Here is a 113,862-nt window from a genome sequence, read left to right on the forward strand (position 1 = left end):
CATTAACGGGGTGTCCCGTTAGTCAAAGCGCATCTCGGGAACATCGCCTTCAACGATGAGTTTCCCTGCGGTTTTGCTGATTATTTCATCAACACTAACACCGGGTGCACGCTCTAGCAAATGGAACGCGCCGTCTTTGACTTCTAGCACTGCGAGGTCAGTCACTATCTTTTTAACGCAATTCACGCCGGTTAGCGGCAGTGTACATTGCTCTAGCAACTTCGAATCACCGTGCTTACTTGCATGGGTCATGGTGACGATAATGTTTTTCGCCCCCGCCACGAGATCCATGGCGCCGCCCATGCCTTTGATTAATTTCTTGGGGATCATCCACGAGGCGATGTTGCCTTGCTGATCCACTTCAAATGCACCGAGTACCGTCAAGTCTACATGACCACCACGGATCATGGCAAAGCTATCGGCGCTATTAAATATGGCTGCACCTGTGGCTGCTGTAACGGTTTCTTTACCCGCATTGATCATATCAGCATCGAGCTCATCTTCGCTGGGGTAGGGACCCATACCCAATAACCCGTTTTCTGATTGCAACATTACCTCAATGCCGTGCGGTACATAGTTGGCCACCAGCGTGGGAATACCAATACCTAGGTTAACGTAATATCCGTCTTCGAGCTCTTGCGCCACACGTTGGGCGATTTGTTCGCGGTTTAATGACATGCTCAGTACTCCTTAGGCAGTGCGTGTGGTAACACGTTCAATACGTTTTTCAAAATCGCCTTTGATAACGCGATTAACGTAAATCCCTGGGGTATGGATTTGGCTGGGCTCCAACTCGCCCGGCTCGACAATCTCTTCCACCTCAGCAACGGTAATTTTACCCGCCGTTGCGGCCATGGGGTTGAAGTTCATGGCCGTATGGCGAAATACCAAGTTGCCGTAGCGGTCGGCTTTCCACGCCTTAACAATGGCAAACTCACCGGTGACTGATTCTTCGAGAATATAGGGGCGACCATTAAATTCTTTCACTTCTTTGCCTTCGGCGACTGGTGTGCCGTAGCCAGTGGCGGTGTAAAAGGCTGGAATACCGGCACCGCCGGCGCGCATCTTCTCAGCCAAGGTGCCTTGTGGGGTGAGCTCAACTTCTAATTCGCCATCCAGCATTTGTCTTTCGAATAGGGCGTTTTCACCGACGTAAGACGCCATGATTTTTTTAATTTGTTTATCTTCGAGTAGCACACCAAGGCCGAAGTCATCCACGCCACAGTTATTAGAAACCACGGTGAGGTCTTTCACCCCTAGGCGTTTAATTTCACTAATGAGGCCTTCTGGGATCCCGCACAGGCCAAAGCCGCCTGCGATCACGGTGTCACCGTCTTTAATTCCCGCCATTGCATCGGCGTAACTGGTGACTACTTTGTCAAAACCGGACATGTCTACGCACTCCTTCGTTGTTGTTATTGGTCACAGTGGGCAAGAACGGCGTTTGCGACCTTGCTTTGTGGTTGTTTATCAAGGGCGCGGCATATTGCTGCGCCTGTCTGTGCCAATCTTTGTAAATCAATACCTGGGTTGATGCCAAGCTTTTGTAATAGATAAACCACATCTTCGGTGGCAACATTTCCTGACGCGCCTTTGGCGTAGGGGCAACCACCGAGTCCCGCCACGGCACTGTCAATGGTGGCAATCCCCATTTTGAGCGCCGTGTAGATGTTACTGATGGCTTGGCCGTAGGTATCATGAAAGTGTACCGCTAGCTTGTCAGCGCTAATATCTTGCAATAGCACGCTCAGCAGGCTTTCTACCTGATTGGCTGTGCCCACACCAATGGTGTCGCCAAGGCTGACTTCGTAACAGTCTAAATCGAGCAGCTGCTGGCTGACCTCGAGCACCTTTTGAGCGCTGACTTCGCCTTGATATGGGCACCCCAGCACACAGCTTACATAGCCGCGCACCTTGATGCCGTTAGCCTGAGCCAAAGCCACCACTGGGCGAAAGCGCTCTATGCTCTCATCAATGCTGCAATTAATGTTTTTGTTGGTAAAGGCTTCACTGGCCGCAGTAAAAATAGCAAATTCGCCCACCCCGGCTTGCAGTGCAAGCTCAGCTCCTTTTAGGTTGGGTGTCAGGGCGCTGAATAATACTTCATCGGGGCGCTCAATAGCGGCAAATACCGCGCTGGAGTCGGCCATTTGTGGCACCCACTTCGGTGAAACAAAGGCGCCGCCCTCAATATGTTTAAGCCCAGCGTCACATAAACCATTTATCAGCGCGACCTTGGCAGCCAAGGGCACACTGGTTTCGTTTTGCAGGCCATCGCGGGCCCCAACTTCGACGATGCGCACTTGATTAGGCATGGCCATTAGCTGTGCTCCTCGACCACGGCAAGTAACGCGCCATGACTAACGAGCTCACCCTCGCCATAGCAGTAACTGCTTAACACGCCATCATGAGGAGCATTAAGCGTATACTCCATTTTCATGGCTTCCATGACCACGATGGCATCGCCTTGAGAGACCTCAGCACCAAGCGCCTGCAGGTGTTTGACCACTGTGCCATTCATTGGCGCGGCAAGGGCGTCGTTGGCACTTTGCTCAGCGCCAATGTAGTGCTTCGATGCCAGCTCAAACTGGAATTGTTGGGCGTCACGCATCACACACAAATGCTCGCTATCAACGGTGGCATCGGCGCTAAAGCGCTGGCCATCGACCACCACCACATAGTGGTTGCCATGGCGTTCGCCATTAATGTTATAGCGCTGACCATCAATATCCACCGACATCCCGGTGGTGGCCACATGCATGACCACATCGTGACCAATAAGCGGCACGACAACTTCATTGACTGAGTTGAGCTTAAAGCCCGCTAAACGTTGCCACGGTGAGGCGCTCGATTGCTGAGTATTTAATTGGCAGAAATACACCCAAGCGGCCATCGCCAATGTATGGGCATCGGCTTGGGGCTCAACGGTCAATGCATCGCTGTGACTGTCAATAAAATGGGTATCCATGGTGCCTTGTTGCAACGGCTCGGCTTGTGTCAGTGCCAATAAAAAGCCAATATTCGCTTTTACCCCGGCAATATGAGTCTGTTTTAGGGCATCAGCCAAAAGCGCTAAGGCCTGCTCACGGTTATCGCCGGTAACAATAAGTTTGGCTACCATGGGGTCGTAAAATGGGCTTATTTCATCGCCACTGGTCACCCCGGTATCAATACGTACCTGTGCGCTGGCTGGTGGAAATTGCACATGGGTAAGGGTGCCGCTACTGGGCATAAATTGCTGCGCCGGGTCTTCGGCGTAAATGCGTGCTTCAAAGCTGTGCCCGCTAATGCGCACCTGCTCTTGCGTTAATGGCAAAGGCTGCCCTGAAGCAATGGCAATTTGCCATTTCACTAAATCAACACCGGTGACCATCTCCGTGACCGGGTGCTCAACCTGTAGTCGGGTGTTCATCTCCATGAAGAAGAACTCTTCACCACAGAGTAAAAACTCCACCGTACCGGCGCCGACATAATCAATGGCCTGCGCACAGCGCACAGCGGCTTCGCCCATAGCGGTGCGTAAGGCATCACTGAGTCCGGGGGCGGGCGCCTCTTCAATCACTTTTTGGTGACGGCGCTGCAAAGAGCAGTCGCGATCGCCAAGGTAGATGCAATTTCCCGACTTATCGGCAAACACTTGCACTTCAACGTGACGCGGGGTGTCCACATAGCGTTCAATGAGCACCAGATCATTGCCAAAACTACTGGCTGCCTCGCGTTTTGCGCCCTCAAGGTGCTCGACGAAGTCGGCTTTGTCACGCACTACGCGCATGCCTTTACCGCCGCCGCCATAGGCCGCCTTAATAAGTACGGGGTAACCGATTTTATCTGCCTCTTGGCGTAAAAACTCGGTGTCTTGTTGGTCGCCATAATAACCGGGAACCAGTGGTACATTAGCCGCTGCCATAATTTCTTTGGCGCGGGTTTTAGAGCCCATGGCTTCGATGCTTTTGGCACTGGGGCCAATAAACGTCAGGCCTTCGCGCTCGCAGCGCTCGGCAAAGGCTTCGTTTTCAGATAGGAAGCCGTAACCGGGGTGAATGCAGTCGGCCGCCGCCTGCTTGGCAACGCGAAACAAGGTCTCAATATCTAAATAGGATGATTTGCTTGGTGCCGGACCAATATGAAAGGCACTATCGGCTAATTTAACGTGTTGTGCATTGGCATCGGCGTCGGAATAGACGGCGATGGTGTGCAGCCCCATGGCCTTAGCACTGCGGATAATGCGGCAGGCGATTTCACCGCGATTGGCGATTAAAATTCGTTTTAACATAGCTTATCCTTGTTGTTGCCAGGCTGGAGCTTGCTTTTCAAAAAACGCCGTAAGCCCAGTTTGGCCCTCGTCGCTGACGCGGATCGCGGCGATACGCTCGGCGGTCAGTTGGCGTAAAGAATCATCGATGGGCTGATGAGCCACCTCGGCAATTAGGCGCTTCGCTGCTTTGACTGCTTGCGGGCCATTATCGGCTAATTTACTGAGCAGTTGCTCGGCGCTGGCGTCCAGATCGTCACTGAGCTCGTGGATCAGCCCGAGCGTTTGTGCTTGCTCGGCGTTAAATACCTCTGCGGTGAGGAAATAACGTCGCGCATTGCGCTCGCCCATGGCGTTGATCACGTAAGGACTGATCACGGCAGGAATAAGCCCCAGTTTGACTTCTGACAGGCAGAACTTGGCGCTGCTATCGGCGAGGGCAATGTCGCAACAGGCAATGAGCCCCAGCGCGCCGCCAAAAGCGGCCCCTTGCACTAAACACACCGTGGGCAGGGGACACTCATACAGCACCTGCATCAAGCGTGCGAGCTCCATGGAGTCAGCTACGTTATCCTCGAAGCTATTATCCTTCATGGATTTCATCCAGTTTAAATCGGCCCCAGCGGAGAAGTGCTTGCCTTCACTTTTAAGTACCAAAGCGCGTACATCTAAGGTGCTGGCATGCTCGATACAGCGGATCATTTCGTTGATAAGCACATCGTCAAAGGCGTTGTGTTTTTCAACACGGGCCAAGGTTAAGATGGCGATGCGACTTTTAGTTATTGTTAATGTGACAGACATAGCGCCTCCTTACATCCTAAATATGCCAAACTCGGACTCTTTCGCTGGCGCGTTGGTGGTGGCCTCAAGTGCCAGACCGAGTACCGAGCGGGTGTCGGCGGGGTCTATGATGCCGTCGTCCCAAAGCCTTGCACTGGCGTAGTAGGGGTGCCCTTGGCGCTCATACTGCTCAATGATGGGCTTTTTAAATTCATCTAGCTGTTCATCGCTCATGGACTCGCCTTTGCGCGCTAGGCCATCTTGCTTCACTTGTGCTAATACCCCTGCGGCCTGCTCACCGCCCATCACCGAAATACGGGCGTTGGGCCACATCCACATCATGGTCGGCTCATAGGCGCGGCCACACATGCCGTAGTTACCAGCGCCATAAGAGCCACCAATAAGAATGGTAAACTTAGGCACCTCGGCACAACTGACGGCGGTCACCATTTTCGCGCCGTGCTTGGCGATGCCCTCGGCCTCGTATTTCTGCCCGACCATAAAGCCGGTGATATTCTGCAAAAACACCAGTGGGATATTACGTTTGGCACACAGCTGAATAAAATGCGCGCCTTTTTGCGCCGACTCGCTAAACAACACGCCGTTGTTAGCAACAATGCCCACTGGGTGGCCGTAAATCTCAGCAAAGCCGGTCACTAGGGTCTCGCCAAAGTAGCGCTTAAATTCATCAAAAGAAGAGTCATCGACGACGCGCGCAATCACCTCGCGCACATCAAAGCTCTTTTTCAAGTCGGTGCCGACAATGCCGTAGAGCTCGTGGATATCGTAGCGTGGTGCTTTAATCTCTTTTAATACCGGCGCGACTGGGCGTACATGATTGGTGCGGGCAATACATTGGCGCGCAATCGACAGGGCGTGCTCGTCATTGTCAGCATAATGGTCAGCCACACCGGAGGTTTTACAATGCACATCGGCACCGCCTAAGTCTTCGGCGCTCACTTCTTCCCCGGTAGCCGCTTTAACCAAGGGAGGGCCGGCAAGGAAAATAGTGCCTTGCTCTTTGACAATAATGCTTTCATCAGCCATGGCGGGAACATAGGCACCACCAGCGGTACACAGCCCCATGACCACGGCGATTTGCGGGATCCCTTTTGCCGACATGCGCGCCTGATTGTAGAAGATACGGCCAAAGTGCAGTTTATCGGGAAACACTTCGTCTTGCTCTGGCAGGTTAGCGCCGCCGGAGTCGACCAGATAAATACAAGGTAGGTGGCAACGCTCGGCAATTTCTTGAGCGCGCAGGTGCTTTTTCACCGTCAGCGGGAAGTAAGTGCCGCCTTTAACGGTGGCATCGTTACCGACAATCATGCACTCCACGCCTTGCACTCGACCAATCCCAGCAACCACACCGGCGCAGGGAATGTCTTGCTCATACACGCCGTGGGCGGCGAACTGGCCGATTTCCAAAAACGGCGAGCCCTCATCGAGCAAATGTTCAATACGGTCACGAACAAATAACTTGCCTCGACTTTGGTGGCGCTCCACGTATTTTGGACCGCCGCCGCCACGAATAGTAGCAGCGCGCTCATGAAGGTCTTGAACCAATGAGCGCATCGACTCGTTGTTAGAGAGAAACTGCGGGTCTTTAGGATTAATAGCAGAAGATAAAATCGTCATAACGCACCTTAGCGGCTTTCAGTGAATAGCTCGCGGCCAATTAGCATACGGCGAATTTCTGAGGTGCCAGCACCAATTTCATACAGCTTGGCATCACGCAGCAGGCGCCCAGTGGGGTATTCGTTTATGTAGCCATTGCCGCCCAGAATCTGAATTGCATCTAAGGCCATTTTTGTTGCTAGTTCAGCTGCGTATAAGATAACGCCGGCCGCATCTTTACGGGTGGTTTCGCCTCTGTCGCACGCTTGGGCAACGGTGTAAACATAGGAGCGTGCGGCATTCATTTGCGTATACATATCAGCAATTTTGCCCTGAATAAGTTGGAAGTTACCAATCGGGCTGTCGAACTGTTTACGCTCATGAATATAAGGAACGACCACATCCATACACGCTTGCATAATACCCAGTGGTCCGCCAGCGAGTACTACGCGCTCATAATCGAGGCCACTCATGAGTACTTTGACGCCCTCATTAAGGTTGCCGAGAATGTTCTCTTCGGGCACGGCGCAATCCTCAAACACTAGTTCACAAGTGTTTGAGCCACGCATCCCCAATTTATCGAGCTTTTGCGCTTGGCTAAATCCAGGAGTGTCACGCTCGACGATAAACGCGGTGATCCCTTTCGGGCCGGCGCTGGCATCGGTTTTGGCATAAATTACAAAGGTGTGAGCGTCAGGACCATTGGTGATCCACATCTTGTTGCCGTTTAGGATGTAGTGGTCGCCTTTTTTCTCCGCTTTTAAGCGCATAGACACCACATCTGAACCGGCACCAGGTTCACTCATCGCCAATGCACCAATGTGCTCGCCACTGACAAGCTTGGGCAGATATTTTTCTTTTTGCTGCTCGTTACCGTTACGGAAGATTTGGTTAACGCAAAGGTTAGAGTGTGCGCCATAGCTTAAACCAATTGAGGCGCTGGCACGGCTTACTTCTTCCATGGCAATAACATGTTCGAGATAACCTAAGCCGGCACCACCATATTTCTCATCTACAGTCATGCCTAGTAGCCCCATCTCACCAAATTTAGGCCACAGCTCATTGGGGAACATGTTTTTCTCATCAGTTTGTTCAGCAAGCGGCGCAATCTCGGCGCTGGCGAAAGAATTAACGTGCGAGCGGATCATATCGGCTGTTTCCCCGAGGCCGAAGTTGAGTTCTTTATAAAGCGAAATTGTACTCATGGTGATTAATCCTGTTGTAAATGTGAGAGGGTTTCACGGCAGCGTTTCTCAGCCGTAACGAGTTCCATTAGCACGACTTTAATGTCGTCCATTTGCTGATTGAGGTGTGCTTTTTTTTCTTCGATAAGATCGAGCATAGTGACAAGCTGCTTGGCACTGGATTTGTCCGCGTCATAAAGTTCGAACAATCGACCCGTTTCTGCTAGGGTGAAACCTAAGCGTTTACCGCGAAGGATCAGCTTCAAGCGTACTTTATCGCGTTTAGAATAGATTCTGGTTTGGCCATTTCGTCTCGGAGTAATAAGCCCTTGGTCTTCGTAAAAACGAATACTGCGGGTGGTTATATCAAACTCCTTGGCAAGCTCACTAATAGAGAACGTTTGCTCGCTGGCCGTTGGGCTTTGCTCTGTCATTGTCTTTTAGTCTTATCTACTACAAATTTTTAACACCAATATAAGTGAAGTTTACGTAAAGGTAAAGCTGCATTTGGTGCTCACTTTTATTCTTCTATTTTCTTTTCCATAAGCCCTGAAGCTAACTGTTTATAAGGCTTAGCTTAAACTCGCATTGTTTTTATAGGCGTAACTAGGCGGTGGCTGCTAAAGTTTACAGCGATTGAAATTTCATCATTTCACTTATCTAATTGACGTTGGCGTAAACGTAAATTTTATGTATGCTCAAGTGAAATTGATATGGAGAACACAGTATGAGTACACCATTGCAGGATAACGATATTGTTATTGTTAGTGCCCAGCGTACCGCCATGGGTGGTTTTATGGGTGCACTAAGCGGTGCCAGCGCCACTGAGTTGGGTGCTAGCGCAATCAAAGGCGCCTTAGCGAGCGTTAATCTAGATGCCGGCGAAATCGACGAAGTCATTATGGGGTGTGTTTTGCCCGCTGCTTTGGGTCAAGCGCCTGCGCGTCAAGCGATGTTGAAAGCAGGTATGGAAAAGCACACTGGTGCAACAACCATTAATAAGGTGTGTGGCTCAGGTCTAAAAGCGGTAATGCTGGCTCATGACCTAATCAAAGCAGGCAGTGTTAATAGTGTTATCGCTGGTGGCATGGAGAGTATGTCCAATGCTCCTTATATGTTACCGAAGGCGCGCTCAGGCATGCGCATGGGCCACGGCGAAGTAAAAGACCATATGATGATGGATGGCTTAGAGGACGCTTACGATAATCTCGCGATGGGGTGTTTTGCACAAAGCACTGCCGATCAATACGACATGACTCGTGAGCAAATGGACGAATTTGCGCTTAACTCACTGGCTAAAGCCAATAAAGCGATTGAAAGCGGGGCCTTTAAAACGGAAATCACCGCGCACACTATCAGCAGTCGTAAAGGAGACGTGACAGTGGAGGTGGATGAGCAACCGGGGAACGCCCGTCCAGATAAAATTCCGTCATTGCGCCCAGCGTTTAAAAAAGACGGCACCATCACCGCAGCAAACTCTTCGTCAATCTCCGATGGCGCTGCGGCACTTGTGGTAATGAGCTATGGCGAAGCGCAAAAGCAAGGCATGACCCCCATTGCCCGGATCAGCGGACACAGCACCCACTCACGTTTACCGGCTGAATTTACCATCGCCCCGGTTGGCGCTATGGAGAAGCTACTGAAAAAGCTTGATTGGCAAGTAGACGACGTTGATTTATGGGAAATCAATGAAGCCTTTGCCATGGTCACGATGCTGGCTATTAATGAAATGAAACTTGATGCTGACAAAGTCAATGTTCACGGCGGCGCGTGTGCTCTTGGCCATCCAATTGGAGCCAGTGGTGCACGAATTTTGACCACGCTAATTCATGCGTTGCGTAATCAAGGCAAACAGCGCGGTGTCGCGTCACTGTGTATCGGCGGCGGTGAAGCCGTTGCTTTAGCTATCGAAACACTTTAATTTTTTCGCGCCCATAATTACTACAACACTGGGCGCTGCTATTTTGGGGAGTATGCATCATGCATCAGGTACCACTTTATATCGGCGGCGAAATGCGCCAATCCACATCATCACAATGGCTGGATGTTCTTAACCCAGCAAACCAAGAAGTCTTGGCGCAAGTGCCACTGGCTACCGAAGACGAAGTCAATGAGGCGATTGCCTCAGCTAAAGAAGCGTTTAAAACCTGGAAAGATGTGCCGGTCACTGAGCGAGCACGCATTATGATGCGTTATGCGCAGTTACTAAAAGAGCATCATGATGAAATAGCTACAATTATCTGCCATGAGTTAGGTAAAACTTTTGAAGATGCCAAAGGCGACGTTTGGCGTGGTATTGAGGTTGTTGAGCAAGCGGCAAACGCCCCATCAAATATGATGGGGGAGACGGTTTCTAACGTCGCCCGTAATATTGATACCTATTCATTAATCCAACCTTTAGGGGTATGTGCGGGGGTCACCCCGTTTAACTTCCCGGCGATGATCCCACTGTGGATGTTCCCACTGGCTATCGTTTGTGGCAACACCTTTGTCCTTAAGCCCTCTGAGCAAGATCCGCTTACACCGATGCGTCTAGTGGAGTTATTTGAAGAGGCCGGTGCACCTAAAGGGGTATTGCAGGTGGTGCATGGCGCAAAAGATCAGGTTAATCAGATCCTAGAGCATGATGATGTACGCGCTATCTCGTTTGTCGGCTCCTGTGCAGTAGGTCAATACATTTACGATAAAGGCACCGCTAACCTCAAACGGGTGCAGTGCTGTGTAGGCGCTAAAAACCACCTCGTGGTGATGCCAGATGCGCATAAAGAGAATGTTATTAATAACCTAGTGGGCTCTTCTGTTGGCGCCGCAGGACAACGCTGTATGGGTATTTCAGTGGCGGTGTTCGTGGGTCAGTCAAAGCAATGGGTTGATGATTTGAAAACTGCGTTGAGCAAAGTACACCCAGGTACTTGGGATAATCAAGATGCTGCGTATGGCCCGCAAACCACCGCTGCGGCCAAAGAGCGTATTCTCTCTTTGATTGCTAAAGGTAAAGAAGAAGGTGCCGAGTGTTTGCTTGATGGTTCAGATTGCACTGTAGAAGGCTATGAGAAGGGCAACTGGGTGGGGCCAACTTTATTTGCCAATGTGACTCCAGACATGGCTATCTACCGCGAGGAAATTTTTGGCCCGGTACTGTGCTGTGTGTTTGTGGATACCTTGGAAGAGGCCATCGCCTTAATCAACGACAACCCTTATGGCAATGGTACGTCGCTATTTACCGCCAGTGGCGCAGCGGCACGTAAATTCCAGCATCATATTGAAGTGGGTCAGGTGGGTATCAATGTGCCAATTCCTGTGCCGTTACCGTTTTTCTCCTTTACTGGCTGGAAGGGCTCGTTTTATGGCGACCAGCATACCTATGGCAAACAAGGTGTGCGTTTTTACACCGAGACCAAAACCATCACCGCACGTTGGTTTGAAGACGACGCAGTCAGCGGTCCCAATATGAGCATCAACCTAAAATAACTGGTTCGGCCGGTTAAATCCGGCCGCTATGTAAGTAGTAAAGAGAGTGCATTATGGATTTTAACCTTACAGAAGACCAACAAGCCTTTGCCGATATGGCTGAGCGTTTTGCTGCCCAAGAGTTGGCCCCGTTTGCAGCTAAATGGGACCAAGAACATATTTTTCCAATAGAGACCCTACAAAAAGCCGGTGAGCTGGGCTTTTGTGGCCTCTATACTCCGGAAGAAGTCGGTGGTCTAGGGCTGTCACGTCTTGACTCAAGCATTATTTTCGAGCAGCTGGCGAAGGGCTGTACCGCCACAACCGCCATGCTTACTATCCACAATATGGCAACCTGGATGGTCGCAAGCTTTGGTACTGATAGCGCCAAGGAGCGTTATTGCCCTGAGCTTGTCACCGGTGAAAAACTGGCTTCGTATTGTCTAACCGAGCCAGGCAGTGGCTCCGATGCGGCGTCGCTGAAGACCAAAGCGGTTCGTGACGGGGATGATTATCTGATCAGCGGCTCAAAAATGTTTATTTCCGGCGCTGGCAGTACTCAGGTGTTAGTAGTGATGGCTCGCACCGGCGAAGCAGGGCCCAAGGGCATTAGCGCTTTTGTTGTGCCTGCCGATGCCGAAGGGATCAGCTATGGTAAAGCCGAAGAAAAAATGGGCTGGAACGCGCAACCAACCCGTTTGGTCACGTTTGAAAATGTACGTATTCCTCAAGACCATTTGTTAGGTCAAGAGGGCGAGGGCTTTAAGTTTGCTATGCAAGGGCTTGATGGTGGCCGTATTAATATCGCGACTTGCTCATTAGGTACGGCGCAGCAGGCATTGAACACGGCGAAAGAATACCTTAAAGAGCGTGAACAGTTTGGTAAGCCATTAGCAGCGTTTCAGGCACTGCAGTTTAAGCTCGCAGATATGAACACCGAACTGGTGGCGGCCCGACAAATGATCCGCTTAGCGGCGTTTAAGCTCGACAGCAATGACAGTGAAAAAACCACTTACTGCGCCATGGCTAAACGCTTTGCCACCGATGTGGGCGTAAAGGTCTGCGATGACGCACTGCAAATTCATGGCGGTTATGGCTATATCAAAGAATACCCATTGGAGCGCCACCTTCGTGATGTGCGCGTACATCAAATTTTAGAAGGCACTAACGAAATCATGCGAGTGATCATTGCGCGCCGTATTTTGGCCGATAACGTCAGCGAAATTCTATAAGGAGTCATTATGTCGTCAGCACAAATAAAGTTGGAAAAACGTGGCCACACCGCCATTTTAACAATGAGCAACCCACCGGCTAATACGTGGACGAAAGAGACACTGACAGCACTTAAAGAGCAGGTTGAAGCCCTAAACGCCGACAAAGACATTTTTGCCTTGGTGCTTACCGGGGAAGGAGAGAAGTTTTTCTCTGCTGGGGCCGATTTAAATGTGTTTGCCAGTGGCGATAAAGGGGTTGCTGCACAAATGTCACAAGTATTTGGCGCCGCCTTTGAAACCTTAAGCGATTTTCGTGGTGTGTCTATTGCTGCCATCAATGGTTTTGCTATGGGCGGAGGCTTGGAAGTGGCCTTAGCCTGTGATATTCGCATCGCCGAAGAGCAAGCGCAGATGGCTTTACCTGAGGCAAAAGTGGGTCTGCTTCCGTGTGCTGGTGGCACTCAAAATTTGGCGCTCTTAGTTGGTGAAGGCTGGGCTAAGCGCATGATTTTGTGTGGTGAGCGTATTAAAGCAGACAAAGCGCATAGCATAGGCTTAATCGAAGAGGTCGTTGGCAGCGGTGAAAGCTTAGATAAAGCTCTTGCCCTCGCTGAGCAGGTAGGTGAGCAAAGCCCAGTCGCGGTCAGCTATTGTAAAACTCTTATTCAGCAGGGCCGTCATGGCGATATTCGCAGCGCTTTGCCACTTGAACGCGAGTTATTCGTGAAGCTATTCGACACCCAGGACCAAACCGAGGGCGTTAACGCGTTCCTTGAAAAGCGTAAAGCGAAGTGGGTGAATGGCTAATGGACGAACTTATCCCGTTAAATAACCAAGACGCCGAAGTTGTCTTTGAACTGGCTCAGTGTAGCAACGGCTCTAAAATTGGATTGGCAACGCTCAATGTCCCTAAGGCTCTCAACGCGCTGAACTTGAATATGATTCGCTTGCTTGATAAGCAATTGAAGCATTGGGCCGATGACGATGAATTAGCCTTTGTAGTTCTTAAAGGGATGGGTGATAAAGCGTTTTGTGCTGGTGGTGATGTCGTCAGCTTGCACAGCGCTATGGCTACAGGGGAGCCTGCAGACTATGGGCAAACCTTTTTCAGTGAGGAATACCGTCTTGATTATGCTATCCACTGTTACAACAAACCGATTGTTGTGTGGGGTGATGGTATTATCATGGGCGGCGGTATGGGCCTAATGGCTGGCGCCAGTCATCGGGTGGTCACTGAGCGCTCAAAGCTTGCGATGCCGGAGATCACCATTGGCTTGTACCCTGACGTAGGCGCGAGCTACTTTTTGCAAAAAGCACCGGACAACATTGGCTTGTTCTTAGGCCTGACCGGGGCACTGATGAATGCCGATGATGCACGCTTCGCTGCCCTTGCCGATCACAGTATCGATAGCAACAAGTTTACCGCCTTACTGGCAACCTTGTGCGAGCAGAGTTGGGGTAAAGTGGCTGCACTTAATCATGATAAGCTCACTCAACTTTTGAAGAAGTTTGATGGTGAGTCAAAAACCATGGAAAAAGGTGGCCTGCGCACTCATTTGAACACCATAAATCGTATGAGCGAATACAGCGATTTAGCGGGTAAGGTAAACTACCTTACGGGTATAGAAAGTGATGATAAATGGTTAGCTAAAGCCGTAAAAACGCTGAAGCATGGATGTCCGCTAAGTGCTCACTTGGTATTTGAACAACTTAAGCGTGCTCAAGGGCTGTCACTCAAAGCCTGCTTCAAAATGGAGCTGGGTATGTCGGTGACGTGCTGTGAAGTGGGTGAGTTTCAAGAAGGGGTGCGCGCATTGCTGATAGACAAAGACATGAGTCCGCAGTGGCAATACCCCAGTTTGCAAGAGGTACCTGAGTCGGTAATTGAGCGCTTTTTTAATCGCCAGTGGCGTGAACACCCACTTGAAACCCTAGTCTAGGAGGCAGCATGGCAAAAATAGGATTTATTGGTTTAGGTAATATGGGTGCGCCTATGGCGCGTAACCTAATTAAGGCCGGCCACTCGGTTAGTGTCTTTGATTTAAACAAGCAGGTGGTCAACGAGCTTGCCGATGAAGGCGCGCATGCAGGTACAACCGCTGATGAGGTCACTCACGGCGCACAGTTTGTGATCTCCATGTTGCCAGCTGCAAAGCATGTTAAGTCGTTATACTTGGCAGACGATGGTTTAATCCATCATTTAGCCAGTGACACCGTAGTGATTGACTGTTCAACCATTGATGCGGCCAGTGCCACTGAAGTCGGACAAGCCTTAGCCGATAAGGGCATTGCCTTTGTCGATGCGCCCGTCTCGGGCGGGGTCGCTGGAGCCAGCGCCGGTACCTTGACCTTTATTGTTGGTGGCGCTAAGACTCACTTTAATGCCGTGCAACCGGTCCTGGAAGATATGGGTAAAAATATCTTCCATGCTGGTGATATTGGCGCCGGTCAGGTGGCTAAAATCTGCAATAACATGCTGCTGAGTATTTTAATGGCCGGGACCAGTGAAGCTCTGCAAATGGGCATTAATCACGGCTTAGACCCCAAAGTGCTGTCGGACATCATGGTCAATAGCTCGGGGCGAAACTGGACGTTAGAATTGTACAATCCTTGCCCTGGGGTACTGGAGAACGCGCCATCAAGCAATAATTATCAGCCCGGTTTTATGGTCGATTTAATGGCCAAAGATTTGGGCTTAGCACTGGAAGCCGCGCAGAATTCTGGCTCGGCTACCCCTTTAGGGGCGCTTAGCAAAAACTTGTACACCCTGCTACAAAACCAAGGGGCAGGGGCGCAAGACTTCAGTGCTATATTCAATTTATTCGAGAAGAAGTAACTATGGAATTAAACAACAAAGTAGTCGTCGTCACCGGTGGTGCCCAAGGTTTGGGATTATCGATGGCCGCTATGGCGGCGAAAGCCGGTGCACATTTGGCGCTGATTGATATGGACAGCGCTTTATTAGACGAGGCGATAGCGCAGCTAAAAACTCATAGCACGCTCGCCGATGCCAAAATCCAAGGCTATATCTGCAATGTCAGCGTTGAACAAGAAGTTGAGCAGACATTCGCTGCTATAGCGAAAGACTTTGGTGCTATCCACGGCTTGATAAACAATGCCGGCATCTTGCGTGATGGCTTATTTATCAAGGCGAAAGAGGGCAAGGTAGTCGATAAAATGTCACTAAGCCAATTTCAATCGGTCATTGATGTTAACCTGACCGGGGTGTTCTTGTGCGGGCGCGAAGCCGCCGTGCACATGGTGGAGCACGCCGAGGGCGGGGTGATTATTAATATGTCCAGTGTGGCTCGTTCCGGAAACATGGGGCAAACTAACTACTCAGCAGCTAAAGCGGGTGTAGTGGCCATGACCACTAGCTGGGCTAAAGAGCTTGGTCGTTATGGTATTCGCGTGGGTGCCATTGCACCTGGCGTGATCCGCACTAAAATGACCGATGCAATGAAGCCTGAAGCGAAAGAGCGTCTTGTTAAAATGAAGCCGGTGGGCCGTTTAGGTGAAGCAGAAGAAATCGCGCATACGGCGAAGTACATCTTCGAAAATGATTTCTTTACCGGTCGCGTGGTCGAGATAGACGGCGGTATTCGCCTGTAGTATTGGCAAGCTAAATAAAACAAAGGGCGCTGTTAGCGCCCTTTTTAGTGGTTATTTACTTTTGCTGATATTGGTTTCAGATTTCATCTCAATGCCGTTGTCGGTGATATCTGTTGTCAATGATAACTTCATGTTTTGCTTAGCCAACGAGTGGATTTCAGGTGGCAATTCTTCACCTGTACTGGCGGCCGCTTCAAGGACAATGTCCATCATCGGTGCAAATTGCAGGCTCATACCTAATACACCGTTGGCATCCACTGCTTGTGAACTCATGTCAGCAGCGAGCGCTGTTGATTTTTCACCATTGTATACGGTGATGTGTTGACCGTTTATAGCCAGTTGAGCATCGACGTTACCGCTGGCAGGCACAGGCATAATTTCATTCATCGAAATAGGCGTGCCATCACTAGGGATTTCAATTTGTGCTAGCTGCGGCACTAACCCTTTTGCGGTGTTTATGAGAGTTGTTGGATCATCGGCGCTAAGCGTGACTAACGCATCAATATCACTTACTTGTGGGGTATAGCCACTGAAATCCATCACCACATTTTGTACGCTAACGCTGATCCCTTTTACTCCGGCAGCCATGCCGGTGGCCATCGCCATAGCCATTGGGTTTGATTGTTTCGCTTGCTGTTGTGCCATCATTAGCGGCTCACAGGTAAACTCAGCCTGCGTAAATGCGCTCCAAACGGTATTAGCAAGTGGTGCAAGTTTACCCACATCGATACCGTAACCGACGCTAAATAAGCCATCGTCTTTATTGGTCACGTGACTTGGAATAAAGCCGCGAACAGTTTGTAACGCGCCCAAAATATCTTTGTCCGTGCTTTCAATCACAATATCCGCATCAAAGTCGGCGCTGCTGTCACTGACTTTGACATTTGACGTGCCAGAGACGATAGCGGGCCATTTCGCTGCAATAGCTGGAATGTCTGCTTTACAACCAGGGGTGCGCAAAGCTTGCATTGCTTGTGCTTGGCCCATTTTCGTAAGGATGGCATCAAGCATACTGCTTAAACGTGAAGGTTTGTCAGCGACTGCTGCTGAAGCTAATGCTTCAAAGTTAACGTAGCTAATCGAGCTGCCGTCCCACTGATACTTATTGATGTAGTCATTAACACGATTGGAGCTGTTTAAACTTGTTTGCGCTTTTTCAGTGGCAAGGGCTAAGGCAAGGTCATCTTGATTGTTGAATTCACTATCTAGGGTCACTGTTAGCCAGTTATCTTTAATCGCAGCGATAATCGCCACAGAGCTGCTGTCATCAAGTGCAAGGGTAAAACGGGTGTAAGACTGCGAATTCAATGATTCATCAGCGTAGCTTACGCCTGCGTTGTCGGCTGCTTTTTTCAGCGTATTGATAAAGTTTTGCGGCTGTTCGAGCTCAGCGCGCATTACCGGCATTAAACCAATAGCGTACCCTAGGTAGCGTAGGTCATTACCAATGCCCCACGTTTGCGTATAACTGCCATCGCGTACGCTACTCTCGTACTGGTTTAGTAGTTCGAAGAAGAATACAGCGTTAACGTTTCCTTGAGCCTTTGCACGTTCGATAGCTTGGGTGAGCTCTTCGTCTGTGCCGCTGGACATCATGTCAGATGGCAACAACTGTGCGTATTGCTTATATGGAAACGGTTTTAACTGTGAAGCAAAAAAGACAGTATCAGCAGGCACATAATCTAGCTCAGCCATACTCGCGCCGCCGCCAGCACCTTGGTTTGAATAATAAAGGCCTGCCGCGACAGCAGCGGCAACAGCACCGCCGATTAGTACTTTTTTCATGGGAATTCCCTTTCGTTGTTGTTCAAAGCGTAAAAGAATACGTTATTGCCGTTTTTAGGACAAGCATTTTAGGCGCGCAAAGTGGTGCTTTATGTTGTCGAATATGTAACAAAAAGCGTAAACTTAGCAATTAGTTAGCAGATAACACCCAGAGGCAAGCTTGGCGCAACGGGCAATTACCAATTTTTATATTAATGAAGAGCAATCTATTTATTTGCTCTCTCATCGCGATGCTAAAAAGCATAAGCAATGGCTGAATATATGCATTAAACAGCTCACCATGCTGGGCTATAAAAATGTTGAGTTAATTGGCTCCGGCGCATTTGGTTTTGTGTTCGCAGGTATTGATGATAGGCAACAACACTGGGTGTTTAAATTCTCTCGTATTACCTTAGCGCAATCAGTGCGCGATAGGCTCGAAGACGAAGCCTATATGCTTTCACGTTTTGATCATCCGATGATCCCGCAATTTTATGCCTTTGAGCGGGTAAAAAAGCAAGGCATATTGATGATGGCGCGAGCCGAGGGTGAAGACTTAGAACAATTGTCTATTCGCCAAGGCAAGTTTACTGCCAAGCAACTTCTCGATTTAGCGCTGCAGCTCCACCAGTTATTACACGTATTACGAAACTACCGAGGTGGGATCACTCCTATGCCCGTTGTTCATGGGGATATTAAGCCTTCCAATTTGGTCTGGGATGAGCGCAGCAAAACCTTGTCACTGGTTGATTGGGGGAGCTCTGTTTATGCGCAGCTGGATGCCAGTGGGCAGCCCATTGCCGCAAATGTGATGGACTTAATGTCTGCGGATGTAACCAATACCAACGCGCGCATGGGGGATGTCTACTTTATTGGTGATGAGCAGATGTCTGGGGCGCAATCGTCTCCGCGTTTTGACGAGCAGGGGGTGGCGTCAACGTTGTACGCGCTGGCGTCAGCGCAGTCGTGTCGTTTTGGTGCGCAAGTGATACCTGCTGCATCGCTGGGGTTACCCAAAGAATTTGCCCGCGTGATTGATGCCATGCTCAGTAAAGACAAGGCAACGCGCGACGCCGGCGGCGACTATTTTATGCGTAATATGCCGACCATGGCCCGCGCCTATGTTCCTGATAATCCGTTGGTTCGAGATAAAGCATTGATCCCAGTTTGGAAGGCGCAGGTAGCGACTTTGCCCGATACGGTAGTGTACAGCTCGCGTAAGCAGTTTTTGCGTCAGGCAGACAGTCAACAGCGGTTGGTTGATGTTAATGATGCGCAATTGGAGCGCTATTACCGAGAATTTTTATTTGATACCGGTGATACTGAAAAAGCGTTTTTGGCAGCGATCAGCCGCTTGGCCAAGTACCCCGTTGTGGGCGGTTTGAGTTTTCACTGGAAGCAGTCATCACTGTTTGTTGAATCAAGCTTAATCTTGTATGACGAGTCATTAGAGCCTTCATTCCAAGATGCGGTAGATAACACCGTGAAGTTGGCGCAAGGGATCACCCAAAAAGGGTTGTTTAAATGTTGTCTATTCGATGCCCGACAAACAATTCAACTTGAGCGTGATGCCACCGGCGCCTTTAAGTTCGAGCAACTGCCACAATTGCATTATGACGTTATTAATATACCCGGTACTGAGATGCTGAGGCCGCATTCTTATTTTGAAGATGGTAAAGACCCGGATGAGCAACTACAGCTTCCCAAGAAAATCATTCAATGCGTATTTGAGCTTAATAAAATACATCACACCGGATGCATCATTTTTGAATCTTTGCCCCAACGTTTGAAGATACACCATTATTATCGGTTATTGGATGCCAGCCAAGAAGTGCGGTTTAGCCAACTACTTGACGAGATTATGCAATACGCGATGGCCATTGACGGCATAGGTGTTGCGGGCTTTATGAAACTCCCGTACAAAAACACGCGAGAGTTCGAATTGTGCGCCGTGCAGAGCGAAGACTTCCTGGCAAAAAATCCTAAAAAACATAATTGAGCCAGTAATCACGTGCACTGTGCATGACTAAGCACATAACAAAGCCAGCTTGGTGTTGAACTTAGAGTTAGCGTTATACATGAACATAAATTATGGCAAATTTGTGTCAAATTAAGGGTTGAATTTAAGGTCAATAGACGGCAGATTAGAACTAAGGGCAGGAACTTTTTTAGCGAAACCACTGTCTTTATTTACAAGCGTTAAGCGCGTGTTTGGTCATTTTAGCGCGCGCGAAAATCCACGTAAAAATAGTCCAATAAAAAGGTCGGCGAACGCGAGGTACGGCCACTGAAATTTTTCAAAACTAAATTTAATCCGCGCTCAGCCAGTTAGGGTTTGTCAATAGGCAAAGGTTAAATTTGTTGATTGCAAGTGACAGTTTTATTAACTATCCATTAAATGTAGATGACCGATTCACTACAACGTATCAAAACTATAATGGTGAGGACTTACCTATGAAGAGACAAAAGCGTGATCGTCTAGAACGTGCACATTCTCAAGGTTATAAAGCAGGCATGGCAGGCCGTTCAAAAGAACATTGCCCCTACCAACAAATAGATCCACGATCACAATGGCTCGGAGGGTGGCGTGAAGCCGTCGAAGACCGCTCTATGTATAAAGTATAAAGAGCAAACGAATAAAAGAACGCCGCAATTACGCGGCGTTTTTCGTCTCTAGCGTCTACATTTAAAAAGCGCTGGTATCTTGGAATAAACCCACTTTTAGATCTTTAGCTTCATAAATAACGCGGCCGTCTACTTCCACTGTGCCATCGGCCATACCCATGAATAATTTACGCTTAATCACGCGTTTCATCTGGACACGGTAAGTTACTTTTTTAGCAGTAGGCAAAATTTGTCCGGTGAATTTTACTTCACCTACACCTAGGGCGCGCCCTAAGCCAGGGCCGCCAGACCAACCAAGGAAAAAGCCAACGATCTGCCACATTGCATCGAGGCCAAGGCAGCCGGGCATCACCGGATCGCCTTTAAAGTGACAATCAAAAAACCATAGGTCGGGGTTAATATCGAGTTCAGCGACAATTTCGCCTTTACCGTATTGGCCACCGTCATCAGTGATTGAGGTGATACGGTCCATCATCAACATGTTATCGATAGGCAAGCGGCAGTTACCTTCGCCGAACATTTCACCTTGGCCACATGAAACCAAGTCTTCTTTGGAGTAGCTATTTTTTTGTTCCATAACACACTTTATTGTCGAAAATTTGCCAGCTACTTTAGCGTACACTTGTACGCTAAACAACTCTGAACAGTGCTTTAGGATGTTATTTTTACGCCATTTTTGTGTCTGTAGTGTGACTGCTTCGTTATTGCTACGTAGCAATGTTGGATTTATCACCAAGGATTCAAATTCAGGCAGCATTTTTACTTCATCCCTTGTATAATTGCGACATCTTCTCAACTGCATGCAAGGACAGTGTATGACGCTCTTCGTCAACGACTTAACCGTGATTGATTTCTCCTTTTTTTGCCCCCAGCGCGGCCCGGTTGGTGAGAGTTGGATTGTTGACTTGACTTTAGACGGCGATTTAAACGATGAATCCATGTTGCTTGATTTTGGTTTAGTGAAAAAACAAATCAAGGGCATTATTGATAGCAGTGTTGACCACACCCTAGCGGTACCCACTAAAGCCAATATCGATATCCTTCAGGGCGATGACAAAGTGACGCTGGAAAGTAACTTTGGCGATAACAACGAACATCATTTCGCTATGAGCGGCCCAAAGCAAGCGGTTTGCTTGATTGACGCACCGAGTATTAATGAGCAAGTAGTGACCGAGTATTTAGTCGCAGAAATTACTCCTCAGCTGCCAGAGAACGTCAAAGGTATTACTTTGACGTTGCGTGCTGAGCAGCATCAGAGCTTTTATTATCACTATTCTCATGGCCTAAAAAAACACGACGGCAACTGCCAGCGAATTGTTCATGGCCACCGCTCAACGTTAGGCGTTTGGCTAGATGGTATGGCCATGCCCAGTGTGCAAAAGCAGTGGGCTCAGCGTTGGGCTGATATTTACTTGGTCAGCGAAGAGGATGTGGTGGAGGCTGCACACTTACAAGATATAAGCGCAGCACCGGGAGACATCTGTAGCCGTTACCATGCTAATCAAGGTGAGTTTGAATTGGCAATCAGTGCAAAGCGTACTGAGGTACTGCCTTGTGATACCACAGTAGAATGTATCGCCGATTATATGGCCAAGCAAATTAAGCAAGCTCACCCGGATAAGCAAGTAGAGGTTCGCGCCTATGAAGGTGTAGGCAAAGGGGCGATTGGTTATGCTTAAACGTATGGCAATTACCGCCTTGCTCCTAGGGGCATCATTGTGTGCGCCCATTAAGGGCGAAGCCCAAGAGCTGCCGACCCCATTGATTAAAGGTCAGTTGACCCAAGGCGGTATGGTTATAGGGCAGCTACAAGATGCTAAAAAGGTCGTTTTTGCTGAGCGCGAGCTTAAGCTTAGCAAAGATGGCTATTTTGTTTTTGGCTTCGGCCGTGATGCACAAACTGATCAGCAATTAAAGTGGCAAAGTCAAGATGAGCAATGGCATCAACTTGATTTCAGCATTGCGGAGCGCGAGTATCAAATAGATAAAATAGAAGGTGTGGCAAGTAAATATGTCGCCCCACCTGAAAAGGTTTTAGAGCGCATCCGTAACGATGCAAAACTGGTTCGCCAAGCGCGTGCTAACAACAGTGAACGCACGGCGTTCCTTGAGCCGGTATATCGTCCTGCAGTGGGTCGAATCTCCGGTGTGTATGGCAGCCAGCGTTACTTTAACGGCACCCCTAAACGGCCACACTTTGGTCTCGACATCGCTAACAAGACAGGTACACCTATCTATGCACCAATCAGTGGTGAAGTCGTGATGGCGCATCCTGAGCTTTATTATTCCGGTGGCACCGTTATTTTAGACCATGGTTATGGCATTACCTCCACTTATATTCACATGCACAAGGTGTTGGTTGATGTGGGGGATACCGTGAAAACCGGCGATGTGATAGGGCAAATAGGGGCTACTGGCCGGGTAACTGGCCCCCATTTAGATTGGCGTTTCAATTGGTTTAATGAACGATTGGATCCACAATTACTTATGATTGATACATTAGCGAGTGAAGTTAATACGAATGAGCAGTAAGTTAGATAAAGAAGCCGTTGTTGCACAGCGCATAGAAGATTCGGAAACATCGGTGACTAAAACCGTGTTTCCTGGGCGTACCAACCATCATAATACCTTATTTGGTGGCGATGCACTGGCATGGATGGATGAAGCGGCATTTATTGCAGCCACCCGTTTTTGTCGCAAACCATTAGTGACTATTTCGTCCGACCGTGTTGATTTTAAAGAAGCAATACCGGCGGGCACATTTGCTGAGTTGGTTTCTCGCGTAGTCCATGTGGGCAATACCAGCTTAAAAGTGGATGTGGAGATATTTCTTGAAACCATGCACCGCGATGACAAACATTTAGCGATTCGTGGCAGCTTTACCTTTGTTGCTGTGGATGACAATCACAGGCCAACGCCTGTAGTGTGCGAACGCATGCTCAACGGTTTTAAATAAATTCTTATTTGTTAGGCCGCAGCATCGCGGCCTTTATTTCACCAACAAGTGAACACATCATACAATATATGGTTTTTACATACCGTAGCATCAGTGTGGGGGGTAGTAATATTGGGCTTTCACAACGCCGCCCATGTCTAACCCCAATAGCAATGAAACGGACTGCTCATCGCTGCTCAGTGGCAATAGGCTTAATACGCCGCCATGATAGTCAGCACTTTTATCATAGTGAAAGCGCTGCCATTGCTCGCCACCATTATCACTTACGTCGACATAAAGAGGCTGGGGGGCACGTTTTTGACTCTTGTTCCATCCAGCACTAATTAGCGTGTGAGTATTTTCTGTATAGATAAAATCAAAATAGAAACGATAGGGTACCTGTTCATCTCGGTAGATTTGTGTCCACGTTTCGCCTTGGTCGGCACTTTTCATTAAGCCACCTTCACCACTGATAATAATCTCCCCCTGGGAAGTGGTCTTAATCGCTTTGATTGTGCTCGGGGCAGGAAACAAGTCGTGGTATTCCTGCTGTGCAAGGTTCTCTAAATCTACGCGGCGCAATATTGGGTTTTCGATTGCACCTTGGCCACCGTACCACAGCATATTGTCACTTTTGTGCATAGAGGCCGTCATGCCGGTAGCCGCATACCCATATTCTCCTGCCAGCGCTTGCCAACTTACTCCATCATCATAGGAGGCCGAAAGCACTAGGTTCCCGGTCCCGTATAAGGTTGATTCAGTGCAATAGAGTGCGTAGATGTGTTCACTTTCGCTTGGGGCAAAACGATGCTCAATATGACTTAGCTCTTCGTTCATCGACACTTTCGTCAGTGTCGAGCGTTGGGCTGGACGAGTGGCATAGAAAAGCTCGGTGCTGTTTGCACACATGGCACTGATAGGGGCTGAGGTCGTGGCTACCTTCTGCCACTGAGTAAACGTGTCATTGTTGGATTTAAATAAGCCGGTATCAGTCCCGGCATAAATCGCATCGTTGAAATGAACCAGGTGATTAATGCGCTCGCCCGACAGCCCCGCATCTGTAAAGGTAATACCTGAAGGTGTGGGCTCAGGTTCAGGGGCTGGCTCTATCGGTGTTGAAGTTGCATTATCGCTGCCGCCGCAGCCAGTTAACGTGGCACAAATAACACTGAGTAATGTTAGTTGCTTGAACATCTCACCTCCTTGTGTGGGTACTAATTGGCTAAAATCTGTCCCCTTTATAGCACAAGGGCCGCTAGCCACCCAAACAAAACCAGTGGAATATTAAAATGTAAGAAGGTTGGTACCACGGTATCCCATATGTGGTCATGTTGGCCGTCGACATTCAATCCTGAAGTGGGCCCGAGTGTTGAATCTGACGCCGGTGAACCTGCATCACCCAGGGCGCCCGCCGTGCCTACTAATGCAGCCGTGGCCATTGGGGAGAACCCCAGTTGCAAACACAAAGGAACGAAAAGTGCTGCAATAATTGGAACTGTAGAAAATGAGCTGCCAATCCCCATGGTAATGAGTAGTCCTACTAACAGAATAAGCGCCGCCGCTAATGGTTTGTTGCCTTGAATCATATCTGCGGCACTGGCAACGAGTGAATCAACATGACCGGTGGCTTTCATAACTTCGGCAAACCCTTGCGCTGAAATCATAATGAAGCCGATCATCGCCATCATCGCCACTCCTTTGGAGAACACATCTTGATTTTCATGCCATTTAACAATGCCAAACACAGTAAACACAATCACCCCAACAAGACCACCGAGAATCATCGATTGACTCAGAAATTGAGCTGCGAGTGACAACACGATTGCCACAGTGCCTATGGCTAAGACCTTTGATGGGTGGGCTATTACATTCTCAGTCTCTTCTGTGGCGAGCGATATATTGTTATAGCTACGGCTTTTGCGATAACTGATAAAAAGCGCAACACATAAGCCGAAAACCATGCCCAATGCCGGGATCACCATAGCTAGAGGAACGCTGGTTTTGTCGATTGATAAGCCATTCTCGACCAAATTTAAATGCAAAATGTTGTATAAATAAATGCCCCCAAAGCCATAAGGCAACACCATATAAGCCGTAGCTAAGCCGAAGGTGAGTGTGCAGGCGAGGGCGCGGCGGTCTAACTTTAAGCCATTCGTAATACCTAACAGCGGTGGAATGAGTATAGGAATAAAAGCGATATGAACAGGAATGAGATTTTGTGATGCCAAAGAGCAAAAGAGAATCACTGAAAGCACCGCAAAAGATAAAAACCGCGAAGAAATATGCTCTTGCCCCATCATTTTCAATAGTCGACGAGCGAGTAAAGTGGTGAGGCCAGATTTCGAGATAGCCACTGCAAAGGCGCCGAGCATAGCATAACTGAGAGCAATTTCAGCGCCGCCTGAGAGGCCATTATTGAACGCTTCCACCGTAGTTTTTAAAGGTAGTCCAGCGATTAATCCGCTGGTTACAGCTGCGACAGTCATTGCCACGATTACGTTCACTCGTAACAGGGTGAGTGCAAGCATCAAAATGACGCCAATTAATACCGAATTCATATTCTAGCCTATTATTTTTATTGCTTTTTTTACCTGTTTTACAAGGTCTTTTTTCTGTGCTTTGGTAAGCGGGCGTTGCTTATAAGCGGCCAATGTATAAAGCTGCTCTATACGTGCAAGTGGCGTTGCCGCGCCGGGGCAGTGTGTTGCTAATTGTGCCAGCTTTTGCTTGGGTGTGCTATTTTGCGTGCTAAGCAGTGCCTGTTTATCTGCATATAAAAACAGCCTATTCAGCCATTTAGCGCTGAAGCTCATTGACTGCTGTTGTTTGCGACTACCCAATAACAATAACCCAAGTAGAACAAGTGCAACCACGCAAAGGGCCAACACCATGCTGTACTGTGCTATTTGGTTACCGAGTAAATCTTTAAGCACGCTTTTTTGTTTTTGTTGATCAAAACCAAGCACCCACTTTGTCCAGCTGTAATCGAGCTCTTCCAATGTTAATCGCAACCAGTTCAATGCCTCTATATGGCTCAACTGTAATAAGCCGACATCAAGGTTATCCATAAACTCTTGTTGCAATTCTTGAACCTGAGAGAGCGAGCCATTTAATCGCTCTGGCGCGACCACACTGGTTGCATCAAAACGCTGCCATTGATTGCCATCATAATACTCAACCCAGGCGTGGGCATCATACTGATACACACGCAGGTAATTACCCTGTTCACTTTGCTCTCCGCCCAAATACCCTGATACCACACGTGCAGGGATCCCAGCAGCACGCATTATAAATGCACTTGTACTGGCATAATGGCCACAAAAGCCACGCTTAGTTTGGGTGAGAAATACGTCAAGGAAGTTGTCATCGGTGATCGGTGTTGGAGTCAACGTGTAGCTAAAGCCTTGTTGTTCATAAAAGCCCATCAGCCGGCTAGCAAACTGGTTTGCCGTGTTTGTACTTTGACTCAACTGCCGGGCTAACGCTCTTGCCTGCGGATTCCCATCCGTTGGCAGTAGGCGGTTAAGACGTGATTGGTAATTAGTCAGGACACTTGCTTGCACCGGTCGGTAAAGCAATGGGTATTGAAAGCTCGATGCTGCTGACTCTTTGCGCTTAAGTAAACCGCCTCGTAAATTCTCTACTTTTTGACTCGGGCTAACACTGTCTTGCAATGCATATAGCCAGCGGTTTGCGGAGCTTTCTAAGTACAGAGTGGCCTGAGCGCTATAGCTCTGCCAGTCTATATCTGTACGAGGGCGAGGAGGGCGCTGCGCTTTTATCCATGCTTTGCCGTCGAATTCTTCATGATTAAGCGCTCGCCAATAATAGGGGGGCGCAGGAAGTTGCCCTGGAAACTCAGCACGAAACACCAAGTCATCGGACTTCGCCAGATTGGCAATATTGAACGGGTCTATACGCTCATTAAGGCCTGTTTTAGCACCGCCAGCGCCAGGAAGTTTCCAAAATGCAGGCACTTTGGGAATAAATAACAACAATAACGCAGCGATGGGGATTGCCATAGCGAACGAGCCAAGTGCTTGAAAGTAGGCTCGTTTGGGCGTGCGAGCACCATGTAAGGCGGCTAAAGATGCCAACAAACAAACGTAAAATATGGCCACTAATATTGAGCTATATAAAGACTGTTGATAAAGGAACACAGTCGATAATGAAAAGAAGGTAAGCACAATGACAGTCGATAGCTGCTTGGGCGTTTTCGCTTGTAAGAGCTTTAATATTGCTGCCTGTAACAGCATTGACACGAACAGTAGGACACTTTCATCGTAGCTGACCGACACAAACAGCACACCTAAACAAGCCGCAGCCAATAAGTTAGTAGCCAGTGCACCTGGGCGAGTCAATGACTTGTTTGCCAGCAATAAATTCCAAAGACACAGTAACAATAACAGGCTCAGCATTAAGGAGGGGAGTTCTGCGCCTATTAACGTGAAAATACCGATGTAGATGACACTGAGCACCGTGCTAACAAAAGACAGCATCATTTCTCTCCATTTTTAAATAAAGCCAGTGCACGCAATGCATTAGTATAATGGGAGGGGCTGTTATCAGCATCAAACTGAGTACTGCCAATACGCAGCGCAAGCTTTGTTTGGGTGCTTTTCGCCTGCTCAATGGAATAGGCCATCGCACTCAGGCGTTGCTCTACACTGCCTTGTAGTGATGCGTAGTCGAGCATATATTGCGCATCCTGATAAGATACAAACTCTTTCACTAACAACTGCTCACGCTTAGCAAAGTGTTTCCAAGAAATGCGGCGGTAGTCAGCGCCCTGTTTATATTCATTCAAGGCATAAAACTCTTCATTTCCTGACTGCGACTTAAGCGCGTTCACTTCACCTTGATTTTCACTGGCCTCATAGGTCAGTGCAGTATTGTGCGCGTGTGCAGATGGATAAACAAAGTAATGGGCATGTGGCTCTAGATAGCTCCATACTTTAGCGAGGCCAAATGGGAACCCCGTTGAAATCTGGAGTCGTGTTGCTGGATACTTACCACGGGAACATTTACGGCCACTTACAAGCACGACCTGGGCATCTTGGCTAACGCGTTCCACTTCCTTACACTGACCTTGCCACGTTAGTTTAACGCCATAGCTGGTACGCGAGTTATTGTATACAGTAATATTCAATACAGGTGTTTGGTTCGCAAAAACATCACTAATATTATTAAATTTGACCTCGAGGCCCTTTAAGTTGGTATAGGCCTGAATTAACGACATCAATACCAACACCAACATCAAATAAGAGACAACTTGCACGAGGTTATTCTGATAATTGGCGGCCAAGATAAAGTTCAACACGGCAATAAGTAAAAAGCCCAAGCCCAGCTTAGATGGCAGCACATATAACGTACTGTGACCCAGTGTCAGGTGCTTTTTTTTGTGTTTATCACGCAGCAGTAGGGATTCTATTCGCGTTCGTATGGACGACCATCCCTGTTGCATTGTTGCGAGCATACTAAAGCGGAACCTTGACGCGAGCGAGAATATCACTGCATACAGAGCCTTGACTGTAAACGTCATGCGGATTAATACGATGCTCACAAATACTAGCGAACACAGCTTGCACATCTTCTGGCATAACAAAGTCACGGCCTTCCATAAATGCCCAAGCCCGTGCACCTTGGGCAAGCGCGATGCTGGCACGAGGAGATAAAGGATGACTAATATCTTTATCATGACGGGTGTGAGTCACGAGTGACAAGATATAATCAACCACGGTATTGGCTATAGTGACCTTATCAACATTGGCCTGCATGGCTTGTAACTGCTCGGCACTGATAATGGCATCAATCGCTTTATCACGCTGAGGAATATGGCCACGAATGAGTTGTTTTTCCGCATCGGCTGGGGGGAATCCTAAGCTTAAGCGCATAAAGAACCGGTCTAGCTGTGACTCTGGCAATGGAAAGGTGCCGGATTGATGCTGTGGGTTCTGCGTTGCAACCACAAAAAATGGAGTAGGGAGCGTATATCGTTCAGAGTCGATACTGACACAGCCTTCTTCCATGGCCTCAAGCAACGCACTCTGTGTTTTAGGGCCCGCGCGGTTTATTTCGTCGGCGAGTACCACTTGGCTAAATACCGGACCTTTATGAAACGAAAAGCGCTGCTCTTGAGTGTTAAAAATGCTCGCACCCAGAATATCTGCTGGCAACAAGTCACTGGTAAATTGAATACGTTGATAACTCATCCCCAGGGCTTGTGCCAAACCATGCGACAGGGTTGTTTTACCCATACCTGGAAGATCTTCTAATAATAAATGGCCGCGCGCTAACATTGCACACAGAGCTAACTTTATTTGCTGTTCTTTGCCATAAATAACATCAGCTAGGCCTAAGGTCAGCTGTTTTAATTGTTCTTGCATAAGGGGGCTTATTAATTTAGTTCTAAACGCTTCATAACCATATCAACCTTATTCGCGTTGAATGGTTTGCTAATGTATTCTTGCGCACCGAATTCCCAGCTATGTTCTACGTTTTCCTGGGAATTATGATCAGCGCAAAGGATAATTCGACTGTGGGGATGTAAATCTTTTAGGTAACTGACGACGTCGCAACCATCAGTGTCTGGGAGCGCTATATCCACAAATATCACCTCTGGCTCCAGTTGTGATAACAGCGGTTTGGCCTCTGCGACATCTGTAGCAACCGCGACTTGGTCGTAACCCAGCTCGGTGAGGATGGTGGTCAAAGAACTTCGCATGGACTGATCATCATCAATGATCAGAATCGGCTCCAAAGGGCGAACAAACTCCATAATACGTCTTTTTATTCGTGGTTTGGTTACTAATACTATGCGATAAGCGCATATTGCTCAATACAACCATAGACTAAAGCGCAGTAACTAACTAGGAAATTGTATAAATTGGTAAATGAACAACACTTATCACAACATACTAAAAGCCGTAATCACTCTAAAATGTCCGATACCGTCTAGTATTGGACTTTTAGTATCGGTTTATATGGAAGTCATCTGGACATAATAACAACATCCTATAAATTAGATTCCGATTAAAAGGGTAGTGAAAGCTACCCTTATGATTTCATTGATAAAAAAACGGTTTTTATCAATGAAAAATTGTCACTTTAGTTTAGATAAATCAGGCTATAGAAGTAGAAATAAAAATGATTAATCTGAGGGCGCTAATAACTTACTTCCTAGAGGAAATCCCTTTTACATATGTGTCTAGAGAATCATTAATGTTTAGAAGTTGATCAAGTAAAGTCTGATTTACCCACTTATAAAAGTCTGAAACGTGTTCATTTTTACTTCCAATAATAGCCGATAGCCTTTCTTTACCAGCAATCAGATCTATAGGCTTTCCAGTCTCTTTATCAAATACATGTGCCACGTATTTGTTGCGAAACTCATAAACTTTCATATTTTCTATCTTACGCTTTATCTGCCAAGTAGTATCTACAACTTCAAGAGGGCAACACTCTTTTAGCTCATTAGCAAACCCATTAAGAGCCTCAATAAGTTTGGATAATGAAATAACTGTAGTCATATAGCACATTCGCAATAGGCCCAAATGATAGTTGTTTTCCTCAGGATTATGATTTGGCTCGGCTGTACAATCAAAGTACAGCTTTGAAGAAGTTCCTAAGTCAACTATAAGGTCTGACAATACCCAGCTAAAACTCTCTACCTTTTCTTTTTTATTCATATTACAAAGCTACCCCGGCTCAAACACTGCTAATCAGCATTAAACATTCTTACTATAAATTGTCTAAAATAATTGAGAGACGAAAGATAATCGACACCCAAATAAGGCATATCAGCATGTATAGGATGATTTTCTAAGCCAACTCGCCTACACGCACTAAAATCTGCATCCTTAACATCCTCGAATAAATCCCTTATCATGCCAGTAGGTCTAACGAGAAAATTGTTACTACAGATTGCTTCTGTTAACTGATCTTGATAAGACTTCCAGTCCAAAAAAGTTTGATCGATATGACCCTCATTACCATCAAGTGTTTTCGTGGCCGACTCTACAACACGCCTACCAATGCGGAATAGTTGTGAACTCCATATAGTTTCAAGACTTTCGTAAACGTACTCTGAATTGACTGGATCTAATCCATTTGGAAAAAAGTGCTCCATGGTAGCTGAATCAAGTGACTCATGAGAACGAGCAACAGCAAAAGGGTTCAGGCCTACGATAACCAAAGAGTTAGTATATGGTAAAAGCTCGCTAAATTCAGACCACAATTGTGAGCAATAAGAGAAGCCATGAATGCCAGCCTCTTCCATTAATTGAGAGGCCTGAGAGGCAATAGTATTAAATTTGTAAATATGATGAGGACTGGGGTTCTCATGCTTATCGGGGTTCCACCACTCCTCATTATGCTCCCAAACTATTTTACAAACACTAAAATTACTACCGTTAAAAGCAACAGCACTAAGTTCTGCTAGCTCAGAATCAGACGGCATCCATAGCTTTAATTTTAATGTAGTTATATCATTCGGATCTTCAAAATCAGGCACAAGAGCTATTATTTGGCGATTATCAAAGGTAAGGCTTTGTATAACGGCATCCCTAGCAATTCGAGTTTCCATGGGAGATATAAGAACATAGACGATATCGTCTCTACTCATAGTAGGAAATATAGTTGTTAGGTGGTTAGAGTACGCTAGCAACTCAGTAAAAGCTTGTCTTTCAGTCTGTGAGCTTTTTTTTAACTCAAGAACTGCAATTCCCGTATCGTCCAAAAATGACGCTAGGAAATCTGTCCGAATAGTTGAGTTACCTGCCTGCAATAAAGGTACTTCACAGCCAAAAAGGTTCAAGCCAAATATTTTTGAATATAAAGCTTTAATTTTTTTATTCAATCTGTGTCTAACTAAAGAATTAGCATTAAGATCAGATAAATCTTCTCGAAAAAAAGGTTTTTCAATTTCACAACACCCATCTTGCAGGAGAACAGAAAAGTCATCTCGCTTAGACCAAATATAATTCTGTATTTCTTTTTCAGTGAATTTCAATTATAAAAACCTCATAAGGAAAAACTTCATTTAGTTACAATGGTGGATGTTATAAAACGCTTCCTTGCAACTATAAGTATATTAAAAGAAAAGCCGCAACAAGTGCGGCTTTGTAGAAGTAAACGGACTATTACTCTAAGGAGTAGGTAGTCAGCTTAAGCATAGTACAACTAGTTTGGATTTCTAGCCCGTTCACATGCGCCGTCCATCATAGCGCGGTTGTAAGCGCTTTTTGCTTCCTTATATTCCGCTGTCCAAAAGCGACAGGTTTCCCAGTTTTTCTTTTGGCCGTTGAGCCTGCGCATACGTTCTGCGTTTTGCTTATCTAAGTTATCAAGAAGTTGCTTTTGCACACTCGAAGCATGGGCCTGTTGGATATCAACGAGGGATTGAACCGCCGCTTGTTGTGCTTGCTGAACAACGTTAACAGATTGGGCCTGCGCTTGTTGCAGCACCTTTTGCACCAGCTGTTCGGTATCAACACTAGGCGCAGGGTTGATCACAACGGGTTGTTGCTTTGTAGTAGGTGGCGGAGGCGAGGAAGAATTAAGGGCTTTAAACCCTTCGTAAGCGCCGAGCACTGTGCCTAGTGATAGTGTGATGGTGAAATAAAGCTTAACGTAGTTAACTTCCATATACTTAGCTCCCTGTTTTTTTCGCTATATCGCCAATAATTTGCAGTAGTTGGTCTTGGATATCAAGCATATCCTGCGTTTTGGTAGAAGTGTCATTTTTGAGTTGATTGTACTTGTCTCGGTGTTGCTTAGCACTCCACTTGTAACGGTGAACCAGCATAACATCGGATGGTTTGGCCATTCCGTAAGGCGTTTCCATCATGTTGTCTGGACGTATTTTGCAGTATTTCCATGGGCCATCAACGGGTAGGTAGCCTCGATAGATAATGCCAACGAGGTTCTTGATAGTCTGCGTTGGCTTACCCGTTTGTATGTAGCGTTTCACTTGCCTTTCAGATACGCCAAGGTCTTTTGAGGCTTTAGCGTAGTCAAAGCCATAAATAGAGCGTAGCTGTTTAACAAATTCATTATCGTACATGGTGATTTCACTCCTTGTTATAAATCACCGTGTGCGACTGTTAAAAAAGTGCTTGCCCCTGTTTCGTACAGAGAAGAGTATTTTTGCACCCCCCCTATTAGTATCAGGGGGGTGGCGATAACCTCAGCATCTGCGCCGACTGTTGGGACACTGGAAAGTTGGTTTATCAGGAGGCAAGGGGCTTTATTTGTAGTCATGGCTGGTCAACGTGTGCATGTATTAATGTGCTTGGTTCGGCACTGGCCCATGATGACCGCAGTGCAAATTGGTCATCAACTTTATGCGATAGTGGCGCTACTGGAATGTCGCGCTTCGCTACTTTCTTGATTAATCTCGCGTTCATGTCTAGCTTCTAGTTGTGCAAATAACGCACGTAAACAATAAAAGGGAACAAAAATGCCTACTTATTTAGTAAACAAAAGAGCACAGAACAACGGCGACCACGAAGTGCATGAAGACACATGCAACCATCTTCCAGACCTATCAAATAGGATGAATCTAGGCTGGCATGCTGACTGTGTAAGTGCAGTTCGTGAAGCTAAAAAAATGTATAACACTGCAAACGGTTGTAAGTTCTGTAGTGAGTATTGCCATACAAGTTAGTGGCTCTTCTGCCGCGCTACGCTCAGGCTCCGCTTGGCGCGGCATCATCGCCGAAGATAGATATTTTGTGTGTGTTGTCGGCAACACGTTCTTCTTGCAGCTGGGGTCGGCAATGCAGCACTCGGCGCTCACCATCTTTGCGAGCGTGAACAGTGCAATCATTGATATAAGTCAGCGTGTAACCAAACGCCCTGAAATCAGATCCATTTGCGGTGTATTCAGATCCATCTATATCTAAAGTGAAAGTGTAGTGTCGGCCTACGACTTGGCCGTTACGGTATTTAGTCACGGAACCAGTGAACCACGCTTTATTGGCATCAAAGGGAAGCGCTAAAGAAACAGGCCGCTTAGCACGAGGCGAAGAACGGTCATCACTATTAAGAACATAACCACCACTTTGAGGAACTTGAATAGCTTCTTGGAAATTCGCTTGAGCGGATTCGCTAGCGGAGTCACTAAGGGTAAAAAACCATAGCAAATACAGTAACGCGCCAAATAGAAGGGTAAAAGGAATGGCCACAGCAGGGCTTTTAAAGAAATTCTTACCTTGTCCTTTTGTAGTATTGCCGGTTGAGGTCGACTTGTAGAGTTTGTGGACTTCAACGGGGACTTTCTTCCAGTTGACGGGCGTGCCTTTGGTGATGCTGGTTCCGTTAAGCTTGGGGTTGTGTTCGTGGACTCGGGGGCGTCGGTTGAAATAGGGGATGAATTCGAGTCCGTCGAAATACTTGTGTGCATAGGCGTACTGGGAGACGTTTCGAATGTATTTATGGACGCTGGTAATGTCGGGCGTACAGCAGATGATGTCCCAGTTGTACTTGCGGTGTCGCATGTAGGCTTCTTTGAGCGTCTTAGGATAAATGATGTGTCCGTTGTCATTAAATATTACCTCGCCTAAATCATCGATATCGCCGCTTGTTAAATTGTCGGGTTTGTAGTCCTCAAGTGCTTGCATGTGTATATCAAACCACCCATCAGGAAGCGTTTCTTTATGCTTTGAGATAGGCACGTAATCACACGATTCGGGTTTGAATGTGGACTCGGTTGGATAGACGTCTTGCACTTCATCAATCACGACTAAAGCAGTCGGTGGCATCCAGTGATACCAGCGGCGCCAAAGGTGAAGCCCTTTTTCCGTTTGAGAAGACATACGCCAGAGTTTTGCACTTTCAGGGAAGCTTTCTTGTAGGGCGACTTCAATATCTTCGAGCTTCAATAACCCTTCAATGTTGGTGACGACTAAGCGGCCCTTGCGTAGGGCCGGAAGCACTTCAAAGTAAACGGCGCTGGCTGATTTAAACGAACCCGGTGCGCCATGAAAAATAGATGCGGCCATAGTGAGTCCTTAACCTAAAAAGCGCATAACATAGCGAGTGGCATGGGCATTGATAACGACCATCAGCGCATCAACAAACTTGGTATCGATAAAGAACTGACGAATGTCAGGGCTGAGGTTGTTGATTTGGGCGGTAATGCGTGACGCAACTTGGAAGTTTTCAAGTATGGCCTTGGCCACGCCCCAAGAGAACTTGATTGTCTCCAGTGTGATATACAGTTTTATTTCTACCGCTTTAATAACAACCCACGCCCAAAACCGCTGCGCGACACTGGGTACATCATTGGTCATTAAATCCCAAAAGTCGGTGAAGAAGTCTCCGGCCATTTGCGCGGCTCCAGCTTCCCCTTGGTAGCTATCTGCAAAGGCAAACAGGGGCAGGGTAAATAACAAAAATAGAATACTCTTTTTCATAATCAGCTCAGCAATATGTACACGGCATAAATCACAGCAACGAACATAAAGGCCGCTGCCAGTGCTTGGAATAGTTCTTGGAAACGAGACATTGAAAAATCAGTGTCTACGCCAAAGATTTGATGTTTGATTTGACTGTAAGAGCCGCTGAACGATGACAGGCTAAATATGCTGTCCATGTCCGATTGGATCTGTTGACGGAAGTTACCAATATCAGATTTAAGGGATTCAATACTCGCTTCGGTTTCAGCTGTCCACGCATCATTAAACAGTGAATCAAGTGGGCCTTGGCCTTTACGTTCTGTGGTGGTGGTAAACGGTTGCTCGTTTTGATCTTCTTTATCGAGCTTGTCGCTAATCTTTTTAAGTAACTTGTTGCCTTCTTTAGCTAAGCCGTTTCCGTCGATAGCTTCACCCAATAACTTGTTTAGGGTGTTGGCGCGGTCATCGCCCTGAGATGCGAGTTGGTTGATTGCTTCGACTACATCGGTGTTATCGACTTGGCCGTCACCGTCTTTGTCGGTGTCTTGATTGGATTTACACTCTTCAGGATGTGTAGCTTGGTAATCAGGATCCATACACTCGCTGGGTACAACAGGCTTATCACTACTTTCAACACAGAAGAAGTCACCATTAATGTAACCGCAGTTTGGTTCACACTTTGTGTATGTATCACCAGTAAGAGTGTCTGTGACTACTGAGCACTTATCATCAGGATTGGCGTTGCAATAAGCACCGTTGGTTGTCTCATAACAATAATCATCGTTTGGTTGAATATTATCGGGGTCAACTGGTTCATTAGTCGCGCAGTTTACAGGTTCAGAAGAGCCAAGCTCTGGTGGTGTTCTATACATGAAGTTATCAACTTCATATGAACATTGACCGTCTCCATTGGGATTGTCAAAACAAACGTGTGAAACATCATTCAGTGTGAAGTTTATCAGTGATAGTGAATCTTCATGTTGGGCAGGGCATGAGTCAGGGTTTTCAGGTGTATAAGGTTTTGAGCAACGAATATCACTTTCGCCTCCGGCAAGCTGGCCTACGACAACTTCTATGTAATACTCGGGGAACTGCTCTGGTGGGCATGACTTAGTTACTATGTCTTCATGATCTGACATTCGGATATTGTAGCGAAATGTCGTATCCTCTTCGCAACTTGCTTGCTCGGGGTTCCACTTGCCACGATACAAATCTATATAGCCAAGGGTCGCTGTCCACTCACCGGATTTTTCTACAGAGAAAAATTCTGAGCACTGGTTAACCATCAGGCGTTGCATTTCTTGGGTAACAAACCCCATTGCGAGGGATTCACAATTTTCCCGAGTAACCGTTTCATGACGAAAATCGGAATATCTAATCGTGCAAGTTAAGACAGTTTCGGTCTCAACACGAGGTGACTTAAGGTCATCTGGGTCATAACCCAATTCGGGGTCGTAAGCAGCATAAGAAAAGAAAGCGCTTAAGAGCGCTACAAAGTAAAAAACGTATCGCATAGTAAGCGCCTTGGTTGGAAAGGGCGGATGACCGCCCGTTTAGCTGGCTCTAACGCCAGAGGTGAAACCCGCTGTGAACACCAAGATATGTATCACTGCGAGCATGACGGTCGTAACCATTAGCGGCGTAGCAAAGAAACCACAATGCCAATACCAGTAACAATAGCGGTAACGGTGATAACCGCAGTAACCGCCGCAGTGGTATTAGTAGTGGCATCAGTTTGCGCCGCAGTAATTGCAGCAGTATGGTCAACGGCGAACGCCGAAACCGATGCCAGCGCGCCACCCACAACCGCCGATGCCTTTGCGCCTGTTTTAACAAGTTTGCTTTTTAAGATGTTTACTTTTTTCATGGTATGTTTCCTCATTACCAGTGTTAGGTTTTGCCCAATAGCCTGACTACCCAGCCAACGCCGTGAGCGGTTACAAAAGTGGCTAAACACGTAGCGTGTATTAACCCGAAGGTTTCCAAGTCAAATGCAAACAGCGCATTCAACGTGTTAACCAAACTCATATCACTCAGCGTTTGAAGTTCCGATTGGGTCACAAGCACGTAATCACAGGCCGAGCTGGATACTTGCAGCAGACCGTCATTGATTCCGTCTTGAATTACTTCTACACACTGAGCCATTTAAAGATTCCGTTTATAAATTTCGAGGGCTAAAGACAGTTGCAAAAGCTTCCCCAACACACTCGATGAGAGTGCAAACGCAGACTACAAAAACAAGGAAAAAGAATGCTGAAAGGATTCCAAACCCTGTTGCTATCCCATTTTTTTCGATGTCTGCAAAATGCTGGGCCAAGAAAACAAGCCCTAAAAACGAAGGTAAAATGGTTAAACAAACAACTGATAGAAGTATTAGCTTTTGTTTAGCTGAATAAGGTAATTTTGATTCAGACATTTTTATTCCTCTGTTTATCTATCCATTGATCTAAACGTGGCTCTACAAAACGGCGATAGGACCAAGAACCTACGTCACAGATTAGCCCGTAAAACATGATGCCAAGGAAGCCATATATAAACGCCGTACTGGCAATGACTCCAATGTCTTCATTGGTGAACGTTAGGCATTCCATGAGAATTACTTCGCCAGGCGAACATCGGTGACGATGTTGCGGGCCATGTTCTCAGGGTCAGGTGATAGCGTGAGTTCAACCTCGGCTATACCTTCATTAGCGATGTTTGCGACTTTGTTATAAAGCGTTTGGTCGTGGGCCATTTGCACACTCTTAACGGTAAAGCCGCATTTTTGGATATTGTGATCGCCTTGGATGTAATCTTTAGACGGCACAACATATTCAATGCTGTTGAGTTCGTAAGGTTTTGGTTGGCCTGATTTGGTTGATACGCCTTTGCCAAGCATTGCGCCAAGTAGAATTACTTTCATTGTATTTGCTCCATAGGGTTGGAATTTGGCGGTTGAACCAGTGCCATGTTTATGGACTCGGGGATTTCCCAAGGCTCTAAACCAGCCGTAAGTAAGTCGACGATTTGTGAATCGTCTAGCTGTAAAATGTGACGCATGAAGTTGGCGTGTTTGCCGTAACTCTTAGCGTGGTAAACCGATAAGCGCTCATGGTGTAAGCGGCCCTCAAGGGCACGAGGGTTTAAGGGAATATCAAACTTTTCATCAGATATAAAAGAGAGACAAGGATAGCTATTAGCGAAAATGGCATCAGTATTGAGCAAAGCATCAAGGGGAATGACACGGTCAATAGCTCGTAACTCAAGCTCAGCGCGCACCCAATTTTGCTGAGTAGTCGACTCCATTTGCTTGCCTTTTTCGTAGGCTCGAAATAGTTTTCCGTTTTTGCGAGAGCCTACGTATAAAGTGTTGCCACCATTAGCAACCGCATCATATCGTTTTTGCCAACCGTGTTTTTTTCGCCATGCGTCTTGTTGCTCTTGTGTAAGCATTTGCAGCTCTCCGGTTTGGATGTAGGAGAACTTGGGTGGTTGGTTCTTTTTGCAGAATCCGCCCTCAAGCATATAGCGGTGGTAGTCTTCGACGGTCCTTTTCCCTTCATAGTCGTCATAAGCAATATCCAAACGAGTGATTTTGATGTTGGGCATTTTCTTAAGCATGCTGTGCAGCTTGGGGATATCGATTCCAGCACAACCCACACCGCCGAAGGAAATCATGCAGCCGCCATTATTAGCGCCCCAAGCAATCTGACCAGAGGACACGCCATGACGGAATAGGGTGGCTGACTTTTCATAAGTGAATAGGCCGCCGGGGTTTTCTTTGTATGACCATGGTTCAAGGTCGGGACTGTAGCGGTCGGCCTTGGTGGCCACTTCGGTATTAAGCAGTGACATAAACGTATTTAAGTCATTCTCAATAAGGCGTGTCAGTGCTTTGTATTTTTTGGTGTGACGAACCACGGTTTTTAGATAGCTGTTACGGTCTTCGGGTTTATCCAGTTGCTGAACTTTACGGGCAAATTGAAGGTCAGCATGGTGCGACTGCTCAGCGAACAGTAAAAAGTCTTGCTCAAATTCGAGGTCATCAGCCGGTTGCATCGCATTACCGGCGCACTCTAATACGTCTGCACATAGCACCGCGTTGTACGCTTCTTTATAGGTTTTGTAATCACCGTTACCCCAAAGTAGTTTGGCTTCCATCTTGGCACGGGCCATTTCATCAGGGCACATGACGATAGTCAGATAATCGACTTTGGTGATTTGACGCTTAAGCATCGAACGCCCCCGAGTCGAACAGTTCTTGCCAGTTGCTGTCGTCAACGTCGATAAAGTCGAATTCGTCACCTTGGGAATAGTCAATACAAAAGGCGAATGCTTCGGCACGAGAGCGAAACATAATAGGCTGGTCGAGTTCGCTAAAACCCAACGCGTATTCTTCGGTGCCTGGTATGTACTGACAGAAAAATTTCATGGCTACAAGTCCGCGTCAGAAAGAGCAATGCGAAGTTTAGATTGTGTTGAATTACACAAAGACAGCAGTTTGTCGTAATAATCTCTTTGCTTCTGATTAAGCTGGGCTTTGGATTTAGCAGCGGATGAAATGAAGTAATCGGAAGAAGAAATAAGAAACTCAATTTCATTGCTGGTCAATTCGACGGGGCAAGTTGGATTGTTAGCCATTTCTTTATCCTTTTTTGCTTAGACGGCGAAGTAAGAAAAAAGCTGCGACCACAAGAGCAGCCGCAGCAATCGCTTTGCCCGAAAACAGACCGAAGGTGACAGCACAGAATGCAAGAATGAGCACAGTGAAAATCACCGTGGCGTATGCGAATGAATATCCAAGTTCGTATGCTGTCATGTTCAAATCCTTCTAATGTCCGATACTCACCAATACTGGACATATGAACAGTATCGATAAAAAAGGCCTATCATTTCCGACTCGACCCAGTTCACCATTTGGTGAATAATGCGAATCCTAGTTCACCAATTGGAGAACTGTCAAGATATTATTTCACCAAGAAGTGAACTAGAATTAGAAGCGCAGAGTTGGAGGCCATATGTTTAGCGCAGAATTAATTGAAAAATATAAAGTTTTCAAAGGTTACACCCAAGATAAACAAGTAGTAGCAGATCTAGAGGCGATAAGCGCTGGTCGGCTAAGTGAAATTAAAAAAGGAAAACGACATTTAACACCTAACCAATGTATTTTCTTAGCTGAATCAATTGGCATGGATTACAAAGAAGCGTTAGTGCAACTTGCTATTGAGAAGTCTAAGAACGAGAAAGAAAAGAGTGCTTGGGAAGACGTAGCAAAAAAGATTAGTGCAGCATGTGCTGCTTTGGTGTTGGTATTGGGACTCGGCCAACAACCAGCAGAAGCGCCTGCTTCTGTGTAATAACGACCTCCCATAAATTAGATTATGTTAAATTAGATACTACGCCTATTTGGCGTAGCCATTGGGCTATGTAATTGAGCAACGGCAAGGCCCACCATTAAGATGCACGCTGCACTAATCTTTTTTAGAGCATCCTCCCAAAGTGATTTCTCTTTGCCTGTTTTCGCTTTTTCTGCGGCTAAGTTTAGTAATGCTTCTTTTGGGTCTATACCTATCGATTCAGCTAAGAAAATACATTGCCCAGCGGTTAAATGTCTTTTTCCTGCTCTGATTTGAGTAATGTGTCCCTTGTGGCAAGTTTCTAAATCAGCCATCACTTGCTTGTCTTGCGAATACCTTTTGTGTTCTTTGTATTTATCTATCAATTCAACGCTGAACGTCATAATAATTCCTCTAGCAATTTATAATAGTATACGGCCATATCCCCTCTATTTGTACATTGACAGCAGTCAAGATTGGTAACTAGAATCCCTACGCAAGAGCCAAGTTTGGTAACTAAGGGATTGAAAATGCTTTCACAGACAACTTTAAAAACAACGCTTCTCAACAGGTCGATACTAACCAACTTTATTTCTCTCCTTTTTTGTAAAGCTATGTTTTTAAGTTCTGCATTTGCTTCGCAGCACTTTGCAGATGTTGATATGAATGGCGTTTCTGTTGCATTCGGTTTTCTCAGTGCCGTTTATTTCATTGCAATTGTCGTTTCCCTTTGTGGCCTTGATGATCATTTAGGTAAAACCAAACCAAACAGGGATGGAGACGAAGATGCTTAGTTTTATCTACACCACAATTTTGACCATTTCTGTCTTTGGCCTCCTTGGTCTTTGCATAGGAGTTGCCCTAGCTACCTATATCGATTCAAAGATTTCAGCTAAAAATAACGGTGAACGATCATGCTAGTCGCCAGTAAACCCGCACTGAATCAAAGTGTGCTAAATCCAATTACTACCGCTATTGAGTTAACTTCTGGCTTGGGTGTTGAGTCTCAACGTGTTCGCCCATTGCAACGCCCTCACCATGAAACCGAGGTCGAGAATTACTGGGGTGACGGCAAAGTCAAAATTAACGCCCCAGTCTCAGACCCATTTAGGTCACGCATATACACTCAAGAAAACGCATGTAACCACCATCGCGAACGCATTTTTAGACGCCACTCTGACATTGCTGTCATGATGGCCAACGGCTACAAAATCATTGAAAAGTTTCATGGTTATGTAGAAGCAAACCGCCGTCTTGATGCTGCTGATAAAGCGTTAACACTTCATGATATTAGCTTATCTGTGCCGGATGATGACATTTGCGACATTGCAGACAGGCGAGCTTATTTACTTTCACGCAAGCGAGCTAAGTACGGGCCAACGCTCAAAACTTACTATCAATGCGCTGAGTACGTGCGTAAATACGACATTGCTCCCCCAGAGCTTCCCGAGTATTTCACTTGTGCGCCTTACTATAGAAATCTGCTTGATTCGGTTTCGGCTTTTGAAAATCTAGCAGCGGCCATTAATCGCATGTGTTGTGACCTTTGGTGGCGTAGGAACCTGCGCAAGCTAAAGGCATTTCGCGTTGAGCAGTTAGCACGAGATTTAAGACTCGTACATAAAAAAGCCCACCCTTATGTTAGCCAACATTCTCTTTTTGAGCGCCGCAACCGAAAAGCTAAGACAGACGCCCTACTTTCAGATCTATTCGTAGTTCCTGATGATGCTAACTTCATGCAAGATTTTGAATCGCTTGCTGACATAGCATCACGCTCTCATACGTCAGGCAAGCAACAAGCTGCTGAATTAATGGTGCGTATTCGTGGCTTTGAAGAACTTGCCCAGATGCTTGGCCATAAAGGTGAGTTTTACACAATCACAGCACCTTCTCGATTTCATTCAGTTAATCGCACAGGTTTTCCCAATGCTAAATATCAGTTCCTTAGCCCTGCTGATGCTCAATCATATTTCAATGATTTATGGGCCCGTGCACGCGCTCGCTTTGCAAAGGCAGGAATCAAGCCCTACGGCTTTCGAGTTGTTGAGCCTCATCATGATGGTTGCCCTCACTGGCACATGCTTTTATTTCTCGAAAAAGGCGAATCGGCAAAAGTTCGTAAAATCCTTAGCGAACTTGCTACGAAGGATACGCCAGAAGAAGTAAAGACAAAGGCAACCCGCTTTAAAGCTATTCGCATAGATCCAGCTAAAGGCTCAGCTGCTGGATACATTGCTAAGTACATAACCAAGGGCATTACAGGCGATAACTTAGATAAAACCACTTGCCCCCAGGGCGGTGACTTGAATGTATCAACTAACCAGGCGGCCGAAAGTGCCACCACCTGGGCAAGCAATTTTAATATTCGCCGCTTCCAACAAATCGGCGGCCCTACTGTTTCAGCATGGCGCGAACTGCGCCGCCTAGGCCAAGGCGCAACAGGCCAATGTGAGGTAGCAAACGCTATGAACACCGACTTAAACAACATTGAACAATTCGCCCTTGAGAAAGTACGCGCTGCAGCTGATTCGAGTGATTGGGCTGCATTTTGTATTGCGATGGGCGGTGTTCAAGTTAAACGCAAAGACCAGACCGTCAGACTTCATTACCAAGTTCCCGACATAGTAGACCGCATTACTGGAGAGATTAGTCGCGCCGAGGGTCTGTCACCGATGTTTAAAACGAAATACGGCGACCAGCCTAACCGCCGCATCTTGGGCGTGTCTTGGGATTCGGTCGTTGTACTAACAAGAAAAGGCACATCAATGGTCATGACTGAGAAGCAAATCGCAGCCCAGCGCAAAGTAATGATTGGAGTAAGAGATTCTATCGATGCCTTTTACGAGGACGGTTTCCTGATGGAGCCTAGTCGTGAAGAAATGGCATTTTTAGAGTCCATGTGTGTCGAGGACACGCAAAATATGTGTCTTTTTATGGATTACGAAGCATTGCAAGGCAACGTATCCAGTGACGATATTCCTTATTTAGGCTCGGAAAATTTTAGCGCGCAGCAGCGTGAATTTTCGAGCAGACAAGACGCGAACAGGGCCATTGGATCCACTCATGGTGATGCGTCGCGTCAGGAACACCCAAACACTGAAAATCATGAGGCGCAGCCTCATGACTCGGACTTGTGTCATTAACTGTAACCCCGACCAAACAACCATAGGAAACCTAAATTATGAACGTAGAAGGCGCAATCACAGACCTAAATAAAGTCAATCGCACAGATGACAAGAACGCCCCTTTGCCTGTTACTGGTGAGTTTAAATTGCATGTTAAAAACCCAGCGCAGATTCTGACCGTGAAAGTCACGGCCGACCAAATGGAGCAAGGTCTATTTGAACAGCTTCAAAAGCTTGAATCTGATCCAAACGGTTGGGGGCTAAAACCCTGCACTCTAAATATCGAATATTACGAAGGCGCGAACGTAGCTCGTCAGATGGACTGGAAAGGCTTCCGTCTGCACTCCGTAGCCTCTGAGAGTAAAAAGGTTAGTTAGTCGTGGACGTAACAAATCTAACGCAACAAGAAATTGATTCCATCGTTAACGCGCTGTTCTTGACCGTTATTGGCGGCGTGATGGTGGCCCTTGTTGCTTACGACTTGTTGTTCTCATTCTGTCGTTTTGTTGCTAGGTGCCTTGGCTTACGTTCCCAGCCTAAGAGCAACGTTCGCTTAGCCAATTCAAACGAACAGATGTTTGGCGACAAGGACGACTAATGGAAACCGTGAATATAAACCCTGAGCAAATACAGCAACTCATTGAGGCGGTTTATTACCTTGGCCGCTGTATTTTCTATTCAACGATGTGCATTTGTCTTTGCTTAGGGTTCAACGCTTGGGAGTCATCAGCGAAATGATTGAGCTATCCGAGTTTATCTCATTTTGCATTGGAGCTTACGCCGTTGGCTGGAGCTGCACTGCAATTTTGTACGTCTTCCGCCGATTAGCGTGGATGGCAACTTAAACCAAAAAGGAGAAAATCATCATGGGCAAACAAATCGAAACCATGAAAAACGAAAACGGGGTGTATCAGGCCACTGACGCGCCCACCAAGAAACGCCGCACAGCTGTGCAAGTTCTGGTTGGTCTAGGTGCATTAGCGTCTGGTAATGCTATGGCCGTAGTACCGGAGGCAGCAACCAACGCCATGACGCAAGTTCAAACCGATGGCCTAGCGCTCATTGATTTAGCATGGCCTGTTGCTGCATCTATCATCGGTGGCTTCATTCTGCTTCGTCTGTTCAAGCGTGCAGCTCGCGCAGCTACCTAACCGATAGGAGGCAACCCCAGTGCAAATATTCATTAACCTTTGCAGGCTAATGGCGATGTCATTAATCGCACTGGGGTTCGCCTACTCTACCCCAGCCCATTCTGCTAACGGTTATAAGTGGTCGAGCTGTTCTAAAGTATCAGCAAAGCAAAATGGTCAAGGCGTCTATGCCGTTACTGTTGAGGGTGTCCCCGATATATTCTACCAAGACCAACTACCGGACGCTTTGAGTGGTGCGCGACTTACTTTCGGTCAAGAGCCTAACCAGAAAGAGTTTACCTATGAACATTCAAATGGCTCAGCTCGAATAAAATTTACTAATCCCGATACATCTTATTATTTTGAACTCAGCTGCACAGTCGACCTTCAAATGCCTATGGATAGCTGCGCTACATTCGAGGGTGAAGTCGTCGGGTCATATTACACAGACCAAAATTTGTGCCTTAGCTACAACGGTCGTAACTGCCAATCTACGTGCTTTCAAGGCGGTGTGTGCATATCGAACAACACACCGGACGGAGAAAACTTTCTTCACTACATCACACCACAGTCATGCGATGTGCCCAATGGTGATGACTTCATAGAGCCATGCCAAACCGAAGATTGTACGGGCGGTGGTGACAATGGTGGCGGTGATGGTGATGGAGGTGGCGATTCTGGTGGTGATAATGGCGGCGGTGACGGTGATGGAGGTGGCGACTCTGGTGGAGACAATGGCGGCGGTGATGGCGATGGAGGTGGTGACTCTGGTGGCGATAATGGCACGGGTGACAACTGGCCCGATAACTACTCTACCGAGCAAGGCCAAGGCGAGATAGTAACCGCTGTCGAGAACCTACAAACTGAAACCGAAAAAATCACCGATTCTGTAGACGGTATCGAGGGCCAACTTGATGGAATTCGAGAGCAATTGGAATGGGGTGGCCCCGAACAAGGTGAAGCCGCTGCCGAGGGTGTAGCCCTTCCCGATTTAAGCGAGTCCGGCGATATTGTCTCTGGCCATAACGACACACTGGAGCAAATCAATGAAGCCATCAGTGAGGACGCAATCCAAGGATTAAGCCCAACATCTTACGATTCGATCCCTCAGCTGTTTGCCAAGGCCGCTGACAACTGCACCAGTGTTAACTTGTTAGGCATGGCCGAATTCAATCCATGCGGCAAGTTTGCGCAGATACGAACATTCTTGGAATGGGTCGTGGCCGTCTTATTTATCCTGTTCATCATCTATCGCCTTGATGCTGACATTAAGAAAGTGAGGTTAACCTAATGCCCGTTATTATCGCCTTTCTAGGCGCACTCGTTAGTCGTATTGGTATCTGGTTTATGACGCTGCTTATCACTGGCGTTATAAAGAACATCGCGATAGGTCTAGCTGCGTTTGCTATCTATGCAGCTGCCATAACAACTTTTCTATTTTGGGTGGATGACCTCTTAACCGAAACTATCAATGGCTTAGGCCCAATCACCCAAGGCTTATTGTCCACATGGATATCATGGCTCCCAGCAAACATGCCCTACTATGTCGGCTTGATATTGTCTTACTACGTGACTAGCGCCACCTTTATGATAGGCCTAGAAATTAAGAAATTCAGACAGCGCTTAGCTGAGAAATCAACGCGCAGGTTCCTAGCCTAATGGCGGTCTATGTTGTCACGGGAAAACTGGGAGGCGGCAAAACGTTAATGTCTGTCTCCCGTATCCGTGAATACCTGTTAGCGGGTCGTAAGGTTGCTACGAACCTCGACATCTATCCCGAAAAGATGCTTGGTAAATACATGAAGAACACCAAGCTATTTAGATTACCGGACATACCTGACATACAAAGTTTGAAAGCCCTGCCCCTTGGCTATGAAGGTGAGAAGATAGATGAATCCCGCAACGGCTTATTAGTGCTAGATGAATGCGGGATATTCTTAAACTCGCGTAACTGGAAAGACCCAGAGCGCGCACCCGTGAACGCGTTTTTTAAACTCCTTCGAAAACTGCGCTGGGACGCAATCTTAATCATTCAGGACATTGAGAATCTAGACTCTGACGCACGGCGAACCATTGCCGAGCATGTAGTTTACTGTAAACGTACAGACCGAATGACCTTGCCCCTCATTGGCCCCTTGGTGAAACTAGCTTGGGGTGACAGGATGCCCCTTCCTAAAATCCATGTTGGAACCGTGCGCTATGGCACTCAGGCCAATGCGGCCAAGGTCGATACATGGGTATGCCGTGGCACAGGCATATTCGATTGCTACGAAACCGAGCAACTGATTGCAGAAACAGGCGATTTTAACGACTACTACGGCCTAACGACCATGCTCCCCAGCTGGTACACACATGGTCGTTACACAAACAAATGGAGCGATTTTAAACATGCAGTTAAAAACCTCAAAGTTAAGAGCTGGCACTTTTTTTGTGTTGGGGCGTTGATGGCCGCGACCGCTGTTAACGCCCTAGTGACGTTTGAACCTGAGCTTCCGAAAAAAGGCATGTTCACTTGCAACGAAGTCTACGAAAACCTATACGGCTCTTGTGATGCTGACCCCATAGCCCCTTATGAATATTACTATCCTAAGCCTGAGAAAAACGAAAAGGATCTGTCCACTTCCCCGTTAATGACACAGTTCTAAATTAGAATCTTCCAGTTTTGCTCGGTAAGCAGCCGGTGGCAGGTTTCCGAGACTTTCATGGGTTCTTTCTTCGTTATAATCCAATCGCCAGAACCAAGCCATATCTCGCACTTGGCTGAGATTCTCAAACAAGTAGGCATCAAGAAACTCTCTGCGGAATGAACCGTTAAAGCGTTCAACAAAGCCATTTTGCTGCGGCTTGCCAGGCTGGATATACATCAGCTCAATGTGATTGGCCTCGCACCAATCAGTCAGGGTGGCCGATATTAACTCTGGGCCATTATCTACGCGCAGCTGATTCGGTAATCCGCGCTCAGCCTTAAGCTGCTCTAACACGCGTACGACACGGCTAGCGGGCAACGAGGTATCCACTTCAATTGCAAGGCACTCTCGCGTTCCTTCGTCCACCACATTTAACGTTCTGAATCGTTTACCGCAATACAATGTGTCATGCATAAAATCGAGCGCCCATTGGTGATTGGCTTGCTCCTGCACTTCTAAGGGCTGAACAATTCGCTTGGGTAGCACACGTTTCGTTCTTCGTTTTAGGTTCAGCCCCATCTGGCAATACACGCGATAAACGCGCTTATGGTTGAAGGGAAAGCCTTTGAAGCGCATTCGGCCAAAACACTTCCAGAAGCCTGCTCGTGGCGACTTCTCAAGCTCGGCATTGATAGCATCAATGACAGCAGCATCTGCTTTACGCCAGTCTCGTTCAGGGCGATAAAAGGTCGAACGGCCAATGCCAACAAACAGACAAGCCCTTACGATACTTAGCCCCGCACCAACCATTACGCTGACGCATTCTCGTTTATCCGCTGTCACCAACCCTTTTTTGCGAAAAGCTCCTTAATCGCATGATTTTCCAAACTAACATCTGCAAACATCTTTTTAAGCTTGGCATTTTCCTCTTCAAGCTCCTTCAACCGTTTGACGTCAGAGGCTTCCATCCCACCGTATTTGGACTTCCAGTTGTAATAGGTTGCACTACTGATACCGTGCTGACGGCACACTTCCTCAACCTTCCTACCCGCATCGACTTCTTTTAATACTGCGATGATCTGAGATTCTGTATAGCGTGATTTTTTCATAGTCGTCTCCTGCATTAATCATTACAGAAAACTCTAATTATGTCTGTCTCAGTTTATGGGAAGTGGACAGATCAAAACGAGGAAATGGATCTCTCATCCTACGGCAAACTCCTAGTTGGCAAAGAACGTAAGAAGGTTAAGGACGACACAATTTATATTGCTGGCTGGCACTTAACAACCAAAGGTATACAAATGAACTTTGCCGATGGCCAAGGCGATACTTACTACCCAATGAGCTATAAAGTTAGAAAGCTTGGTGACTGTGTGGCCGAAGTAGAAATTGAAGGTAAAAGGCAACGTATAACGTGCATGCCAGATGAAATGGCTAACCCGAATCTAATCGACAATACAACAAGTGGTTAGTGTGTGCGCTCGCCCCTTTTTTGGGGCGCGTACACACTAACGCGATTACCTAATAATCAATTCTAAATATAACCCTATGTCACTGGTGACACTATGCCGACACGTAACCAGCGCTATGAACAAGCACAACGTAACAAAGGTCTAACAAAGAAAACTTACTGGGTTCCGGCTCATGCTGAAATCGAGATTATGCAAATGATAGATTATCTTAAAGAACACCCAGACCATGTACCCTACATGGCCCGTTCTTTAAAGACTGGCAAAATGGCTAAGGTTACATGATGAACGGGTATCGCTACCCGTTCATGTAGGCCGCATGTTTTTGGTGAGTAACTTCGCTTAGGTTCTCGGCCGCAGCTCGCCTCTTGGCGACCTATTCTTAATTTGAAGAAACCAACCCCCGAGCGCTAGCGCGCTCCCTTGCCAAGCCCTTCCAAACCTTCAGGCAACGCAAAATAAAGAAGTTAAAACAATGACATGTAACAAACGGCGCGATGTTTAATAAAGGAGTAACGTCATGTATGACAATGAATTCATCGCTAACCTAAACAAATCCTTCTCTCTTGACCATAAAAAGGGTGCTCACACTCTTGGGGTTAGCTTAAAGACATACAAATCTTATCGAAAAAATGGCAACGCCCCTATCCCAGTCAAAAAATTAGCGTCAATCATCGCTCGAGGCTACCTACCAGACGAAGGCCCTTGGAAATTTTTTTATATTGACTCGGATAACAGTTTAATTTCACCTTATGGCATTATATCTGCTGGTGACATTGCTTTTTATCATCGAAAGAAATGGGCGGCAGAAAAATACCGAGAAGAATATAATAAACTCAAGGAAAAGGTTGATAACACTAAAGAGCTCAACGAAGTTCAAGATAAACTGCTCGATTTACTTGTTTTTGTCCAAAGTAAAGTAGGATAAAAACAATATAAAGCAGTCTGGAGTTTTTATATAAACTTCAGACTGCACTAATTAGATTATGTTAAATAGAGTTTAAACCTATTTAACCAACATCAATTCGTCTAGTTAATGTGGTGATTCTCATAAGAACTCAGAATGACCTCTTATTCTGAAATGTGACTTTATTGTTTATTTTATGTTGCAGCTAGAGTTTGTCCAAAGGCAACCTCTTCCGCCTCGGCTTTTTTCACCTTGAAACGAATTTGTCACCAAACTGATTTTTCATTTTGCCGGTCATCCAGCCTTGAGGACAACTCCAAAGCAAAAAAACAAAGCCCCGTGAGTACGAGGCTTTGATTTAAAACGTTTACATCATTCCACTACTATTTAAAACAGCCTTGAAACAAGACTTTCCTTCAATTTCCTGGTTGAATTGCATGACTGGTTAGTATCAAAGCAACGGAAGTTAAAAGTAGTAAATTTCTTCTTTGTCTGCTAGTTGCGTAACTTAACTCTAGTGCTTTATCATTCAATTATTCAAAAACTCCTTTTGAAATAAAGCATCCACTGAAGAAAAGTAAAACTTATTCGACAAGCGAGAGCCACTGCTCAAATTGCTTAATAGTAGTTTCATGCTTTCTTTTTAAGCCCAGTTCAGAGCACATCTCTTCTACAGGGTTTGAGCTATTATTAGTTTTAGCAAAAGTTGCTAAGCCCAGAGCTTCTTCAAAAGCAAGCTCTTTCCAGTTTCTCTCATACCCAAACGCGTTCACACCTCGCCAATGTATTAACTCGCAAGTATCTTCTGGCGATAACCAAACTGTTGGCGAGAAGCCCGGATTCTCTTTAATTCCTGCCCATGGTTTTAAAAGCTCATAAATGTAATCAGCTTGCTTTTTGCTAGTGCGTGTTAAGCCATGTAAGTTAGCAATCTCCAATGCCAAAGTATGTAATGTGATACCGGGCCTTTCTTTCAATGTTTCTTGTGCGATTTCGGTTAATCGTGGCCTATACTCTTCTTTAAAGTAGTTGCTTGCATCAAGCACATTACTGGTGAGCTGTTGATTATTTGATACAAGAGATGTTTCATGTTGGGCTGAAGATGTTTTGTAATTAGTATTAGCAGCCGTTTTTAGAACCTCTGCTTCTGCTTCTGCTTCTGCTTCTGCTTCTAACAAGCTATCCTTTTCTCTCTCAGTAGCAAGTATTTCATTTAACTTTGAATCTAACTTTTTAAGTGCGGTTTCTGAATCTACAAAATAATCCGTAGACCAGAGCCTAACGATATTCCAACCTAAACTTTCAAGTATTATTTGTCTTACACGATCTCTATCTCTAGCTGCCGGTGAGCCGTGATATGTAGCACCATCGCATTCGACACCTGCAATGTAGCATCCGGGTTTATCAGGATGAAGAATCCCTAAATCAACTCTGAACTTACTGACACCAACCTGTGTTTGGACCTTCCAACCCATGTTGCGTAATTCGTTTGCAACGGCTTGTTCAAAATCACTATCAAACTGATCCACTCCGTAACGAGCCGAAGTACTTTCCGCTAGTGAAATTGGCCCTCTTTCAGCAAACTCTAAATAATGTTTTAAATGTTCAATAGCAGTTGAAGATGTGCGGCTCAAGTCAATCATTGAAGAGTCAAAACTACTGAAAATTACGACTTCTGTCGTTGCTCTCGTAATGGCAACATTAAGCCTTCGCTCCCCACCCTGTTTGTTTAATGGACCGAAGTTCATACTCATCGTTTTCGCTTCTGGCTCAGTAGGACCATAACCTAAACTAAGCATTATGATATCTCGCTCGTCACCTTGAACTGACTCTAAGTTTTTAACAAAAACAGGCTCTTTAGTTTCTGCTTCATGAAAATACTTTTCAATTTTTGGGTTATTCCTTCTAGCATCATCGAGTAAGTCTTCAATAGTGCGTTGCTGCTCTGTGTTTAAAGTAACGACACCAATTGACAATGTCTGTTGCTGCTTGTTGAGCAATCGCTTAGTGATTTCGTTTACAACAGCCTGTGCTTCTTTGATATTGTTCCGACCCTTGCCCTTTGCATAAAGGCCATTAACCCGATGTAAAGAAACAGCTGACTCTTTTGTCTCTGATGATGGGTAAGTTATTAATGAGTTTTCGTAGTACTTGCTGTTTGAGAATGCAATTAGAGTCTCATGTTTGCTTCGGTAGTGACCCATCAACCTTTTTAGCGGTAATCGAGCAGCTAGAGCTTGATCTAAAATAGATTCAAGATCTTCTTCATCTGGGGCATCGGAAGTACCGGCCGCGAAGAAGTTGGTTGGAGGCATTTGTTTAGGATCACCAACAATAATTACATTGCGCCCTCTGGCAATTGAGCCGACAGAATCCCATGTTGTCATTTGAGATGCTTCATCAAACACAACTAGGTCAAATCCTTTAAAGTCTGATGGTAGAAATTGAGCAACAGATAACGGTGACATCATCATACATGGAGTAAGATCCAGCAATGACTCACCAAGCTCTTTAACCAAAGCTCTAATTGGGATATGACGAGTTTTCTTCTGGATCTCTTTCGACAAAACTCCGAAGTGACGGTCGTTTTTAGCATCTTTGATTTCAGTAGTTGGCACTCGACTTGAAGCCAGAGCAATAATGTAATCACTTGTTACTTCAGCTACTTTTTCATCTAATTTACGGAATGCTTCTATAGTCGCTTCATGTGTTGAAGCCTTAAATTCTCTTAAAATTACACTGTCATCAATCAAAAGAGGTGCAAGCCAAGAAAAATAAGCTAGTTCAAATTGTTCTAGTAATTCTGAAGGTGGGATAACACCTTGGCTCAATGCCTGCTCAACAGACTCTAAACCAACGCTATTAGCTTGATCTTTGGCGTTAACCCATTCACACCAGCTTTTAAGTTTCGCTTGATTGTTTTTTATTAGACTTAAGGCTTGACTTAATTCAGTTAAATTTAAACTTGAAGTATCTGTAATATTGAAATCGAGTAAGTTATTGTGCGCCTGTTCAAATTCTTTATAACTAGAGGCGAAATCATCTAATTTAGCCTCTAGTTGAGAGTTTTCAATAAAATCTCTGCCGTCAACAAATTGCTTTTTAATTACTATTAAAGCTTCTGTTGGGTCATTACATAACGAAAGAGCGCTATTTAACTTAGCTTTTACTTTTCTTCCGAACTCCACGGAAGCTATTAAGTCTTTCGAAGTTGTTAACCAACCTTTCCAAATACCTAACCCTTCAAGTTCACCATTAGTTTCAGAAATTTCATCGGCAAGCTGCTTTGCTTCTAATAGCTCAGCTAAAATTGAAAGATCACTAAACTTCCTAAACCCAAACTCATGTGCTTGTTTATTAACTTTCCACTTAGCAAATAGAGATTTGAGCAAACTACTATTTGCAGCTTCATATTCTGAATACCACCTGCTTATTGGAGCTTTCAATAGCTGACTAACTTCAATATTGCTACCTAGCTTGCTAATAAGCTCATCTAACTTTTCTTTTTTGAGCGCTAAGTTCTCTATAAGCTCAAATCGTTCGTTAAAGCCTGATTGTAAGACAAAAGTTATATCACGGTACTTCACAAGTTCTTTTAATTCATAAAATGAATTCAAGGCCAAGAAATTCTTGTTGTTCAGCTCAGCTGCATCGATGCCTAGGGTAGCAAGAGCCGATTGGAATTTATCTGTAATACTTTCAAAGTCAATTAACCAAGCTTCAACTTTATTTATTAGCTGGCTTTGCCAAACATTTGACCATGCTGTAGCATTTATATAAGAGAAGCTAGCAAAGTCGAGTTCTTGAATATCTTCAAAGGCAATTTTAAGCTGCAAAACGATTTCATTTAGTGTGTTCAAGTCACTTTTTAAGGTTTTATCTGCACTTAAATCTAATGGCCAATTTAAGTTAAGTTTGACTTTCCCCTTATGAAGAGCAAGCCTTGATATTGCGTCTCGAACGGATACTCCTGACTGTGATTTTTTATGTAGCTCTCTCACATAATCATTTAACTTATCTTTTTTATCCTTTAGCTCAGAAACATGCATAGACCACGTATTAGGATTTAATCCCTCTCTTGATTGCCAAGCCTGAGCTAATTGCTCTAAAACGACCTTTTTGTTCGCTTTATTACTGTGAAGCTCTAAACATAGATGGTCCAAATCTACTTTTTGCAATCGCTTGTATACTACATTCAATGCAGCCATTTTTTCAGCTACAAATAAAACCTTTCGCCCCTTACCGATATTATGAGCGATAATGTTAGCTATTGTTTCGGATTTACCTGTCCCCGGAGGTCCTTCAAGTACAAAGTCTTGCTCTTTTGCTGAAGCATCAACAGCAACTAATTGCGAACTATCACAATTAAGAGGCGTAAACACTTCAGCAGGGTCTATAGCCTCATCAACTTGATGTTGTTCAACAAACTGAGCAGATTGAATATAAGCATCTTTTGGACTTTCAACTAAGTGCTGAACAAATCGATTTTCTTTTAAGTCATCCAATCTGTCTCTTAGATCTTTCCACATCAAATATTTTGCAAATGAAAATGAAGATAAAACTAATTCCTCAACTACCTCAAATCCCTTTTGCTCACTGACAGCCTGCCTTACCTGACTCCAAATAAATGGGACATCTATCCCACTTTCATCTTCAGGCAGCTCATCTTTAAATACATTTAAGTTGATATCGTGTTCAGATAGCAAAAACTCGATCAAAGTAAGATTAAAGATTGCTTCCTCACCTTGTAATTGCTCAACATAAATGGGAGCTCGAGCACTTTTTCGAGTGAGGCTAACTGGAATAAGAATTAATGGGGCTTTAAAGCTTCGGGTATCCTCTGGGTTCTCTTTCCACTTAAGGAACCCCAGTGCTAAGAAAAGTGTATTTGAACCACTTTCTTCTAAATCATTTTTAGCTTTTCGAAACAGCTCGATAGCATTTTTTTCTACTCTTTTAGGAGGCTGATTAGCTAATAAAACTTTATTATTTAACTGATTAAGAGCGTACTCTTTATGTATTTCCGAGCCGGTTTGAAAACGAAATAGCTCACTGTCTCGTTCAGAATCAAAATATGGACTTTCTTGAGTTGATAAGAATTTAAACTTTGTCCCATCCGCCAACATATCTTCCATATTAGCTATATCAGGACAATATAACTTTATAGATACCGACTTATCATTGAAATTTAAAAGTTTATTTCTCTTAGTTAAATCAAGAAGCTTTCGGCACCATGAGTCGATGCGTGTTTCAGGGCTTTCTTCGACAATACGCTCTTCAGCACGAACGGGAGGTAAAGGAGGAACCTCAGGTAAAGTAAGATTAACAGTTTCATCTACTGATTCAGTTTCAGCTTTAGCCTCTTCTATAGTTGATAACGGCTTAATTGACTGAGCTCGTGCTTGGCCAATATCTAAAACCATTACGAACTCTTCTTCTTTATCCTCGTCAAGTAAATTTCTGGCATGATCTTTTGCTTGTTCAAATGTAACAGGAGAAGCATTTGTTACGAGCGTTGTTTCAAACAAGACTAAATCTCGGTTATCCACGCGCTTTCTTATATCCTGCGGATCATCATTACAAAGAATTGGCAACTTTTCATCAATTAACCAAGCACCAGCAAAAGCATGCCCACTAGTGATAGCCACCACAGGATTTAGACCCATAGCTTCTATACAACTTGCGAATAAGACAGAAGAATCTAAACAAGCGGCCATTTTAGATTGGCTGATATCCGCAGCTAGACGAATACGTTGGCCAGTTTTTGCGAAGCCTTGAGGAGGGCTAACATATGCTAACTTTTCTTGAAAAATGACATTCCAAAGCGCAGCAAGCATCAAATATGGCTTTTCTCTAGTGTTCGACTGATATCCATCTACTGAGCGTCCATGACCACTACTTTCTAAGAGTAAAGCAACTTTTCTAACTATAGATTCTACGTATAAACCATTTGGCTTTACAAAAGCAGCTAGTAAATCTGGCTGACGACTCTCTCCACCCCAAAAATTGGCAGGGAGAATACTCACTTTATGCTCACTACTGCACAAGAGAAGGTTTTCATCATCCAATAGCTCAAATTTAAGCCCTAGAAGAACTTCTTCGGTCAGGCCAAAAAGTGTTTCAAAAGGAAATTTAAGTTCTTTGACTGGTAATTTAACTGACTGTCCAGCAATCACTTCATCAATAAGCCACTCAGAGGAGTCTAACCAACCTTCAATAGCATTCAATCTTAATTTTAAATTACTTAGGACTGGTTTGTCGTAACATTCCGGCACAATGATTTGGATATTATGCAAAACTGAATATGAATTTTGCTGTGCAGCTAGTGAAAAAGTAGAAATCACATCAACTTCTAATTCAATATTGCCTTGGTTTTGCTTATTAACTTCTTCCATGAGAGATTGTAACCCTTTGCTCTTGCTTATGTAGCAATAGTAGTTTTAACCAATGTAACTAGAACATTATGATTGGTCAAGAAACGGGCGGCATACATTTAATCTATGTCACAAAGTTTCTGGTTAACCTACAGAGCTGAGTGGCTTAAAATTGTTTTGCAAAGAAGTGACTAATACAACGACTCTTCCAGAAAAAGGTATAACTTGAATATACGTAGTTTCTGCCTCAAAAACATTCAAAATATGAGCCACAAAGGTTAACTTTGAGCCAAAACATACGGTCGTTCTAGCTCGTTTCTTGACAATAATGAGCCTGAGTATTTATTCAGTAAACACCCTAATAATGGGCAAAAAATTGTTTGCTAATAATTTAGCTCTGCCAACATGGGTATATATTTGAGTGGTCGATATATCTGCGCGCCCAAGTAACTCCTGCTCATGTCTAATATCCGCATCCTTTTCCAGCATCTCGGTTGCTGTCGAATGTCGATAAAGGAGGCACGCGCCAGTACGATCAACCCCTGCTAGTTTCACATACTAGGAGAGAGTTCTCACGAGAATCACCACTAATGTATGACACAGACAAGCCTCTTTCGCTTTGAACCCATCAATCTTACCCTCGTACAGAGCAAAGCGTTCATTACGGTTCATCGTTAGAAGCTTGTAGCTAGGCTAGGCATTTACCTTTTAAAACCTTGAGTCACTCTCACAAGGGTTGCCATCGTTATCACCGTCCATTTTTGTATTCGGACAATTTCGAATGAAAAACACAGCTTCTTCTCGCGATCTCATTTGGCTACAGTACTGGCGCCCATCACACTTGAATGTTTGTCGTGGCGTGGTGTCGAATGCGGTGTCTGGGATTTGTTGAATAGCCCTTGGACTGCCGACTTGTTCGGTAAAATCTAAATAGTTAAATAATAGAACCGACATAACCCCAACCACTAATACAGGCACTAGCTTATTCGCACCGGGCTTGTTGGTGCTTTTTGAGGTTTTGAATTTCTTCGCGGCAACTCCCTCTATACGAGCATTTGTAGCGCGCGTTTTCCCTTCATGCCTTTCAACTTCAAAGTAAATATAGTCGCCTTGTTTTGGCGGTCGACTCATGTGCTTAAGCGTTGAAATGTGAATAAAGGTATTTGATGAAAGCTCTGCTGCGCTGATGAAACCGAACCCTTTATCGTCATTCCAATTGACTAGCTTACCGCGATACATGTGCTCGTCCTTGTTAGCAAATAAAGCTGCGATATTACAAATAATTACCAAGAAAATCTATAAATTACTCGTTGAATCAATCCCCTAACAATCATTACGGAAAAGGTTTAGCTATAATTCCTCAGTCTTTGTCGGCACTTGTTTTAAATAGTTACACTTTTTGCGTTGCAAACGAACGCTTTGGATATAAAAATTACCCGAGTTACCGCACGTATACTCAAAATTTTAACAGTGTGGGCATTAAGGAGAAGTCAATGAAGTACGCAATCATCATCTTAACAGCAGCACTGGCAGGCTGCGCATCCCCTGAACAACAGCAGTCATTTGAACAAGCTATGCTAGAGCAAGCAAACTGCTCTGGTGAGGTTGAGCAAAGTTATCGTATGACCTTTTATAGCTCAGACAAGCCAGAGAATGTGGGTAAAACCGAGCTGCAAAAAAAATGCAACCCGAACCCTACCCATGGTGATTTTGAGAAAAAGAAATAGCCATTTTCGTTAGGTTAAAATAACAAAATAATCAGGGCTTTATAAATAGAGCCCTAACGTCGCATCGAGCAGTAAGCTAATCGCCAATAAAACGATGACAGAGAATGTCAGCACCATGCTCACCACGCGAATCTTAAGCTGCTCATTGCTTTGGGCGATATTGCTTGCGTGCAGTAACCTCCCTAATACTAAGGCGGCACCAAATAGGTGGCAATAATGACTCGCTAAGCCTTGATACTCATTGAGAAAAAGTAGAATCAGTGCAAATGGCACATACTCAATGAAGTTTCCGTGTGCGCGAATAGCGCGTATTAAGCCTTCATCTTCGCCTGTACCTATGGATTTTTGAGCTTTGCGCCGTGCTTTAATAACATACATACTCAACTGCACGTAAACCAGCGCTAAAATTGCAGCGTAAATTGAAACTATCACCCTAACCCCTTAACAAATCAAAATTTGAGTAAGAACTTACAGGGCTTGGAGTAAAAAGAAAAGTGCCGACGGTAAACAAAATGCGTTTAGCCGCCGGCAGTTGGAGAGGTCGTTTCGATATCATGACTGCATCATGATAATTTCTATACCCTTAGTCCTCGAGCAAAAACACTGCGTTCACCTTCGCAGTGACTTTGATTTCACCGATGTTATAAGCATCTTCCACTTTCGCGCTACCGGCGCTATCAGCTCGTACCATCATGGCCTCGACCTGGGGCATTGGACGCGCGTAGTCTTGTTGGGCACTGATACTATAGACTTTTTCAATGCGGGCGTTGAAACCTTCTGCGTAGGTACTAGCTTTGGCATTTGCATCTTTGAATGCTTTTTGCTGCGCTTGGCTAAAAAGCTCATCATGATTGGTTAAACCAAATTGTGACTGCCCTACTTGATTTGCTCCTTGCTGAATAAGGCCTTGCAGAGTTTGCGCATAGCTATCAATATTGCGCAAAATAATGCTGAGGTTACGACTAACTTCATAACCGTCAAATTCGTTGGTTTGAGTATCGCGGTTATAACGCGTTTTGCTGCGCACATTCAGTTGGCTAGCGTGAATATCTTTGCTGGCAACTCCCTGCTCTTTTAACGCCAGAATCATGGCCGCAAGTTTGTCATCGGCCGCTTTCTTTGCCGCAACAACATCCTTGCTGTGTTCATTGACACTGACATTCAACGTGACCTTGTCGGGAGTGGCCCACACTTCCCCTACACCAGTAACTTGAACGTGAGGTTCATCAGGGATACTGGCGGCATGAGCGCCGAATGCGATGCCTGATGTAAGTATTAGAGAAATAAGCTTTTTCATGTTTTTACCCATTAGCAAATAATGCTATCCAGTTTAGGGTGAAAACGTTAATTGTGCCTGAATAAAAAAGGCCAGCATGACGCTGGCCTGTTATTAAATGTTATCCGAGTTTATCGGAAGCAACGCGGTATTTGGGGTCTTCGATAACATTGATCTCGACTAAATCGCGCGCTTTATGCAGTAGTTGCTTACAGTCAGGGCTAACATGACGTAGGTGTAAGGTTTTACCTTGCTTGGTGTATTTCTCGGCGAGGTTATCTATAGCTTCAATGGCACTGTGATCGGCAACTCGGCTATGCTTGAATTCTACAATGACATCTTTAGGGTCATTCTTAACATCAAATAACTCAATAAAGTTTTTCACTGAGCCAAAGAACAAAGGTCCATGTAGCTCATATACTTTTGACCCTTCTTCATCAATGTAGCTTTCGGTGTAAATATGTTTGGCATGCTGCCAAGCAAACACTAGCGCAGAGACAATAATACCCACGCAGACCGCAATGGCTAAGTCTGTGGCCACAGTTACGGCACTGACTAAAAAGATAACGAAGGCGTCAGATTTAGGTACTTTGCGCATAATGCGGAAACTTGACCATTCAAAAGTGCCTATAACCACCATAAACATAACGCCAACCAGTGCCGCCAAAGGCACCATCTCAATATAGCTTGCGGCAAACAAAATGAAGGCCAGTAGCATCAGAGCAGCTGTCACACCGGATAAACGACTGCGGCCACCTGAGTTGATATTAATCATTGATTGGCCAATCATGGCACAGCCACCCATCGCGCCAAAGAAACCACAAGTCAAGTTAGCTGCGCCCTGGCCCATGCATTCTTTATTACTTTGACCACGGGTGTCTGTGATTTCGTCAATAAGCGTAAGCGTTAGTAACGATTCGATTAGACCAATGGCGGCAAGAATCACGGCGTATGGCAGGATGATTTGGAATGTTTCCCAGTTGAGCGGCACTTGAGGAATATGGAACTCAGGCAAACCACCGGCGATTGTGGCGCTGGCATCACCGGTCATATCTTTAACAAAGTCGATAACCGTGCGGGCTTCTAAATCTAACCCTAAAACTAAACCCGTCACCACAACAATCGCTGCCAAACTTGAGGGAATAGCAGTGGTTAGTTTAGGTAAAAAGTGAATGATAGCCATGGTCAAAGCAACCAGGCCCAGCATGGTAGCCATCATTTCGCCTTGCATCCACTGCATTTGGCCATCGTCGCCAAGTACTTTAAATTGGCCAAGTTGAGCGAGAAAGATAACAATGGCCAAGCCGTTTACAAACCCCAACATCACAGGGTGCGGCACCATTCGAATGAACTTACCAAGTTTAAATACCCCAGCGAGAATTTGCAGTATGCCCATCAACACCACCGTGGCAAACAGGTACTCTACCCCATGGGTCACGACGAGGGAGGTCATGACAACAGCAAGGGCACCGGTGGCGCCAGATATCATGCCCGGGCGGCCGCCTAATAAAGAAGTTATTAGGCCAACAATAAAGGCAGCGTATAAACCAACCAGAGGGTCTACTTGGGCTACAAAAGCAAAGGCAACGGCTTCGGGGACCAGCGCTAGGGCCACCGTCAATCCAGACAATATATCGTTTTTAGCAGAGCTTGGGGCTTTGCTTAATAAGTTAAACATTCATTCCTCGTGTACGTTAGGCAGAGCTCTTCGAAAAGGCCGCAGAGTCTAGCAAAATACCGAGAAATTAACAATTGAGTAAAAAGCTGAAGGCTGGCTTACTGCCACTTTTACAGTGGCAGTGCGGTGGAGCGCTTAACACAGGTCATAGTCACATTCGAATGTACTTCTTGCACATAGGGAAGGCTTAATAAGTGGTCTCGAACGAACTGCTCATAGCCTTCAATGCCTTTGGAGATAATACGCAACATAAAGTCCATGGTACCCGCCATGGTGTAGCATTCAGTGACTTCATCATAGCTCATTATCAGCTTTTCAAAATCTGCGAGCTGGTCTCGGCCGTGGTTAGACAAACGTACATGGGCGTATACAAGCATATCGAAGCCAAGCTGCTTCTCATCTAGCAAGGCCACTTTGCCTTTGATATAGCCCTCCTGCTCGAGACGTGCAATACGGCGCCAACATGGTGATTGGGAAAGGCCGACTTGATCGGCTATTTCGGCGGTCGATAAACTGGCATCCTGTTGAAGCAATGCCAAGATCTGACGGTCAACTTGGTTTAATGACATTGATTTTTCTTTTTTGATTATGAATTAGGTAAAATTATACATAACGCAAGGGTTTTCGTCTGTACTTTTTAACCGAATTTTCCGCTAATAAACGGGTTTTTATGACGCTCTTGTCCTACCGAGGTCTCTTCACCATGACCGCTAAGCAATCGATAGTCATCATCTAGGCTAAGCACCTCTCGTTTGATAGAAGCGATTAATGTCGGGCCATCGCCTTTAGGAAAGTCCGTCCGCCCTATTGAACCTTTAAAAATCACATCGCCAACTATAGCAAGCTTATGACTATGACAAACAAAAATCACGTGCCCTGGCGTATGTCCTGGGCAATGGCGTACTTCAAATTGCTGCTCACCTAAACTTATGGTTTGCCCGTGCTCGAGCCAGGTGTCGGGCAAAAAAGGCACTTGCGGCGCAAAGCCAAACATCTGAGCCTGCTGCGCCAAGGCATCAAACCAAAACTGCTCATCTCGTTGCGGGCCAACAATGTCGATTTGGTAATGTTTGCGCAATGTATCCGCTGCACCAACATGATCTAAATGGCCATGAGTTAACCAAATTACACTGGGCTCAATACCGCGCTGTGTTAACGCACGGATGATTTTATCACTATCGCCACCGGGGTCGATAATAGCGGCCTGACCACTTTGTGCGCATTGCAATATGCGGCAATTTTGCATAAAGGGAGTAACAGGAATGGTGGTAATTTTCATAAGTTTAAAACTGCATTAATATTGGGTAGTGCAAATAATGCTGATCATAATACGGTGTTTGCGCATAAAGCCAAGCTCTGCGAGCATCACTGTCGTTTGCAAAGTCTTCATCTTCAAGTTTGGCGTTGTAACGCTCGGCGATATCCGGGTTTGACTCAAGCATTTGCTGCGCATATGGAGCGAGTGCATAGTTCTCAACATACTCAGTGCGTTGAAAAATACTGTGGAAGAAGCCCCACTGGAACAATGAGTCTGGCGCCTCTGGGTGCAGCATATGTGTAGCCAAAAGCCCTAAGGGTTGTGTCGTGCTAACCTTCAGCCACTGTTGATTTACTGTTGTTTTCGCCGTGCTGTAATCAAACTCTGCACTAACGCGAAAGCGCCCCTCAAATGGTGCTTCAGCGAACTGGTGATTGACGATACGCCCTTGTGTGAGTGGCAGCTCGAACTTTTCTGTAACAGCCTCAATTTCAATTCCCTGCATTTTTAAAGTCGCGATCACATCAGTATACTGGCGTGGAATATAGAAAGCCTTGGGCACATCAACCTCGGTTTTTATCTCCTTTTGCCAGAATATGGGTAACGCATCATAATGCTTAGGTTTGCCTAAATAACGTACTTCTTTAGCACCCGTTGCAGTGCTTTCGTAGTAATCATAGGCAATCCCCTTAAAGGCAATGGTATCAGGCTCTTTGGCATAGCTGCGTTCAACAACGAGGCGTTCTTGCTGCTGCGCTTTAGACTGTGCCACGGCCGCGTTTATATCGTCACCATGTCGGGTCAAGGCCGTGATAGCGCCGTCAATGAGCACATAAGTCCCCAATACCCGTTGTTTATAGGGCTTAAGCGAATGGTTTTCTACCAAAATGGTGGGTAAATGGCGTAACTCGCCCCAACCATTTGAATAGCGAGGTCCAGCTACCCACCCAGCAAGGCCTTTCGCAAAATCCATTTTATCCATGACGAACACTAAAGGCCCTGGAATATGGCCCATTTTTTCAAGTTTCTGGTCAATGACAGGCGCTATCCATTGATCCATCGCGGCTGTCACTTTTGGTGTGGCGCTGGCGAATGTTGGCGCATAACCATAGGTAATATCGTATTGGTAATCTGCGCCATCGGTAACATGAATATCGAGGTACAGACTAGGTTGATACTGATTAACAACCTCAGCTAATGCGCGCACACCAGGGGTATCAAGCTTAGTGAAATCACGGTTTAAATTGAGGTTTTGACCATTGGTTCGAAAACCCATAACAGCAGGACCGCGCTGGTTGATGCGATTATAGGCACTGGCACGCTCGTGACCGTCGACGTTTAAAATCGGTATAAACAGTAGGTTAACGCTTTTTAAGATATCCAATCGTTTACCGGTGGCAATGTCTCGTAACAACATAAAGCCTGCGTCTTTACCGTCAATTTCACCACTGTGAATACCCGCTTGAATCAATAACGTGGGTTTGTCGCTATTAGCAATGTGCGCCGCGCTATTATTTCCTTGCTCGCTGGCAACCAGCATATTGATATCACGGCCAGCGTCACTTTGGCCTATTTTAACTAGGCTGAACTGCGTCGGGTTAGCCTGTTGTAAACGCTTTAAATAGGTCATCGTCGCTTGATAGTCGGGAGAGATCATTCCCCCGGAGTGTTCAAACGCCGTGGTTAATACGCCTTGTTGCTGCATCAACGCTTCGCTTTGGCCTTGCCAAGGGATCAGTTTGGGCAAGTGGGCATCAGCGGCTAGGGCCGTGGCTAATAACAAGCTGGTAAACATAATACGCTCTTTTTGTTGTTGTTTTGCTGTATTTGAGTATAACAAGGGGGCTTTAAAGGTGGTCAGGATTGCGACGAAATGGTAGTTTTTCGCTATGACGTTGGCACTGAGTGCAAATTATGAAAACCATTCTTATCACCGGCTGCTCTAGCGGCATAGGCTATTACTGCGCTAAACAACTGCAAAAGCGCGGTTACCAAGTGATCGCTAGTTGTCGCAATGTAGACGACGTACGTGCTCTCAACGAGCAAGGCATCACCTGCGTGCAGCTTGATTACACCGATACTGACTCCATTGAACAAGGGCTAGCCGATGCCCTGGCTTTTAGCGGCGGTAAACTAGACGCCTTGTTCAATAATGGCGCTTATGGCCAACCTGGCGCTGTGGAAGATTTACCCGTGGCGGCGCTGCGCCGGCAATTTGAGACCAATGTTTTCGGCTGGCATCACCTTACCCAATTAGTATGTAAAAAGATGCGCCAACAAGGTCATGGCCGTATCATTCAAAATTCATCGGTGTTGGGGTTAGTCACCTTGCCCTATCGCGGCGCTTATAATGCCAGTAAATTTGCTTTGGAGGGATTAACAGATACCTTGCGCTTAGAGCTACAAGGTTCCGGCGTATATATTTCTTTGATTGAGCCTGGGCCGATCAGTTCGCGCTTTCGTGATAATGCACTGCACGCATTTTTAACCTCAGGCATTGATATCGAAAAAAGTGCGCACCGAGATAATTATTTAGCGCAGCAGCGGCGGTTGGAATCCACCAGTGGCCCTCAGCCTTTTACCCTTGGACCTGAAGCGGTTTATAAACGCTTGGTGCATGCGTTAGAATCGCAACGCCCGCAGGCTCGTTACTGTGTTACCACGCCCACCTATCTATTCGGTTTTCTTAAACGTATTTTACCAAGCAGCTGGCTTGACTGGGTGCTTACCAAGTCGCGCTAATGGCTATAGACGTGACTTTCAGGCATTAAAAAAGGAGCCAAAAGGCTCCTTTCTTCTGCTAACACAGGTAGATTAAGCTGAAAGACCTTCTTTCGCTTTAGCTACTAATGCTGCGAATGCAGTTTGGTCATAAACAGCGATATCTGCAAGGATCTTACGATCGATTTCTACAGAAGTCTTCTTAAGACCGTTGATGAAACGGCTGTAAGACAAACCATTTTGACGAGCTGCTGCGTTGATACGTGCAATCCATAGTTGACGGAAAGTACGTTTCTTCGCACGACGGTCACGGTAAGCGTATTGACCCGCTTTAGTAACCGCTTGGAAAGCTACGCGGTAAACACGTGAACGTGCACCGTAGTAACCTTTAGCTTGCTTTAAAACTTTCTTGTGACGTGCGCGCGCGATAGTACCGCGTTTTACTCTTGCCATTATTCTATACCCCTATTAAGCGAATGGTAACATACGAGAAACTAAGCCGTGATCGTTCTTGTGAACCATTAGCTTAGGACGTAGGTGAAGCTTACGCTTAGAGGTTTTCTTGGTCAGAATGTGACGAAGGTGCGCTTGTTTACGCTTGAAACCACCAGAAGCAGTTTTCTTGAAGCGCTTAGCGGCGCCACGGTGTGTTTTTAGCTTATAAGCCATTGCAATAACTCCAATTGATATTGCTTAAATTTAGCAAGCAGGCGGTTTGAGTTCACAAACACTTTTTTGGCCCAACTTACTCCCAAAACCGGTGAGAGCGCTTAAAAAAGCGCCCTACTTCAACCGGATAGATACAGGTGCCACTGCCTTAGAAAATAAGTCATCTGGCTTGTAAACCTGCACTAATTCGTTAAACGCGCGGAGTATACTATTTTTTAGCCACCGGCGCTAGCATCATGATCATTTGGCGGCCTTCCACTTTTTTCGGGAATGACTCGACCTGTGCCAACTCTTGCAGATCATCTTTAATGCGATTCAAAAGCTCGATACCAATTTCTTGGTGGGCCATTTCACGACCACGGAAACGGATCGTTACTTTTGCCTTATCGCCAGCTTCTAAGAACTTGGTTAGATTGCGAAGCTTAACTTGGTAGTCACCAATGTCTGTACCAGGGCGGAACTTAACTTCCTTAACCTGAATTTGCTTTTGCTTCTTCTTCTGTTCTTTTTGCGCTTTGCTTTTTTCAAAAAGGAACTTACCGTAGTCCATTACCTTACAAACGGGGGGTTCAGCATTTGGGCTGATCTCTACTAGATCGACACCCGCCTCATCCGCCATTGACTGAGCTTCACTCAGGGACACGATGCCTGCTTGTTCACCTTCAAAGTCAATTAGTCGAACTTCTTTTGCCGTAATATCTTCGTTAATACGATTTTTTTGGACCTGTTGTTGGCCCTTTTTTCCGCCTCTAATGGTACGTTCCTCCAAGAATATTAAAAACTAAAAGGGTGTATTCGATACTGTTTGATACACCCTTTCGATCACAAATTACTGTCTTGTTTTAATTTCATTTGTGATTTTAGTGATAAAGTCATCGACTTTAAATTTACCTAGGTCTTCACCTGTACGTGTTCTTACTGCCACTTCTTGCTGCTCTACTTCTTTGTCACCAACAACTAGCAAGTAAGGAATACGTTTTAAAGTATGTTCGCGAATTTTAAAGCCAATTTTCTCATTTCTCAAGTCGGCTGCGGCGCGAATACCCAGTTTATTCAATTTTTGTACAACTTCGTGCACATAATCAGACTGTTTGTCAGTGATATTCATAATCACCACCTGCTTAGGAGCAAGCCAGGTTGGGAACAGCCCTGCGTATTCTTCGGTCAAAATACCGATAAAGCGTTCGATTGAACCCAGAATAGCACGGTGAATCATCACCGGAGTGCGACGCTCATTGTTCTCAGCCACATAAGTTGCGCCAAGACGTCCTGGTAACATAAAGTCTAGCTGTACTGTACCACACTGCCACGCTCGCTCTAAGCAATCATACAAAGTAAATTCAATTTTCGGACCATAGAAGGCACCTTCACCTGGTAGGTATTCAAATTCAATGTCTTTATCGCTCAATGCTTGCGCCAAGGCTTTCTCGGCTTTATCCCACAGTTCATCTTCACCGATGCGCTTTTCTGGGCGTGTAGAAAGCTTTACAACAATCTTTTCAAAACCAAAGGTCGAATAAGTGTCGTAAACCATATCGATACACGCCTTCACTTCTTGCAAGATTTGCTCTTCTGTACAGAAAACATGAGCATCATCTTGAGTAAAGCCACGTACGCGCATCAAACCGTGCAACGCGCCCGATGGCTCGTTACGGTGACAACAACCAAACTCGGCCATACGCAAAGGCAAATCACGGTAAGATTTCAAACCTTGGTTGAAAATCTGCACGTGACCAGGACAGTTCATTGGTTTAATAGCATACTCACGTTTCTCTGACTCCGTGGTGAACATGGCATCGCCGTATTTGTCCCAGTGGCCTGATTTTTCCCACAGTCCACGGTCCATCATTAGCGGCCCTTTTACCTCTTCATAGTCATATTCGCGCAGTTTTTCGCGAACAAACTCTTCGAGCTCGCGGTAAATGCTCCAACCATCATTGTGCCAAAACACCATACCTGGCGCTTCTTCTTGCCAGTGCCATAAATCTAGGGCTTTACCAATTTTACGGTGATCGCGCTTTTCCGCTTCTTCTAAGCGCTGCAAGTAGCCTTTAAGTTGCTTTTTATCACCCCATGCGGTGCCATAAATACGCTGCAACATTTTATTGTCAGAGTCGCCACGCCAGTATGCACCTGCTACTTTCATCAATTTAAAGTGCTGACAAAAGCTCATATTCGGTACGTGTGGGCCACGACACATATCCACGTACTCTTCGTGGTGGTATAAACCAAGACGGTCATCTTTAGCGATATTCTCGTCCAAGATTTCAACTTTATAAGGTTCGCCACGTTGTTCAAACGTGTCGCGGGCCTGTTGCCAGCTCACGGTCTTCTTAACCACGTCATATTTGGTTTTCGCAAGTTCTTTCATACGCTTTTCAAGCGCTTCTAAATCTTCTTGCGTCAGCGAGTGCTCCATATCGACATCATAATAAAAGCCGTTGTCGATAGTTGGACCAATGGCCATTTTTGCATCAGGATACAATTGCTTAATGGCGTGGCCGATAAGGTGCGCACAGGAGTGACGGATAATTTCTAAACCGTCTTCATCTTTTGCGGTGATGATCTCTAACCGTGCGTCTTCGCTGATTAAATCACAGGCGTCAACACGCTCACCGTTAACACGCCCAGCGATGGTCGCTTTGGCAAGGCCTGGGCCGATGTCTTGTGCTACGTCTAGCGTGGAAACAGGGTTTTCAAATGAACGCTGACTGCCGTCAGGAAGAGTAATTACTGGCATGTTTAATCCTTGTACAGTGGTGACACCTACGCCGCGCCACGTGTATTTATTTGTCTATTTAATAAGTCTAATCAACGCTTATACCAACAAGCATTGCGATGATACTGCCGCCCACAAAGCGTGAGCAAGGCGCTATTTTGGCGCGCTATAGAGGTAAATACAAGGCTCGTCTGATAATTTTCTTAACAAATTTTGTATGCGCTTCTGATATACTAATGCCATTGATAAAAAAGGTGATATTTGACTATGCATACTTGCGGCGTAGAAATAAAAGGCAGTGAAGTTTTACTATGCCTTCTAAGTAAAGAAAATGGTGTGTTTGACATCCGTGATGTGCGCCAAACACGTTTTGTTTTAAGCGATGCTAACGATACTGAAGAAATCCAAAAGTTTCATCGCGACTTTAAAAAGCTGATGGAAGATTACCAAGTGGATGCTATCGCCATCAAAGCGCGACCTCATAAAGGTAAGTTCGCCGGCGGCGCGGTTGGCTTTAAAATGGAAGCGGCACTGCAGCTGATAACTAACTTAGATGTGCACATTATTAGTGCCACAGAGATGAAAGAACAGCTTAAGCGCAACCCATTACCTATTGAGTTTGCTGATACGGGGCTGAAGAAGTTTCAAGAGCAAGCCTTTATGACGGCGTATGTCGATATTATGCTGCGCACTTACGCTAAGCAGTAATCCCCCCGATAGTAACAGGCCGCAGAAATGGCCTGTTACGTCATCGCCCAGTAATAATCGCTAACGCATGCCTCTCATCCATGTCTAACTCCCCTGCCAAAGAGCGCGGTGTCGCGTCAAAATGCGCAAACGGGTGTTCATTTTCATAGTGTTCGCTGAGGTGTTCTAACACCTTCGGGTGAATATAATACTGTTCGCAAATGTTCGCGGTATTGCCTAATTGCTTAGCAACGAGTTTAACCAGCTGAGACTTAAATTTGCGCCTTGGGTGCGCCTGTACTTGCTCTGCGGCTACGTGGGCAAAGCGCACCGCCATTCGCGTCCCCGCCCAGGTGCGATAATCTTTGGCACTAAAGTGGCCGCCAAAAACACGGTGGATAAATTCGTTAATATCATCACTTTGCAGGTCATGCCATTGGCCTTGTTGATAATAACGTAGCAAGCTATACCCTTGTTGCTCTGCACTTGAAGCCACTAATTCAGCAAGCTCAGTATCGTCGATGCGCACCTCTCGGTGTTTTGCGTGTTTACCTTTAAAGCTAAATTGTACATGATCGTCTTTAATATCCACATGCTTGCGTCGAAGCGTGGTTAACCCACAAGTTTCATTGGCTTTGTAATAATTATTATTGCCTACACGAATCGCGGTAAGGTCTAAGATTGCGCACCCAAGCGCGCACACTTTGTCTTTCGTCCAATCAGGTTCTGCCAATAAGGATAAGCATTGCCCTCGCGCATCTGGAAGCTGAGCAGCGAATTCACCTAACTTGGCAAATTTTTTTTGCTGTTGCGCCAATTGCCAATGGGCGTGGTAAATGTATTGTCGCTTTCCTTTGCCATCAACGCCAACGGCCTGCACCTTATTGTACTGGCAAGCGCTAATACGTACATCACGCCACATAGGAGGCACAACCAACTCTCGCATTCGTTTTAAGTAAGCACGACTGGTTATCTTTTCCTTATCAAGATGGAAGTATTCAAATCCTTTTCCCCGTTTACGACGCGTTGTCGTAAGGGTATTACACTCGTGGTAGGTTGAGCTTGGGGCAACGTTACAATCCATTCTTCTTCCTTCTTTTTCCGATAATAGCTACTACGCAGCACATCTTCACCTGGCGCACTGTGAAAGGTAAAAAATAATACGTTTTGTTGGTTGTACGACTATGACGTTTTTACCGCCTGCGATTGAAAAGCTTTCATAGTTGCCCATGAAAAAGGCGTTGGCTTACACATTTCAAGCGTTCGAATATAAAGATAAAACATTGTTTAATAATGATTTTTATACATTCCCTCGATTTGGCACAAGCATTGCTCCTATTAAATCGAATTCAAAATTGAAGGAGCACAATTATGACAATGCAACGTTCAGAGAAAATCACAGACATTATCAAAGTACTAAAGGGTGGCATTGATTTTTACTCCGATGCCAAAGACAACATTGATAGTAATGATGTACGTACCGTGTTCCAAAACATGATCGATGAAAAGCACAAAGCGGTGACCGACTTGCAACCCTTTGCCATTGAAGAGCAAGGCGAAATTGAAACCGGCTCAGACACCCTGGTAGATGTACGTAAAACCTACACTAAGGTGATGAGCGCGATTAAGAGCAACGAAGAACATACGTACATCAAACACCTTGAAGAGGTTGAAGATAAAGTGCTTGAAGAGTTCGACGATGCACTAGAAGAGTCACAGCCACCTCAGTGCGCACAAGTTCTTTCTCAGCTTCGTGAACGCATGCAAATTTGCCACGATAAAATGAAGGCACTGCAAGAAGCAACGAGCTAAATTATTTCTCTCCCCAAGACGATGTAGCGGGCCCATGGCCCGCTTTTTTATGTCGACAAAAACTAAACCTTTAGTCTAATTCCAACAGAAACCACCTCAAAATAATGGAAAGTGTCGACACTCTGTGCTTGATTAGGTGTTGAAAAACCTAAAATGACAACATCTATCCGGGCAAGGAGGCAGTCAATGCCGCAACAACAAGACAATCACTCCCCTTCACTACCGTTAACGTTGAGCCAGTACCACGGCTCATTTTCAACGCCGCTTAGCGAGCGAACCATCGCCGAGCATCTTGATTATATTGTCGACAAACACCCAGACAATGAGGCGATTGTAGTGCGCCATCAAGGGATCCGTTGGACTTACCGCCAGTATTTACGGGAAATAGAGCGCCTCGCTGCGGGCTTACTCGCTCTAGGTGTGCAGCCAGGGGATCGGGTTGGCATTTGGTCACCCAACAATATTGAATGGTCCTTGGTGCAATTCGCAAGCGCCAAAATTGGCGCCATTATGGTGTGCATTAACCCCGCCTATCGCCCTCATGAATTGGCCTTTGCCATTAACAATGTGGGTGTAAAATACCTGGTGATGGCCGAGCAATTTAAAGCATCAAACTACGTTGACATGATCTACCAGCTTGCACCGGAATTAAAAGACGGTAGCAAAACCACCCTGCAAGCGCTGCCCACTTTAGAGCAAGTTATTATTCTCTCAGAGCAACCTTTTGCCGGCATGACATCATTTAAGTCGGTTCGACAACTGGGCGAGGATGCGCACTACCAGCAAATGCGGGTTATTGAAGCGCAACTTCGACCTGATGACGCCATTAATATTCAATTTACCTCGGGCACAACCGGAAACCCCAAAGGCGCCACGCTCTCGCACCGCAATATTTTAAACAACGGTTTGCTGGTTGCCCAAGCAATGCACTTTAATGACAAAGACAGGTTGTGTATTCCGGTGCCCCTGTACCATTGCTTTGGCATGGTGCTGGGCAATCTAGTGTGTTTGGCCAGCGGTGCCTGTGCGATATTTCCAGCCCCCTCGTTCGATGCAATCAGCACCCTAAGTTGCATTGAGCAAGAGCGCTGTACGGCGCTCCATGGCGTACCGACGATGTTTATTGCGCAATTAGAACACCCCGACTTTAAGCAGTACGATCTCAGCACCTTACGCACCGGAGTCATGGCTGGAAGCACCTGCCCGCAAGAATTGATGCGCAAAGTACACAGTGATTTTCATATGCGCGAAGTGGTGATTGGTTACGGCCAAACCGAGTGCAGCCCCATCAACCATATTACCCAAACTGACGCGCCAATTGACAAACAAGTGCAAACCGTGGGCCGAGCGATGGCGCACACAGAAATTAAAATTATTGATGAACGCGGCCAAATCGCTGCCATTGGTAGCCCAGGTGAAATTTGTGCTCGCGGCTACTGTGTTATGCAAGGCTATTGGGGCGATGAAGCGAAAACTAACGCCACTATCGACGCTGAGGGCTGGCTACACTCTGGCAATTTAGGGGTCATGGATGAGCAAGGTTACGTGACCATCGTTGGCCGTATTAAAGATATGATCATTCGTGGTGGCGAGAACATTTATCCGCGCGAAATAGAAGAAGTGCTGTATTTGCACGACGCTGTCAGTGATGCGGCGGTCTTTGGTATCCCCGATGATAAATTTGGCGAGCAAGTATGCTTGTGGCTCAAAGCAAAGGACAACCGCGATATTGATGAGCCGCAAATTCGGGCCTACCTAAAAGATCAACTCGCCTATTTTAAAGTGCCTAAGTATATTCGTATCGTCGAGGAATACCCGATGACGGTCACCGGGAAATTACAAAAGTTTAAAATGCGCGAAATGATGCTTGCAGAGCTCAATGAGCAAGCACAAAGCGCGTAACTAGGTGTCGGCATAGTCATCACAGTGGTGCAAAATTAGCACACTTGTTGCGCTAGGTTTTACGCCGCAAAATCGCTACACTGACGCCTTAAATCAGTTAGTTATGTGTGGTGCTATGCTTTCCTTTTTCGAAAAACTAACCGCCCCTTTTCCCGAGCGCACAACTACCGCGCCACCCAAGGGATTATGGGCTTTTTGCCGTTATTACACCCAAGGCATGGGCTGGCCTCTGGCGGTGATGTCAATCAGCGCCGCCTTATTAGCCATTGTTGAAGTTTCGCTATTTAGCTTTATGGGTCAACTCGTTGACTGGCTTGGACAGACAACCCCGGAACAGCTGTTAAGCACCGAAACCGATACGCTTTGGTTTATGGGCTTGGTCACTATCGTGCTGTTGCCTATTTTAGTGTTTGTTCACTCAGCCGTTCTCCACCAAAGCTTGCTCGGTAATTACCCCATGGCCATCCGCTGGTTGGCGCACCGTTACCTACTGCGCCAAAGTGTGAGCTTTTATGCCGATGACTTTGCCGGGCGCATTGCCACTAAGGTGATGCAAACGTCGTTGGCGGTAAGGGAAACCGTCATCAAGCTACTGGATGTCGCGGTGTATATTGTGGTGTATTTTTCCGCCATGCTGTTCTTTGTTGGCCAGGCAGATTGGCGCTTAATGATGCCAATTTTAGGCTGGCTTGTAGGTTATATTGCAGTGCAGCGTTATTTTATTCCGCGCCTGAAAGCGGTCGCCGAGCAACAAGCCGAAGCCCGCTCGCAAATGACAGGCCGTATTGTTGATAGCTACACCAATATCGCCACTATCAAACTTTTCTCTCATTCATCGCGGGAGGAGCAATATGCCCGTGAATCGATGGAGCTGTTTTTAGACCCGGTATATCGGCAAATGCGTCTAGTCACTAAGTTACAAGTCAGCGTGCAGCTGCTTAACTATGGTTTAGTGGCGGTGATTGCGGCGTTATCGATTTACCTTTGGTCCATTAGTTTAATCAGCGTCGGCGCCATTGCCATCGCCGTTAGTTTAGCACTTCGCCTTAACGGCATGGCGCAGTGGATCATGTGGGAAGTCAGTGCCCTGTTTGAAAATATCGGTACCGTTGCCGATGGCATGAACACCTTAACGAAACCCATAACCATAACCGACGCTGAGGATGCTAACACGCTGAAGGTGACCCATGGGCGCATCGACTTTAATAACATTACCTTTAATTATGCCAAGCCAATTACCCCGTCACACCCACCGGTGCTCGATGGGCTATCCCTAAACATTGGCGCAGGTGAAAAAGTTGGGGTTGTTGGTCGCTCTGGCGCCGGTAAATCAACCTTAGTTAACCTGTTATTGCGCTTTTATGATGTTGAGCAAGGACACATTCGTATTGATGATGCGCCGATAAACCAGGTGACTCAGGAAAGCCTACGCCAACATATCGCTATGGTGTCACAAGACACCGCGCTGCTGCATCGTAGCGTGCGCGAAAATATCGGTTATGGCTTAGCCGATGCCACGGATGAGCAAATCATCGCCGCTGCGAAAAAGGCTGAGGCATGGGACTTTGTTAGTGAACTGGAAGACAGTCATGGCAACAAAGGACTGGATGCGCAAGTGGGTGAGCGCGGCGTCAAGCTATCAGGTGGCCAGCGCCAGCGTATCGCGATTGCTCGCGTACTGTTAAAAGACGCCCCTATTTTAGTGCTCGATGAAGCCACATCAGCTTTAGACTCTGAGGTAGAAGCAGCGATTCAAGCGAGCCTAGATACCTTAATGGAAAATAAAACCGTTATTGCCATTGCCCACCGCTTATCGACCATAGCGCAAATGGATCGCTTGGTGGTGATGGACAAAGGCCATATTGTTGAGCAAGGCACACACCAAGAGCTTATCGCCCAAGGGGGGATCTACGCCCAACTGTGGGCCCATCAAACCGGTGGCTTTATAGGCACAGACTAAAAAACAGGGGGTCATATAAGGCCCCTTTTTTTCTCGCTTTGAATATCGCTAGGGAATAATATTTACGCCGCCTTAAGTGGTAAGTAATTGTTGGCTAAAATGCGATACGGAGTCGAGCCGACTGTCACGAACCCAACTTAAAAGCTTTGTTATGTGAAATTTAAAGGCAACCTTGCTCTACCTTTGGTAATTCAACTTTATCTAACCCAATTCGAGCGCCGCAATAAAAAACGTACTTAGAGCAATGATGATTAGAGTCCGTTATTGTTAAGGTGTTATCTTTGAAGGAAACGTCCAACTTACAATTAATATCGTATTCAGGCTCACTATGACGATAAACGAGCTTGTTGTCGGCATAGTCCATTTGCAGTGGCCCATCAGTGCCTTCAATGGGAGAACCAATACGGCAAATGTGAAAATTAGGCCCCCAAATAACTCCTTCTACTGAATAATAATCAGCAGCCCTTGAAATTTTTACGTAAGTAGATTTAGTTTCTGACTCTTCAGATGAAAAACTGGTTATCTTATCAGTGGCCAAATAACAACCGTCGATTGATTCTGCATACACATAAGGCATACAAATCAAACCTAAAAGAGCCATGATTCTTTGCATAGTACCCTCATGAAATATAACTCCTCTTAGGAGCGAGGAATAGTCGGCTAAAATTGTGTAGCGAAGTGCAAGTGAGTCAAGCATTGGCAGTCCAGCACTTAATTAGCTTATTATGTACGCTTGCCAAAGTTTCGCTTAAATTTATTAAACTGATATTCGTTTAAACCTACCAGAATGATTGTGTAAATACAGAAAACAACTAGTGCACCTATTATTTGCTGCTGTATTGTCCAGTCGAGATATTGCATCACTCTGAATGTTACAAACATGAGAGTTGCACCACGAAATATCTTCCAAACCTTAGATTTTTGATTTTTATATTCTCTATGGAGTTCTCTCAAAGCTTCCTCTTTTTCTAATTCTGGCTTTTGAGTTTTAGAGACCTCGACAGACTTTTCTGCGATTAGTTTTTTAACTAATTCATACCTTTCAGGGTATTGAATTCTGTCAATTACCGATTCTACGTCCTTTAACTCGTCCAAACTATATTTAGTAAAATCAGGTTTCATCTGTTCTCCGAGTTCATAACGCTTGCCTAACCGGCGCGAAATAGCAGGCTAAAATTAGCGACAAAGGAGCGCAAGCCTGCTGTTTTGCGTCCTTGGTTTAGGCACTTGTTAGTTGCTGTTTTGAACCCAAACAGGAATACGTAAGTTTTTTGAGTTACTCACAACAGTTTTTTCAAAAGAGCTAAGTTCTTGCCCCTCAACGTTTACGGTTAAAGTCAGTGCAACGAAACCTTCGGGCATATATCCTGAAACAAAAAATTTGGTGCCAGCCGGAAAGTTTATGCCTGATTGAGTGTTAAGGTGCCTGTTTGACTCCCATACTTCCGCAGAGTCATTTGAGAAAAGCAAATAAGCAAAAACAGATATTGCTCCAATTACAATTCCTAAAATAAGAGTTAATAGTGACTTCATACTTTCCTTAGTAACTAACAGATTATTAGTGAGACCTTACAAGGTAAGCTATCGTGCAAGGTAGGAGATGGCCCATAAATGGAGCAACTATTAGAGCTTTAAAAAATTACAGAAAACCATACACTAATCGAAATAATAACACTCCACAACAAGAAGGTTATTTTCCTCCCCCAGATACCACGACACTTAGAAGGTGATTGAAAGTCACAAGTTTCGATAGTTGAAAGCCTGCAATACATAAGCTGGAGTTGTTTAAAACTAACCGAATTCATTGCCATAGGATCTTTGTAGATGGCAAGCTTTGGAAGGAGCGCATTGGCTGGAACGACACCCTTGCTGGTGTTAGGAAAGCACTACCCACAACAGGTTAGAGACTAATATTGGTCACTCGCTCAAAAAGCCGATAACTAAGGAAAAGTGGCTTATATTAGTTCAAATTGGCCACAGACCCCAAACCGCTTTAATAAAAAAGCGAGTGAGTTCACCCCACCCGCTTTCAGTATGCCTTTATCTCTAAGACATTCCACCCGCTTCAAACTTGTATATTCTACAGCTCACAGCATTAACAATTAAATACACCCCACAACGGCAAGATTAAAAGAATAAGATTTCCAGTGTGAGTAGCACGAGCATCACGATATTCGCGAGCCAGCCGATCATGAAGAAATAACTTCGGGGGCTGGGGTTGGATTCGGTGGCAATCACATAGTAAAGCAGCATATGAATGACTCTAGCGGCGACGAATATCGCGCTGGCTATAGCGAAGATGGGCCCTGACACGCCCAAGTGCAGACCGACTAAGGCACAAACAATATACAGCGGCGCGTTTTCTAATGTATTTTGAAACGTTCGGTGGGCACGAAAGATAAATGAGTCATGAGACAGGTTATCATCAATTTTTCCTGGAATGGCGTTATCGGCCCTCGCCTTTACAGTTGATGCCACAAACCACTGCGCTACCAATATCCAGGCAAACAACACCAATGACACCAAAATAACCGCAGAATAGTCCATACTTTCTCCTTGTAATTTGCTTTGTATTAGCTACGGTCAAGGCGAATGGTGCGATCAAAAAAGGCCGCTAAAAATGCGGCCTTTTCAATAAGCTACTAATATTTACGCAGCACTGATACGCTCTAACCCACCCATGTAAGGGCGCAGCGCCTGTGGCACTTCAATACTGCCATCCGCCTGTTGGTAATTCTCCAAAATAGCCACTAACGTACGGCCCACGGCTAACCCTGAACCATTGAGTGTATGCAGTAGTTCCGGTTTTTTCTCGCCCGCGCGGCGGAAACGCGCTTGCATACGGCGCGCTTGGAAGTCGCCCATATTTGAACAAGACGAAATTTCGCGATAGGTGTCTTGTGCTGGCAACCACACTTCTAAGTCATAGGTTTTCATTGCACCAAAGCCCATATCGCCGGTACACAACACTACTTTACGATACGGCAACTCAAGCGCCTGCAAGATTTGCTCGGCATGAGAAGTAAGCTCTTCCAGTGCCTGCATTGAATCTTCAGGTTTAACCAATTGCACTAACTCAACTTTATCGAACTGGTGCTGACGAATTAAGCCCCGCGTATCGCGGCCATAGCTGCCCGCTTCACTGCGAAAACACGGAGTATGGGCGGTCATTCGCACTGGCAGCTCTTTTTCTTCAAAGATTTCGTCACGCGCACAGTTCGTCAGCGGCACTTCAGCGGTAGGGATCAGGCTAAAGCCATCATCGTGCTCACCCAATTTCTCTGTGTGGAATAAGTCTTCGGCAAACTTAGGTAGCTGACCCGTGCCTAACAAGCTGTCTTTATTCACTAAATAAGGCACATACATTTCGGTATAGCCATTTTTATCGGTGTGCGTATCGAGCATAAACTGCACCAACGCGCGATGCATGCGCGCGATTTGCCCACGCATCACTGTAAAACGGGCACCCGAGAGCTTCACTCCGGCTTCAAAATCCAGCCCTTTATCCAGCGCTTCGCCTAAATCAACGTGGTCTTTAACCTCAAAATCATAGCTTTTTGGCTCACCCCAACGGCTAACCTCGACGTTATCGTCTTCATCATTGCCCGCAGGAACATCCTCTGCTGGCAAATTAGGCAGGCCTAAGGCAATGTCTTTTAATTCATTGAGTACGGCATCTTGCTCTTTTTTGGCATTTTCGAGCTCATCACCTAAATTGGCAACAGCATCCAATAAAGGTTGAATATCTTCACCCTTCGCCTTCGCTTGACCAATGGCTTTGGAACGGGAGTTACGCTCGCTTTGTAATTCTTGCGTTTTAGTCTGTAGCGCTTTACGTTGTTCTTCGAGTTGTGCCAGTTTCGCTACGTCTAATTCAAAGCCACGTGCCTTTAAACGGGCTGCTGTTTGCTCTACGTCCTGACGAAGATACTTTGAGTCTAACATGTGAGTTTTTAACCTTTTTGCGTTGTTAGCATGAGGCCTATCCAAGCCATAAATATACACATCCCCACATTAAGGAGGACGTTTAACGCCACTTTCAACCACTGCCCTTGCTGAAGCAACAACAGCGTATCCATGGAAAATGTAGAAAATGTTGTCAGCGCGCCCAAAAACCCGACTCCGAGTGTGACGCGGTGCGGATGCGATAGCATTTCGCGATCCAACAGGCCATATAATATGCCCATTAACAATGAACCGAGAATATTAACCGCCAGCGTGCCAAAAGGGAATCCCTTAGGCAGCAGTTTTAGTGCTAATTCACTTATACCAAAGCGGGCACAGGCACCCAAGGCCCCGCCAATAGCAATAAAAAAGTAGGTACTAAGAGCGCTCATAGCGCTTCCTGTCGCTTTGCGCATCACGCTCTTGCAAATAAGCAAGTTTATCACTAATGCGTTTTTCTAAACCACGATCGCTCGGGTGATAATAGCGGCTGTCAGCAATCTCCTCGGGAAAGAAGTTCTCGCCTGCTGCATAAGCTCCCGGCTCGTTGTGAGCATAGCGATAATCCTCGCCGAAGCCCTGCTCTTTCATTAATTGCGTGGGCGCATTGCGGATGTGATAAGGCACATCGAGATGGGCGGTCTCCTTAGCATGACGTTTGGCCTCATTAAAGGCCATATATACGGCATTACTTTTCGGCGCACTGGCTAGGTATAAGGTGGCTTGAGCTATGGCACGTTCACCTTCGCTGGGGCCAACGCGATGAAAAATATCCCAAGCATTCAGCGCCACCTCCATGGCTTTGGGGTCTGCATTGCCGATGTCTTCGGTGGCAATTGCTAGTAGCCGCCGCGCAACGTACAAGGGATCGCCTCCGGCGGTAAGAATACGGCAATACCAATACAATGCTGCGTCCGGAGCGGAGCCGCGCACTGATTTGTGAAAAGCAGAAATCAAATCGTAGTAATGATCGCCCCCCTTATCGTATTGGGCAACCATTTGCGGCGCGACTTGCTTGAGCACCGCCTGATTAATACAGCCTTGATGTTGCTGCGCCAAATTTGCCGCCACTTCCAGCAGGTTAAGCACACTGCGAGCATCGCCATTGGCGCTGTGGCACAACTGCTCAAGGCTATCGGGCTCGATGGTCACACCTTGCTGGCGAAGAATGTCATCCTGTTCTAGCGCCTGATTCACCACTGCCTGCAAATCTTCAGCTGAAAGCTTTTTCAGCGTGTACACTCTGGCTCGCGACAGCACGGCGTTATTCAGTGCAAAAGAGGGGTTCTCTGTGGTGGCGCCAATAAAGATGAAGGTGCCGTTTTCAACATGCGGCAATAGTGCGTCTTGCTGCGACTTATTAAAACGGTGTACTTCGTCCACAAACAATAAGCTGCGTTTGCCTTGTTGTTGCAGCAAGTCGCTGGCACTGGCAACGGCCTCACGGATATCTTTCACCCCTGCGCTGACCGCCGATAACTCCAAAAACTGGGCATCGCTGTGGTGCGCAATAATATGCGCCAGCGTGGTCTTACCGACCCCAGGTGGCCCCCACAAAATTAAGCTGTGACAGTGGCCACTTTTAATGGCTTGGTACAAGGGTTGCTCTGTGCCTAATATGTGGCTTTGGCCGATGTACTGATCCAATGTGTGTGGGCGCATGCGCGCCGCCAACGGGCGCACATCGGGGGCAAAGTCTAGGGAGAAATTATTCGCCACGGTTTATCTCGGCTTGTGGCGTACGCTGATCATCAACGAACACATGCTCAGGAATGGTAAATTCAAACACGCTGTCATCAATATCAACATTGCGCTTGGGCGCATCAAAATGAAAGTGTGAACGCTGACCTGATTGGTCAAGCACCTCAAGCGCCGCAACTTGTTGCTGCTCATCAAAATGCAACGTCAGCTTTTCTACTTGCGCATCTTCAGTATTTTTCGGGGTAATCTCAAAGCCGGCTTCGATTTGCTTGATACTAAACTGCTGCCACAGCTCGTCATCTTCTGTGGTGAGCAGAATAAACGGCGTATTATCAATTAGTTTAGAGGTATCCAGTACCGTCACTTGCTCGGCGAAAGGGTCAAAATAATAGCTATCAACCCCGTTGGAGACAAACAAGGTTTCGTCTGGTTGTTGTTGCTCCCAACGAATTTTCCGTGGTTGCTCTAGTTGCAACGTGCCTTTACTTTCACTCACCAGCTGCCCCTGCGGGTCAAACACTTGCTGTGAAAAAGCCGAGCTGAGTGAGTCCAAACCCTGCAGCTGTTGTTGCAGCATCTGTGCGTCGTCGGCAAAAACTGTTGATGAAAACAGGGCGGCACTTGCCACTGCACTGTATAAAAATTGTTTCATATTACTTCCTTAGCCAGCGTTATTCTTAACTAGCACTTCGCGGGCGCCATTATGGCCGGGCGAACTGACTAAACCGGAGTGCTCCATTTGTTCAACCAATCGCGCAGCGCGATTATAACCAACACGCAGTTTACGCTGTACACTTGATACCGACACCCGACCACTTTCAATAACAAAAGCGCAGGCCTCGTCATACAGTGGGTCTGATTCATCGTCGCCGTCTTCGGATGTTTCCCCTGGCAGCAATACGTCTTCGACGGCGTCACCATTGAGTATTTCATCCACATAATCAGGTTTACCTCGGGCCTTCCAATCACTCACAACCGCGTGAACCTCATGGTCGTCAACAAAGGCGCCATGAACACGGATTGGCACACTGGTCCCGGGTGGTAAATACAGCATGTCACCCATGCCTAAAAGATGCTCGGCCCCTTGTTGGTCAAGAATAGTGCGCGAGTCTATTTTTGAGGACACCTGAAACGCCATACGTGTAGGGATATTGGCTTTAATCAGGCCGGTGATCACATCCACCGATGGACGCTGTGTAGCCAATACCAAATGAATGCCTGCAGCCCGTGCTTTTTGTGCGATTCGGGCAATGAGCTCTTCCACTTTTTTACCAACAATCATCATCATATCGGCGAATTCATCAATCACCACGACAATGCTGGGTAACTTGTCTAGCTCTTGCGGCCCATCAGCCATGCCATCTGTATCTTTGAACAAAGGATCTAAAATAGGTTCCCCTGCGGCTTTAGCATCAAGCACTTTTTGGTTGTAACCCTTCAGGTTACGCACCCCTAAAGCAGACATCAGTTTATAGCGGCGCTCCATTTCACCAACACACCAACGCAATGCATTGGCCGCTTCTTTCATATCGGTAACCACTTCACACAGTAGGTGTGGGATCCCCTCGTACACCGATAACTCAAGCATTTTCGGGTCGATCATGATCATGCGCACATCTTCTGGCGGTGATTTATATAGCAAGCTTAAAATCATCACATTAACGCCCACTGACTTACCTGAGCCAGTGGTACCCGCTACCAACAAGTGCGGCATTTTGGCTAAGTCTGCAACCACAGGTTGCCCGGCAATGTCTTTACCTAACACCATGGTTAGTGGCGATTTATTTTGCTCAAACTTAGGGGCATTGATCACTTCTGATAAGCGCACGATTTCGCGGTGTTTATTAGGCAGCTCAAGGCCGACATAGGTTTTCCCCGGGATCACCTCAACCACACGCACACTGACCGCAGATAACGAGCGCGCCAAATCTTTCGATAAACCAGAGATTTTCGCGACCTTTACACCCGGTGCTAAATCGAGTTCAAAGCGTGTAACTACCGGACCGGGATAAACCCCTACAACGGACGCTTGTACGCCAAAATCTTGCAGCTTGCTTTCAACTAACCGAGAGACAGCCTCGAGCTCTTCTTCAGAAATGGGGTTTTTCTGTTTATCCGGCCTATCAAGTAAATCCAACGAAGGAAGCGGCTCCATGGGCGGCTTTTCTTCTAATAGCTGTTCGAATTTCTCTTTGGCTGTTGGCGCTTTCGTGTGTGCCACTGTGGTTGTTGCCACTGAATTAGTGGTTTCTTCGTGCGCTGATGTAACAGCCGTGTTCGCCCCTTTATTTTGGGGCTGTGTATTCGGTGTCGCCTCGGTGGGCGCTTGGTCTAGCTCGTTGAGCGCGCTGACGGTATCAAAACCCTCATCATCTATGGCGCTAAAATTCATTTCATCGCCGAGCATGGCATCAATATCATCAAATGCCGGATGTTGTTTAGGCGCCTCTTTAGTAGCGCTCTGCGTATCACTGTCACTGCTTTGTTCCTGCCAAGGCTCTTTTTTAGGCTCTGGCGCAAACATAGCGGCAGCTTTATCTAACAATGATTTGTCTTTATCGGCTTCAACTTCTGTGTCGGCGTTATCGCTCTGGATTTCAAGCTTTGGCTCATGAGCGCTCTGCGTCGCTTCCACTTGTGGATTTGGCTCATTGGCCAAGCTGCGCTGCTCGGCTTCAGCAAACTCACTTTGGTATTGCCCACGTTTGCTTTGCAACCACTGCCAAACAAACAAGGCCGCTTTCATAACATACGCCCCCAAGGTATCAACAAATTGAACCCAAGAAACACCTGTAAGTAAGGTCATGCCGGCAAAGAAAAAGCACAATAATAGGATAGAGGTACCCGTGAAATTAAATGCTGGCATCATCGCACCGGCAATAACATCCCCCACTACCCCACCGGAAGAAAAATAAAAAATATCGTCAAAATTAATGGAGCTAATAGCGCAAGCGCTCAATGTAAACAGCACTAAGCCGATGAGGCGCAGCGCCAAGGTAACATAATCTAAGCTAAGCACTCTGTGGGGGCGTTTAAAAACGAGATACCCAAACAGTTGAATGGCTGCGGGAACTAAAAACGCCAACCAACCAAAACTAAATAATAAAATATCCGCCACCCACGCACCCGCAGTGCCGGTGATATTTTTAACATCGACAAACTCACCTGTTTGCGACCAGGACGGATCGGCTGGGTCAAAACTCACCAGCGCACACAAAATAAAAATGGCTAGCGCGGTGCTGACTATTAAGCCAGTTTCAAGCAGTCTTTGGACACCATTTAGGCGCATATTCCATTATCCTTATCCTTTCTTTCGATACTACAGCGCATTACTCTTACCTTATCAATTCTCAGCTGAATATGCACTGGGTTTATAATCAGTAATTGTAATCGGCACGAGCATTAACGGGCCCTTAAGGAACTTGTGGACGGATAATTAATGCCTCTTCACCCTTTACTTCTTCCATGACCACATAAGTACGGCTTTCGCTGATATTGGGTAGCTTCAGCAAAATATCGCCAAGCACCTGACGATACTCAGACATATCGGTCACTCGTGTTTTCAGCAAAAAGTCGAAATTCCCTGATACTAAGTGGCATTCCACAATCTCATCGTGCTTTTTTACCGCTTGGTTAAATTCGTCAAACACATCGGGAGATGTTTTGGTAATGGTCACTTCCACATACACCAGCAGCGCCTGACCGAGCTTGGCGGGGTCGACCACCGCTTTGTAACCACGAATATACCCTTCACGCTCAAGTTTTTTCACGCGTTCCAAACAAGGGGTCGCACTAAGGCCAATTCGTTTTGCCAATTCAACGTTGGAAATACGGCCATCCCGTTGCAATTCGACTAAAATTTTACGGTCGATGCGGTCTAGTTGTGTATACATAGTTAATGAAAGTGGATTTATCTAATTTTACTTTGATTTAAGTGTATTCAACTGGCTTGAAAATGTAAAACAGTGAGACACACTATTTAGGCATAAGTACAATAGTGAAAAATTTTCCTGTTCACAAAAGGTATAGTAACTATGATTATTGGTGTACCAAAAGAGATAAAAAACCATGAGTACCGTGTTGGTATGATCCCAGCCAGCGCGCGCGAACTTATCAACCATGGTCACGAAGTCATTGTTGAAACGAATGCTGGTTTAGGCATTGGTTTTACTGACGAAGATTACATCGAAGTAGGCGCAAAAATCTTACCAAATGCGGCAGATGTGTTCGCCCAAGCAGAGATGATCATCAAAGTAAAAGAGCCGCAAGCTGTTGAGCGTGCGATGCTACGCCAAGATCAAATCTTATTTACTTACCTTCACCTAGCGCCAGATTTACCACAAACTGAAGACCTAGTGAAAAGCGGCGCTATCTGTATCGCATACGAGACCGTAACCGATGCTAAAGGCGGTTTACCGCTACTTGCGCCAATGTCAGAAGTGGCGGGTCGTATGTCTATCCAAGCCGGTGCTCAGGCACTTGAAAAGTCTAAGCAAGGCCTTGGCATGTTGCTTGGTGGCGTACCGGGTGTTGAGCCTGCTAAAGTTGTGGTTATTGGCGGTGGTATGGTTGGCCGTAACGCAGCCCAAATGGCTGTCGGCCTAGGCGCTGATGTGACCATTTTAGACCGTAACGTTGACGTACTACGTAGCCTTAACGCTCAGTTTGGTTCACTTGCAAAAGTAGTGTATTCAACTGCCGACGCGCTAGAGAAGCACGTATTGGATGCCGACTTAGTGATTGGTGGCGTACTTATCCCAGGTGCTGCAGCACCTAAGCTTGTGACTGCTGAGCACATCAAAGCAATGAAACCTGGTGCCGCAATTGTTGACGTAGCTATCGACCAAGGTGGCTGTATTGCGACTTCGAAGCCTACCACTCATGACGAGCCAACATACATTGTTGATGACGTAGTTCACTACTGCGTAGCGAATATGCCAGGTGCAGTACCACGTACATCAACTTTCGCGCTTAACAACGCGACATTGCCGTACATCATCAAGCTGGCAAACAAAGGCTACAAGCAAGCACTTCTTGAAGACGAGCACTTCCTAGAAGGCCTTAACGTCATCAAAGGTAAAGTAACTTATAAAGAAGTTGCTGAAGCATTTGATATGGAATACCTTGACCCACGCACTGCGGTTGAGAGCCTATAACGACAAGTTATAAGTAACTAAATATAAAGGGCAGATACACTATCTGCCCTTTTTTATTGCCGATTAACAACTATTCCCGATTATCTACGACCCTACCCCGAATAACGCGAAACTTATAAGCCTTTAATCATAAAGCTCCATACTCCATGACTGTTAATTAAGAACGAGGATGGGACGGTCAGACACACTCGTTTTTGAACAGAAATCGGTTTCATAAAAATCGAATATTAGCGATTCGTGAATAACTATAGGTATGGCAAAGTGAGTTGTGGATAGTTAACACGATGAGGGGGAGTCGAGAAGTTTGAGTATTTAGACCAACCTAAGCTCTATCCCGTCAAAGAAAACGTCTTACTATTCAAAAGGCGACTGTCGAATGAAAGCCGCTGAATGGATACCGTCAAAGTTTAAATCTTAAGAGCGGTCTTCTTTAAGTTTCATAAACTCCTTAAGGCCTAGGTGTACTTTAAAGCGAACAGCGTTGCCATCCCAACCTAGTTCAGGGTTCGCAAACTTAGTTTTCCAACCGGAACCACCATAACCAGAGCGAGCTTCGTAACCAATGATGCCAAAATTATATAACTCTTCTAGTGATGCTTGTGCATCATACTTTGGCGACTTTCCTTGTTGTACTTCATCATATGCCTTTTGATACTCATCAGCCCTAAAATACTCTCGACCCAGTTTAGAAAGCGTTTGTAGACAAGACTCCCAGTCACCCCAATGCGTTGCAATTTCATCATCTAACTCATGCTTTAGATATTGTGAATATTTTGGCCTAGCATCTACTACATGTGGGTTTTCAAAGACATCAACCGTACTCTCATCACTTTTCTTGACTACCTCAAGTAGTAAGTTCATAAACGAAATAACATCACGTGGTCTTAAGAAAGAACGGTCAATGATGTGCTTCCATTTAGGTTGTCGTTTAATACGCCTTCCGTCATCAATCGTATTCCAACTGTGTTCGTGACCTAATTTAACCTTAATTCGTTTATTCATGAGGCCAAGAAGTGTATCGTCATCCCATTCAATTGTGTCTGAATTTGTTTGGGAGATTTTGTTTTTGTCCGAAAACTTAAGTTGCTCCCAAATATCGGTACGTAAATAAATAACGCTCTTCATATTCAAGCTACATTCACGCAGAAGCTTATTAGTCTCTTTCGCAGCAAGAACTAAACCGATAATCATCTCTTTTCTTGATTCACTTAGTACGGTAATACCACGGTCTAGCTCATCAAAATGAAGGGATAAGGCGTTAATATCTGCGGCATTGGAGATCTTAGCTACGTGGGACAAAATTTTATCAGTAAGCGCATTCAACTCATGGCCAAGTCTCATTCTGTCACTTCGCTGTAAGGATATTTTACCAATTTTACAACCAAAAATTTGAGGCTCTAAATCACCAGAAAGATTAAGTTTCTTGAGTGAAAAAATGTTTTTTATAGTTGGTTTGTCAGTTCCATAATTGTCAGTAAGAAACTTTTTAATCTCTACTACTTCAGTCATTTGCGGGCGATTGGCTGACTTTATCACTAGTTTTGCTAACTCAACCGCAATGAGATACTTCCATGATGCGACATAAGATTCCACGTCTTCAACGCCTTCATCCTTTATTGTTTCATGAACTTTCCAAGGGTAGCCGTTTAAGTTTAAGCCTGTTGAACGAGTCGCATGAGCACCTTCAGTGAAATAGCGAAATAACGCAGTTTTTCCTGACCCTTTACGTCCTAATACTAAGAAGCTATTACCTGTTTCAATGTTTTCAGTTATGCTCATCGATACAAAAAAATCTAATACTGCATCTTCTTCTGCTTCAACATTACCGAAGCTATCTATATTTTTTAACAAAATTTATCCCTAGTGCGTGAACGTAAAGTTGCATTCTAACTATAACTTATTGACTTAAAATCTGATTTATTATGGCATGCTAAAAATGTGCGTCAATATACACAAAATCAAAAGCCGCCCCTCCAATAATTAAGGTTTCGCTTGTCCGGCGTTCTTGAAATCAGATTAGATTTAGTATGGCAAACGCACTTCCTTATGATTTGTGAAGTCTTTAATCTCCCTTATTTTGGGACAAAAACGAGTTACGCCTAAAAATCTGATTTTGGCATTGAGTTGACTGCCGCACAAATTGTTATATCGCTATAACACCCCTATTCTTCCCCACACTCGGGTAACAATAAACGGGTTACAACAGCGATTGCGCAAACAAAAAAGCAGCTCGTTATAAGCCGCTTTTGAAAGCTATAAGCCTAAGAGAGTTTAAATAAAGCGTTTAACGACGAAGTCCACTTTGACGCGCTTAGCCTGGCCAAGAATCTTTTGCACTGGCTCTGGGTAATCAGCCATTTGCTCCAGCTCTTTATAGCTGTTCAAGCGGGTACAATGTTGCATAATCGCCTGCTTCTCTTGCTCTATCGCTGTAACCATTTGACCGTCTTTGTCATCAATAAAAATACCGTTTTCGATATCCAGGCCCCAAGCCCGAGGATTAAGGTTATGACCACTTAATAAGTGGTAGCGCTTGTCGCTGCATATGCCCTTTAAGTGAAACGAGTTGCTGTCATGTTTCCACAGGTACACATTGAGATTACCCGCTTCGATGAAGCGCTTTTGGTTTTTTAGGAACTTGGCCAAAATGGTTTCGTATAAATAAGGCAGAGCCCCTACTTTCGAAAAGCGCTCAGTCGGAGGGATGTAAAAATCATTGGCGGTTTTATCACCGACAACAATGGTTACTTGTTTACCCTGCCGTAACAGCCTGCGTAGCGCTCTTAATAGCGGCGTTGGGAAATTAAAGTAAGGAGTATAAAGCACGAGCTCATTATCGGTGATATCAAACAGTTGCTTGATTAAACGATTAAGTTTGTTGTTGCGCCGCCCGAGCCCAATAAAGGGGCGTACGGTTAAGGGGGCATGACTGTCTTGGCTGCTCTGGCGATAACTTGCTTTTTTCAGCGCTCTTACTAATTGCTTGTGCTCGGCTTTAATATCGATAAACGCCGGGATTGGTCGTTTGTCTAAGCGTGGCACGGCGTCAGAGGCGATTAAGGTCTGCTCTATAAACTCGACAAAGGCATCACTTAATTGTGCTTGCTTGATAACAAAATACCGGTCTAAGCGGTAGCGCTCGAAATAGTGTAGATAAACGTTATTCAGGCTTGCTCCGCTGTACAGCAAGGTGTCGTCGATGACAAAGCCTTTGAGGTGCAGTACCCCAAACAATTCCTTTGCTTTTACTGGCACGCCATATACTTGCACGTTGGAGCCGCTTTGCTGTAAGCGCTGGTAATACAAAGCCGCATTGCCCTCGCTTTTGTCGGCACCAATGAGCCCACGCTGAGCACGATGAAAATCGACCAGTACTTTTACTTCCAACTCTGGATTTTGGCGCGATGCGTCATGTAATGCATCAAGAATTTCCCGACCCGCTTCATCATCTTGAAGGTACAAAGCGGTGATATAAATACGGTGTTTAGCCGAGGCAATCAGCTCAAGCAGTCGCTGCCGGTAGCTTTTTGCATCAAGTAAAATATCAATGTCTTGTTGTTCGAGCGCATAGCCCGCTTGATGTTGCCAAAAATACATGAGGCCCTTATTTTTCTGCGTCGCCGGGGGCGCACCCTCGGGGCGAGTTTATAATTGCCCTAGAACATAGCAAAAAAAATATCACAGGTCATGAAATAACGGTTTGTTATTCGTTATTTGCTGTAATAACGCACAAGTACAGATTTTTTGACATCCTGCGGTTTTAGCGCTGAGTTATGTTTGCAAAATTGTTTACTTATGGATTGTTTTTCTTAGAATCACCCGCATAACTATGTTCACATGAATTAATTGGAAAGTTGTATGAGCGCCAAACACTGTAAATTACTTATTCTTGGCTCCGGCCCAGCGGGATACACCGCAGCCGTCTATGCCGCCCGTGCTAACCTTAACCCTGTGCTGGTTACTGGTATTCAACAAGGCGGTCAGTTAACCACGACCACTGAAGTTGAAAACTGGCCTGGCGATGCCCACGGTTTAACGGGTCCGGCTTTAATGGAGCGTATGAAAGAGCATGCTGAGCGCTTTGAAACTGAAATTGTGTTCGATCACATCAATGAGGTGAATACCCAGGTTCGTCCGTTCGAACTCAAAGGCGACAGCGGCACGTACACAGCCGATGCGCTGATCATTGCCACCGGTGCATCAGCTAAATACCTTGGCCTTGATTCAGAAACTGCCTTCCAAGGCCGTGGCGTGTCTGCGTGTGCGACCTGTGACGGATTCTTCTACAAGAACCAAAAAGTGGCTGTTGTTGGTGGCGGTAACACCGCTGTTGAGGAAGCGCTGTATTTGTCTAACATCGCCTCTGAAGTTCACGTAATTCACCGCCGTGATAGCTTTAGAAGTGAGAAAATCCTTTCTGATCGATTATTAGAAAAGGCTGAAAATGGCAACGTAACTATCCATTGGAATCGTACACTTGATGAAGTGTTAGGTGACGACATGGGCGTAACAGGTGTGCGTATTAAAGATGCCAATTCTGACGCCACCGAAGAGCTTGATGTAATGGGCGTGTTTATTGCGATTGGCCATAAGCCGAACACCGATATGTTCCAAGGCCAGTTAGAAATGAAAGACGGTTATTTAGTTGTTGAATCAGGCCTAAATGGCAATGCTACACAAACCAGTGTGGAAGGTGTTTTTGCTGCCGGTGACGTGTCTGACCACATTTACCGCCAAGCAATTACCTCTGCTGGTACAGGCTGTATGGCGGCGCTCGATGCAGAGCGTTACCTAGATAACTTAAAATAAGTATTGATGGGGCTACGGCCCCATTATTCTATGACTCAATATTTACACCACTTGGGTAGCATTGACGAAGGCTTCCCACACCCGAATACTGCGCTAGAGAACCCTGATGGCCTCCTTGCTATTGGTGGTTGCCTTAGCCCTCCACGATTAAGCGATGCGTATCGCCAAGGTATTTTTCCTTGGTATAGTGAAGGTGAACCTCTTATGTGGTGGTCTCCTAGCGAGCGCGCCATCATCGAACTTGATGATTTCCACGTTAGTCGTAGCCTGCGTAAAAGCGCACGCAAACTTGCTATCAGCGTAAGCGTAAATCAGTGTTTTGCTGAGGTTATCCATCAGTGCAAAGTACAACGCATAGCGCAAGAGGGTACTTGGATCACAGATGCGATGGAGCACGCATATATCCAAGCTCACCATCAAAACCTAGCCCATAGCGTTGAAGTATGGCAAGGCCCCCGTTTGGTAGGCGGGCTTTATGGCATTATGCAGTCACGCGTGTTTTGCGGTGAGTCGATGTTTTTTCGCCAACGGGACTGCTCCAAATTAGCAATGTGGGCGCTGGTGGAATTGCTCAAGCAACATGGTGGAGATTTTATCGACTGCCAAATGATGAACCCCTATTTGGCGCAGTTGGGGGCAACTCCCCTACCCAGAGAGGATTTTTTAGCTAGACTTAAAGAGAGTAATCAATATCCCATTGATTTGTCTTTTTGGCGAGCACGACAACTAGAGTCTCCTTATGGCGCAACACCTTCCCATAAAAATAGGCCTTAGCCAACGTTTTCCTTGTAGTTATCTTGATGAACAAGAAGAACAGCTGTTGGTTATTCTTGATCCCTTATGTTATACCCCGCAAGGGTTTGAAGCGCTCTTGCAACATGGCTTTCGCCGTAGTGGTGAACAAATATATCGACCCCATTGCCCCAGTTGCACGGCCTGTGAATCGGTGCGCATATTAGCCAGTGAGTTCACCCCCTCACGTTCGCAAAAACGTAAGCTTAATAAAGTCAGAGAGTTTGCCGTGCATGTGAGTCACTTTGAGCGCCCTGAATACTACCCGCTGTACGAACGCTATATTAATGAGCGCCACAGTGATGGCAGTATGTATCCCGCTGAGCGCAGTCAGTTTGAAAGTTTCTTACTGTGCAAGTGGATGAACATCGCTTTTATTGAGCTTTGGCATCAAGAGCGCTTGATTGGCGTTGCCGTTACCGATGTTATGCCCAACTCCTTGTCTGCTATTTATACTTTTTTTGATCCTGACTATGAGGCGCTTAGCTTGGGAAGCGTGATGATCCTCAAACAGATAGAGCATGCCCAGAAGCTGGCAAAAGACTTTGTCTATTTGGGATATCAAATCGATGATTGTCGCAAGATGCGCTATAAATTGCAGTACCGACCAGCGCAAAGATTGCGTGCAGATGCGTGGATTGCCGTCGAATGAGCACAAATTCGACAAATTCAGTGCCTTGGCTTTACTTATTCGTTGCTTTTCGGCACAATCGCATGCGTTTAACTATCACAGAGGTGTTACGCTAGATATGGCGAAAGAAGACGTAATTGAAATGCAAGGGACGGTACTTGATACCCTACCTAATACTATGTTCCGTGTAGAACTAGAAAACGGCCACGTAGTTGTGGCGCATATTTCCGGTAAAATGCGTAAAAACTACATTCGTATTTTGACTGGTGATAAAGTAACTGTGGAACTTACGCCTTACGACTTAAGCAAAGGCCGCATCGTTTTCCGCGCGCGCTAATTTGCCAGCGAAGCCAGTTTAGCAAAAAGCCCAGCAAGTGCTGGGCTTTTTGCTAAGTGCTAAGCACATTAGGCGGGGCTAAGCTCTTCAGAGTAGTTAAATTCCAGTTTATCGTTTTTGACATCCACTTTCACATCGCCGCCATCAACGAGCTGACCAAATAATATTTCGTTAGCCAATGGTTTCTTAACTTGCTCCTGTATCACTCGCGCCATTGGCCGTGCACCCATCGCTTTGTCATAGCCTTTATGTGCCAACCAAGTACGTGCTTCGTCGGTCAGTTCAAGGTTGACTGATTTCTTATCAAGCTGTGCTTGCAGCTCTACCAAGAATTTATCAACCACTTGCAAGATCACCTCGGTATCGAGATGGTTGAACCAAATGATATTATCCAAACGGTTTCTAAACTCTGGCGTAAACACCTTGTTGATTTCCGCTAACGCATCATGCGATGAGTCTTGCGTGGCAAAACCAATGGAGTTTTTCACCGTTTCTTGTACACCCGCATTGGTGGTCATCACTAAAATAACATTACGGAAGTCCGCCTTACGGCCGTTGTTATCGGTTAGTGTGCCGTGATCCATAACCTGCAACAGGATATTGTAAATATCACTGTGTGCTTTTTCGATTTCATCGAGCAGCACAACGGCATGTGGCTGCTTGATCACCGCATCAGTCAATAGCCCTCCTTGCTCGTAACCAATATACCCAGGCGGTGCGCCTATCAAGCGACTTACGGCATGGCGCTCCATGTACTCAGACATATCAAAGCGGATAAATTCGATACCTAAACACGTGGCCAACTGTTTAGTCACTTCTGTTTTACCCACGCCCGTTGGACCGGCAAATAAGAATGAGCCCACCGGCTTATCTTCATTAGCAAGACCCGAGCGCGACAAACGTATCGCCGAAGATAAAGCCTCAATTGACTGATCTTGACCGAACACCAACATTTTGAGGTTGCGGTCGAGGTTTTTAAGCACTTCTTTGTCGCTTGAGGACACACTTTGCTGCGGAATGCGCGCTATCTTAGCGATAATTTGCTCAATATCGGCAACATTAATGGTTTTCTTGCGCTTAGATACAGGCTGCAAGCGTTGATTTGCCCCCGCTTCATCAATGACATCAATGGCTTTATCAGGCAAATGACGCTCATTGATATATTTTGCACTTAGCTCTGCCGCCGCACGCAGTGCCTTTTGCGTGTAGCGTATGCCGTGGTGCTCTTCATAACGCTCTTTCAGACCATTAAGAATTTTTGCAGTGTCTTCAACGCTTGGCTCGCTCACATCTATTTTTTGGAAACGACGCACTAGAGCGCGGTCTTTTTCAAAAATATTCTTAAACTCGTTATAGGTCGTCGACCCCATGCAGCGAAGCTCGCCACTTGAAAGCAATGGCTTAATTAAATTCGATGCATCCATGACGCCGCCCGATGCTGCGCCAGCGCCAATAATGGTGTGTATTTCATCAATAAAGAGAATGGCCCCAGGTTCTTTTTGAAGCTGTTTGAGCAAACTCTTTAAACGTTTTTCAAAATCACCTCGGTACTTAGTACCAGCAAGCAAGGCACCCATATCAAGGGAATAAACCACGCCATCAGCGATAACTTCAGGGACTTCATTGTGAATAATACGATAAGCCAGCCCTTCGGCTATGGCTGTTTTACCCACGCCAGCTTCGCCGACCAACAACGGGTTATTCTTTTTGCGCCGGCACAACACTTGAACGGTACGCTCCACTTCTTGATCGCGACCGATCAGCGGGTCTACCTGCCCTTTTTCTGCCTGCACGTTAAGGTTAGTGGTGTATTTGTCGAGAATATTTTTCTCTTCCGACGCTTCACCACCCATTTCCTCGTGAATTTCTTCATGATCACCGAGTTCTTCCCCCTCATCGTCCATGCGCGAAATGCCGTGGGAGATAAAGTTCACTACATCGAGGCGATTAACGTCGTTTTTCTTCAATAGGTAAACGGCCTGGCTCTCTTGCTCAGAGAAAATAGCAACCAGCACGTTTACGCCTGTGACTTCACTTTTCCCGGACGACTGCACATGAAACACGGCACGCTGTAAAACGCGCTGAAAACCAAGTGTTGGCTGGGTTTCCCGTTCTTGTTCAAGATCTGAGATGACCGGCGTTGTTTCATCAATAAACTCAGATAATTCGTTACGCAACAAACTCAAGTCAACACCGCAGGCAATGAGGGCTTCATTCGCGGATGGATTATCTAGTAATGCCAGCAGCAAATGCTCCACCGTCATAAACTCATGGCGGCGTGTGCGGGCTTCTTTGAACGCGTTGTTCAAGGTAATCTCTAGATCTTTATTTAGCATTGGCAACCCCCAAAACTTTCAAACTTTTATTCCTGCTCACAACTGCAAAGCAGTGGATGCTCATGGTCACGGGCGTAGCGGTTAACCTGCTCTGTTTTGGTATGGGCAATATCTGCAGGGTAGATACCGCAAACCGCTTTACCCTCGTGATGGACCTTGAGCATCACGTCTGTTGCTCTTTCGCTATCCATATTGAAAAACGTTACTAATACTTCAATAACGAAGTCCATGGGCGTGTAGTCGTCGTTATTTAAGATTACCTTAAACTTACGCGGTGGCTGCAGCTTCTGCTTTTGCTCGTCACGACTACGCTCTACAACACCTGAATCTTTCATTCCACTCATATCTAAATATAGTCTTGTCTCTAGATCTCAAGCAAACCTGAAATCAAAAATAAATAAACTGTTAAAAAAATGCACAAAAAACTTGACTGAATGACCAAATAAACTACAGTCAAACGTGGACTGGCTATTCATTCGCCAGTCTAACAAACTATCAGGTTTAGATTAACTAAATTAGTCAACTTATAGAAGGATGTAGAAGTATGGCTTGTGGAAAAGTCAAATGGTTCAACAACGCCAAAGGGTTCGGTTTTATCCAAGAAGATGGTAGCGAAGAAGATATCTTTGCCCACTATTCCACTATTCAGATGGACGGATATAAAACACTGAAAGCTGGCCAAGATGTTACGTTTGAACTGCAACAAGGGCCTAAAGGCCTGCACGCAACCAATATTGCACCAACTGATGGCTCTGAACCGCTTTAATGCGGAAAGACCTAAGTGCTTTTGAGGCGTACGCAGACATTCAACAGTACATCGAAGAGCGGGCTTTGCAGTATTTCGGCTCGCTTTGATTTTCCCCCTGACCCCCCCCTCTTTTTTATTTACCGTAAAATTCGTTCATTTGTGTAAACATTACTTGAATTTTTTCTAATCGCCCTAACGTCTAGGTGAATGGAGCTTTTCTGTTTAGCTTGTTACACTGCCATACAGTAACAGCACGAGTTGGCCGCGCTAAACTAGACTTTAAAAGCGGTCGATACGATACAACGATAAATTAGGACACAAAATGACCTCGAAAATCATTTATACAAAAACTGATGAGGCGCCAGCCCTGGCTACCTACTCACTCCTACCTGTTATTGAAGCCTATTCCAAAGCTGCGGGCGTTGAGGTAGAAACCCGTGATATCTCGCTAGCCGGGCGCATCATTGCGCTATTCCCCGATTTCCTAAACGAAGATCAGCGCATTGGCGATGCACTTGCCGAATTAGGTGAGTTGGCAAAAACACCTGAAGCAAACATTATCAAACTGCCCAACATCAGTGCCTCAATTCCACAGCTGAAAGCGGCCATTAAAGAGTTACAAGCGCAGGGTTATGCCCTTCCAGATTACCCAGATGAGCCAAAGAACGAGCAAGAACAAGACGTTAAAGCACGTTATGACAAAGTAAAAGGCAGTGCGGTAAACCCTGTATTACGTGAAGGTAACTCAGATCGTCGTGCGCCTTCTTCAGTAAAAGCGTACGCTCGCAAAAACCCACATTCAATGGGCGCATGGAGCAAAGATTCACAGTCGCGTGTCGCGTCAATGCAAGACGGCGATTTCTTCGGCTCTGAGCAGTCAGTAACCGTTGATAAAGCCACTAGCGTGCGTATTGAGCATGTCGACGGTGCAGGTAATACCACCGTATTGAAGCCAGAAGTAAAATTACTTGATGGCGAGATTATTGATGGCTCACGCATGAGCGCAGCAAAGCTACAGGCCTTTATTGGCGAGCAAATTGATGCCGCGAAAGAGCAAGGCGTGTTGTTCTCGCTGCACATGAAAGCCACTATGATGAAAGTGTCTGACCCAATTATCTTCGGCCACGCGGTCAAGGTGTTCTACAAAGACGTTTTCGACAAGCACGGCGAGCTCTTTGATGAGCTGGGCGTAGACGTCAAAAACGGTATTGGCGATGTGTATGCACGTATCGAAAACCTTGATGAAGCCAAGCGCAAAGAAATCGAAGCGGACATTATGGCCGTGTATGACAAGCGTCCACGCGTAGCCATGGTTGACTCAGACCGAGGTATCACCAACTTACATGTACCTAGCGATGTGATCATTGACGCGTCAATGCCAGCCGCTATTCGTTCATCAGGGCAAATGTGGAACGCCGATGGCCAGTTGCAAGACGCCGCATTTGTTATCCCAGATCGCAGCTACTCTGGCGTATACGATGCAACCGTTGAGTTTTGTAAAAAGCACGGCGCATTTGACCCAAGCACCATGGGCAGCGTACCTAACGTCGGCTTGATGGCGCAAAAAGCGGAAGAGTATGGCTCACACGACAAAACGTTTGAGATCAAATCAGCCGGTAAAGTACGCGTTGTCGATGCGAACGGTCACACCTTAATCGAGCACGATGTTGAAGCCGGTGATATTTGGCGTATGTGTCAGGTTAAAGACGCGCCTATCCAAGACTGGGTTAAATTAGCAGTGAACCGTTCACGCGCGTCGAACACCCCTGCGGTATTCTGGTTGAATGAAAACCGCGCCCATGACGCCGAGCTAATCAAAAAGGTGAACACCTATTTACCTCAGCACGATACTGACGGCCTAGATATTCGTATCATGGACCCAGTCGCGGCAACGCAGTTCTCATTAGAGCGTATCAAAGACGGTAAAGACACCATTTCCGTTACCGGTAACGTATTGCGTGACTACCTAACTGACCTATTCCCGATTCTAGAGTTGGGAACCAGTGCTAAAATGCTGTCTATCGTTCCATTAATGAATGGCGGCGGTCTGTTTGAAACTGGCGCCGGCGGTAGTGCACCTAAGCACGTGCAGCAATTCCAAAAAGAAAACCACTTACGTTGGGATTCTTTAGGTGAATTCCTTGCGCTGGCGGCATCATACGAGCACCTAAGCGGTCGCTTTGACAATGCCAAGGCACAAGTGCTCGCCGATACGTTAGATGCAGCAACAGCGAAGTTCTTAGATGAAAACAAATCACCGTCTCGTAAAGTGGGTGAAATCGATAACCGTGGTAGCCACTTCTACCTAACGCTGTTCTGGGCCGAAGCGCTTGCAGCTCAAGATGACGATGCTGATCTAAAAGCACGTTTCACAGAAATTGCAGGTGAGTTGCGTAGCAACGAGCAGAAGATTATGGATGAGCTTAACGGTGCCCAAGGTAAAGCCATGGACATTGGTGGTTATTACCAGCCAAATGAACAACTTGCCTTCGGCGCGATGCGTCCAAGCGAGACATTTAACGCGATTCTAGCTAAACTTAAGTAATCGCCATTAATGCATTGGAAGGCACCCATAATGGGTGCCTTTTTTATTGGAAAAACTAACATTGATGAAACAACCACGTGGATTTAAAAGCGCAAGCGGACATGCGCGCACGCGCCCAAAAAAAGCCAGTAGGCCCCCGTTGCCGAAAGAGCAAGTAAAAGTCGTGCTGTTTAATAAGCCTTTCGATGTGCTGAGCCAATTCACCGACGCTGAAAAACGGCAAACCCTGGCGGATTTTATTCCAATTAAACATGTGTATGCCGCTGGTCGTCTAGATAGAGACTCTGAAGGCCTGCTACTGCTTACTAACTGCGGTAAGTTACAACATCAACTGGCCAATCCGAAAAAAAACACCTTTAAAACCTATTGGGCCCAAGTCGAAGGCGTAGTCAGTAAAGAAGCGCTCGAGGCACTACGAACCGGGGTCGAATTAAAAGATGGTCTGACCCGCCCTGCCAAGGTAAGTGTGATTGCCGAGCCACCTCACCTTTGGCCTCGTAACCCGCCTATTCGTGAGCGCAAAAGTGTGCCCACTACCTGGCTGCAAATTGCTATCAGTGAAGGGCGTAACCGCCAAGTAAGGCGCATGACCGCCCATGTGGGCCACCCCACCCTTAGGTTGGTAAGAGCCAGCATAGGTGAGTATCAATTGGGTGAGTTACAACCCGGCCAGTATCAGGAACTGCGCCCTTATGCATAAGCCAAATGTCACGGTCGCCATGGTCGTAAAGTGCGCAGAGCGCTATTTACTGGTAGAAGAGCGCGATAAAAGCACCGGCCAGCGTGTATTGAATCAACCAGCGGGCCATTTGGAAGCGAACGAAAGCTTAATTGCAGCAGCGCAGCGCGAGTTATTGGAAGAAACAGGGCTCAACCTCGCGCCGCAAGGCCTAGTGGGTATTTACAGTTTACAAGCGCGCAATGGCACCCATTATTTGCGATTTTGCTTTTTTGCTGAGCTCGATGAAGCAAGTGAAACCGCTCCCCAAGATAGCGATATTATTGCCTGCCACTGGCTGAACAAAGCGCAAATCAAGGAGCAGCCATTGCGTTCGAGCATCGTGTTAACATGCATTGATGACGCCCAAAACCGCCCTATTTTACCCTTAGAATATCTGCGTCATTGTCAAGACTAAGCGCGCAGCAGTACTTCAAGCCCTTATGTAAGCGTGGTATAATCCGCGCCTTAGTAGCAACGTGATAGTTATTTTCAGTTTTTATGACCGATAACAGCCAAATAAAAGTCATCGTCGGCATGTCCGGCGGTGTAGATTCCTCCGTCTCAGCATACCTGTTAAAAGAGCAAGGCTACCAAGTGGAAGGCTTGTTTATGAAAAACTGGGAAGAAGACGACAATGACGAATATTGTGCCGCCGCCGAAGATTTAAAAGATGCGGAAATGGTATGTGAAAAGCTGGGAATTGAGCTGCATACGGTCAACTTCGCTGCCGAATACTGGGATAACGTGTTTGAGTACTTCTTAGCCGAATACAAGGCAGGACGTACCCCGAACCCAGATATCATGTGTAATAAAGAAATCAAATTTAAAGCCTTTTTAGAATTTGCTGCAGAAGCCTTAGGCGCCGACTATATAGCCACAGGTCACTATGTGCGCCGTGAGCAACGCGGTGATAAGTTTGTTATGCTGCGCGGCGAAGACGACAATAAAGACCAAAGCTACTTTTTGTATACTTTGAGTCATGAACATATCGCGCAAACCCTCTTCCCGGTCGGTGATATTCCCAAGCCACAAGTGCGTGCTATCGCTGAGCAACAAGGCCTAGTCACCCATGATAAAAAAGACAGCACTGGTATTTGCTTCATCGGCGAGCGCAAATTTAAAGACTTTCTACAGCGTTACTTGCCCGCCCAACCCGGTAACATTGAAGACACCGAAGGTGAAATTGTCGGCGAGCATGAAGGCTTGATGTATCACACCCTAGGACAACGTAAAGGTTTGCATATAGGCGGTTTAAAAGAAGGTTCAGGTGAGCCTTGGTATGTGGTTGATAAAGACATTGAGCGCAACGTGCTTATCGTTGGCCAAGGCAAAAATCATCCACGGCTATTTAGTAATGGCTTAAACGCCAATCAACTGCATTGGGTTGATCGCATCGGGCCTAAGGGCACGTGCCGACTTACGGTAAAAACCCGCTATCGCCAACAAGATATCCCCTGCACCGTGGTCGCTGGTGAAGACGGCGTCGCACGCGTGCTTTTTGATGAGCCGCAAAAAGCGGTAACACCCGGTCAATCGGCGGTCTTTTATGACGGAGATGTGTGCCTAGGTGGCGGCATTATCGACTCGGTGATTAAATAATATGAATGCCAATCAGATCATGGCCCTAGCCGCTATGTGCCAAGTGGCCATTCAAGTACAAAAGCTCGCGAAGTATGGCCAAGCCCAGCAAAGTGATATCGAACCCCTGCTCAATTCGCTGGTAGTTACCGACCCGGATAACGTCGAAGATGTATACGGCTCTCGTCGCGAGCTATACAGCGGCTATCGCGCCCTGGTGGCGCAGCTAAGTGCTGGCACCGAGAAAAATGTCGAACTTGTAAAATATGTTGGTGGCTTAATTCAGCTCGAGCGCATCTTAGCCTCCAAGCCCGAGGCATTGAATAAGTTGGGTAGTGAAATTCAAACCACTAAAAATAAGCTGACTCATTTAGAGCTAATGGATGAGTCCATTATTGCCGCTTTTGCCGAGACATATGCGACGGTAATAAGCCCCCTAGGGCAACGTATTCAAGTATTTGGTCAGCCTCAACTACTCAAACAAAGCAGCACCCAAAACCGTATTCGCGCCCTGCTATTAGCCGGTATTCGCGCGGCGGTGTTGTGGCGACAGTTAGGCGGTAAACGAAGGCATTTTATTTTTGCCAAGCGCAAGATGTTGACATTGGCCAAAGAACAACTTTAAACCCCAGCGCCGCCCCGGTGGCGTACACATAGACATTATCGTTCAAACGTAAAACTTAGGAGTTAATATGGAGCTTTCAGCGTTAACCGCGATCTCTCCGGTAGATGGGCGCTACGGTAGCAAGACCAGCGAATTACGTAGCATTTTTAGTGAATACGGCCTGATCAAATACCGCGTACAGGTAGAAGTACGTTGGTTACAAGCTCTTGCTGCTGCCGAGCAGATCACTGAAGTTCCGGCTTTAAGTAGCGAAGCCAATGCACTCCTCGATGGCATTGTAGCCAATTTCAACGAGCAAGACGCACAACGTGTCAAAGATATCGAGCGCACCACCAACCATGATGTTAAAGCCGTTGAATATTTACTAAAAGAAAAAGTGGCTGATAACGCTGAGCTTAACGCCATCAACGAGTTCATCCACTTCGCCTGCACCTCGGAAGACATTAACAACCTATCTCATGGTTTAATGCTGCGCGAAGCCCGTGATAGCGTATTACTCCCTTACATGGATCAACTGCTTGAGGCTATTAAAGCCAAAGCGGTTGAGTACAAATCGGTGGCGATGATGACCCGTACTCACGGTCAGCCTGCTTCGCCTTCGACCATGGGTAAAGAGTTTGCCAATGTTTATATGCGCTTAAAACGCCAACGTGATCAGGTTGCGAGCATTGAATTGCTTGGCAAGATCAATGGCGCAGTCGGTAACTATAACGCTCACTTAAGTGCTTACCCTGATTACGATTGGCACAGCCACGCCGAGCGTTTTGTTACAAGCTTAGGCCTAAGCTGGAATGCCTTTACAACACAAATCGAACCGCATGACTATATTGCCGAGCTGTTTGATGCCGTTGCCCGCTTCAACACCATTATCATCGACTTTGACCGTGATGTGTGGGGTTATATTGCTCTGAACCACTTTAAGCAAAAGACCATTGCCGGCGAGATTGGCTCATCAACCATGCCGCATAAAGTGAACCCGATTGATTTTGAAAACTCCGAAGGTAACCTTGGCATCGCCAACGCGATTTTCGCCCACCTAGCGCAAAAACTACCAATTTCTCGTTGGCAGCGTGACCTCACCGACTCAACCGTATTACGTAACTTAGGTGTGGGCATGGGTTATACCTTGATTGCCTACCAAGCAACGTTAAAAGGTGTAAGCAAGCTAGAGGTGAACGAAGAGCGCCTATTGGCCGAGCTTGACCAAAACTGGGAGCTGCTTGCTGAGCCGATTCAAACCGTAATGCGTAAATACGGTATTGAAAAACCGTATGAAAAGCTTAAAGAGCTGACTCGAGGTAAACGTGTAGACCAAGCCGCTATGGCCGAGTTTATCGATACCCTAGCGTTACCTGAGCAAATCAAAGCGCAGCTAAAAGAATTAACACCGGCAAATTATATTGGCCGTGCCGTTGAATTTGTAGATAACCTATAAATCCATCTACAGTGATAACATAAAAGCGAAAGGGCTGCCCTTTCGCTTTTTTATTGGGAGAAACTATGTATAGCTTAACAATCAATGAGCTGACTAAAGAACAGTTTTTGCAACACTATTGGCAAAAGAAGCCGCTGCTGATAAAAGCGGGCTTTACTGATTTCAATGACCCACTTTCACCCGAAGAGCTTGCCGGGCTTGCTATGGAAGAAGGGATTGAATCACGGATTGTCACCAATGATGGCAGTTGGCAATGTCTAAATGGTCCTTTTGAAGACTTTAGCGCCCTTGGCGAGTCTGACTCAACCTTGTTGGTGCAGGCGGTGGACCACTGGCATCCTGAGGCAAGTCAATTGCTGGAACCATTTCGATTTATTCCGAACTGGCGTATTGATGACTTAATGGTTAGTTACTCTACCCCAGGCGGCGGCGTTGGTCCGCATTTAGATCAGTATGATGTGTTCATTATTCAAGGACAAGGGCAGCGCCATTGGCGCGTTGGCGAAGTAAATAAGAACCTACGTCAATTCAGTGCTAATAAGGGATTATTACAAGTCGACCCCTTTGAGGCCGTTATTGATGTGCAACTAGAGCCTGGCGATATTCTCTATATTCCCCCGAATGCACCGCACGAAGGCTATGCTGTGGCCCCCTCACTGAACTATTCGGTGGGCTTTCGCGCTCCCAACCAAGTTGATTTAATGAGTGCCTTTGCCGATCACCTTATCGATCACGACCTCGGTCAACATCGCTATGGCGACCCAGAACTGGCAATTCGTAGCAGCCAAGGCCAACTTCAAACACACGAGCTCGACACCCTACGCGCGCTAATGCATCAGGTAATCGATGACGATAAGGTGTTTTTGCGCTTTATTGGCGAAACGTTGAGCCAACCTAAACATGACAAAGACTTACTCCCTGTTGAACCCGCCATGTGTGCAGATACTATTTGCGACTATGTGAGCGATTATCCGCATTTGTACAAGGCAGGAGGCTTACGAGCCCTATACATTACTCGCGATAACGCGGTGATATTATTTGTCGAGGGACACAGCTTTTCCCTACCAATTGAGCATCTTGGCGTTATACGAGCCTTGTCTGATCAGCAAAGCATCTGCACATCCGAACTTGAGCCTGCGTTAAATTGTTTACTTTTTCGACAAACCTTGTCTACACTGATCAATGAGGGATACTGGTACAGTGAATAGGAGGGTATATGTCCTATCAGATCCACCAAGTCGACTGGGGATCACAAGACAACCCAATAAGGCAAATTCGCGAAAGGGTTTTTGTGTGTGAGCTGAATATACCAAAGGCCATCGAGTTTGATGGCCGCGATACAACCGCCCTGCACTTTATTGCCTATGCAGATAACGGCGAACCCGTTGCCACTGCGCGGCTATGTAAAGATGGCTTACTTGGCCGAATAGCTGTGCTCCCGCCCCATCGAAACCGAGGCATTTACTCGCAAATGCTCACTTTCATACTGAGCAACGCGGCCAGTAATGGCTTAGAATCGATATGCATTAACTGCTTACTCGATGAAGTCGAGCGCTTTAAGAACAAGGGTTTCTCGCCGTGTGGGTGCGTGTTTATGGAGGCGGGCATTCCAAGGCAACGCCTGCAATGCCCTATTGCACAATGTGATTCAAGCCCTTTTACGATGGTTCATTAACCCATAACGCGTCTTTGTCACACAGCTCATACAAGCCGTGAGCGCGCTTGATTAGCAGTTGTGCAAAGTCGTGTTGGGTTTTATCTAAGTTTTGGCTATTGAGTAGCTGCTCAGCTTGCATTTGCCACTGCAACGAGAAATAGCGCATTGCTTCACGTGCGTTGGTGGCTGCTGTAACCTCAACATGATCAGCAGGCAAGCGCCCTGTGATCACCCAATAGGTTTTGCCGTTTTGCGCTCTAAATTTCCACACTGCACACAAAGGGGCGAGGAATCGACTGTCTTTGTCGACAACCGATTTAGGCATAATGCCCTTCTCTGCTAAGTGCTTTTGCGCACTTTGGAAACAGTGGCGTTGGAATTCGCGAATTTCTTGTTCTTTTTGCTGTTCTTGTTGTTCTGACATGTTACTACTTTTTTATCTGTTAACGCTGGCTTCACTTTACGAATTACCACTGCGTGTTGCAAGAGCTATGACGGATTTTGCCGTTAATTGCCAAGTACTTTAGCTGGGTCCACTTTGCTGGCCTGCCAAGCTGGGTATATAGAGGCTAAAACAGTGATGACAAGGGCAATCACAGCAATAGCAACAATATCCTGCCAATGGATTTGCGAAGGTAAAAAGTCGATAAAGTAGACCCCAGCTAGCTTGTTCTCGCCGATAAAGGCACTCCACCAAGCAAAAAGTTCGGTGATGTTCATGGCTAACAGTACGCCGATAACAATACCTACTATAATCGCGAACAGCGCTGACACCACACCTTGCAGTAAAAATGCATGCATAATCACAAAGTCACTGGCCCCCATGGTGCGCAATATAGCGATGGCGCTTTGTTTTTCTTTTACTTCCATAAACAGCGACGAAACGATGCTAAAGCTCGCCACCGCGATGATCAGAAAGACGCTTAAATACACAATAGTGCGAACCATTTGAATGTCCGCATAGAGGCTGCCTTGGGTTCTTATCCAGCTATTGACGTACACATAATCACTGAGCGTACGGCCTATGGCCATTGCCTGAGTTTGCGCGGCAAAGACATCATGCAGTGTTACTCTTAGCCCTGTGACCTGATGGTCGGCCATTGAAAAAGCCGATTGCAACCTAGACATAGGCAGATAAATCAATTGCTTATCAAGCGGTCCATGGCTGTTTAGCATGGCCACCACCCGACCTTGTATGCGGATCGGCGCAGACAGTCCTTTGCTTTTATTCGTCACATCACTCATTAGCAAAGTGATATCATCACCAATATTAACCGCCAGTTGTTTTGCTAGCTGCTGGCCGATAATAAGGTCATTGCCTGCGAGTTTTGCTAAAGGTTTACCATCAATAAACTCATCGGCAATTGATACTTGGCTCTCAAACTCCGGCACAACCCCCCGAAGCTGAGCGGCGGCAAGTTCACCTCGATATTGCGCCATAGCATTGGCAGCAACAAAAGGCGCCGCGCTGGCTACCGCATCCTGCTCTGCCAGTTGCTTGCGTTTCGCTTGCCAGTTATCAATAGGGGTATCAGCGGCGACATACTCTACATGGGGCACCAAGGCTAGCAGCCGCTCTACCAACTGCTGCTGAAACCCATTAACCACCGAGAGCGCTAATATCAGTACCGCCACACCGAGGATAATGCCAAGACTGGAGCTTTTCGCCATAAAGCCCATAAATCCTGAGTGATGCTGAGATTTACGAAATCGCCGCGCAAGTTGGTAGCTTAGCTGTAGGGCATTCATTGTGCTGTGCCCACCACAGATTCATGAAGCACCCCTTCATCAAGTTCCACCTGGCGACTCAACTTCCCTGCTAACTCCAAGTCATGGGTTACCACCACAAAGCTGGTTCCTAAATCTTGTTGTAGCTGAGCAATAAGTTCATAAATACGCTGGGCATTATGTTTGTCTAAATTACCTGTGGGCTCATCGGCCAAGACTAAGGCAGGCTCGTTGACGATGGCCCGAGCAATAGCAACTCGTTGGCGCTCTCCGCCGGATAGCTTGGCGGGCTTGTGGCTCAAGCGGTGTGAGAGCCCTACGCGCTCAAGCATGGCTGCTGCCTTTTGCTGGGCTTGTTTAGCGTTGACCCCAGCGATAAGCAGTGGCATAGCGACATTTTCTAGTGCGGTAAACTCCATTAATAGGTGATGAAACTGATAAATAAAACCGAGGTGCTTGTTACGAAATTGGGCCTGTTGCTTACGGCTAAGCGCCGCAACATCGGTATCACAAATACGTAATTGGCCGCTACTTGGTACATCTAAGGTGCCAAGAATATGCAGCAAAGTGCTTTTTCCAGACCCAGAGGCGCCAACAATGGCAACACTTTCGCCACGCTCTAAAGATAAATCGATGCCTCTTAAAACAGTAATCTCTTCTGCTGCATCGGCATATGTTTTGATTAGGCTTTCACAGCGTAATACTGCATTACTCATATCGTAGAACCTCTGCCGGGCGGACCTGCGCCGCCTTTTTTGCTGGGTATAGCGTTGCTAAAAAGCTCATAAAAATTGCTCCGGCAACAATCGCTAATAAATTAATAGAAGATACCACCACGGGCAGCTCCTGCTGCCCTAGAAGTTGGATTCCTATACTCGTTAAAAGGGTATTCAAATTGCTCACCACCAACAGTGCCAATACGGCGCCGATAATGCTACCCACTACACCGTTGTACATACCCTGAACCATAAACACGCGAGCCACTTGGCGATAGTTAAGCCCTAATGTTTGCAAAATAGCGACTTCACCTTGTTTTTCTCGCACCATCATGGTCAACGACGAAACAATGTTAAACACTGCCACCAATATAATCAGTCCTAGCAGTAGGCTCATAATGCGCTTTTCCATTGCCACTGCTGAAAACAGGCTTCCCTGACTTTGCCGCCAATCGGTTATGCCTTCACGCTGACCGATGGGTAGTTTACGTAGCACCTCATCCACTAAGAAAGGGTCCTTGAGCATCACTTCTAATGGCGCGTGCGCTTGCTCACGGATGCGCATCACGCGTTGTAATGATTCGCCGGAGGTAAATAAGGTATGCATATCAAGCTCAGACCCGGTGCGATAGATGGCGTTAATGGTAAACAATCGCTGTGCGGGAATGCGCCCCATGGGGGTATAGGTCGAGACACTGGGAATGGTCACGCGCAACGTGTCTCCTAGTCCCACTTGTAAAGAACGAGCAAGGTAACGGCTAATGGCGATGGTGTAGCGCTGGGCAAAAACCTGCCTACTATCGCCTACTTCAACATGTTCTGTGACATGCTCAGGAAGCGCTTCATAGGGAGCTTGCAGCAATACACCTTGGATATCGGCGCCGCTTTGCACAATCGCCTGCGCTTGATGGTAACGGTTGATAGCTTTGACCTCAGGCATTTGCTGCAACCTTGTTTGCAGTGCTTGTTGCTGCGCTTCATTGCGTTGCTGCATATCGATTTGCAGATGAGGGATCATCGATAACATTGAGCGTTTGAGGTTGTTTTCAAAGCCATCCATCACCGACATAACCGTAAACAAGGCGGTGATCCCTAAGGCGATACCAGCGATGGAGAAAAACGACACAAAAGACACAAAGGCACTGCCTTTGGAGAGTCGCGAATATCGCAGGCCAATAAATAAACTGACAGGCTTATACATCAACAGGTTAACAGTCCAATTGCAAAGCGATGATGCTAACACAGGGGCCAGCGAATAGGTATCCCAACGCGTCCATCACCTGTGTTTACACAGAGCTGGGCTTAAAAATTAGGCTTGAGCGTTTCACTGAGGTGATCGGCAAAGTAATCTAGCAAGGTTTTGGTGGCATTCGCCAAATAAAGGTTAGCCGGGGTGACGGCCCAAATGGGCTCTTTGCGTATCGCAAATGGTTGCAGTACCTCATGCAAACGCCCCTGTTGTAAATCGCTGCGCACGTAGTAATCAGGCAGTTGCACCAATCCTAGTCCTTGCTTGGCGGCATCCGCTAGTGCCCAACCGCTATTACAACGCAGCCGGGTTTTAGTGATTTTCACATGGCGCACCCGTTGTTGCTCAGCAAAACGCCAATAATCCGAATGACCAACTAGGCAATGATGATAGTTGAGTTCGCTTAAAGCATAAGGCTCTCCCTGCTGCTCAAGGTATGAAGGTGCGCCACAAACCACCACAGCGCGGGCACCAATGCGCCGTGCGGTGAGGTTGGAGTCAGCCAGTTCACCGATACGAATGGCCAAGTCGATATGTTCTGATATCAAATCTAGAGATTGGTTACTGAGCATCATATTGACGCTCACTTTAGGGTATTTAGCCATAAAGCGATGCACCAAGGGCATAATAAATTGCTCACCAAACATCACCGGTGCGGTAATTTTAAGTTGCCCACTGGGCTGCGCTTGTTGCTCTTTGAGAGCCCACTCCCCTTGCTCCAGTACCGCTTGCGCCTTTTTAGCATGATGCAACAACAGCTCACCTTGCTGCGTTAGCACCACTTTACGTGTGCTGCGGATAAACAGCTGAGTATTGTAGTACTCTTCCAAAGCGCTTACCGAGCGGCTTATATGCGCCACGGATGTGCCTAGTTGTTTGGCTGCTTGGGTGAAAGAAGCCGCTTGCGCAGCAGCGACAAACTCGACCATACCTTGCCAGCGCATTATTACCTCTGTGTAAAAGTATATTAATCTGGGCCAAAAAGTATCATATTGTGTAATAATTTCACCACTTTTACATAAACGGGAACACAAAAATGGCCGAATTTATTAAATCAAAAGCTGCTGTAGCCTGGGGTCCAAAGCAACCACTTAAAATTGAAGAAGTGGATGTCATGATGCCTAAGGCCGGTGAGGTGCTGGTTAAAGTCCATGCATCTGGCGTATGCCACACTGACGCATTCACTCTTTCTGGTGAAGATCCAGAAGGCATATTCCCTGCCATTTTGGGCCATGAAGGAGGCGGTGTTGTTGAAGCCGTCGGCGAAGGAGTCACCAGTGTGGCGGTAGGCGATCATGTTATTCCACTTTATACGCCAGAGTGTGGTGAGTGTAAATTCTGTACTTCTGGCAAAACCAACCTTTGTCAGAAAATTCGCGAAACTCAAGGTAAGGGCCTGATGCCAGATGGCACCACACGCTTTTATAAAGACGGTGAGCCAATTTATCACTACATGGGCACCTCTACCTTTTCGGAATACACGGTTTTGCCGGAAATCTCATTAGCAAAAGTGAATAAAGAAGCGCCTTTGGAAGAAGTGTGTTTACTTGGTTGCGGCGTCACCACTGGGATGGGTGCGGTGCTCAATACTGCAAAAGTACAGCCGGGTGATACCGTCGCTATTTTTGGTCTCGGAGGCATTGGCTTGTCAGCCATCATTGGCGCGAAAATGGCCGGTGCAAGCCGTATTATCGGCATTGATATCAACGAGAGCAAATTCGCCCTGGCAGAAAAACTGGGGGCCACTGACTTGGTTAATTCCAATGATTACGACAAGCCTATCCAAGAGGTCATTGTCGAGATGACCGACGGCGGCGTCGATTTCTCGTTTGAGTGTATTGGTAACGTCAATGTTATGCGCAGTGCTCTAGAGTGCTGTCATAAAGGCTGGGGTGAGTCCGTAGTCATTGGTGTTGCCGGTGCTGGACAAGAGATTTCTACCCGTCCTTTCCAATTGGTCACCGGTCGTGTGTGGCGCGGAAGTGCCTTTGGTGGCGTTAAGGGACGCTCAGAGTTACCAGAAATTGTAGAGCGTTACTTAAACAATGAATTTGCTCTCAATGATTTCATAACCCACACCATGGGCCTTGAGGATATCAATGAGGCGTTTGATCTGATGCATCAAGGCAAGAGCATTCGCAGCGTCATCCATTTTGATAAGTAGAGGGTGCTATGAGCCTTGAACTGATCTCAAAGAACAAGGTTCATGGCGGTTGGCATAAACGCTACCGCCATGAATCTGCCGTCAACAACTGCACGATGACGTTCGCTATCTATTTACCACCCGGGGTGGATGAAAGTCAGCGCGCGCCGGTGCTGTATTGGCTTTCCGGTTTAACCTGCAGCGATGAGAACTTTATGCAAAAAGCAGCAGCATTCAAAAGTGCTGCTGAGCTTGGTCTTATTATCGTTGCCGCTGATACCAGCCCTCGGGGCGAGCAAGTTGCGGACGATAAAGAAGGGGCCTATGATTTCGGCCTGGGTGCTGGGTTTTACGTTAATGCCACGCAAGCACCTTATGATCAGCACTACCAGATGTATGATTATATCAATGAGGAACTACCGGCGCTTATTAACGAGCATTTCCCGGTCAGTGGTAAGCAAAGCATCAGCGGCCACTCCATGGGCGGTCACGGCGCGTTGGTATTAGGGCTGCGTAATAGCGATAAGTTTGCCAGTATCAGTGCCTTTGCACCGATAGCGAGCCCTACTCGGTGTCCTTGGGGTGAAAAAGCCTTAACCGGCTATTTGGGCAATGATAAGCAGACATGGCACGAATATGACAGTAGCTTATTACTGGCAGAGACTAACGCCGAGCAGTGTCCCCCGCTCCTGATCAGTCAGGGGTTGGCGGACGATTTCCTGCAACAGCAGCTTAAACCTGAGCTGCTGCAAGCAAGCGCTGATGAAGCGGGCATTGCGCTTATTCTCGAGCAACATCCCGGTTACGATCATAGCTACTTCTTTATTAGCAGCTTTATTGATCAACATTTGCGTTTTCACGCCAAGCACTTAGCTTAATTCCAACCCCCTCCTGAGTGTCATTACTCGGGAGGGGGTTGCTGCGAGTCGTCAAGCAACTCTTGCGTAAAGGCGCGAATAAACCCCACAAGTTGCACAATAAAGATCAGTAAAAAAGGAATACCACCAATCACCGCAATATTGCGGTTAAGCGGTTCATCGGCAATAAGCAGCAATGCAAGGCTTATCACCGCCATCGCTGATGACCACAAAATGAGTGAGGCGCGCGAGTGCACGCTTTCACAGAGCTGGCGGATCACCAGCAGCGCAGAATCGGCACTGGTTGCCACAAACACCATGAGTAGTAACAAACTGAGCCACGCCAATAGTTCGCCAACACCACCGAGTTGCGAGAAGAAAATAAACACACCTTGAGTGTAATCGGCGCTGATCACGGCAGCTAAATCCGCTTGGGTCTGGCTATCCAATGCCAGTGCTGAGCCCCCTAATACGCTGAACCACACTAAGCTGACCATAGTTGGGATAATAGTCACACCGAGAATGTATTGCCATAGCGGTCGACCTCGAGATATACGCGCTAAAAACAGCCCTACAAAGGGCCCCCACGCCAACCACCAAAAATAGTAATTATAGGTCCAGGTTGAGGCCCAATCAGCATCTTTTAATTGCGAGTCAAACTGCCATGCACCTGAAACCACCAGCAGCAGGTACTCTTTTAGACCATTCCACAAAGTGCTCAAAATAGGCGTTAGCGGCACCGTCAATATCACCAACGCCATCATAATAAACGCTAGATAGACATTGAACTTGCTGAGCACCTGAATACCACGGCGCAGCCCAAAACGAGCTGAAGTAACATACAACGCGGTGATCGCGAGCAGCATTAAGGCACCTACCCAATGTGCGTTTAAACTCAAGCCGTAATGCTCAAGTTTAATGGTGACGCCATTTTTCAATAACATACTGGCATTGGCAATGGTGCCCACCACGCCAAAAAAGATGGCGATAATGGCAACAAAGTAAATAACTCGTTTGATGCGAACTTTATGCTTTACCCCTAAGGAGCCCGGCAACGCGTGTAATACCGGAGCACTGAGATCATCCGCGTTTTTTATCGCCCGCGTAACACCGCCGAGCATCAAACCAAATACTGCGTAAAGTGCCCATGCATGAAAGCCCCAATTCAGCATAGTTAAGGCCATACTGGCGGCGACTGGCTCGGGATACATGCTGTGCTTAAGAGGCATTTGATGGCTGTGCAATACCGGCTCAGCGACGCCCCAAAACACCAACCCCGAGCCCATACCTGCGGCAAACAGCATGGCCAACCAGCCGAAAGTGGAAAACTCTTTTTGGACATCAGCCCCACCCATTTTCCTTCCCGCCAAGGGACTAAAGCACAACATCAACAAAGCGAGCAGGAGCGCGTTTACAAACAGGAAAAAGCCGCTGCCCAAGTAGGCAATAGCTGTTTGAATGGCAGGTTGAATTAACGTTTTTAGGCCCTTGGGCCATAACGCGGTGATCGCCGCAATAGCGACACACACCACCAGCGCTTTACGTTCTAGGGAGTTTTTCACTACGCACCGAGCAATAAAGACAAACGCGTATTTTAGCTACAGGCTGCGCCCGAGGCAATTGCTTTACCGTGATAAAGCAGGCCACCTGAGTGACCTGCGGGTATATTGCGCAAATCTCCAAGGATTATGGCAGCAGCCCATAATCAATGAACAATGGTTGCGCTATTTCATATCTGCAAAAGGGTTCTCAATGTTAAGTTTCACCGAGTTTGTAAACCCGGGAATGCGCATTTGCTGCTGATCAAAGTGAATATCAGCTTCATCGATTAGGCCTTCACCAAAGCGATAGATGATGTTGAATTCACCTTGCTGTGCTTGTTGCCAGTAAATTTGCTGCTGAGCGAGAGTACTTTGCAAGCGCTTGTGGTGTTCGCTCATCGCCTGCTCTCCATGGCGTTTAGCCAACATCTTTTTGGTCAATTCGGGGCTTAGCACGGGCGCAGTAGCATTGTTACCACCAAAGCCCTTCGAGTTAATAAAGGCAACGTCCTGCGCCTCACAGTGACGATGGCTCAAACTGATATGTAAGCGGTCATCGTGCACATCATCAGCCACTTTATCGATGGTCGTGATCCCCGGCATGATGTTGGTATCAAACACCCCCAATGCAAAGGCTAGCTGATCGCCACTGGCTGGCGCGATGGTATGGCCCACATAGGCTTTCGGGGCTACGATAGGCCATTGCTCAATACCATAGGCGCTGGCAATACGGTCGTAAATAGCAGACTCAGTGACGCGATTTTGCGGCGTACTTGAGCCGTGCGCCAATACAAAGCTGCGCTGGGTTAAAGATTCATCGCCAACCATGGCTTGGGCTAAGGCAACAGATTTGGCCATGGTGATGTAGTTACCTGGCCCTGGCGCAGTTATTGACTTTTTGTACCCATCGGCATTTACAAATACCTCTGGCACACTGCCACGTATTTGTGCACCCAGCTCTAAGGCCAGGGCGTCATCCATAAGAATGGTGACTTGTGCCCCCTCACCTATGGTGAAACCGCAGTTTTCACCGAACGGGCGGGAAGTACGGCGATAATCGACTTCATCGGTGTTATCAAGCTTTTTCAAATTATCATCGTTGGCCAACGCACCCATATTCCCGAAGCCTTCAATAATCTCTGGCTCGATGGCACACTCACTTGAAGCAACAATAGCCACGCGCGTACGCCCAGCGGTAATATCATTCACCGCAGCGCGCAGATTGTATAAAAACGTGGCACAAGCACCCGATGTGGTAAACGTCGTGCCGACACTGCCGGTTACGTAGGCATTGATAAAATCCGTCGACATGGTGTTTAAACCAAGCGCTAACTGCTTAGTACTGACGCGATCACCTTGTAAACGGGAACGAAATAGACCGCCTAAGCCTTCGCTATTGACCTGCCCCGCAACTGAAGCGCTGTA

The 113,862-nt window shown here is 46.3% G+C and carries 116 protein-coding genes (1 of these 116 cut by a window edge); 47 read left to right on the top strand and 69 right to left on the bottom strand.

What is annotated here, in order from left to right; genetic code table 11:
* Window positions 1-18: 18 nt before the first annotated feature.
* From PRUTH_RS05200 to PRUTH_RS05235, 8 genes are read right to left on the bottom strand one after another with little or no spacing between them, the layout of a single operon-like run.
* Entirely contained in the window at window positions 19-678 is a 660-nt protein-coding gene (locus PRUTH_RS05200) for a CoA transferase subunit B (RefSeq protein WP_045978812.1), read from the bottom strand.
* A 12-nt stretch (window positions 679-690) separates the two neighbouring features.
* Window positions 691-1,392 carry a CoA transferase subunit A gene (locus PRUTH_RS05205; protein ID WP_045978811.1) on the bottom strand — a complete coding sequence of 234 codons (702 nt, stop codon included), beginning with the start codon at window positions 1,390-1,392 and terminating at the stop codon, window positions 691-693.
* Window positions 1,393-1,415: 23 nt separating this feature from the next.
* Window positions 1,416-2,321: a hydroxymethylglutaryl-CoA lyase gene (locus PRUTH_RS05210; protein WP_151172751.1), complete on the bottom strand. Its 906-nt coding sequence runs from the start codon at window positions 2,319-2,321 to the stop codon at window positions 1,416-1,418.
* Window positions 2,321-4,273 carry an acetyl-CoA carboxylase biotin carboxylase subunit gene (locus PRUTH_RS05215; protein WP_151172752.1) on the bottom strand — a complete coding sequence of 651 codons (1,953 nt, stop codon included), beginning with the start codon at window positions 4,271-4,273 and terminating at the stop codon, window positions 2,321-2,323. Before PRUTH_RS05215 ends, PRUTH_RS05210 begins: the two co-directional genes overlap by 1 nt.
* A gap of 3 nt (window positions 4,274-4,276) precedes the next feature.
* Window positions 4,277-5,053, bottom strand: a complete 777-nt coding sequence (locus PRUTH_RS05220; RefSeq protein ID WP_053911614.1) for an enoyl-CoA hydratase-related protein — start codon at window positions 5,051-5,053, stop codon at window positions 4,277-4,279.
* A 9-nt stretch (window positions 5,054-5,062) separates the two neighbouring features.
* Window positions 5,063-6,670: a carboxyl transferase domain-containing protein gene (locus PRUTH_RS05225; RefSeq protein ID WP_151172753.1), complete on the bottom strand. Its 1,608-nt coding sequence runs from the start codon at window positions 6,668-6,670 to the stop codon at window positions 5,063-5,065.
* Window positions 6,671-6,678: 8 nt separating this feature from the next.
* The gene (locus PRUTH_RS05230; protein ID WP_151172754.1) at window positions 6,679-7,854 is read right to left on the bottom strand and encodes an isovaleryl-CoA dehydrogenase; all 1,176 of its coding nucleotides are present in this window, start codon (window positions 7,852-7,854) and stop codon (window positions 6,679-6,681) included.
* Between the two features lie 5 nt (window positions 7,855-7,859).
* Window positions 7,860-8,267, bottom strand: a complete 408-nt coding sequence (locus PRUTH_RS05235) for a MerR family transcriptional regulator (protein WP_045978805.1) — start codon at window positions 8,265-8,267, stop codon at window positions 7,860-7,862.
* 293 nt (window positions 8,268-8,560) lie between these two features.
* Between PRUTH_RS05235 and PRUTH_RS05240 the strand changes: the two genes are divergently transcribed.
* The 7 genes from PRUTH_RS05240 to PRUTH_RS05270 are packed head-to-tail and all read left to right on the top strand — an operon-like array spanning window position 8,561 to window position 16,109.
* The gene (locus PRUTH_RS05240; RefSeq protein ID WP_053911616.1) at window positions 8,561-9,754 is read left to right on the top strand and encodes a thiolase family protein; all 1,194 of its coding nucleotides are present in this window, start codon (window positions 8,561-8,563) and stop codon (window positions 9,752-9,754) included.
* 59 nt (window positions 9,755-9,813) lie between these two features.
* Window positions 9,814-11,304, top strand: a complete 1,491-nt coding sequence (locus PRUTH_RS05245; RefSeq protein WP_151172755.1) for a CoA-acylating methylmalonate-semialdehyde dehydrogenase — start codon at window positions 9,814-9,816, stop codon at window positions 11,302-11,304.
* Window positions 11,305-11,357: 53 nt separating this feature from the next.
* A complete protein-coding gene (locus PRUTH_RS05250) occupies window positions 11,358-12,515 on the top strand; it encodes an acyl-CoA dehydrogenase family protein (RefSeq protein ID WP_151172756.1) in 1,158 nt (385 codons plus the stop codon).
* A gap of 9 nt (window positions 12,516-12,524) precedes the next feature.
* Complete coding sequence (locus PRUTH_RS05255; RefSeq protein WP_022944551.1) at window positions 12,525-13,304, top strand: enoyl-CoA hydratase; 780 nt, start codon at window positions 12,525-12,527, stop codon at window positions 13,302-13,304.
* Window positions 13,304-14,437 carry an enoyl-CoA hydratase/isomerase family protein gene (locus PRUTH_RS05260; RefSeq protein ID WP_022944550.1) on the top strand — a complete coding sequence of 378 codons (1,134 nt, stop codon included), beginning with the start codon at window positions 13,304-13,306 and terminating at the stop codon, window positions 14,435-14,437. The genes PRUTH_RS05255 and PRUTH_RS05260 overlap by 1 nt, the downstream gene beginning before the upstream one ends.
* 8 nt (window positions 14,438-14,445) lie before the next feature.
* Window positions 14,446-15,333: a 3-hydroxyisobutyrate dehydrogenase gene (mmsB, locus tag PRUTH_RS05265; protein WP_045978803.1), complete on the top strand. Its 888-nt coding sequence runs from the start codon at window positions 14,446-14,448 to the stop codon at window positions 15,331-15,333.
* Between the two features lie 2 nt (window positions 15,334-15,335).
* Window positions 15,336-16,109, top strand: a complete 774-nt coding sequence (locus PRUTH_RS05270) for an SDR family oxidoreductase (protein WP_022944548.1) — start codon at window positions 15,336-15,338, stop codon at window positions 16,107-16,109.
* 51 nt (window positions 16,110-16,160) lie between these two features.
* Here the strand turns inward: PRUTH_RS05270 and PRUTH_RS05275 are convergent, their stop codons facing one another.
* Window positions 16,161-17,894, bottom strand: coding sequence for a hypothetical protein (locus tag PRUTH_RS05275; protein WP_045978802.1), 1,734 nt, complete (start codon window positions 17,892-17,894; stop codon window positions 16,161-16,163).
* A 160-nt stretch (window positions 17,895-18,054) separates the two neighbouring features.
* Here PRUTH_RS05275 and PRUTH_RS05280 point away from each other — a divergent pair, with 160 nt between their 5' ends.
* Window positions 18,055-19,872 (top strand): protein kinase domain-containing protein, encoded by a 1,818-nt coding sequence (locus tag PRUTH_RS05280; protein ID WP_151172757.1) that lies wholly within the window; start codon window positions 18,055-18,057, stop codon window positions 19,870-19,872.
* A gap of 455 nt (window positions 19,873-20,327) precedes the next feature.
* Window positions 20,328-20,498, top strand: coding sequence for a ribosome modulation factor (gene rmf, locus PRUTH_RS05285; protein ID WP_026111006.1), 171 nt, complete (start codon window positions 20,328-20,330; stop codon window positions 20,496-20,498).
* A 61-nt stretch (window positions 20,499-20,559) separates the two neighbouring features.
* On the opposite strand, the gene fabA is transcribed toward rmf, so the two are convergent.
* Window positions 20,560-21,075 carry a bifunctional 3-hydroxydecanoyl-ACP dehydratase/trans-2-decenoyl-ACP isomerase gene (fabA, locus tag PRUTH_RS05290; protein WP_026111005.1) on the bottom strand — a complete coding sequence of 172 codons (516 nt, stop codon included), beginning with the start codon at window positions 21,073-21,075 and terminating at the stop codon, window positions 20,560-20,562.
* A gap of 238 nt (window positions 21,076-21,313) precedes the next feature.
* Between fabA and PRUTH_RS05295 the strand changes: the two genes are divergently transcribed.
* The 3 genes from PRUTH_RS05295 to PRUTH_RS05305 are packed head-to-tail and all read left to right on the top strand — an operon-like array spanning window position 21,314 to window position 23,454.
* Window positions 21,314-22,177, top strand: coding sequence for a 6-carboxytetrahydropterin synthase (locus tag PRUTH_RS05295; RefSeq protein WP_151172758.1), 864 nt, complete (start codon window positions 21,314-21,316; stop codon window positions 22,175-22,177).
* The gene (locus PRUTH_RS05300) at window positions 22,170-23,030 is read left to right on the top strand and encodes a M23 family metallopeptidase (protein ID WP_022944215.1); all 861 of its coding nucleotides are present in this window, start codon (window positions 22,170-22,172) and stop codon (window positions 23,028-23,030) included. The genes PRUTH_RS05295 and PRUTH_RS05300 overlap by 8 nt, the downstream gene beginning before the upstream one ends.
* Complete coding sequence (locus tag PRUTH_RS05305; protein WP_022944214.1) at window positions 23,020-23,454, top strand: acyl-CoA thioesterase; 435 nt, start codon at window positions 23,020-23,022, stop codon at window positions 23,452-23,454. The genes PRUTH_RS05300 and PRUTH_RS05305 overlap by 11 nt, the downstream gene beginning before the upstream one ends.
* Window positions 23,455-23,544: 90 nt before the next feature.
* Here the strand turns inward: PRUTH_RS05305 and PRUTH_RS05310 are convergent, their stop codons facing one another.
* From PRUTH_RS05310 to PRUTH_RS19110, 22 genes are all read right to left on the bottom strand, one after another.
* Window positions 23,545-24,627 carry a beta propeller repeat protein gene (locus PRUTH_RS05310; protein ID WP_151172759.1) on the bottom strand — a complete coding sequence of 361 codons (1,083 nt, stop codon included), beginning with the start codon at window positions 24,625-24,627 and terminating at the stop codon, window positions 23,545-23,547.
* A 44-nt stretch (window positions 24,628-24,671) separates the two neighbouring features.
* Entirely contained in the window at window positions 24,672-25,991 is a 1,320-nt protein-coding gene (locus tag PRUTH_RS05315; RefSeq protein WP_151172760.1) for a Na+/H+ antiporter family protein, read from the bottom strand.
* 3 nt (window positions 25,992-25,994) lie between these two features.
* Window positions 25,995-27,935, bottom strand: a complete 1,941-nt coding sequence (locus tag PRUTH_RS05320; RefSeq protein WP_151172761.1) for a transglutaminase TgpA family protein — start codon at window positions 27,933-27,935, stop codon at window positions 25,995-25,997.
* Window positions 27,932-28,909, bottom strand: coding sequence for a DUF58 domain-containing protein (locus tag PRUTH_RS05325; RefSeq protein WP_170268892.1), 978 nt, complete (start codon window positions 28,907-28,909; stop codon window positions 27,932-27,934). The genes PRUTH_RS05320 and PRUTH_RS05325 overlap by 4 nt, the downstream gene beginning before the upstream one ends.
* A gap of 1 nt (window position 28,910) precedes the next feature.
* Window positions 28,911-29,819 (bottom strand): AAA family ATPase, encoded by a 909-nt coding sequence (locus PRUTH_RS05330; protein WP_045978794.1) that lies wholly within the window; start codon window positions 29,817-29,819, stop codon window positions 28,911-28,913.
* 11 nt (window positions 29,820-29,830) lie between these two features.
* Window positions 29,831-30,211, bottom strand: a complete 381-nt coding sequence (locus tag PRUTH_RS05335; protein WP_022944208.1) for a response regulator — start codon at window positions 30,209-30,211, stop codon at window positions 29,831-29,833.
* A gap of 394 nt (window positions 30,212-30,605) precedes the next feature.
* On the bottom strand, window positions 30,606-31,121 hold the full coding sequence (locus tag PRUTH_RS05340) for a hypothetical protein (RefSeq protein ID WP_151172763.1): 516 nt from the start codon (window positions 31,119-31,121) through the stop codon (window positions 30,606-30,608).
* Between the two features lie 29 nt (window positions 31,122-31,150).
* A complete protein-coding gene (locus tag PRUTH_RS05345; protein ID WP_151172764.1) occupies window positions 31,151-32,443 on the bottom strand; it encodes a hypothetical protein in 1,293 nt (430 codons plus the stop codon).
* A gap of 170 nt (window positions 32,444-32,613) precedes the next feature.
* Window positions 32,614-33,078, bottom strand: coding sequence for a hypothetical protein (locus tag PRUTH_RS05350; protein ID WP_151172765.1), 465 nt, complete (start codon window positions 33,076-33,078; stop codon window positions 32,614-32,616).
* Window positions 33,079-33,082: 4 nt separating this feature from the next.
* Window positions 33,083-33,496, bottom strand: a complete 414-nt coding sequence (locus PRUTH_RS05355; RefSeq protein WP_151172766.1) for a hypothetical protein — start codon at window positions 33,494-33,496, stop codon at window positions 33,083-33,085.
* A gap of 625 nt (window positions 33,497-34,121) precedes the next feature.
* Window positions 34,122-35,435 carry a zonular occludens toxin domain-containing protein gene (locus PRUTH_RS05365; protein WP_151172768.1) on the bottom strand — a complete coding sequence of 438 codons (1,314 nt, stop codon included), beginning with the start codon at window positions 35,433-35,435 and terminating at the stop codon, window positions 34,122-34,124.
* A 9-nt stretch (window positions 35,436-35,444) separates the two neighbouring features.
* Window positions 35,445-35,849, bottom strand: a complete 405-nt coding sequence (locus tag PRUTH_RS05370) for a DUF2523 family protein (RefSeq protein WP_151172769.1) — start codon at window positions 35,847-35,849, stop codon at window positions 35,445-35,447.
* 2 nt (window positions 35,850-35,851) lie between these two features.
* Entirely contained in the window at window positions 35,852-37,345 is a 1,494-nt protein-coding gene (locus tag PRUTH_RS05375) for a hypothetical protein (protein ID WP_151172770.1), read from the bottom strand.
* 119 nt (window positions 37,346-37,464) lie between these two features.
* A complete protein-coding gene (locus PRUTH_RS05380) occupies window positions 37,465-37,698 on the bottom strand; it encodes a hypothetical protein (protein WP_151172771.1) in 234 nt (77 codons plus the stop codon).
* Between the two features lie 23 nt (window positions 37,699-37,721).
* Window positions 37,722-37,976, bottom strand: coding sequence for a hypothetical protein (locus PRUTH_RS05385; RefSeq protein WP_257221044.1), 255 nt, complete (start codon window positions 37,974-37,976; stop codon window positions 37,722-37,724).
* A 13-nt stretch (window positions 37,977-37,989) separates the two neighbouring features.
* Window positions 37,990-38,247 carry a hypothetical protein gene (locus PRUTH_RS05390; RefSeq protein ID WP_151172772.1) on the bottom strand — a complete coding sequence of 86 codons (258 nt, stop codon included), beginning with the start codon at window positions 38,245-38,247 and terminating at the stop codon, window positions 37,990-37,992.
* Window positions 38,240-38,422, bottom strand: a complete 183-nt coding sequence (locus PRUTH_RS05395; RefSeq protein WP_151172773.1) for a hypothetical protein — start codon at window positions 38,420-38,422, stop codon at window positions 38,240-38,242. Before PRUTH_RS05395 ends, PRUTH_RS05390 begins: the two co-directional genes overlap by 8 nt.
* 5 nt (window positions 38,423-38,427) lie before the next feature.
* The gene (locus tag PRUTH_RS05400) at window positions 38,428-38,733 is read right to left on the bottom strand and encodes a CTX-RstB family phage integration protein (RefSeq protein ID WP_151172774.1); all 306 of its coding nucleotides are present in this window, start codon (window positions 38,731-38,733) and stop codon (window positions 38,428-38,430) included.
* Window positions 38,730-40,046 carry a replication initiation factor domain-containing protein gene (locus PRUTH_RS05405; RefSeq protein ID WP_151172775.1) on the bottom strand — a complete coding sequence of 439 codons (1,317 nt, stop codon included), beginning with the start codon at window positions 40,044-40,046 and terminating at the stop codon, window positions 38,730-38,732. Before PRUTH_RS05405 ends, PRUTH_RS05400 begins: the two co-directional genes overlap by 4 nt.
* Window positions 40,039-40,242, bottom strand: a complete 204-nt coding sequence (locus tag PRUTH_RS05410) for a hypothetical protein (protein ID WP_138547270.1) — start codon at window positions 40,240-40,242, stop codon at window positions 40,039-40,041. Before PRUTH_RS05410 ends, PRUTH_RS05405 begins: the two co-directional genes overlap by 8 nt.
* A gap of 2 nt (window positions 40,243-40,244) precedes the next feature.
* Window positions 40,245-40,451 carry a hypothetical protein gene (locus PRUTH_RS05415; protein ID WP_151172776.1) on the bottom strand — a complete coding sequence of 69 codons (207 nt, stop codon included), beginning with the start codon at window positions 40,449-40,451 and terminating at the stop codon, window positions 40,245-40,247.
* 4 nt (window positions 40,452-40,455) lie between these two features.
* Window positions 40,456-40,629: a hypothetical protein gene (locus PRUTH_RS19110; protein ID WP_170268894.1), complete on the bottom strand. Its 174-nt coding sequence runs from the start codon at window positions 40,627-40,629 to the stop codon at window positions 40,456-40,458.
* A 199-nt stretch (window positions 40,630-40,828) separates the two neighbouring features.
* Between PRUTH_RS19110 and PRUTH_RS05420 the strand changes: the two genes are divergently transcribed.
* Entirely contained in the window at window positions 40,829-41,167 is a 339-nt protein-coding gene (locus tag PRUTH_RS05420) for a DUF3693 domain-containing protein (RefSeq protein WP_138547269.1), read from the top strand.
* A 32-nt stretch (window positions 41,168-41,199) separates the two neighbouring features.
* On the opposite strand, the gene PRUTH_RS05425 is transcribed toward PRUTH_RS05420, so the two are convergent.
* Window positions 41,200-41,550, bottom strand: a complete 351-nt coding sequence (locus PRUTH_RS05425) for a DUF3693 domain-containing protein (RefSeq protein ID WP_151172777.1) — start codon at window positions 41,548-41,550, stop codon at window positions 41,200-41,202.
* A 126-nt stretch (window positions 41,551-41,676) separates the two neighbouring features.
* Between PRUTH_RS05425 and PRUTH_RS05430 the strand changes: the two genes are divergently transcribed.
* The 9 genes from PRUTH_RS05430 (at window position 41,677) to PRUTH_RS05465 (ending at window position 48,046) form a co-directional block, all read left to right on the top strand.
* Window positions 41,677-41,940 carry a hypothetical protein gene (locus tag PRUTH_RS05430; protein WP_151172778.1) on the top strand — a complete coding sequence of 88 codons (264 nt, stop codon included), beginning with the start codon at window positions 41,677-41,679 and terminating at the stop codon, window positions 41,938-41,940.
* A gap of 396 nt (window positions 41,941-42,336) precedes the next feature.
* Entirely contained in the window at window positions 42,337-44,289 is a 1,953-nt protein-coding gene (locus tag PRUTH_RS05435) for a replication endonuclease (RefSeq protein WP_257221045.1), read from the top strand.
* A 38-nt stretch (window positions 44,290-44,327) separates the two neighbouring features.
* Window positions 44,328-44,648: a hypothetical protein gene (locus PRUTH_RS05440; protein ID WP_239408205.1), complete on the top strand. Its 321-nt coding sequence runs from the start codon at window positions 44,328-44,330 to the stop codon at window positions 44,646-44,648.
* Between the two features lie 2 nt (window positions 44,649-44,650).
* Window positions 44,651-44,869 (top strand): hypothetical protein, encoded by a 219-nt coding sequence (locus PRUTH_RS05445; RefSeq protein WP_151172781.1) that lies wholly within the window; start codon window positions 44,651-44,653, stop codon window positions 44,867-44,869.
* A complete protein-coding gene (locus PRUTH_RS19115) occupies window positions 44,869-45,009 on the top strand; it encodes a hypothetical protein (protein WP_170268896.1) in 141 nt (46 codons plus the stop codon). The genes PRUTH_RS05445 and PRUTH_RS19115 overlap by 1 nt, the downstream gene beginning before the upstream one ends.
* A gap of 128 nt (window positions 45,010-45,137) precedes the next feature.
* Window positions 45,138-45,422, top strand: coding sequence for a major coat protein (locus PRUTH_RS05450; protein ID WP_151172782.1), 285 nt, complete (start codon window positions 45,138-45,140; stop codon window positions 45,420-45,422).
* A gap of 49 nt (window positions 45,423-45,471) precedes the next feature.
* Window positions 45,472-46,692 (top strand): hypothetical protein, encoded by a 1,221-nt coding sequence (locus PRUTH_RS19205; protein WP_179954354.1) that lies wholly within the window; start codon window positions 45,472-45,474, stop codon window positions 46,690-46,692.
* Window positions 46,692-47,060: a hypothetical protein gene (locus PRUTH_RS05460; RefSeq protein WP_151172783.1), complete on the top strand. Its 369-nt coding sequence runs from the start codon at window positions 46,692-46,694 to the stop codon at window positions 47,058-47,060. Before PRUTH_RS19205 ends, PRUTH_RS05460 begins: the two co-directional genes overlap by 1 nt.
* A complete protein-coding gene (locus PRUTH_RS05465; protein WP_151172784.1) occupies window positions 47,060-48,046 on the top strand; it encodes a zonular occludens toxin domain-containing protein in 987 nt (328 codons plus the stop codon). Before PRUTH_RS05460 ends, PRUTH_RS05465 begins: the two co-directional genes overlap by 1 nt.
* On the opposite strand, the gene PRUTH_RS05470 is transcribed toward PRUTH_RS05465, so the two are convergent.
* Window positions 48,029-49,137, bottom strand: a protein-coding gene (locus PRUTH_RS05470; protein WP_151172498.1) for an IS3 family transposase whose coding sequence is annotated in 2 segments (ribosomal slippage) — window positions 48,029-48,888 and window positions 48,888-49,137 — 1,110 coding nt in all. Because the reading frame shifts where the segments join, the coding sequence is not laid out codon by codon here. The genes PRUTH_RS05465 and PRUTH_RS05470 overlap by 18 nt on opposite strands.
* An 84-nt stretch (window positions 49,138-49,221) precedes the next feature.
* On the opposite strand from PRUTH_RS05470, the gene PRUTH_RS05475 reads away from it, so the two are divergent.
* From PRUTH_RS05475 to PRUTH_RS05485, 3 genes are all read left to right on the top strand, one after another.
* Window positions 49,222-49,500, top strand: coding sequence for a hypothetical protein (locus PRUTH_RS05475; RefSeq protein ID WP_151172785.1), 279 nt, complete (start codon window positions 49,222-49,224; stop codon window positions 49,498-49,500).
* A 93-nt stretch (window positions 49,501-49,593) separates the two neighbouring features.
* Window positions 49,594-49,782, top strand: coding sequence for a hypothetical protein (locus PRUTH_RS05480; RefSeq protein ID WP_151172786.1), 189 nt, complete (start codon window positions 49,594-49,596; stop codon window positions 49,780-49,782).
* A gap of 235 nt (window positions 49,783-50,017) precedes the next feature.
* Window positions 50,018-50,425 (top strand): hypothetical protein, encoded by a 408-nt coding sequence (locus tag PRUTH_RS05485; RefSeq protein WP_151172787.1) that lies wholly within the window; start codon window positions 50,018-50,020, stop codon window positions 50,423-50,425.
* A gap of 563 nt (window positions 50,426-50,988) precedes the next feature.
* Here PRUTH_RS05485 and proA read toward each other — a convergent pair.
* The 3 genes from proA to PRUTH_RS05500 all read right to left on the bottom strand — a co-directional run bounded on the left by proA (window position 50,989) and on the right by PRUTH_RS05500 (window position 58,017).
* Window positions 50,989-56,799, bottom strand: coding sequence for an anti-phage protein ProA (proA, locus tag PRUTH_RS05490; RefSeq protein ID WP_151172788.1), 5,811 nt, complete (start codon window positions 56,797-56,799; stop codon window positions 50,989-50,991).
* Between the two features lie 321 nt (window positions 56,800-57,120).
* Window positions 57,121-57,333: a tyrosine-type recombinase/integrase gene (locus PRUTH_RS05495; protein WP_151172789.1), complete on the bottom strand. Its 213-nt coding sequence runs from the start codon at window positions 57,331-57,333 to the stop codon at window positions 57,121-57,123.
* 153 nt (window positions 57,334-57,486) lie between these two features.
* Window positions 57,487-58,017 (bottom strand): excalibur calcium-binding domain-containing protein, encoded by a 531-nt coding sequence (locus PRUTH_RS05500; protein WP_151172790.1) that lies wholly within the window; start codon window positions 58,015-58,017, stop codon window positions 57,487-57,489.
* A 254-nt stretch (window positions 58,018-58,271) separates the two neighbouring features.
* Here PRUTH_RS05500 and PRUTH_RS05505 point away from each other — a divergent pair, with 254 nt between their 5' ends.
* The gene (locus tag PRUTH_RS05505; protein WP_151172791.1) at window positions 58,272-58,505 is read left to right on the top strand and encodes a hypothetical protein; all 234 of its coding nucleotides are present in this window, start codon (window positions 58,272-58,274) and stop codon (window positions 58,503-58,505) included.
* A gap of 39 nt (window positions 58,506-58,544) precedes the next feature.
* Here PRUTH_RS05505 and PRUTH_RS05510 read toward each other — a convergent pair whose 3' ends face one another.
* The 6 genes from PRUTH_RS05510 to PRUTH_RS05535 form a co-directional block, all read right to left on the bottom strand.
* Window positions 58,545-58,937 (bottom strand): MAPEG family protein, encoded by a 393-nt coding sequence (locus tag PRUTH_RS05510; RefSeq protein ID WP_151172792.1) that lies wholly within the window; start codon window positions 58,935-58,937, stop codon window positions 58,545-58,547.
* 151 nt (window positions 58,938-59,088) lie between these two features.
* Entirely contained in the window at window positions 59,089-59,802 is a 714-nt protein-coding gene (locus PRUTH_RS05515) for an SIMPL domain-containing protein (protein WP_162197067.1), read from the bottom strand.
* Window positions 59,803-59,902: 100 nt separating this feature from the next.
* Window positions 59,903-61,459: a SulP family inorganic anion transporter gene (locus tag PRUTH_RS05520; RefSeq protein WP_045978789.1), complete on the bottom strand. Its 1,557-nt coding sequence runs from the start codon at window positions 61,457-61,459 to the stop codon at window positions 59,903-59,905.
* 110 nt (window positions 61,460-61,569) lie between these two features.
* On the bottom strand, window positions 61,570-62,028 hold the full coding sequence (locus tag PRUTH_RS05525; RefSeq protein ID WP_022944202.1) for an Lrp/AsnC family transcriptional regulator: 459 nt from the start codon (window positions 62,026-62,028) through the stop codon (window positions 61,570-61,572).
* Window positions 62,029-62,096: 68 nt separating this feature from the next.
* A complete protein-coding gene (locus PRUTH_RS05530) occupies window positions 62,097-62,738 on the bottom strand; it encodes an MBL fold metallo-hydrolase (protein WP_151172793.1) in 642 nt (213 codons plus the stop codon).
* Between the two features lie 4 nt (window positions 62,739-62,742).
* A complete protein-coding gene (locus PRUTH_RS05535) occupies window positions 62,743-64,512 on the bottom strand; it encodes a M14 family metallopeptidase (RefSeq protein ID WP_151172794.1) in 1,770 nt (589 codons plus the stop codon).
* A 119-nt stretch (window positions 64,513-64,631) separates the two neighbouring features.
* On the opposite strand from PRUTH_RS05535, the gene PRUTH_RS05540 reads away from it, so the two are divergent.
* Complete coding sequence (locus PRUTH_RS05540) at window positions 64,632-65,459, top strand: SDR family oxidoreductase (RefSeq protein ID WP_151172795.1); 828 nt, start codon at window positions 64,632-64,634, stop codon at window positions 65,457-65,459.
* A gap of 72 nt (window positions 65,460-65,531) precedes the next feature.
* Here the strand turns inward: PRUTH_RS05540 and rplT are convergent, their stop codons facing one another.
* The 4 genes from rplT to thrS form a co-directional block, all read right to left on the bottom strand.
* On the bottom strand, window positions 65,532-65,891 hold the full coding sequence (gene rplT, locus PRUTH_RS05545) for a 50S ribosomal protein L20 (RefSeq protein ID WP_022944198.1): 360 nt from the start codon (window positions 65,889-65,891) through the stop codon (window positions 65,532-65,534).
* A gap of 15 nt (window positions 65,892-65,906) precedes the next feature.
* Window positions 65,907-66,107: a 50S ribosomal protein L35 gene (gene rpmI / locus PRUTH_RS05550; RefSeq protein WP_022944197.1), complete on the bottom strand. Its 201-nt coding sequence runs from the start codon at window positions 66,105-66,107 to the stop codon at window positions 65,907-65,909.
* Window positions 66,108-66,315: 208 nt separating this feature from the next.
* Window positions 66,316-66,876 (bottom strand): translation initiation factor IF-3, encoded by a 561-nt coding sequence (gene infC, locus PRUTH_RS05555; RefSeq protein WP_022944196.1) that lies wholly within the window; start codon window positions 66,874-66,876, stop codon window positions 66,316-66,318.
* A gap of 60 nt (window positions 66,877-66,936) precedes the next feature.
* Window positions 66,937-68,847 (bottom strand): threonine--tRNA ligase, encoded by a 1,911-nt coding sequence (gene thrS, locus PRUTH_RS05560; protein WP_151172796.1) that lies wholly within the window; start codon window positions 68,845-68,847, stop codon window positions 66,937-66,939.
* Between the two features lie 246 nt (window positions 68,848-69,093).
* Between thrS and PRUTH_RS05565 the strand changes: the two genes are divergently transcribed.
* The gene (locus PRUTH_RS05565) at window positions 69,094-69,534 is read left to right on the top strand and encodes a DUF3010 family protein (RefSeq protein ID WP_151173706.1); all 441 of its coding nucleotides are present in this window, start codon (window positions 69,094-69,096) and stop codon (window positions 69,532-69,534) included.
* Window positions 69,535-69,574: 40 nt separating this feature from the next.
* Here the strand turns inward: PRUTH_RS05565 and PRUTH_RS05570 are convergent, their stop codons facing one another.
* Window positions 69,575-70,597: a DNA topoisomerase IB gene (locus PRUTH_RS05570; RefSeq protein ID WP_151172797.1), complete on the bottom strand. Its 1,023-nt coding sequence runs from the start codon at window positions 70,595-70,597 to the stop codon at window positions 69,575-69,577.
* Window positions 70,598-70,884: 287 nt separating this feature from the next.
* Here PRUTH_RS05570 and PRUTH_RS05575 point away from each other — a divergent pair, with 287 nt between their 5' ends.
* The 3 genes from PRUTH_RS05575 (at window position 70,885) to PRUTH_RS05585 (ending at window position 75,187) form a co-directional block, all read left to right on the top strand.
* Window positions 70,885-71,325: a ferritin-like domain-containing protein gene (locus PRUTH_RS05575; RefSeq protein ID WP_022944192.1), complete on the top strand. Its 441-nt coding sequence runs from the start codon at window positions 70,885-70,887 to the stop codon at window positions 71,323-71,325.
* A 186-nt stretch (window positions 71,326-71,511) separates the two neighbouring features.
* Complete coding sequence (locus PRUTH_RS05580) at window positions 71,512-73,227, top strand: AMP-binding protein (RefSeq protein ID WP_151172798.1); 1,716 nt, start codon at window positions 71,512-71,514, stop codon at window positions 73,225-73,227.
* A gap of 115 nt (window positions 73,228-73,342) precedes the next feature.
* The gene (locus PRUTH_RS05585; protein WP_053911658.1) at window positions 73,343-75,187 is read left to right on the top strand and encodes an ABC transporter ATP-binding protein; all 1,845 of its coding nucleotides are present in this window, start codon (window positions 73,343-73,345) and stop codon (window positions 75,185-75,187) included.
* A gap of 160 nt (window positions 75,188-75,347) precedes the next feature.
* Here the strand turns inward: PRUTH_RS05585 and PRUTH_RS05590 are convergent, their stop codons facing one another.
* From PRUTH_RS05590 to lrp, 10 genes are all read right to left on the bottom strand, one after another.
* Complete coding sequence (locus tag PRUTH_RS05590; protein ID WP_151172799.1) at window positions 75,348-75,800, bottom strand: hypothetical protein; 453 nt, start codon at window positions 75,798-75,800, stop codon at window positions 75,348-75,350.
* 110 nt (window positions 75,801-75,910) lie between these two features.
* Window positions 75,911-76,309: a hypothetical protein gene (locus PRUTH_RS05595; RefSeq protein ID WP_151172800.1), complete on the bottom strand. Its 399-nt coding sequence runs from the start codon at window positions 76,307-76,309 to the stop codon at window positions 75,911-75,913.
* Window positions 76,310-76,417: 108 nt separating this feature from the next.
* Window positions 76,418-76,720 carry a hypothetical protein gene (locus tag PRUTH_RS05600; protein ID WP_151172801.1) on the bottom strand — a complete coding sequence of 101 codons (303 nt, stop codon included), beginning with the start codon at window positions 76,718-76,720 and terminating at the stop codon, window positions 76,418-76,420.
* A gap of 594 nt (window positions 76,721-77,314) precedes the next feature.
* The gene (locus PRUTH_RS05605; protein WP_151172802.1) at window positions 77,315-77,734 is read right to left on the bottom strand and encodes an MAPEG family protein; all 420 of its coding nucleotides are present in this window, start codon (window positions 77,732-77,734) and stop codon (window positions 77,315-77,317) included.
* Between the two features lie 102 nt (window positions 77,735-77,836).
* Window positions 77,837-79,132, bottom strand: a complete 1,296-nt coding sequence (serS, locus tag PRUTH_RS05610) for a serine--tRNA ligase (protein WP_045978778.1) — start codon at window positions 79,130-79,132, stop codon at window positions 77,837-77,839.
* An 8-nt stretch (window positions 79,133-79,140) separates the two neighbouring features.
* Window positions 79,141-79,524: a fluoride efflux transporter CrcB gene (crcB, locus tag PRUTH_RS05615; RefSeq protein WP_022944185.1), complete on the bottom strand. Its 384-nt coding sequence runs from the start codon at window positions 79,522-79,524 to the stop codon at window positions 79,141-79,143.
* The gene (locus PRUTH_RS05620) at window positions 79,511-80,794 is read right to left on the bottom strand and encodes a replication-associated recombination protein A (RefSeq protein WP_045978868.1); all 1,284 of its coding nucleotides are present in this window, start codon (window positions 80,792-80,794) and stop codon (window positions 79,511-79,513) included. The genes crcB and PRUTH_RS05620 overlap by 14 nt, the downstream gene beginning before the upstream one ends.
* A 46-nt stretch (window positions 80,795-80,840) precedes the next feature.
* On the bottom strand, window positions 80,841-81,485 hold the full coding sequence (gene lolA, locus PRUTH_RS05625) for an outer membrane lipoprotein periplasmic chaperone LolA (protein WP_151172803.1): 645 nt from the start codon (window positions 81,483-81,485) through the stop codon (window positions 80,841-80,843).
* Between the two features lie 9 nt (window positions 81,486-81,494).
* Entirely contained in the window at window positions 81,495-84,122 is a 2,628-nt protein-coding gene (locus tag PRUTH_RS05630) for a DNA translocase FtsK (RefSeq protein WP_151172804.1), read from the bottom strand.
* Window positions 84,123-84,246: 124 nt separating this feature from the next.
* The gene (gene lrp / locus PRUTH_RS05635; RefSeq protein WP_022944181.1) at window positions 84,247-84,726 is read right to left on the bottom strand and encodes a leucine-responsive transcriptional regulator Lrp; all 480 of its coding nucleotides are present in this window, start codon (window positions 84,724-84,726) and stop codon (window positions 84,247-84,249) included.
* Between the two features lie 141 nt (window positions 84,727-84,867).
* On the opposite strand from lrp, the gene ald reads away from it, so the two are divergent.
* Window positions 84,868-85,989 (top strand): alanine dehydrogenase, encoded by a 1,122-nt coding sequence (gene ald / locus PRUTH_RS05640; RefSeq protein ID WP_022944180.1) that lies wholly within the window; start codon window positions 84,868-84,870, stop codon window positions 85,987-85,989.
* A gap of 414 nt (window positions 85,990-86,403) precedes the next feature.
* Here the strand turns inward: ald and PRUTH_RS05650 are convergent, their stop codons facing one another.
* Together PRUTH_RS05650 and pssA are read right to left on the bottom strand one after the other, a co-directional pair.
* Window positions 86,404-87,840 carry a P-loop ATPase, Sll1717 family gene (locus PRUTH_RS05650; protein ID WP_151172805.1) on the bottom strand — a complete coding sequence of 479 codons (1,437 nt, stop codon included), beginning with the start codon at window positions 87,838-87,840 and terminating at the stop codon, window positions 86,404-86,406.
* Window positions 87,841-88,260: 420 nt separating this feature from the next.
* Window positions 88,261-89,586: a CDP-diacylglycerol--serine O-phosphatidyltransferase gene (pssA, locus tag PRUTH_RS05655; RefSeq protein ID WP_138588287.1), complete on the bottom strand. Its 1,326-nt coding sequence runs from the start codon at window positions 89,584-89,586 to the stop codon at window positions 88,261-88,263.
* A gap of 261 nt (window positions 89,587-89,847) precedes the next feature.
* On the opposite strand from pssA, the gene trxB reads away from it, so the two are divergent.
* The 4 genes from trxB (at window position 89,848) to infA (ending at window position 92,558) form a co-directional block, all read left to right on the top strand.
* Window positions 89,848-90,798 (top strand): thioredoxin-disulfide reductase, encoded by a 951-nt coding sequence (gene trxB, locus PRUTH_RS05660; protein WP_045978766.1) that lies wholly within the window; start codon window positions 89,848-89,850, stop codon window positions 90,796-90,798.
* Between the two features lie 30 nt (window positions 90,799-90,828).
* Window positions 90,829-91,572 (top strand): leucyl/phenylalanyl-tRNA--protein transferase, encoded by a 744-nt coding sequence (gene aat, locus PRUTH_RS05665; protein ID WP_138508430.1) that lies wholly within the window; start codon window positions 90,829-90,831, stop codon window positions 91,570-91,572.
* A complete protein-coding gene (locus tag PRUTH_RS05670; protein WP_151172806.1) occupies window positions 91,538-92,242 on the top strand; it encodes an arginyltransferase in 705 nt (234 codons plus the stop codon). Before aat ends, PRUTH_RS05670 begins: the two co-directional genes overlap by 35 nt.
* Window positions 92,243-92,339: 97 nt before the next feature.
* Window positions 92,340-92,558 carry a translation initiation factor IF-1 gene (infA, locus tag PRUTH_RS05675; RefSeq protein WP_010560183.1) on the top strand — a complete coding sequence of 73 codons (219 nt, stop codon included), beginning with the start codon at window positions 92,340-92,342 and terminating at the stop codon, window positions 92,556-92,558.
* A gap of 68 nt (window positions 92,559-92,626) precedes the next feature.
* Here infA and clpA read toward each other — a convergent pair whose 3' ends face one another.
* A complete protein-coding gene (gene clpA, locus PRUTH_RS05680; RefSeq protein WP_151172807.1) occupies window positions 92,627-94,894 on the bottom strand; it encodes an ATP-dependent Clp protease ATP-binding subunit ClpA in 2,268 nt (755 codons plus the stop codon).
* A 26-nt stretch (window positions 94,895-94,920) separates the two neighbouring features.
* Window positions 94,921-95,238: an ATP-dependent Clp protease adapter ClpS gene (gene clpS, locus PRUTH_RS05685; RefSeq protein WP_053911292.1), complete on the bottom strand. Its 318-nt coding sequence runs from the start codon at window positions 95,236-95,238 to the stop codon at window positions 94,921-94,923.
* 200 nt (window positions 95,239-95,438) lie between these two features.
* On the opposite strand from clpS, the gene cspD reads away from it, so the two are divergent.
* The 9 genes from cspD (at window position 95,439) to PRUTH_RS05730 (ending at window position 104,221) form a co-directional block, all read left to right on the top strand.
* The gene (gene cspD, locus PRUTH_RS05690) at window positions 95,439-95,660 is read left to right on the top strand and encodes a cold shock domain-containing protein CspD (RefSeq protein ID WP_022944168.1); all 222 of its coding nucleotides are present in this window, start codon (window positions 95,439-95,441) and stop codon (window positions 95,658-95,660) included.
* 304 nt (window positions 95,661-95,964) lie between these two features.
* A complete protein-coding gene (locus PRUTH_RS05695; protein ID WP_151172808.1) occupies window positions 95,965-98,187 on the top strand; it encodes an NADP-dependent isocitrate dehydrogenase in 2,223 nt (740 codons plus the stop codon).
* A 64-nt stretch (window positions 98,188-98,251) separates the two neighbouring features.
* Window positions 98,252-98,887 (top strand): pseudouridine synthase, encoded by a 636-nt coding sequence (locus PRUTH_RS05700; protein WP_151172809.1) that lies wholly within the window; start codon window positions 98,252-98,254, stop codon window positions 98,885-98,887.
* Complete coding sequence (locus PRUTH_RS05705) at window positions 98,880-99,323, top strand: NUDIX hydrolase (RefSeq protein WP_151172810.1); 444 nt, start codon at window positions 98,880-98,882, stop codon at window positions 99,321-99,323. The genes PRUTH_RS05700 and PRUTH_RS05705 overlap by 8 nt, the downstream gene beginning before the upstream one ends.
* A gap of 83 nt (window positions 99,324-99,406) precedes the next feature.
* Entirely contained in the window at window positions 99,407-100,507 is a 1,101-nt protein-coding gene (mnmA, locus tag PRUTH_RS05710; RefSeq protein ID WP_151172811.1) for a tRNA 2-thiouridine(34) synthase MnmA, read from the top strand.
* Between the two features lies 1 nt (window position 100,508).
* The gene (gene hflD / locus PRUTH_RS05715; RefSeq protein ID WP_151172812.1) at window positions 100,509-101,111 is read left to right on the top strand and encodes a high frequency lysogenization protein HflD; all 603 of its coding nucleotides are present in this window, start codon (window positions 100,509-100,511) and stop codon (window positions 101,109-101,111) included.
* A 67-nt stretch (window positions 101,112-101,178) separates the two neighbouring features.
* Window positions 101,179-102,546 carry an adenylosuccinate lyase gene (gene purB / locus PRUTH_RS05720; protein WP_138508426.1) on the top strand — a complete coding sequence of 456 codons (1,368 nt, stop codon included), beginning with the start codon at window positions 101,179-101,181 and terminating at the stop codon, window positions 102,544-102,546.
* 65 nt (window positions 102,547-102,611) lie between these two features.
* Window positions 102,612-103,754, top strand: a complete 1,143-nt coding sequence (locus tag PRUTH_RS05725) for a cupin domain-containing protein (RefSeq protein ID WP_151172813.1) — start codon at window positions 102,612-102,614, stop codon at window positions 103,752-103,754.
* A gap of 8 nt (window positions 103,755-103,762) precedes the next feature.
* On the top strand, window positions 103,763-104,221 hold the full coding sequence (locus PRUTH_RS05730) for a GNAT family N-acetyltransferase (protein WP_022944160.1): 459 nt from the start codon (window positions 103,763-103,765) through the stop codon (window positions 104,219-104,221).
* Here the strand turns inward: PRUTH_RS05730 and PRUTH_RS05735 are convergent.
* The 5 genes from PRUTH_RS05735 to PRUTH_RS05755 all read right to left on the bottom strand — a co-directional run bounded on the left by PRUTH_RS05735 (window position 104,205) and on the right by PRUTH_RS05755 (window position 108,840).
* Window positions 104,205-104,627, bottom strand: a complete 423-nt coding sequence (locus PRUTH_RS05735; protein ID WP_022944159.1) for a DUF4826 family protein — start codon at window positions 104,625-104,627, stop codon at window positions 104,205-104,207. The two genes, PRUTH_RS05730 and PRUTH_RS05735, sit on opposite strands and share 17 nt — an antisense overlap.
* 83 nt (window positions 104,628-104,710) lie before the next feature.
* The gene (locus PRUTH_RS05740) at window positions 104,711-105,952 is read right to left on the bottom strand and encodes a lipoprotein-releasing ABC transporter permease subunit (protein WP_151172814.1); all 1,242 of its coding nucleotides are present in this window, start codon (window positions 105,950-105,952) and stop codon (window positions 104,711-104,713) included.
* Complete coding sequence (lolD, locus tag PRUTH_RS05745; protein WP_151172815.1) at window positions 105,949-106,647, bottom strand: lipoprotein-releasing ABC transporter ATP-binding protein LolD; 699 nt, start codon at window positions 106,645-106,647, stop codon at window positions 105,949-105,951. The genes PRUTH_RS05740 and lolD overlap by 4 nt, the downstream gene beginning before the upstream one ends.
* A complete protein-coding gene (locus PRUTH_RS05750; RefSeq protein WP_151172816.1) occupies window positions 106,640-107,848 on the bottom strand; it encodes a lipoprotein-releasing ABC transporter permease subunit in 1,209 nt (402 codons plus the stop codon). The genes lolD and PRUTH_RS05750 overlap by 8 nt, the downstream gene beginning before the upstream one ends.
* Before the next feature lie 101 nt (window positions 107,849-107,949).
* Window positions 107,950-108,840, bottom strand: coding sequence for a LysR substrate-binding domain-containing protein (locus PRUTH_RS05755; protein ID WP_130145312.1), 891 nt, complete (start codon window positions 108,838-108,840; stop codon window positions 107,950-107,952).
* A 92-nt stretch (window positions 108,841-108,932) separates the two neighbouring features.
* Here PRUTH_RS05755 and PRUTH_RS05760 point away from each other — a divergent pair, with 92 nt between their 5' ends.
* Window positions 108,933-110,060, top strand: a complete 1,128-nt coding sequence (locus PRUTH_RS05760; RefSeq protein WP_053911303.1) for an S-(hydroxymethyl)glutathione dehydrogenase/class III alcohol dehydrogenase — start codon at window positions 108,933-108,935, stop codon at window positions 110,058-110,060.
* A gap of 8 nt (window positions 110,061-110,068) precedes the next feature.
* A complete protein-coding gene (gene fghA, locus PRUTH_RS05765) occupies window positions 110,069-110,917 on the top strand; it encodes an S-formylglutathione hydrolase (RefSeq protein WP_151172817.1) in 849 nt (282 codons plus the stop codon).
* A gap of 23 nt (window positions 110,918-110,940) precedes the next feature.
* On the opposite strand, the gene PRUTH_RS05770 is transcribed toward fghA, so the two are convergent.
* A complete protein-coding gene (locus tag PRUTH_RS05770; RefSeq protein WP_257221046.1) occupies window positions 110,941-112,458 on the bottom strand; it encodes a BCCT family transporter in 1,518 nt (505 codons plus the stop codon).
* A gap of 162 nt (window positions 112,459-112,620) precedes the next feature.
* On the bottom strand, window positions 112,621-113,862 hold the 3' portion of the coding sequence (locus PRUTH_RS05775) for a beta-ketoacyl synthase (protein WP_151172819.1). It continues 651 nt past the right edge of the window; the window shows 1,242 of its 1,893 coding nt (coding positions 652-1,893); its start codon lies beyond the right edge, outside the window; its stop codon occupies window positions 112,621-112,623.

Source organism: Pseudoalteromonas ruthenica, assembly GCF_008808095.1.
GTDB lineage: Bacteria > Pseudomonadota > Gammaproteobacteria > Enterobacterales > Alteromonadaceae > Pseudoalteromonas > Pseudoalteromonas ruthenica.

What these genes read in the sequence shown, in the direction of transcription:
- PRUTH_RS05200 (WP_045978812.1), bottom strand. Translation starts at nt 678, where the DNA reads ATGTCATTAAACCGCGAACAAATCGCCCAACGTGTGGCGCAAGAGCTC.
- PRUTH_RS05205 (WP_045978811.1), bottom strand. Translation starts at nt 1,392, where the DNA reads ATGTCCGGTTTTGACAAAGTAGTCACCAGTTACGCCGATGCAATGGCG.
- PRUTH_RS05210 (WP_151172751.1), bottom strand. Translation starts at nt 2,321, where the DNA reads ATGGCCATGCCTAATCAAGTGCGCATCGTCGAAGTTGGGGCCCGCGAT.
- PRUTH_RS05215 (WP_151172752.1), bottom strand. Translation starts at nt 4,273, where the DNA reads ATGTTAAAACGAATTTTAATCGCCAATCGCGGTGAAATCGCCTGCCGC.
- PRUTH_RS05220 (WP_053911614.1), bottom strand. Translation starts at nt 5,053, where the DNA reads ATGTCTGTCACATTAACAATAACTAAAAGTCGCATCGCCATCTTAACC.
- PRUTH_RS05225 (WP_151172753.1), bottom strand. Translation starts at nt 6,670, where the DNA reads ATGACGATTTTATCTTCTGCTATTAATCCTAAAGACCCGCAGTTTCTC.
- PRUTH_RS05230 (WP_151172754.1), bottom strand. Translation starts at nt 7,854, where the DNA reads ATGAGTACAATTTCGCTTTATAAAGAACTCAACTTCGGCCTCGGGGAA.
- PRUTH_RS05235 (WP_045978805.1), bottom strand. Translation starts at nt 8,267, where the DNA reads ATGACAGAGCAAAGCCCAACGGCCAGCGAGCAAACGTTCTCTATTAGT.
- PRUTH_RS05240 (WP_053911616.1), top strand. Translation starts at nt 8,561, where the DNA reads ATGAGTACACCATTGCAGGATAACGATATTGTTATTGTTAGTGCCCAG.
- PRUTH_RS05245 (WP_151172755.1), top strand. Translation starts at nt 9,814, where the DNA reads ATGCATCAGGTACCACTTTATATCGGCGGCGAAATGCGCCAATCCACA.
- PRUTH_RS05250 (WP_151172756.1), top strand. Translation starts at nt 11,358, where the DNA reads ATGGATTTTAACCTTACAGAAGACCAACAAGCCTTTGCCGATATGGCT.
- PRUTH_RS05255 (WP_022944551.1), top strand. Translation starts at nt 12,525, where the DNA reads ATGTCGTCAGCACAAATAAAGTTGGAAAAACGTGGCCACACCGCCATT.
- PRUTH_RS05260 (WP_022944550.1), top strand. Translation starts at nt 13,304, where the DNA reads ATGGACGAACTTATCCCGTTAAATAACCAAGACGCCGAAGTTGTCTTT.
- mmsB (WP_045978803.1), top strand. Translation starts at nt 14,446, where the DNA reads ATGGCAAAAATAGGATTTATTGGTTTAGGTAATATGGGTGCGCCTATG.
- PRUTH_RS05270 (WP_022944548.1), top strand. Translation starts at nt 15,336, where the DNA reads ATGGAATTAAACAACAAAGTAGTCGTCGTCACCGGTGGTGCCCAAGGT.
- PRUTH_RS05275 (WP_045978802.1), bottom strand. Translation starts at nt 17,894, where the DNA reads ATGAAAAAAGTACTAATCGGCGGTGCTGTTGCCGCTGCTGTCGCGGCA.
- rmf (WP_026111006.1), top strand. Translation starts at nt 20,328, where the DNA reads ATGAAGAGACAAAAGCGTGATCGTCTAGAACGTGCACATTCTCAAGGT.
- fabA (WP_026111005.1), bottom strand. Translation starts at nt 21,075, where the DNA reads ATGGAACAAAAAAATAGCTACTCCAAAGAAGACTTGGTTTCATGTGGC.
- PRUTH_RS05295 (WP_151172758.1), top strand. Translation starts at nt 21,314, where the DNA reads ATGACGCTCTTCGTCAACGACTTAACCGTGATTGATTTCTCCTTTTTT.
- PRUTH_RS05300 (WP_022944215.1), top strand. Translation starts at nt 22,170, where the DNA reads ATGCTTAAACGTATGGCAATTACCGCCTTGCTCCTAGGGGCATCATTG.
- PRUTH_RS05305 (WP_022944214.1), top strand. Translation starts at nt 23,020, where the DNA reads ATGAGCAGTAAGTTAGATAAAGAAGCCGTTGTTGCACAGCGCATAGAA.
- PRUTH_RS05310 (WP_151172759.1), bottom strand. Translation starts at nt 24,627, where the DNA reads ATGTTCAAGCAACTAACATTACTCAGTGTTATTTGTGCCACGTTAACT.
- PRUTH_RS05315 (WP_151172760.1), bottom strand. Translation starts at nt 25,991, where the DNA reads ATGAATTCGGTATTAATTGGCGTCATTTTGATGCTTGCACTCACCCTG.
- PRUTH_RS05320 (WP_151172761.1), bottom strand. Translation starts at nt 27,935, where the DNA reads ATGATGCTGTCTTTTGTTAGCACGGTGCTCAGTGTCATCTACATCGGT.
- PRUTH_RS05325 (WP_170268892.1), bottom strand. Translation starts at nt 28,909, where the DNA reads ATGCTCGCAACAATGCAACAGGGATGGTCGTCCATACGAACGCGAATA.
- PRUTH_RS05330 (WP_045978794.1), bottom strand. Translation starts at nt 29,819, where the DNA reads ATGCAAGAACAATTAAAACAGCTGACCTTAGGCCTAGCTGATGTTATT.
- PRUTH_RS05335 (WP_022944208.1), bottom strand. Translation starts at nt 30,211, where the DNA reads ATGGAGTTTGTTCGCCCTTTGGAGCCGATTCTGATCATTGATGATGAT.
- PRUTH_RS05340 (WP_151172763.1), bottom strand. Translation starts at nt 31,121, where the DNA reads ATGAATAAAAAAGAAAAGGTAGAGAGTTTTAGCTGGGTATTGTCAGAC.
- PRUTH_RS05350 (WP_151172765.1), bottom strand. Translation starts at nt 33,078, where the DNA reads ATGGAAGTTAACTACGTTAAGCTTTATTTCACCATCACACTATCACTA.
- PRUTH_RS05355 (WP_151172766.1), bottom strand. Translation starts at nt 33,496, where the DNA reads ATGTACGATAATGAATTTGTTAAACAGCTACGCTCTATTTATGGCTTT.
- PRUTH_RS05365 (WP_151172768.1), bottom strand. Translation starts at nt 35,435, where the DNA reads ATGGCCGCATCTATTTTTCATGGCGCACCGGGTTCGTTTAAATCAGCC.
- PRUTH_RS05370 (WP_151172769.1), bottom strand. Translation starts at nt 35,849, where the DNA reads ATGAAAAAGAGTATTCTATTTTTGTTATTTACCCTGCCCCTGTTTGCC.
- PRUTH_RS05375 (WP_151172770.1), bottom strand. Translation starts at nt 37,345, where the DNA reads ATGCGATACGTTTTTTACTTTGTAGCGCTCTTAAGCGCTTTCTTTTCT.
- PRUTH_RS05380 (WP_151172771.1), bottom strand. Translation starts at nt 37,698, where the DNA reads ATGAAAAAAGTAAACATCTTAAAAAGCAAACTTGTTAAAACAGGCGCA.
- PRUTH_RS05385 (WP_257221044.1), bottom strand. Translation starts at nt 37,976, where the DNA reads ATGGCTCAGTGTGTAGAAGTAATTCAAGACGGAATCAATGACGGTCTG.
- PRUTH_RS05390 (WP_151172772.1), bottom strand. Translation starts at nt 38,247, where the DNA reads ATGTCTGAATCAAAATTACCTTATTCAGCTAAACAAAAGCTAATACTT.
- PRUTH_RS05395 (WP_151172773.1), bottom strand. Translation starts at nt 38,422, where the DNA reads ATGGAATGCCTAACGTTCACCAATGAAGACATTGGAGTCATTGCCAGT.
- PRUTH_RS05400 (WP_151172774.1), bottom strand. Translation starts at nt 38,733, where the DNA reads ATGAAAGTAATTCTACTTGGCGCAATGCTTGGCAAAGGCGTATCAACC.
- PRUTH_RS05405 (WP_151172775.1), bottom strand. Translation starts at nt 40,046, where the DNA reads ATGCTTAAGCGTCAAATCACCAAAGTCGATTATCTGACTATCGTCATG.
- PRUTH_RS05410 (WP_138547270.1), bottom strand. Translation starts at nt 40,242, where the DNA reads ATGAAATTTTTCTGTCAGTACATACCAGGCACCGAAGAATACGCGTTG.
- PRUTH_RS05415 (WP_151172776.1), bottom strand. Translation starts at nt 40,451, where the DNA reads ATGGCTAACAATCCAACTTGCCCCGTCGAATTGACCAGCAATGAAATT.
- PRUTH_RS19110 (WP_170268894.1), bottom strand. Translation starts at nt 40,629, where the DNA reads ATGACAGCATACGAACTTGGATATTCATTCGCATACGCCACGGTGATT.
- PRUTH_RS05420 (WP_138547269.1), top strand. Translation starts at nt 40,829, where the DNA reads ATGTTTAGCGCAGAATTAATTGAAAAATATAAAGTTTTCAAAGGTTAC.
- PRUTH_RS05425 (WP_151172777.1), bottom strand. Translation starts at nt 41,550, where the DNA reads ATGACGTTCAGCGTTGAATTGATAGATAAATACAAAGAACACAAAAGG.
- PRUTH_RS05430 (WP_151172778.1), top strand. Translation starts at nt 41,677, where the DNA reads ATGCTTTCACAGACAACTTTAAAAACAACGCTTCTCAACAGGTCGATA.
- PRUTH_RS05435 (WP_257221045.1), top strand. Translation starts at nt 42,337, where the DNA reads ATGATGGCCAACGGCTACAAAATCATTGAAAAGTTTCATGGTTATGTA.
- PRUTH_RS05440 (WP_239408205.1), top strand. Translation starts at nt 44,328, where the DNA reads ATGAACGTAGAAGGCGCAATCACAGACCTAAATAAAGTCAATCGCACA.
- PRUTH_RS19115 (WP_170268896.1), top strand. Translation starts at nt 44,869, where the DNA reads ATGGAAACCGTGAATATAAACCCTGAGCAAATACAGCAACTCATTGAG.
- PRUTH_RS05450 (WP_151172782.1), top strand. Translation starts at nt 45,138, where the DNA reads ATGGGCAAACAAATCGAAACCATGAAAAACGAAAACGGGGTGTATCAG.
- PRUTH_RS19205 (WP_179954354.1), top strand. Translation starts at nt 45,472, where the DNA reads ATGGCGATGTCATTAATCGCACTGGGGTTCGCCTACTCTACCCCAGCC.
- PRUTH_RS05460 (WP_151172783.1), top strand. Translation starts at nt 46,692, where the DNA reads ATGCCCGTTATTATCGCCTTTCTAGGCGCACTCGTTAGTCGTATTGGT.
- PRUTH_RS05465 (WP_151172784.1), top strand. Translation starts at nt 47,060, where the DNA reads ATGGCGGTCTATGTTGTCACGGGAAAACTGGGAGGCGGCAAAACGTTA.
- PRUTH_RS05475 (WP_151172785.1), top strand. Translation starts at nt 49,222, where the DNA reads ATGGATCTCTCATCCTACGGCAAACTCCTAGTTGGCAAAGAACGTAAG.
- PRUTH_RS05480 (WP_151172786.1), top strand. Translation starts at nt 49,594, where the DNA reads ATGCCGACACGTAACCAGCGCTATGAACAAGCACAACGTAACAAAGGT.
- PRUTH_RS05485 (WP_151172787.1), top strand. Translation starts at nt 50,018, where the DNA reads ATGTATGACAATGAATTCATCGCTAACCTAAACAAATCCTTCTCTCTT.
- proA (WP_151172788.1), bottom strand. Translation starts at nt 56,799, where the DNA reads ATGGAAGAAGTTAATAAGCAAAACCAAGGCAATATTGAATTAGAAGTT.
- PRUTH_RS05500 (WP_151172790.1), bottom strand. Translation starts at nt 58,017, where the DNA reads ATGTATCGCGGTAAGCTAGTCAATTGGAATGACGATAAAGGGTTCGGT.
- PRUTH_RS05505 (WP_151172791.1), top strand. Translation starts at nt 58,272, where the DNA reads ATGAAGTACGCAATCATCATCTTAACAGCAGCACTGGCAGGCTGCGCA.
- PRUTH_RS05515 (WP_162197067.1), bottom strand. Translation starts at nt 59,802, where the DNA reads ATGAAAAAGCTTATTTCTCTAATACTTACATCAGGCATCGCATTCGGC.
- PRUTH_RS05520 (WP_045978789.1), bottom strand. Translation starts at nt 61,459, where the DNA reads ATGTTTAACTTATTAAGCAAAGCCCCAAGCTCTGCTAAAAACGATATA.
- PRUTH_RS05525 (WP_022944202.1), bottom strand. Translation starts at nt 62,028, where the DNA reads ATGTCATTAAACCAAGTTGACCGTCAGATCTTGGCATTGCTTCAACAG.
- PRUTH_RS05530 (WP_151172793.1), bottom strand. Translation starts at nt 62,738, where the DNA reads ATGAAAATTACCACCATTCCTGTTACTCCCTTTATGCAAAATTGCCGC.
- PRUTH_RS05535 (WP_151172794.1), bottom strand. Translation starts at nt 64,512, where the DNA reads ATGTTTACCAGCTTGTTATTAGCCACGGCCCTAGCCGCTGATGCCCAC.
- PRUTH_RS05540 (WP_151172795.1), top strand. Translation starts at nt 64,632, where the DNA reads ATGAAAACCATTCTTATCACCGGCTGCTCTAGCGGCATAGGCTATTAC.
- rplT (WP_022944198.1), bottom strand. Translation starts at nt 65,891, where the DNA reads ATGGCAAGAGTAAAACGCGGTACTATCGCGCGCGCACGTCACAAGAAA.
- rpmI (WP_022944197.1), bottom strand. Translation starts at nt 66,107, where the DNA reads ATGGCTTATAAGCTAAAAACACACCGTGGCGCCGCTAAGCGCTTCAAG.
- thrS (WP_151172796.1), bottom strand. Translation starts at nt 68,847, where the DNA reads ATGCCAGTAATTACTCTTCCTGACGGCAGTCAGCGTTCATTTGAAAAC.
- PRUTH_RS05565 (WP_151173706.1), top strand. Translation starts at nt 69,094, where the DNA reads ATGCATACTTGCGGCGTAGAAATAAAAGGCAGTGAAGTTTTACTATGC.
- PRUTH_RS05570 (WP_151172797.1), bottom strand. Translation starts at nt 70,597, where the DNA reads ATGGATTGTAACGTTGCCCCAAGCTCAACCTACCACGAGTGTAATACC.
- PRUTH_RS05575 (WP_022944192.1), top strand. Translation starts at nt 70,885, where the DNA reads ATGACAATGCAACGTTCAGAGAAAATCACAGACATTATCAAAGTACTA.
- PRUTH_RS05580 (WP_151172798.1), top strand. Translation starts at nt 71,512, where the DNA reads ATGCCGCAACAACAAGACAATCACTCCCCTTCACTACCGTTAACGTTG.
- PRUTH_RS05585 (WP_053911658.1), top strand. Translation starts at nt 73,343, where the DNA reads ATGCTTTCCTTTTTCGAAAAACTAACCGCCCCTTTTCCCGAGCGCACA.
- PRUTH_RS05590 (WP_151172799.1), bottom strand. Translation starts at nt 75,800, where the DNA reads ATGCAAAGAATCATGGCTCTTTTAGGTTTGATTTGTATGCCTTATGTG.
- PRUTH_RS05595 (WP_151172800.1), bottom strand. Translation starts at nt 76,309, where the DNA reads ATGAAACCTGATTTTACTAAATATAGTTTGGACGAGTTAAAGGACGTA.
- PRUTH_RS05600 (WP_151172801.1), bottom strand. Translation starts at nt 76,720, where the DNA reads ATGAAGTCACTATTAACTCTTATTTTAGGAATTGTAATTGGAGCAATA.
- PRUTH_RS05605 (WP_151172802.1), bottom strand. Translation starts at nt 77,734, where the DNA reads ATGGACTATTCTGCGGTTATTTTGGTGTCATTGGTGTTGTTTGCCTGG.
- serS (WP_045978778.1), bottom strand. Translation starts at nt 79,132, where the DNA reads ATGTTAGACTCAAAGTATCTTCGTCAGGACGTAGAGCAAACAGCAGCC.
- crcB (WP_022944185.1), bottom strand. Translation starts at nt 79,524, where the DNA reads ATGAGCGCTCTTAGTACCTACTTTTTTATTGCTATTGGCGGGGCCTTG.
- PRUTH_RS05620 (WP_045978868.1), bottom strand. Translation starts at nt 80,794, where the DNA reads ATGCGCCCACACACATTGGATCAGTACATCGGCCAAAGCCACATATTA.
- lolA (WP_151172803.1), bottom strand. Translation starts at nt 81,485, where the DNA reads ATGAAACAATTTTTATACAGTGCAGTGGCAAGTGCCGCCCTGTTTTCA.
- PRUTH_RS05630 (WP_151172804.1), bottom strand. Translation starts at nt 84,122, where the DNA reads ATGCGCCTAAATGGTGTCCAAAGACTGCTTGAAACTGGCTTAATAGTC.
- lrp (WP_022944181.1), bottom strand. Translation starts at nt 84,726, where the DNA reads ATGTATACACAACTAGACCGCATCGACCGTAAAATTTTAGTCGAATTG.
- ald (WP_022944180.1), top strand. Translation starts at nt 84,868, where the DNA reads ATGATTATTGGTGTACCAAAAGAGATAAAAAACCATGAGTACCGTGTT.
- pssA (WP_138588287.1), bottom strand. Translation starts at nt 89,586, where the DNA reads ATGTATTTTTGGCAACATCAAGCGGGCTATGCGCTCGAACAACAAGAC.
- trxB (WP_045978766.1), top strand. Translation starts at nt 89,848, where the DNA reads ATGAGCGCCAAACACTGTAAATTACTTATTCTTGGCTCCGGCCCAGCG.
- aat (WP_138508430.1), top strand. Translation starts at nt 90,829, where the DNA reads ATGACTCAATATTTACACCACTTGGGTAGCATTGACGAAGGCTTCCCA.
- PRUTH_RS05670 (WP_151172806.1), top strand. Translation starts at nt 91,538, where the DNA reads ATGGCGCAACACCTTCCCATAAAAATAGGCCTTAGCCAACGTTTTCCT.
- infA (WP_010560183.1), top strand. Translation starts at nt 92,340, where the DNA reads ATGGCGAAAGAAGACGTAATTGAAATGCAAGGGACGGTACTTGATACC.
- clpA (WP_151172807.1), bottom strand. Translation starts at nt 94,894, where the DNA reads ATGCTAAATAAAGATCTAGAGATTACCTTGAACAACGCGTTCAAAGAA.
- clpS (WP_053911292.1), bottom strand. Translation starts at nt 95,238, where the DNA reads ATGAGTGGAATGAAAGATTCAGGTGTTGTAGAGCGTAGTCGTGACGAG.
- cspD (WP_022944168.1), top strand. Translation starts at nt 95,439, where the DNA reads ATGGCTTGTGGAAAAGTCAAATGGTTCAACAACGCCAAAGGGTTCGGT.
- PRUTH_RS05695 (WP_151172808.1), top strand. Translation starts at nt 95,965, where the DNA reads ATGACCTCGAAAATCATTTATACAAAAACTGATGAGGCGCCAGCCCTG.
- PRUTH_RS05700 (WP_151172809.1), top strand. Translation starts at nt 98,252, where the DNA reads ATGAAACAACCACGTGGATTTAAAAGCGCAAGCGGACATGCGCGCACG.
- PRUTH_RS05705 (WP_151172810.1), top strand. Translation starts at nt 98,880, where the DNA reads ATGCATAAGCCAAATGTCACGGTCGCCATGGTCGTAAAGTGCGCAGAG.
- mnmA (WP_151172811.1), top strand. Translation starts at nt 99,407, where the DNA reads ATGACCGATAACAGCCAAATAAAAGTCATCGTCGGCATGTCCGGCGGT.
- hflD (WP_151172812.1), top strand. Translation starts at nt 100,509, where the DNA reads ATGAATGCCAATCAGATCATGGCCCTAGCCGCTATGTGCCAAGTGGCC.
- purB (WP_138508426.1), top strand. Translation starts at nt 101,179, where the DNA reads ATGGAGCTTTCAGCGTTAACCGCGATCTCTCCGGTAGATGGGCGCTAC.
- PRUTH_RS05725 (WP_151172813.1), top strand. Translation starts at nt 102,612, where the DNA reads ATGTATAGCTTAACAATCAATGAGCTGACTAAAGAACAGTTTTTGCAA.
- PRUTH_RS05730 (WP_022944160.1), top strand. Translation starts at nt 103,763, where the DNA reads ATGTCCTATCAGATCCACCAAGTCGACTGGGGATCACAAGACAACCCA.
- PRUTH_RS05735 (WP_022944159.1), bottom strand. Translation starts at nt 104,627, where the DNA reads ATGTCAGAACAACAAGAACAGCAAAAAGAACAAGAAATTCGCGAATTC.
- PRUTH_RS05740 (WP_151172814.1), bottom strand. Translation starts at nt 105,952, where the DNA reads ATGAATGCCCTACAGCTAAGCTACCAACTTGCGCGGCGATTTCGTAAA.
- lolD (WP_151172815.1), bottom strand. Translation starts at nt 106,647, where the DNA reads ATGAGTAATGCAGTATTACGCTGTGAAAGCCTAATCAAAACATATGCC.
- PRUTH_RS05750 (WP_151172816.1), bottom strand. Translation starts at nt 107,848, where the DNA reads ATGTATAAGCCTGTCAGTTTATTTATTGGCCTGCGATATTCGCGACTC.
- PRUTH_RS05755 (WP_130145312.1), bottom strand. Translation starts at nt 108,840, where the DNA reads ATGCGCTGGCAAGGTATGGTCGAGTTTGTCGCTGCTGCGCAAGCGGCT.
- PRUTH_RS05760 (WP_053911303.1), top strand. Translation starts at nt 108,933, where the DNA reads ATGGCCGAATTTATTAAATCAAAAGCTGCTGTAGCCTGGGGTCCAAAG.
- fghA (WP_151172817.1), top strand. Translation starts at nt 110,069, where the DNA reads ATGAGCCTTGAACTGATCTCAAAGAACAAGGTTCATGGCGGTTGGCAT.